The sequence below is a fragment of the Streptomyces sp. NPDC015131 genome (genome assembly GCF_043079975.1).
In the GTDB taxonomy this organism is placed as follows: domain Bacteria; phylum Actinomycetota; class Actinomycetes; order Streptomycetales; family Streptomycetaceae; genus Streptomyces.
This window is the reverse complement of record NZ_JBIBVB010000008.1, coordinates 1-109,415: the sequence shown is the minus strand read 5'-3', so window position 1 is coordinate 109,415 and position 109,415 is coordinate 1. Positions and strand designations below refer to the sequence as shown.

General features: G+C 73.5%; 111 protein-coding genes and 1 pseudogene (1 of these 112 running past the window's edge). 57 read left to right on the top strand and 55 right to left on the bottom strand.

What is annotated here, in order from left to right; all coding sequences use genetic code 11:
- Positions 1-549, top strand: the 3' portion of a protein-coding gene (locus tag ACF08D_RS28340; RefSeq protein WP_392226566.1) for a DUF2382 domain-containing protein. It extends 354 nt beyond the left edge of the window; the window shows 549 of its 903 coding nt (coding positions 355-903); its start codon lies off the left edge, out of view; the stop codon is at positions 547-549.
- Between the two features lie 282 nt (positions 550-831).
- Here the strand turns inward: ACF08D_RS28340 and ACF08D_RS28335 are convergent, their stop codons facing one another.
- Complete coding sequence (locus ACF08D_RS28335) at positions 832-1,272, bottom strand: subtilase-type protease inhibitor (protein ID WP_392226564.1); 441 nt, start codon at positions 1,270-1,272, stop codon at positions 832-834.
- A 534-nt stretch (positions 1,273-1,806) separates the two neighbouring features.
- Here ACF08D_RS28335 and ACF08D_RS28330 point away from each other — a divergent pair.
- Together ACF08D_RS28330 and ACF08D_RS28325 are read left to right on the top strand one after the other, a co-directional pair.
- Positions 1,807-2,391, top strand: a complete 585-nt coding sequence (locus ACF08D_RS28330; RefSeq protein ID WP_392226562.1) for a carbonic anhydrase — start codon at positions 1,807-1,809, stop codon at positions 2,389-2,391.
- 82 nt (positions 2,392-2,473) lie between these two features.
- The gene (locus ACF08D_RS28325; protein WP_392226560.1) at positions 2,474-3,979 is read left to right on the top strand and encodes a SulP family inorganic anion transporter; all 1,506 of its coding nucleotides are present in this window, start codon (positions 2,474-2,476) and stop codon (positions 3,977-3,979) included.
- Here the strand turns inward: ACF08D_RS28325 and ACF08D_RS28320 are convergent.
- Entirely contained in the window at positions 3,952-4,251 is a 300-nt protein-coding gene (locus ACF08D_RS28320; RefSeq protein ID WP_392226559.1) for a hypothetical protein, read from the bottom strand. The genes ACF08D_RS28325 and ACF08D_RS28320 overlap by 28 nt on opposite strands.
- 192 nt (positions 4,252-4,443) lie before the next feature.
- Between ACF08D_RS28320 and ACF08D_RS28315 the strand changes: the two genes are divergently transcribed.
- The 3 genes from ACF08D_RS28315 (at position 4,444) to ACF08D_RS28305 (ending at position 8,984) form a co-directional block, all read left to right on the top strand.
- The gene (locus ACF08D_RS28315; RefSeq protein ID WP_392226557.1) at positions 4,444-4,941 is read left to right on the top strand and encodes an SPW repeat protein; all 498 of its coding nucleotides are present in this window, start codon (positions 4,444-4,446) and stop codon (positions 4,939-4,941) included.
- A 234-nt stretch (positions 4,942-5,175) separates the two neighbouring features.
- Positions 5,176-6,468 carry an MFS transporter gene (locus ACF08D_RS28310; RefSeq protein ID WP_392226555.1) on the top strand — a complete coding sequence of 431 codons (1,293 nt, stop codon included), beginning with the start codon at positions 5,176-5,178 and terminating at the stop codon, positions 6,466-6,468.
- A gap of 239 nt (positions 6,469-6,707) precedes the next feature.
- A complete protein-coding gene (locus ACF08D_RS28305) occupies positions 6,708-8,984 on the top strand; it encodes a catalase (protein WP_392226553.1) in 2,277 nt (758 codons plus the stop codon).
- 109 nt (positions 8,985-9,093) lie between these two features.
- Here the strand turns inward: ACF08D_RS28305 and ACF08D_RS28300 are convergent, their stop codons facing one another.
- Positions 9,094-10,317 carry a cytochrome P450 gene (locus ACF08D_RS28300; RefSeq protein ID WP_392226551.1) on the bottom strand — a complete coding sequence of 408 codons (1,224 nt, stop codon included), beginning with the start codon at positions 10,315-10,317 and terminating at the stop codon, positions 9,094-9,096.
- On the bottom strand, positions 10,307-11,794 hold the full coding sequence (locus ACF08D_RS28295) for a type III polyketide synthase (RefSeq protein WP_392226550.1): 1,488 nt from the start codon (positions 11,792-11,794) through the stop codon (positions 10,307-10,309). The genes ACF08D_RS28300 and ACF08D_RS28295 overlap by 11 nt, the downstream gene beginning before the upstream one ends.
- On the opposite strand from ACF08D_RS28295, the gene ACF08D_RS28290 reads away from it, so the two are divergent.
- The 4 genes from ACF08D_RS28290 (at position 11,775) to ACF08D_RS28275 (ending at position 14,814) form a co-directional block, all read left to right on the top strand.
- Positions 11,775-12,014 (top strand): acyl-CoA carboxylase subunit epsilon, encoded by a 240-nt coding sequence (locus tag ACF08D_RS28290; RefSeq protein ID WP_392226548.1) that lies wholly within the window; start codon positions 11,775-11,777, stop codon positions 12,012-12,014. The two genes, ACF08D_RS28295 and ACF08D_RS28290, sit on opposite strands and share 20 nt — an antisense overlap.
- Before the next feature lie 3 nt (positions 12,015-12,017).
- The gene (locus ACF08D_RS28285) at positions 12,018-12,560 is read left to right on the top strand and encodes a metallophosphoesterase family protein (RefSeq protein ID WP_392226546.1); all 543 of its coding nucleotides are present in this window, start codon (positions 12,018-12,020) and stop codon (positions 12,558-12,560) included.
- A gap of 18 nt (positions 12,561-12,578) precedes the next feature.
- Positions 12,579-13,868, top strand: coding sequence for a hypothetical protein (locus ACF08D_RS28280; RefSeq protein WP_392226545.1), 1,290 nt, complete (start codon positions 12,579-12,581; stop codon positions 13,866-13,868).
- A 133-nt stretch (positions 13,869-14,001) separates the two neighbouring features.
- Entirely contained in the window at positions 14,002-14,814 is an 813-nt protein-coding gene (locus ACF08D_RS28275) for an SAM-dependent methyltransferase (protein ID WP_392226544.1), read from the top strand.
- A 129-nt stretch (positions 14,815-14,943) separates the two neighbouring features.
- Here ACF08D_RS28275 and ACF08D_RS28270 read toward each other — a convergent pair whose 3' ends face one another.
- Together ACF08D_RS28270 and ACF08D_RS28265 are read right to left on the bottom strand one after the other, a co-directional pair.
- Entirely contained in the window at positions 14,944-15,849 is a 906-nt protein-coding gene (locus ACF08D_RS28270) for a helix-turn-helix domain-containing protein (RefSeq protein WP_392226542.1), read from the bottom strand.
- Between the two features lie 83 nt (positions 15,850-15,932).
- Complete coding sequence (locus ACF08D_RS28265; protein ID WP_392227078.1) at positions 15,933-16,148, bottom strand: DUF397 domain-containing protein; 216 nt, start codon at positions 16,146-16,148, stop codon at positions 15,933-15,935.
- Between the two features lie 182 nt (positions 16,149-16,330).
- Between ACF08D_RS28265 and ACF08D_RS28260 the strand changes: the two genes are divergently transcribed.
- A complete protein-coding gene (locus ACF08D_RS28260; RefSeq protein ID WP_392226540.1) occupies positions 16,331-16,816 on the top strand; it encodes an ATP-binding protein in 486 nt (161 codons plus the stop codon).
- Positions 16,817-16,985: 169 nt separating this feature from the next.
- Here the strand turns inward: ACF08D_RS28260 and ACF08D_RS28255 are convergent, their stop codons facing one another.
- A complete protein-coding gene (locus tag ACF08D_RS28255) occupies positions 16,986-17,375 on the bottom strand; it encodes a rodlin (protein ID WP_392226538.1) in 390 nt (129 codons plus the stop codon).
- 223 nt (positions 17,376-17,598) lie between these two features.
- Between ACF08D_RS28255 and ACF08D_RS28250 the strand changes: the two genes are divergently transcribed.
- Positions 17,599-17,889 carry a hypothetical protein gene (locus tag ACF08D_RS28250; RefSeq protein WP_392226536.1) on the top strand — a complete coding sequence of 97 codons (291 nt, stop codon included), beginning with the start codon at positions 17,599-17,601 and terminating at the stop codon, positions 17,887-17,889.
- A gap of 36 nt (positions 17,890-17,925) precedes the next feature.
- On the opposite strand, the gene ACF08D_RS28245 is transcribed toward ACF08D_RS28250, so the two are convergent.
- Positions 17,926-18,621, bottom strand: a complete 696-nt coding sequence (locus ACF08D_RS28245; RefSeq protein ID WP_392226534.1) for a maleylpyruvate isomerase N-terminal domain-containing protein — start codon at positions 18,619-18,621, stop codon at positions 17,926-17,928.
- A gap of 112 nt (positions 18,622-18,733) precedes the next feature.
- Between ACF08D_RS28245 and ACF08D_RS28240 the strand changes: the two genes are divergently transcribed.
- The gene (locus tag ACF08D_RS28240; protein WP_392226533.1) at positions 18,734-19,237 is read left to right on the top strand and encodes a hypothetical protein; all 504 of its coding nucleotides are present in this window, start codon (positions 18,734-18,736) and stop codon (positions 19,235-19,237) included.
- 106 nt (positions 19,238-19,343) lie between these two features.
- Positions 19,344-20,339, top strand: coding sequence for a DUF3048 domain-containing protein (locus ACF08D_RS28235; RefSeq protein WP_392226531.1), 996 nt, complete (start codon positions 19,344-19,346; stop codon positions 20,337-20,339).
- A 21-nt stretch (positions 20,340-20,360) separates the two neighbouring features.
- Here the strand turns inward: ACF08D_RS28235 and ACF08D_RS28230 are convergent, their stop codons facing one another.
- Positions 20,361-21,221: an aldo/keto reductase gene (locus ACF08D_RS28230; RefSeq protein ID WP_392227076.1), complete on the bottom strand. Its 861-nt coding sequence runs from the start codon at positions 21,219-21,221 to the stop codon at positions 20,361-20,363.
- Between the two features lie 85 nt (positions 21,222-21,306).
- Complete coding sequence (locus ACF08D_RS28225; protein WP_392226530.1) at positions 21,307-22,239, bottom strand: LysR family transcriptional regulator; 933 nt, start codon at positions 22,237-22,239, stop codon at positions 21,307-21,309.
- Between the two features lie 219 nt (positions 22,240-22,458).
- On the opposite strand from ACF08D_RS28225, the gene ACF08D_RS28220 reads away from it, so the two are divergent.
- Positions 22,459-23,568: an RCC1 domain-containing protein gene (locus ACF08D_RS28220; protein WP_392226528.1), complete on the top strand. Its 1,110-nt coding sequence runs from the start codon at positions 22,459-22,461 to the stop codon at positions 23,566-23,568.
- Positions 23,569-23,620: 52 nt separating this feature from the next.
- Here ACF08D_RS28220 and ACF08D_RS28215 read toward each other — a convergent pair whose 3' ends face one another.
- A complete protein-coding gene (locus tag ACF08D_RS28215; protein ID WP_392226527.1) occupies positions 23,621-24,094 on the bottom strand; it encodes a helix-turn-helix domain-containing protein in 474 nt (157 codons plus the stop codon).
- A 236-nt stretch (positions 24,095-24,330) separates the two neighbouring features.
- Here ACF08D_RS28215 and ACF08D_RS28210 point away from each other — a divergent pair, with 236 nt between their 5' ends.
- Both ACF08D_RS28210 and ACF08D_RS28205 read left to right on the top strand, forming a co-directional pair.
- Positions 24,331-25,878 (top strand): MFS transporter, encoded by a 1,548-nt coding sequence (locus ACF08D_RS28210; protein ID WP_392226525.1) that lies wholly within the window; start codon positions 24,331-24,333, stop codon positions 25,876-25,878.
- A 107-nt stretch (positions 25,879-25,985) separates the two neighbouring features.
- On the top strand, positions 25,986-27,167 hold the full coding sequence (locus ACF08D_RS28205; RefSeq protein ID WP_392226523.1) for a MalY/PatB family protein: 1,182 nt from the start codon (positions 25,986-25,988) through the stop codon (positions 27,165-27,167).
- Between the two features lie 48 nt (positions 27,168-27,215).
- Here ACF08D_RS28205 and ACF08D_RS28200 read toward each other — a convergent pair whose 3' ends face one another.
- Positions 27,216-29,075: a transglycosylase domain-containing protein gene (locus ACF08D_RS28200; RefSeq protein WP_392226521.1), complete on the bottom strand. Its 1,860-nt coding sequence runs from the start codon at positions 29,073-29,075 to the stop codon at positions 27,216-27,218.
- 157 nt (positions 29,076-29,232) lie between these two features.
- A complete protein-coding gene (locus ACF08D_RS28195; RefSeq protein ID WP_392226519.1) occupies positions 29,233-29,496 on the bottom strand; it encodes a hypothetical protein in 264 nt (87 codons plus the stop codon).
- A gap of 432 nt (positions 29,497-29,928) precedes the next feature.
- On the opposite strand from ACF08D_RS28195, the gene ACF08D_RS28190 reads away from it, so the two are divergent.
- Positions 29,929-30,261, top strand: coding sequence for a hypothetical protein (locus tag ACF08D_RS28190; RefSeq protein ID WP_392226517.1), 333 nt, complete (start codon positions 29,929-29,931; stop codon positions 30,259-30,261).
- 307 nt (positions 30,262-30,568) lie between these two features.
- On the opposite strand, the gene ACF08D_RS28185 is transcribed toward ACF08D_RS28190, so the two are convergent.
- On the bottom strand, positions 30,569-31,033 hold the full coding sequence (locus tag ACF08D_RS28185) for an SRPBCC family protein (RefSeq protein ID WP_392226515.1): 465 nt from the start codon (positions 31,031-31,033) through the stop codon (positions 30,569-30,571).
- A 152-nt stretch (positions 31,034-31,185) separates the two neighbouring features.
- Between ACF08D_RS28185 and ACF08D_RS28180 the strand changes: the two genes are divergently transcribed.
- The 5 genes from ACF08D_RS28180 to ACF08D_RS28160 all read left to right on the top strand — a co-directional run bounded on the left by ACF08D_RS28180 (position 31,186) and on the right by ACF08D_RS28160 (position 34,386).
- Positions 31,186-32,550 (top strand): S1 family peptidase, encoded by a 1,365-nt coding sequence (locus ACF08D_RS28180; protein ID WP_392226513.1) that lies wholly within the window; start codon positions 31,186-31,188, stop codon positions 32,548-32,550.
- 111 nt (positions 32,551-32,661) lie between these two features.
- Positions 32,662-33,069, top strand: a complete 408-nt coding sequence (locus ACF08D_RS28175; protein WP_392226512.1) for a hypothetical protein — start codon at positions 32,662-32,664, stop codon at positions 33,067-33,069.
- Positions 33,070-33,206: 137 nt separating this feature from the next.
- Complete coding sequence (locus tag ACF08D_RS28170; RefSeq protein ID WP_392226510.1) at positions 33,207-33,692, top strand: flavin reductase family protein; 486 nt, start codon at positions 33,207-33,209, stop codon at positions 33,690-33,692.
- A gap of 80 nt (positions 33,693-33,772) precedes the next feature.
- Positions 33,773-34,012 (top strand): hypothetical protein, encoded by a 240-nt coding sequence (locus tag ACF08D_RS28165; RefSeq protein WP_392226509.1) that lies wholly within the window; start codon positions 33,773-33,775, stop codon positions 34,010-34,012.
- The gene (locus ACF08D_RS28160) at positions 34,012-34,386 is read left to right on the top strand and encodes a toxin Doc (protein ID WP_392226507.1); all 375 of its coding nucleotides are present in this window, start codon (positions 34,012-34,014) and stop codon (positions 34,384-34,386) included. The genes ACF08D_RS28165 and ACF08D_RS28160 overlap by 1 nt, the downstream gene beginning before the upstream one ends.
- A 28-nt stretch (positions 34,387-34,414) precedes the next feature.
- On the opposite strand, the gene ACF08D_RS28155 is transcribed toward ACF08D_RS28160, so the two are convergent.
- Positions 34,415-34,894 carry a VanZ family protein gene (locus tag ACF08D_RS28155; RefSeq protein WP_392227074.1) on the bottom strand — a complete coding sequence of 160 codons (480 nt, stop codon included), beginning with the start codon at positions 34,892-34,894 and terminating at the stop codon, positions 34,415-34,417.
- Between the two features lie 271 nt (positions 34,895-35,165).
- On the opposite strand from ACF08D_RS28155, the gene ACF08D_RS28150 reads away from it, so the two are divergent.
- Entirely contained in the window at positions 35,166-35,354 is a 189-nt protein-coding gene (locus ACF08D_RS28150) for a DUF6381 family protein (protein ID WP_392226505.1), read from the top strand.
- A gap of 165 nt (positions 35,355-35,519) precedes the next feature.
- Here the strand turns inward: ACF08D_RS28150 and ACF08D_RS28145 are convergent, their stop codons facing one another.
- Positions 35,520-35,954 (bottom strand): Asp23/Gls24 family envelope stress response protein, encoded by a 435-nt coding sequence (locus ACF08D_RS28145; RefSeq protein ID WP_392226503.1) that lies wholly within the window; start codon positions 35,952-35,954, stop codon positions 35,520-35,522.
- Between the two features lie 346 nt (positions 35,955-36,300).
- Here ACF08D_RS28145 and ACF08D_RS28140 point away from each other — a divergent pair, with 346 nt between their 5' ends.
- Complete coding sequence (locus ACF08D_RS28140; RefSeq protein WP_392226501.1) at positions 36,301-36,504, top strand: cold-shock protein; 204 nt, start codon at positions 36,301-36,303, stop codon at positions 36,502-36,504.
- A gap of 71 nt (positions 36,505-36,575) precedes the next feature.
- On the opposite strand, the gene ACF08D_RS28135 is transcribed toward ACF08D_RS28140, so the two are convergent.
- Positions 36,576-37,469 (bottom strand): S41 family peptidase, encoded by an 894-nt coding sequence (locus tag ACF08D_RS28135; RefSeq protein ID WP_392226500.1) that lies wholly within the window; start codon positions 37,467-37,469, stop codon positions 36,576-36,578.
- Between the two features lie 86 nt (positions 37,470-37,555).
- Between ACF08D_RS28135 and ACF08D_RS28130 the strand changes: the two genes are divergently transcribed.
- The 5 genes from ACF08D_RS28130 (at position 37,556) to ACF08D_RS28110 (ending at position 41,220) form a co-directional block, all read left to right on the top strand.
- The gene (locus ACF08D_RS28130) at positions 37,556-38,059 is read left to right on the top strand and encodes an FBP domain-containing protein (RefSeq protein ID WP_392226498.1); all 504 of its coding nucleotides are present in this window, start codon (positions 37,556-37,558) and stop codon (positions 38,057-38,059) included.
- Positions 38,060-38,242: 183 nt separating this feature from the next.
- Positions 38,243-38,638 (top strand): hypothetical protein, encoded by a 396-nt coding sequence (locus tag ACF08D_RS28125; protein WP_392226496.1) that lies wholly within the window; start codon positions 38,243-38,245, stop codon positions 38,636-38,638.
- A gap of 31 nt (positions 38,639-38,669) precedes the next feature.
- Complete coding sequence (locus tag ACF08D_RS28120; RefSeq protein ID WP_392226495.1) at positions 38,670-39,029, top strand: STAS domain-containing protein; 360 nt, start codon at positions 38,670-38,672, stop codon at positions 39,027-39,029.
- 43 nt (positions 39,030-39,072) lie between these two features.
- Entirely contained in the window at positions 39,073-39,693 is a 621-nt protein-coding gene (locus ACF08D_RS28115) for a hypothetical protein (protein ID WP_392226494.1), read from the top strand.
- Between the two features lie 117 nt (positions 39,694-39,810).
- Positions 39,811-41,220 carry an RtcB family protein gene (locus tag ACF08D_RS28110; protein ID WP_392226492.1) on the top strand — a complete coding sequence of 470 codons (1,410 nt, stop codon included), beginning with the start codon at positions 39,811-39,813 and terminating at the stop codon, positions 41,218-41,220.
- 38 nt (positions 41,221-41,258) lie between these two features.
- Here the strand turns inward: ACF08D_RS28110 and ACF08D_RS28105 are convergent, their stop codons facing one another.
- From ACF08D_RS28105 to ACF08D_RS28090, 4 genes are read right to left on the bottom strand one after another with little or no spacing between them, the layout of a single operon-like run.
- Entirely contained in the window at positions 41,259-41,714 is a 456-nt protein-coding gene (locus ACF08D_RS28105; protein WP_392226491.1) for an archease, read from the bottom strand.
- Between the two features lie 53 nt (positions 41,715-41,767).
- Entirely contained in the window at positions 41,768-43,441 is a 1,674-nt protein-coding gene (locus ACF08D_RS28100; RefSeq protein WP_392226490.1) for an IclR family transcriptional regulator C-terminal domain-containing protein, read from the bottom strand.
- Entirely contained in the window at positions 43,438-44,028 is a 591-nt protein-coding gene (locus tag ACF08D_RS28095) for an RNA polymerase sigma factor (RefSeq protein WP_392226489.1), read from the bottom strand. Before ACF08D_RS28095 ends, ACF08D_RS28100 begins: the two co-directional genes overlap by 4 nt.
- Positions 44,025-44,282, bottom strand: coding sequence for a hypothetical protein (locus ACF08D_RS28090; protein WP_392226487.1), 258 nt, complete (start codon positions 44,280-44,282; stop codon positions 44,025-44,027). Before ACF08D_RS28090 ends, ACF08D_RS28095 begins: the two co-directional genes overlap by 4 nt.
- Before the next feature lie 306 nt (positions 44,283-44,588).
- On the opposite strand from ACF08D_RS28090, the gene ACF08D_RS28085 reads away from it, so the two are divergent.
- Positions 44,589-49,316 carry a hypothetical protein gene (locus ACF08D_RS28085; RefSeq protein WP_392226485.1) on the top strand — a complete coding sequence of 1,576 codons (4,728 nt, stop codon included), beginning with the start codon at positions 44,589-44,591 and terminating at the stop codon, positions 49,314-49,316.
- Between the two features lie 56 nt (positions 49,317-49,372).
- Here the strand turns inward: ACF08D_RS28085 and ACF08D_RS28080 are convergent, their stop codons facing one another.
- Positions 49,373-49,642 carry a hypothetical protein gene (locus tag ACF08D_RS28080; RefSeq protein WP_392226483.1) on the bottom strand — a complete coding sequence of 90 codons (270 nt, stop codon included), beginning with the start codon at positions 49,640-49,642 and terminating at the stop codon, positions 49,373-49,375.
- Positions 49,643-49,791: 149 nt separating this feature from the next.
- Between ACF08D_RS28080 and ACF08D_RS28075 the strand changes: the two genes are divergently transcribed.
- Positions 49,792-50,670: an ATP-grasp domain-containing protein gene (locus ACF08D_RS28075; RefSeq protein ID WP_392226481.1), complete on the top strand. Its 879-nt coding sequence runs from the start codon at positions 49,792-49,794 to the stop codon at positions 50,668-50,670.
- A 31-nt stretch (positions 50,671-50,701) separates the two neighbouring features.
- Here ACF08D_RS28075 and ACF08D_RS28070 read toward each other — a convergent pair whose 3' ends face one another.
- From ACF08D_RS28070 to ACF08D_RS28060, 3 genes are read right to left on the bottom strand one after another with little or no spacing between them, the layout of a single operon-like run.
- Positions 50,702-51,067, bottom strand: a complete 366-nt coding sequence (locus tag ACF08D_RS28070) for an MmcQ/YjbR family DNA-binding protein (protein WP_392226480.1) — start codon at positions 51,065-51,067, stop codon at positions 50,702-50,704.
- A gap of 47 nt (positions 51,068-51,114) precedes the next feature.
- On the bottom strand, positions 51,115-51,456 hold the full coding sequence (locus ACF08D_RS28065) for a VOC family protein (protein WP_392226478.1): 342 nt from the start codon (positions 51,454-51,456) through the stop codon (positions 51,115-51,117).
- A 35-nt stretch (positions 51,457-51,491) separates the two neighbouring features.
- Positions 51,492-52,367, bottom strand: a complete 876-nt coding sequence (locus ACF08D_RS28060) for a hypothetical protein (protein WP_392226476.1) — start codon at positions 52,365-52,367, stop codon at positions 51,492-51,494.
- A gap of 218 nt (positions 52,368-52,585) precedes the next feature.
- On the opposite strand from ACF08D_RS28060, the gene ACF08D_RS28055 reads away from it, so the two are divergent.
- The gene (locus tag ACF08D_RS28055; RefSeq protein ID WP_392226474.1) at positions 52,586-53,281 is read left to right on the top strand and encodes a 1,4-alpha-glucan branching protein; all 696 of its coding nucleotides are present in this window, start codon (positions 52,586-52,588) and stop codon (positions 53,279-53,281) included.
- Between the two features lie 113 nt (positions 53,282-53,394).
- On the opposite strand, the gene ACF08D_RS28050 is transcribed toward ACF08D_RS28055, so the two are convergent.
- On the bottom strand, positions 53,395-53,892 hold the full coding sequence (locus tag ACF08D_RS28050) for a DUF2975 domain-containing protein (protein WP_392226472.1): 498 nt from the start codon (positions 53,890-53,892) through the stop codon (positions 53,395-53,397).
- Between the two features lie 217 nt (positions 53,893-54,109).
- Between ACF08D_RS28050 and ACF08D_RS28045 the strand changes: the two genes are divergently transcribed.
- Positions 54,110-54,871, top strand: coding sequence for a TioE family transcriptional regulator (locus ACF08D_RS28045; RefSeq protein WP_392226470.1), 762 nt, complete (start codon positions 54,110-54,112; stop codon positions 54,869-54,871).
- A gap of 110 nt (positions 54,872-54,981) precedes the next feature.
- On the opposite strand, the gene ACF08D_RS28040 is transcribed toward ACF08D_RS28045, so the two are convergent.
- On the bottom strand, positions 54,982-55,806 hold the full coding sequence (locus ACF08D_RS28040) for a nucleotidyltransferase (protein WP_392226468.1): 825 nt from the start codon (positions 55,804-55,806) through the stop codon (positions 54,982-54,984).
- Positions 55,807-56,095: 289 nt separating this feature from the next.
- On the opposite strand from ACF08D_RS28040, the gene ACF08D_RS28035 reads away from it, so the two are divergent.
- Entirely contained in the window at positions 56,096-57,094 is a 999-nt protein-coding gene (locus ACF08D_RS28035) for a DUF1259 domain-containing protein (RefSeq protein ID WP_392226466.1), read from the top strand.
- Positions 57,095-57,122: 28 nt separating this feature from the next.
- On the opposite strand, the gene ACF08D_RS28030 is transcribed toward ACF08D_RS28035, so the two are convergent.
- Positions 57,123-58,040 (bottom strand): PI-PLC domain-containing protein, encoded by a 918-nt coding sequence (locus ACF08D_RS28030; RefSeq protein WP_392226465.1) that lies wholly within the window; start codon positions 58,038-58,040, stop codon positions 57,123-57,125.
- Positions 58,041-58,383: 343 nt separating this feature from the next.
- Here ACF08D_RS28030 and ACF08D_RS28025 point away from each other — a divergent pair, with 343 nt between their 5' ends.
- Positions 58,384-59,409 carry a TauD/TfdA family dioxygenase gene (locus ACF08D_RS28025; protein ID WP_392226463.1) on the top strand — a complete coding sequence of 342 codons (1,026 nt, stop codon included), beginning with the start codon at positions 58,384-58,386 and terminating at the stop codon, positions 59,407-59,409.
- Between the two features lie 34 nt (positions 59,410-59,443).
- On the opposite strand, the gene ACF08D_RS28020 is transcribed toward ACF08D_RS28025, so the two are convergent.
- Together ACF08D_RS28020 and ACF08D_RS28015 are read right to left on the bottom strand one after the other, a co-directional pair.
- Complete coding sequence (locus ACF08D_RS28020; protein WP_392226462.1) at positions 59,444-60,985, bottom strand: APC family permease; 1,542 nt, start codon at positions 60,983-60,985, stop codon at positions 59,444-59,446.
- On the bottom strand, positions 60,982-62,451 hold the full coding sequence (locus ACF08D_RS28015) for an aldehyde dehydrogenase family protein (RefSeq protein WP_392226460.1): 1,470 nt from the start codon (positions 62,449-62,451) through the stop codon (positions 60,982-60,984). Before ACF08D_RS28015 ends, ACF08D_RS28020 begins: the two co-directional genes overlap by 4 nt.
- A gap of 247 nt (positions 62,452-62,698) precedes the next feature.
- Between ACF08D_RS28015 and ACF08D_RS28010 the strand changes: the two genes are divergently transcribed.
- Entirely contained in the window at positions 62,699-62,998 is a 300-nt protein-coding gene (locus tag ACF08D_RS28010) for a hypothetical protein (RefSeq protein ID WP_392226458.1), read from the top strand.
- A 73-nt stretch (positions 62,999-63,071) separates the two neighbouring features.
- Here the strand turns inward: ACF08D_RS28010 and ACF08D_RS28005 are convergent, their stop codons facing one another.
- Complete coding sequence (locus ACF08D_RS28005; protein WP_392226457.1) at positions 63,072-64,436, bottom strand: cytochrome P450; 1,365 nt, start codon at positions 64,434-64,436, stop codon at positions 63,072-63,074.
- A gap of 253 nt (positions 64,437-64,689) precedes the next feature.
- Here ACF08D_RS28005 and ACF08D_RS28000 point away from each other — a divergent pair, with 253 nt between their 5' ends.
- The gene (locus tag ACF08D_RS28000) at positions 64,690-66,051 is read left to right on the top strand and encodes a cytochrome P450 (RefSeq protein WP_392226456.1); all 1,362 of its coding nucleotides are present in this window, start codon (positions 64,690-64,692) and stop codon (positions 66,049-66,051) included.
- 77 nt (positions 66,052-66,128) lie between these two features.
- Here ACF08D_RS28000 and ACF08D_RS27995 read toward each other — a convergent pair whose 3' ends face one another.
- The 4 genes from ACF08D_RS27995 to ACF08D_RS27980 all read right to left on the bottom strand — a co-directional run bounded on the left by ACF08D_RS27995 (position 66,129) and on the right by ACF08D_RS27980 (position 70,411).
- Positions 66,129-67,232 carry a selina-4(15),7(11)-diene synthase gene (locus ACF08D_RS27995; RefSeq protein WP_392226455.1) on the bottom strand — a complete coding sequence of 368 codons (1,104 nt, stop codon included), beginning with the start codon at positions 67,230-67,232 and terminating at the stop codon, positions 66,129-66,131.
- Between the two features lie 268 nt (positions 67,233-67,500).
- Complete coding sequence (locus ACF08D_RS27990) at positions 67,501-68,559, bottom strand: NUDIX domain-containing protein (protein WP_392226453.1); 1,059 nt, start codon at positions 68,557-68,559, stop codon at positions 67,501-67,503.
- 37 nt (positions 68,560-68,596) lie between these two features.
- Positions 68,597-69,118 (bottom strand): NUDIX domain-containing protein, encoded by a 522-nt coding sequence (locus ACF08D_RS27985; protein WP_392226451.1) that lies wholly within the window; start codon positions 69,116-69,118, stop codon positions 68,597-68,599.
- A 135-nt stretch (positions 69,119-69,253) separates the two neighbouring features.
- A complete protein-coding gene (locus ACF08D_RS27980) occupies positions 69,254-70,411 on the bottom strand; it encodes a Cmx/CmrA family chloramphenicol efflux MFS transporter (protein ID WP_392226449.1) in 1,158 nt (385 codons plus the stop codon).
- A gap of 510 nt (positions 70,412-70,921) precedes the next feature.
- Here ACF08D_RS27980 and ACF08D_RS27975 point away from each other — a divergent pair.
- Positions 70,922-71,125, top strand: coding sequence for a hypothetical protein (locus ACF08D_RS27975; protein WP_392226447.1), 204 nt, complete (start codon positions 70,922-70,924; stop codon positions 71,123-71,125).
- A 44-nt stretch (positions 71,126-71,169) separates the two neighbouring features.
- On the opposite strand, the gene ACF08D_RS27970 is transcribed toward ACF08D_RS27975, so the two are convergent.
- Positions 71,170-71,562 carry a VOC family protein gene (locus tag ACF08D_RS27970; protein WP_392226445.1) on the bottom strand — a complete coding sequence of 131 codons (393 nt, stop codon included), beginning with the start codon at positions 71,560-71,562 and terminating at the stop codon, positions 71,170-71,172.
- 257 nt (positions 71,563-71,819) lie between these two features.
- Between ACF08D_RS27970 and ACF08D_RS27965 the strand changes: the two genes are divergently transcribed.
- Positions 71,820-73,790 carry a hypothetical protein gene (locus tag ACF08D_RS27965; protein ID WP_392226443.1) on the top strand — a complete coding sequence of 657 codons (1,971 nt, stop codon included), beginning with the start codon at positions 71,820-71,822 and terminating at the stop codon, positions 73,788-73,790.
- A 205-nt stretch (positions 73,791-73,995) separates the two neighbouring features.
- Here ACF08D_RS27965 and ACF08D_RS27960 read toward each other — a convergent pair whose 3' ends face one another.
- Entirely contained in the window at positions 73,996-74,865 is an 870-nt protein-coding gene (locus ACF08D_RS27960) for a helix-turn-helix domain-containing protein (protein WP_392226442.1), read from the bottom strand.
- Between the two features lie 302 nt (positions 74,866-75,167).
- On the opposite strand from ACF08D_RS27960, the gene ACF08D_RS27955 reads away from it, so the two are divergent.
- Entirely contained in the window at positions 75,168-76,028 is an 861-nt protein-coding gene (locus ACF08D_RS27955) for an SDR family oxidoreductase (protein WP_392226441.1), read from the top strand.
- On the opposite strand, the gene ACF08D_RS27950 is transcribed toward ACF08D_RS27955, so the two are convergent.
- The gene (locus ACF08D_RS27950; protein ID WP_392226439.1) at positions 76,016-77,002 is read right to left on the bottom strand and encodes a helix-turn-helix domain-containing protein; all 987 of its coding nucleotides are present in this window, start codon (positions 77,000-77,002) and stop codon (positions 76,016-76,018) included. The two genes, ACF08D_RS27955 and ACF08D_RS27950, sit on opposite strands and share 13 nt — an antisense overlap.
- Positions 77,003-77,134: 132 nt before the next feature.
- Here ACF08D_RS27950 and ACF08D_RS27945 point away from each other — a divergent pair.
- Both ACF08D_RS27945 and ACF08D_RS27940 read left to right on the top strand, forming a co-directional pair.
- Positions 77,135-78,161: pseudogene (locus ACF08D_RS27945) on the top strand (saccharopine dehydrogenase NADP-binding domain-containing protein).
- 98 nt (positions 78,162-78,259) lie between these two features.
- On the top strand, positions 78,260-78,700 hold the full coding sequence (locus ACF08D_RS27940; RefSeq protein WP_392226437.1) for a hypothetical protein: 441 nt from the start codon (positions 78,260-78,262) through the stop codon (positions 78,698-78,700).
- A 135-nt stretch (positions 78,701-78,835) separates the two neighbouring features.
- Here the strand turns inward: ACF08D_RS27940 and ACF08D_RS27935 are convergent, their stop codons facing one another.
- The 3 genes from ACF08D_RS27935 to ACF08D_RS27925 all read right to left on the bottom strand — a co-directional run bounded on the left by ACF08D_RS27935 (position 78,836) and on the right by ACF08D_RS27925 (position 82,216).
- The gene (locus tag ACF08D_RS27935; protein WP_392226435.1) at positions 78,836-79,426 is read right to left on the bottom strand and encodes a transglycosylase SLT domain-containing protein; all 591 of its coding nucleotides are present in this window, start codon (positions 79,424-79,426) and stop codon (positions 78,836-78,838) included.
- A gap of 458 nt (positions 79,427-79,884) precedes the next feature.
- Positions 79,885-81,075: a cytochrome P450 gene (locus ACF08D_RS27930; protein WP_392226434.1), complete on the bottom strand. Its 1,191-nt coding sequence runs from the start codon at positions 81,073-81,075 to the stop codon at positions 79,885-79,887.
- 265 nt (positions 81,076-81,340) lie between these two features.
- On the bottom strand, positions 81,341-82,216 hold the full coding sequence (locus tag ACF08D_RS27925) for a YhjD/YihY/BrkB family envelope integrity protein (RefSeq protein WP_392226432.1): 876 nt from the start codon (positions 82,214-82,216) through the stop codon (positions 81,341-81,343).
- 377 nt (positions 82,217-82,593) lie between these two features.
- Between ACF08D_RS27925 and ACF08D_RS27920 the strand changes: the two genes are divergently transcribed.
- Positions 82,594-83,847 (top strand): heparan-alpha-glucosaminide N-acetyltransferase domain-containing protein, encoded by a 1,254-nt coding sequence (locus ACF08D_RS27920; RefSeq protein WP_392226430.1) that lies wholly within the window; start codon positions 82,594-82,596, stop codon positions 83,845-83,847.
- A 151-nt stretch (positions 83,848-83,998) separates the two neighbouring features.
- On the opposite strand, the gene ACF08D_RS27915 is transcribed toward ACF08D_RS27920, so the two are convergent.
- Positions 83,999-84,610, bottom strand: a complete 612-nt coding sequence (locus ACF08D_RS27915) for a TetR/AcrR family transcriptional regulator (RefSeq protein ID WP_392226428.1) — start codon at positions 84,608-84,610, stop codon at positions 83,999-84,001.
- An 89-nt stretch (positions 84,611-84,699) separates the two neighbouring features.
- On the opposite strand from ACF08D_RS27915, the gene ACF08D_RS27910 reads away from it, so the two are divergent.
- The 4 genes from ACF08D_RS27910 to ACF08D_RS27895 all read left to right on the top strand — a co-directional run bounded on the left by ACF08D_RS27910 (position 84,700) and on the right by ACF08D_RS27895 (position 87,307).
- Positions 84,700-85,125 (top strand): nuclear transport factor 2 family protein, encoded by a 426-nt coding sequence (locus tag ACF08D_RS27910; protein ID WP_392226426.1) that lies wholly within the window; start codon positions 84,700-84,702, stop codon positions 85,123-85,125.
- Positions 85,122-85,970, top strand: a complete 849-nt coding sequence (locus tag ACF08D_RS27905; RefSeq protein ID WP_392226425.1) for an NAD(P)H-binding protein — start codon at positions 85,122-85,124, stop codon at positions 85,968-85,970. Before ACF08D_RS27910 ends, ACF08D_RS27905 begins: the two co-directional genes overlap by 4 nt.
- Before the next feature lie 302 nt (positions 85,971-86,272).
- The gene (locus ACF08D_RS27900; RefSeq protein WP_392226423.1) at positions 86,273-86,668 is read left to right on the top strand and encodes a hypothetical protein; all 396 of its coding nucleotides are present in this window, start codon (positions 86,273-86,275) and stop codon (positions 86,666-86,668) included.
- 93 nt (positions 86,669-86,761) lie between these two features.
- Positions 86,762-87,307, top strand: a complete 546-nt coding sequence (locus ACF08D_RS27895) for an MOSC domain-containing protein (protein WP_392226422.1) — start codon at positions 86,762-86,764, stop codon at positions 87,305-87,307.
- Between the two features lie 37 nt (positions 87,308-87,344).
- Here the strand turns inward: ACF08D_RS27895 and ACF08D_RS27890 are convergent, their stop codons facing one another.
- Complete coding sequence (locus ACF08D_RS27890; RefSeq protein ID WP_392226420.1) at positions 87,345-87,515, bottom strand: hypothetical protein; 171 nt, start codon at positions 87,513-87,515, stop codon at positions 87,345-87,347.
- A gap of 207 nt (positions 87,516-87,722) precedes the next feature.
- Here ACF08D_RS27890 and ACF08D_RS27885 point away from each other — a divergent pair, with 207 nt between their 5' ends.
- Positions 87,723-88,601, top strand: a complete 879-nt coding sequence (locus ACF08D_RS27885) for an alpha/beta fold hydrolase (protein WP_392226418.1) — start codon at positions 87,723-87,725, stop codon at positions 88,599-88,601.
- Between the two features lie 155 nt (positions 88,602-88,756).
- Here ACF08D_RS27885 and ACF08D_RS27880 read toward each other — a convergent pair whose 3' ends face one another.
- The 7 genes from ACF08D_RS27880 to ACF08D_RS27850 form a co-directional block, all read right to left on the bottom strand.
- Positions 88,757-89,662 (bottom strand): NAD-dependent protein deacetylase, encoded by a 906-nt coding sequence (locus ACF08D_RS27880; protein ID WP_392226416.1) that lies wholly within the window; start codon positions 89,660-89,662, stop codon positions 88,757-88,759.
- A gap of 127 nt (positions 89,663-89,789) precedes the next feature.
- Positions 89,790-91,820: an ATP-binding cassette domain-containing protein gene (locus ACF08D_RS27875; protein ID WP_392226414.1), complete on the bottom strand. Its 2,031-nt coding sequence runs from the start codon at positions 91,818-91,820 to the stop codon at positions 89,790-89,792.
- A 480-nt stretch (positions 91,821-92,300) separates the two neighbouring features.
- Complete coding sequence (locus tag ACF08D_RS27870) at positions 92,301-93,377, bottom strand: hypothetical protein (protein WP_392226412.1); 1,077 nt, start codon at positions 93,375-93,377, stop codon at positions 92,301-92,303.
- Positions 93,378-93,559: 182 nt separating this feature from the next.
- A complete protein-coding gene (locus tag ACF08D_RS27865; protein WP_392226410.1) occupies positions 93,560-93,964 on the bottom strand; it encodes a pyridoxamine 5'-phosphate oxidase family protein in 405 nt (134 codons plus the stop codon).
- Positions 93,965-94,057: 93 nt separating this feature from the next.
- A complete protein-coding gene (locus ACF08D_RS27860; protein WP_392226408.1) occupies positions 94,058-95,788 on the bottom strand; it encodes a sensor histidine kinase in 1,731 nt (576 codons plus the stop codon).
- A 182-nt stretch (positions 95,789-95,970) separates the two neighbouring features.
- Positions 95,971-96,825, bottom strand: a complete 855-nt coding sequence (locus ACF08D_RS27855; RefSeq protein WP_392226407.1) for an ABC transporter permease — start codon at positions 96,823-96,825, stop codon at positions 95,971-95,973.
- Positions 96,822-97,865 (bottom strand): ABC transporter ATP-binding protein, encoded by a 1,044-nt coding sequence (locus ACF08D_RS27850; RefSeq protein WP_392226405.1) that lies wholly within the window; start codon positions 97,863-97,865, stop codon positions 96,822-96,824. The genes ACF08D_RS27855 and ACF08D_RS27850 overlap by 4 nt, the downstream gene beginning before the upstream one ends.
- Positions 97,866-98,111: 246 nt before the next feature.
- Here ACF08D_RS27850 and ACF08D_RS27845 point away from each other — a divergent pair, with 246 nt between their 5' ends.
- Positions 98,112-98,789 carry a response regulator gene (locus ACF08D_RS27845; RefSeq protein ID WP_392226403.1) on the top strand — a complete coding sequence of 226 codons (678 nt, stop codon included), beginning with the start codon at positions 98,112-98,114 and terminating at the stop codon, positions 98,787-98,789.
- Between the two features lie 41 nt (positions 98,790-98,830).
- Here ACF08D_RS27845 and ACF08D_RS27840 read toward each other — a convergent pair whose 3' ends face one another.
- A complete protein-coding gene (locus tag ACF08D_RS27840; protein WP_392226401.1) occupies positions 98,831-99,988 on the bottom strand; it encodes an FAD-dependent monooxygenase in 1,158 nt (385 codons plus the stop codon).
- A 79-nt stretch (positions 99,989-100,067) separates the two neighbouring features.
- On the opposite strand from ACF08D_RS27840, the gene ACF08D_RS27835 reads away from it, so the two are divergent.
- The 3 genes from ACF08D_RS27835 to ACF08D_RS27825 all read left to right on the top strand — a co-directional run bounded on the left by ACF08D_RS27835 (position 100,068) and on the right by ACF08D_RS27825 (position 101,509).
- Positions 100,068-100,625, top strand: a complete 558-nt coding sequence (locus ACF08D_RS27835) for a TetR/AcrR family transcriptional regulator (protein WP_392226399.1) — start codon at positions 100,068-100,070, stop codon at positions 100,623-100,625.
- A 135-nt stretch (positions 100,626-100,760) separates the two neighbouring features.
- Positions 100,761-101,108 (top strand): VOC family protein, encoded by a 348-nt coding sequence (locus ACF08D_RS27830; protein ID WP_392226398.1) that lies wholly within the window; start codon positions 100,761-100,763, stop codon positions 101,106-101,108.
- 221 nt (positions 101,109-101,329) lie between these two features.
- On the top strand, positions 101,330-101,509 hold the full coding sequence (locus ACF08D_RS27825) for a CsbD family protein (protein WP_392226397.1): 180 nt from the start codon (positions 101,330-101,332) through the stop codon (positions 101,507-101,509).
- 449 nt (positions 101,510-101,958) lie between these two features.
- Here the strand turns inward: ACF08D_RS27825 and ACF08D_RS27820 are convergent, their stop codons facing one another.
- Positions 101,959-102,519, bottom strand: coding sequence for a hypothetical protein (locus ACF08D_RS27820; protein WP_392226395.1), 561 nt, complete (start codon positions 102,517-102,519; stop codon positions 101,959-101,961).
- Between the two features lie 319 nt (positions 102,520-102,838).
- On the opposite strand from ACF08D_RS27820, the gene ACF08D_RS27815 reads away from it, so the two are divergent.
- The 3 genes from ACF08D_RS27815 (at position 102,839) to ACF08D_RS27805 (ending at position 104,911) form a co-directional block, all read left to right on the top strand.
- Positions 102,839-103,546 (top strand): hypothetical protein, encoded by a 708-nt coding sequence (locus tag ACF08D_RS27815; protein ID WP_392226393.1) that lies wholly within the window; start codon positions 102,839-102,841, stop codon positions 103,544-103,546.
- Between the two features lie 238 nt (positions 103,547-103,784).
- On the top strand, positions 103,785-104,525 hold the full coding sequence (locus tag ACF08D_RS27810; RefSeq protein ID WP_392226391.1) for an alpha/beta fold hydrolase: 741 nt from the start codon (positions 103,785-103,787) through the stop codon (positions 104,523-104,525).
- A complete protein-coding gene (locus tag ACF08D_RS27805; protein WP_392226389.1) occupies positions 104,522-104,911 on the top strand; it encodes a hypothetical protein in 390 nt (129 codons plus the stop codon). Before ACF08D_RS27810 ends, ACF08D_RS27805 begins: the two co-directional genes overlap by 4 nt.
- A gap of 179 nt (positions 104,912-105,090) precedes the next feature.
- Here ACF08D_RS27805 and ACF08D_RS27800 read toward each other — a convergent pair whose 3' ends face one another.
- Together ACF08D_RS27800 and ACF08D_RS27795 are read right to left on the bottom strand one after the other, a co-directional pair.
- Entirely contained in the window at positions 105,091-105,756 is a 666-nt protein-coding gene (locus tag ACF08D_RS27800) for a hypothetical protein (RefSeq protein ID WP_392226387.1), read from the bottom strand.
- A 1,025-nt stretch (positions 105,757-106,781) separates the two neighbouring features.
- The gene (locus ACF08D_RS27795) at positions 106,782-107,513 is read right to left on the bottom strand and encodes an NADPH-dependent F420 reductase (RefSeq protein ID WP_392226385.1); all 732 of its coding nucleotides are present in this window, start codon (positions 107,511-107,513) and stop codon (positions 106,782-106,784) included.
- A 92-nt stretch (positions 107,514-107,605) separates the two neighbouring features.
- On the opposite strand from ACF08D_RS27795, the gene ACF08D_RS27790 reads away from it, so the two are divergent.
- Complete coding sequence (locus tag ACF08D_RS27790) at positions 107,606-107,983, top strand: winged helix-turn-helix transcriptional regulator (RefSeq protein ID WP_392227072.1); 378 nt, start codon at positions 107,606-107,608, stop codon at positions 107,981-107,983.
- A gap of 1,127 nt (positions 107,984-109,110) precedes the next feature.
- On the opposite strand, the gene ACF08D_RS27785 is transcribed toward ACF08D_RS27790, so the two are convergent.
- Positions 109,111-109,415: helicase associated domain-containing protein (locus ACF08D_RS27785; RefSeq protein ID WP_392226383.1), on the bottom strand; the 305-nt coding region annotated here is incomplete at its 5' end.

Below are 109,415 nucleotides of genomic sequence, written 5' to 3'. Positions count from 1 at the left end.
GCCGACGAGGGCCGCGACCCCTGGGCGGGCGCCGCCGGAACAGCCGGAACGGCCGGAGCCGCAGGAACCGCGGGCCGGAGCGGCGCCGCCGAGGACGCCGGAGCCACGGGCGGTGGCCGGTACGCGGACGACCACGCGCACGCCCGCGCCGACGACGCGCGCACCGACGACGCGATGACCCGCTCCGAGGAGCAGCTGCATGTCGGCGTCGAGCAGCGCGAGGCGGGCCGGGCCCGGCTGCGCAAGTACGTCGTCACCGAGGAGGTCCAGCAGACCGTTCCCGTACGGCACGAGGAGGTCGTGGTCGAGCGCGAGCCCATCACGGACGCCAACCGCGAGGCCGCGCTGTCCGGGCCGGAGATCACCGAGGCCGAGCACGAGGTGACGCTGCACGCCGAGCGGCCGGTGGTGGAGACCGAGACGACCCCCGTCGAGCGGGTGCGCCTGCGTACCGACGAGGTGACCGAGGAGCAGACCGTACGCGGTGAGGTGCGCAAGGAGCGCATCGAGGCCGACCTCCCCGACGACGAGCGGGACACCGGCCGCTGACCGCGTACCTCCGGTCACGCTCTCCGGTCACCCTCCCCGGCCGGATGTGACGGCGGATCGTATACGACGGCGTCCGCTCGGCGGCCGCTCCCGCTGACCCGCCCTGGGCCGCCCCGACCGCCCCGACCGCCCCGGCCGCCCCGACCAGCGCGCCCCCGCCAACGAGCGGACGCACCGAGGCCCGCACGGCCAGTGGTACGGCCGTGCGGGCCTCGGCCGGCCGGGAGCCGGCGCCGGGGAGCGCGCGCCCAAGTGCGATCGCTGGGCGGTCGTGAACGGTCGTCAGAAGGAGAAGACGGCCGAGCCCTCGGCCTGCATCATGCAGGAATTGCCGTAGACGCGCTCGAAGTTCACACGACGGCCGTCCCAGGTGCCCTGTGCGGTGACCACCACCGGCTGGTAGATCTTGACGCACGGAACCGTGGGGGTGTCGTCGCCCAGCCGGTCGAACTCACCCTCGGCCGCACGCAATTCGGCGCACGCCTCCTCGGGTGCCGGGTGCGTCCCCCCGGCCGTCGGGCTGCAGCTCAGCGTCACGGCCCGCAGGGGGGTCGCGGTGGCGGCGTCCTCGCCCTGGGCGACCGTGAGGACCAGGGCCGACGGTGCGTACAGCCGCGGCGCGGGCGCGGCGGCCTCGGCGGCGGCCCCCGTGACGGTCATCGGTCCGAGGACCGCCGCAGTGGCCAGACCGCACACGATGGCGCGCCTTACCAGTGTCCGCATGACAAAAGACCTATCAGCTCGAATGGGTTTCGTTTGGTTCGGTGTGCGGCAGACACATTGCCTGGGCCGCTCTGTTGACGCACATTCACCGATGCTTTTCAGTTTGGTCAGTTATTCAAGCGCTGACGCGAAACGGTGTCCCGAAGTGCTGCGAGTGCCCGAGCGCCGCCTTCTCCCATCAGGGCCTTATGGCGTGGCAGGAATGGTTCAAAGGTGCACGATGCGTAGAAATGTGCGAGCGGGGGCCGTTCAACACGGCCGAAACATGGCGGCAACACGGACCGACATGATCCGGCCGGGCGGCGTCGGCGTGCCGACTTAAAAGAAGCTTTCACGCGCAGGTAATGTCCTGGCAAAGTTGACGAAGCTGCCGTGATGCATGATCGTTTGGTGCACCGCACCCAGGTGCCGAGATCCGACAGCGCCGCGGAGACCCCGTGGTGCCCGTCAGCCCCCCACACGCACGTCCGACACTGACCCGACCACACCGCGCCCCGGCCCCCACGGCCGCAGCGGCGCAGGAGGCAGGCCGCCATGAAATCCCTGATCGACAACGCCCGCGCCTTCCCCGCCCGCGTCGCCGCGCGGCAGGAGGACTTCCGCCGTCTGGCCGCGGGGCAGTCCCCGAAAGCGCTGTTCATCACCTGCTCCGACTCGCGGGTGATCCCCTCCCTCATCACCGACGCCCGCCCGGGCGAGCTCTTCGAACTCCGCACCGCGGGCAACGCGGTGCCCCGCTACGACGAGGGCCGGCCCACCGCCGAGGCCGCCACCGTGGAGTACGCGCTGCGTGTCCTCGGCGTCCGCGACATCGTCGTGTGCGGCCACTCCCAGTGCGGTGCCGTGGGCGCCCTCGTCCGCGGTGAGGACCTCTCCGGGCTCCCGGCGGTCCGCGGCTGGCTCGACCACGCCGTACCCGAGCCGCCGGACACGCCCGACCTCGCCGAGGCGGTGCGCCGCCACGCCGTGGCGCAGCTCGACACCCTCCGCGGCCACCCCGCCGTCCAGGAGCTGCTCCCGCGCGGCGAACTGACGCTCCACGCCTGGTACTACGAGGTCGACACCGGTGCGGTCAGCGCGTACCGGCCGGAGCAGGACGGCGGGTTCGGGCCGCTCTGAGAAGCCGCGCGCCCACCCGGACCCGTCGACCGTCCGCCGCCCCGCCCGGGGCGGCGGACCGCACCCCTAGGAACCCACCCTCATGTTCTCGCAGCTGAAGAACCCCTCCGTGCTGCGCCGCGACATACTCGCGTCGCTCGTCGTCTTCCTCGTCGCCCTGCCCCTGTGCGTGGGCGTGGCCGTCGCCTCGGGCGTACCCGCCGAACTGGGACTGGTCACCGGCATCGTCGGCGGCCTCGTCGTGGGCGCCCTGCCCGGCAGCTCGCTCCAGGTCAGCGGCCCCGCCGCCGGTCTGACCGTCCTCGTGTACGAAGCCGTCCAGGAGTTCGGCCTCGCCGCGCTCGGCGCCATCGTCCTCATATCCGGCCTGCTCCAACTCCTGCTCGGGGCTCTGGGCTTCGGCCGCTGGTTCCGCGCCATCTCCGTCGCCGTGGTGCAGGGCATGCTCGCGGGCATCGGCCTGGTGCTCGTCCTCGGCCAGGTGTACGCGATGGCCGACACCGACCAGCCGTCGGGCGGCCTCGGCAAGCTCGCGGGCCTGCCCGGCCTGGCCGGCACGGTGCTCTCCGGAGGCACCGCGCTCACGGCCTTCCTCGTCGGCGCCGGCACCGTGGCCCTCCTGGTCCTGTGGCCCCGGCTCCCCGCCCGCGTCCGGGTCGTCCCCGGGCAGCTCGTGGCGGTCGCCCTGGCCACCGCGGTGACCGCCCTGTTCGGCCTGCCCGTCGCCCGGGTCGAGGTCCAGGGGCTCATCGAGGCCGTCCAGCCCCCGGGCCTCGGGGACTTCGGCGGGCTCGCCACGCTCGCGGCGATCGGTACCGTCCTCGCGTTCACGCTCATCGCGTCCGCCGAGAGCCTGTTCAGCGCGGCGGCCGTCGACCGGATGCACGACGGCCCCCGCACCGACTACGACAAGGAGCTGATGGCCCAGGGCGTCGGCAACACCGTCTGCGGCGCCCTCGGTGCCCTGCCCATGACGGCCGTGATCGTCCGCAGCGCGGCCAACGTCCAGGCCGGCGCCCGCACTTCGCTCTCCCGCATTCTGCACGGTGCCTGGCTGCTGCTCTTCGCCGCGCTGCTGCCTGCGGCGATCGGCGTCATCCCGCTCGCCGCGCTCGCGGGCGTCCTGGTGCACGCCGGTGCCAAGCTTGTTCCGGTCAAGGACCTGGTTCCGCTGTGGCGCGAGCACCGCGGCGAGGCCGTCGTCCTCGTGGTGACCGCCGTGGCCATCCTGGTGACCAACCTGTTCGAGGGCGTGCTCCTGGGTCTGCTGCTCGCGGTGTGCAAGACCGCCTGGGAGACGTCCCATCTGCACGTAGAGGTGAGGGAACTCACCGGAGGCCGTCTCGTCGCCTCGATCACCGGCAACGCGACCTTCCTCCGGCTGCCGCGCATCCTGGGGGAGCTGGAGGGCCTCCCGCAGGACCGGCCGGTCGAGCTCGACCTCTCCGGACTGCGCCACCTCGACCACGCCTGCCGCATCGCCCTGGAGAACTGGGCGCTCCGTCACCATGACGCGGGCACCGAGCCGGTGCGCATGCTCCCGCCCGAAGGGACGGCCGTTCAGGCCCCGTCGGGGTCCAGGACGTAGTCGACGACGGACGTGGGCGTCAGGCGGTCCTTCTTCACGACCGCGACGCCCCCGCCCTCACCTCCGCCCTGACCGGCCGTCAACCCGCCCCCCTTCCCGACCCCGCCCCCGCTCCCGTCTCCGGCCTCGCCGCCGTGGGCGTGAGCGGTGTCGTGTCCGGCGGCCCGTGCGGGCGCGGAGCCCGCGGCCGCGGTCCCGGCGGTCACGGTTCCGGCGGCCAGCAGGACGCCGGTGGCCGTGGCGATGGTCGCGGCGGTGGCGCGGAGTTTCATGTCTGCCCTTCCGGTCGGCGATGGACGTTGCTGATCAACGAAAGCCCGGCCGAGAAGTGTCGCGCCACCCGAGCGCCCGACTAAACGTCAGGGCGACGAGAAGGGGTTGGTTGACTATTGACCGAAGTGCCCCTTCGGGGGTTATATGGGGCGTAAAGGGCAGATAAAGTCTTCTACAGGAGGCGGCCCGCGATGACCACCCACCCCAGCATCGAGCAACACCCCGATCTTGCCGAGATGCGGTCTCGGTTCGAACGGGTCACCAGCACTCCTCGTGGCCAGGCGATCGAGACCCTCGGCCTGCTCACCGGCCTCTACCTGGCCGCCTCGCCATGGATCGCCGGGTTCAGCGGCTTCACGGCCCTCGCCGTGTGCAACCTGATCACCGGTGTCGCCTACGCCCTGTGCATGGGCGGGTTCGGCTCCGCGTACGAGCGGACCCACGCCATGGCCTGGTCGGCGTGCGCCATCGGCGCGTGGACGATCGTCTCCCCGTGGGTCGTCGCCGGCAACGTCGACACCACCCGCACCGTGGTCAACAACATCATCGTCGGTGCCGTGGCACTGCTGCTCGGTCTGGCCATGGCCGCCGTGTCGATGTCCGACCGCTCGATGTCCGACCGCTCGGTGTCCAACCGCCGTTCCGGCCGCTCGCGCCCGCGTGGTGGCCCCGGACCCGGACTCGAGTGACCCCCGGGCCGGTACGCGCCCAGGGAACCGCGACCGGCCGTATCCGAGTACCGCACCTCCAACCCCAGGGGCTCCGACGCCCCTTCACCCTCCGGCGGCTCCCGGCCGCCATGGATCCCGAGGCCCCGGCGCCATTCGCGCCGGGGTCTCTCCGCGGGTGCCGGAACCGGCCCTCACGGAGCCGTAACACAGGGACGGGTGTGGGGGGCGGCCCCGGCGGGGATGGCCGTGATCATGACAGAGGCAGAGACAACACCCGTCACGGTCACCCGCCGCCCCGCCCGGCAGCTGCTCGCCGCCTCGGTGGGCAACGCCGTCGAGTGGTACGACTGGTACGCCTACACCTTTCTCGCCACCTACATCGCCGCACAGGTCTTCCCCGCCGGCACGGGGAACTCGCTCGTCCCGCTGCTGTCCACCTTCGCGGTCTTCGCGGTCGGCTTCTTCATGCGGCCCGTCGGCGGACTGCTGATGGGCGCCGTCGCCGACCGCCACGGCAGGCGGGCCGCCCTCACGGTGACCATCCTGCTCATGGGCGGCAGCAGCCTGCTGGTCGGGCTGACCCCGACGTACGACGCCGCCGGCATCCTCGCCCCGGTGGTGCTGGTGACCGCCCGGCTCCTGCAAGGTCTCTCGGTGGGCGGGGAGTTCGCCGCCTCGACCACCTTCCTCGTCGAGTCGGCCGGGCCCGGCAGGCGGGGCCTGTTCTCCAGCTTCCAGTACGTCTCCACCACCCTCGGCCAGCTCGCCGCCTCCGGCGTCGCCGCCGCGCTCGTCGGCGGCCTGGGGGAGCGGCAGATGGAGGGCTGGGGGTGGCGCGTCCCCTTCGTCCTCGGCGCGGTCCTCAGCCTCGTCGGCTTCTGGATCCGGCGCGGCGCCCAGGAGACCCTGCGCCGGCCCGCCGGGGGAGAGGCCGGCACCCGCCGCCCCGGCCTCTTCGACGCGCTGCGCCACCACCCCCGCGCCTCGCTGCTGATCGGCGGCATCACCGCCGGCGGCACCCTCGCGTACTACACCTGGACGTCCTACCTGCCCACCTACGCCGAGCTGAACGCCGGCGTCGGCAAGGCCGACGCGCTCCTCGCCGGAACCCTCTCGCTGGGCTTCTTCGCCCTGCTCCAGCCGGTCGGCGGCCTGCTGTCGGACCGTTACGGCCGCAAGCCGCCGCTCCTCTTCTTCGGGATCGGCTTCGCGCTGCTCGGCGTACCCCTCCTGCGGTCCGTGGACTCCTTCGGCTCCCTGCTCCTGGCGCAGTGCGCCGGCATGGTCCTGCTCACCGGCTTCACCTCCGTCTCGGCCGCCGTCAACGCGGAGATCTTCCCCGCGCGCGTGCGGGCCGCCGGCATCGGCTTCCCCTACTCGCTGACCGTGGCGCTCTTCGGCGGCACCGCGCCCTATGTGGGCACCCTGTTCACCCAGGCCGGCCACCCCGGCCTCTTCCCCTGGTACGTCTCGGCCCTCTGCCTGGTCTCCGCCACGGTCTACCTGCGGCTGCCCGAGACCGCCCACCGGGAGCTGGAGCGCTGACCGGGGCCGGCAACCACCCTGTGCCAACAGCCGGGCCGAAAACCGGGCGAGAACCGGGCCAAAGTACGTGGTTTCGCCAACGACATGGGGGTACCAGCGCAGCCGTGACCTTCGCGGACCGGCGGCTCACGGGCCTTCCGGCGGTGTGTGCCGATGGACGGATGTCTTCGGCCCATCCGTTACGTCCCCTCCCGCGACGGTCATGGCTGAGGAGTCCCAGTCCCGAGCACGGAGGAACCATGCCCAACCCCAATCCGCTGAAGGCCGCCGCCGAGAAGCTGACCGACGCCCTCCAGGGCGACGGCCCGGCCGAGGGCATCCCCGGCGCCCCCGCCCCCGAGCCCGCCCCGGTCGAGGAGCCGACCGAGCCCCGGGGTCCGCTGCCGCCCAAGCCGGACCAGGGCGAGCCGCAGCCGTACTCGCCCACCGGCCGCCACACCGGCAACCCGCCGCAGTCCCGTGCCCAGGACGGCCCGTACCTGACCACCGCCCAGGGCGCCCGGCTGCACGACAGCGACCACTCGCTCAAGGCGGGCCCCCGGGGACCGGTCCTCCTCCAGGACCACCACCTGCGCGAGAAGATCATGCACTTCGACCACGAGCGCATCCCGGAGCGCGTCGTGCACGCCCGGGGCGCCGGTGCCCACGGCGTCTTCCAGGCGTACGGCACCGCCGAGGGCGTCACCAAGGCGGCCTTCCTCCGCAAGGGCGCCGAGACCCCGGTCTTCGTACGGTTCTCCACCGTCCTCGGCTCCCGGGGCTCGGCCGACACCGTCCGCGACACCCGGGGCTTCGCCGTGAAGTTCTACACCGAGGAGGGCGTCTACGACCTCGTCGGCAACAACATCCCGGTCTTCTTCATCCAGGACGCCATCAAGTTCCCCGACGTGATCCACGCGGGCAAGCCGCACCCCGACCGCGAGATCCCCCAGGCGCAGAGCGCCCACGACACCTTCTGGGACTTCGTGTCGCTGCACACGGAGGCCCAGCACCACACCATGTGGAACATGTCCGACCGGGGCATCCCCCGCTCGTACCGCACCATGGAGGGCTTCGGCGTCCACACCTTCCGCCTCGTCAACGCGGAGGGCGCCACCACCCTGGTCAAGTTCCACTGGAAGCCCAAGCTCGGCGTCCACTCCCAGCTGTGGGAGGAGGCGCAGATCGCCGGCGGTGTCGACCCGGACTTCCACCGCCGGGACCTCGCCGACGCGATCGAGGCGGGCGCCTACCCGCAGTGGGAGCTGGGCATCCAGACGTTCCCCGACAACCCCGAGCAGACCTTCGAGGGCATCGACCTGCTCGACTCCACGAAGATCGTCCCGGAGGAGCTGGCCCCCGTCCAGCCCATCGGACTGCTCACCCTCAACCGCAACCCCAGCAACTTCTTCGCCGAGACCGAGCAGGTCGCCTTCCACGTCGGCCACCTCGTCCCCGGCATCGACGTCACCGACGACCCGCTGCTCGCCGGACGCCTCTTCTCGTACCTGGACACCCAGATCACCCGGCTCGCGGGCCCCAACTTCAACCAGATCCCGATCAACCGCCCGCACGCCCCGGTCAACGACATGCTCCGCGACGGCTTCCACCAGCAGGCCGTCCACAGCGGCGTCGCCCCGTACAAGCCCAACTCCCTCGACGGCGGCTGCCCCTTCTTCGCCGGCGCGGCCGAGGGCGCGTACATCGAGACCCCCGTCGAGCTGCCCGCCGCGCGCAAGGTCCGCGAGGCACCCGCCAGCTACGACGACCACTTCAGCCAGCCCCGGCTGTTCTGGCTGAGCATGACGCCGGTCGAGCGCGAGCACATCATCACCGCGTACACCTTCGAACTCGGCAAGTGCTACGACAACGCCATCAAGGAGCGCCAGCTCCGGGCGCTCGCCCTCATCGACGCCGAGCTGTGCGCCCGGGTCGCCGAGGGCCTCGGCCTGCCCGTGCCCGAACCCACCCAGGCGCTCGCCGACGTCCGGCCGAGCCCGGCGCTGTCCCAGATCGGCCAGGAGTGGCCCGCCGACGGCCGCGTCATCGGCATCGTCGCGGACGACAGCGCCGACCTCGACGGCGTACGGACCCTGCGTCAGGCCGTCCTCGACGCGGGCATGGTGCCGCTGGTCATCGCCCCGGCGGGCGGAAAGCTCGGTGCCGGGAGCGCCGAGCCCGTCACGGTGCAGCGCACCTTCGCCACCGCCCGCTCCATCGAGTTCGACGCCCTGGTCCTGGCCGGCGTGCCGGCTCCCGGGGCCGACGCGTACGGCGCCAGGGACGCCAAGGCGGGCGACGCCGGGCAGTCCGACCCGGTCCTCGACCCGCGCCTGCTGCTGATGGTGTCCGAGGCGTTCCGCCACGCCAAGGCCATCGGCGGCTGGGCGGGCGCCGAGCGGGTGCTGGAGGCCGCGGGCGTCCCGGCCGGGGCGCCCGGTGTGGTGACCGGGGACGGCGGCGAGAGCGTCCTGTCCCGCGTCACCCAGCTTCTCGCCCGGCACCGCGTCTGGGACCGTTTCCCGGCCGCCGTGTAACCGCCGGCCCTCCCCCCGGCGGCTCAGGGGCGCGGGGATCCGCTCGGGCGCGCCGGGAACGGCTCGGGGGCGCCGGCCGGGATTCCGGCCGGCGCCCCCGGGTGCGGCGTCACCAGGTCACGGGCAGCGCCTGCGGACCCCGGATCAGCGCGCCCCGCCGGAAGGGGACCTCCTCGACCGGGACGGCGAACCGCAGCCCGGGGAACCGGTCCAGGAAGGCGTCCACCAGCAGCTCCGACTCCATCCGGGCGAGCAGCGCGCCCACGCAGAAGTGGGGCCCGTAGCCGAACGCCACATGCGGGTTGTGCGCCCGGTCGAAGTCCAGCCGCTCCGGGGACGGGAAGACGTCCGGGTCGCGGTTGGCCGCCAGGTACGAGACGTACACCGCCTCGCCCGCCCGGACGGTCGTCCCCGCCACCGTCACGTCCTCCAGCGCGATCCGTGACAGGCCCACCGCGCTGCGGTGCGGGATGAACCGCAGCAGCTCGTCGATGGCGCGCGGCCGGATCTCCGGCTCGGCCCGCATCCGCTCCATGTGCTCGGGGTGCGTGAGCAGGACGAAGAGCATGTTGCCGCAGTTGTTGGTGACCGCCTCGCCGCCGATCTGGATCAGCAGCGCCAGCCCCACCGCCTCCGAGGCGGTGATCTCCCCATGGGCCACGGCCGTCCCCAGCAGCCCCACGACACTGTCGTCGTCGCTGCCGTCACCGTCGCTGGGCTGGCTCAGCAGGTCCGCGAAGTAGGCGCACATGTCCTCCTTCGCCCGCTGGCTGCGCTCGGCGCCGTGCGAGGAGGACAGGATCAGGTTCGTCCACTCGTGCATCCGCGGACGGTCGATCCTGGGGACGCCCATCAGCTCGCACACCACGGCCAGCGGGAACGGGGCCAGCAGCCGCTCGGTGAAGTCGGCCGGCGGCCCGTCCTCCAGCACCTCGTCGACCATCTCGTCCAGCGCCGCCCGCGCCTGGTCGCGCAGCCGCTCCACCCCGCGCGAGGTGAAGGCCGGAGCGACCGCCCGGCGCAGCCGGGTGTGGTCCGGCGGGTCCTCGAAGCCCACCGCCCCGTCGACCGGGATGAAGTGCGGCGCCAGCCGGGTGACATCGTTCTCCACCACCAGCTTGCGGCTGAAGCGCGGATCGTTGGTCACCGCCCTGACGTCGTCGTAGCGTGTCACCAGCCACGCCCAGCCGTCGCCGTTGGGGAGCTTGATCCGGGTGATGGGGCCCTCGCGCATCAGCTCCGCGAGCACCGGGTCGAACTCCACCCCGAACAGGTCGAGCGCGGGCCAGTGGCGCACGTGCGGCAGCCCGGCCTCCGTCGTCTCATCCAACACGGCTGGACTCCTCCACCAGGACTCGGTCGGGCACTTCCTTGATCACCCGGGTGCCGAGCCGCTCCGACGCACGGTCGGAGACGGTCCAGCGGCCGAGCGACATCTCGGCGGTGATGCCCGGGCCGAAGCCCGCGAGCAGCCCCCGCGCGGTGGGGTGGGCGCTCCCCTCGTCGAACATCCGCCGCAGCGCGTCCAGGACGACGGCGCTGGCGATGTTGCCGTACTCGGTGAGCGTCGCACGGCTGAACCGGAACGCCTCCGCGGGCACCCCGAGGAACGTGCTGAGGTCGTCGAGGATCCTCGGCCCGCCCGCGTGGATGATGTAGAAGTCCAGGTCGGACGCGTCCCACCCGTGCTGTCCCGCCAGCTCCTTGAGGGCCGGGGCCAGCGGCTCCATGGTGCCCGGCACCCGCTTGTCGAGCTTGAAGTGGAAGCCCGTGGAGCGTACGTCGTAGGCGATCCAGTCCTCCGTCTCCGGCACCAGGTAGGAGCCGTTGCGCTCCAGCGACACGCCCGTACCGCCCTCCCCCCGCATCACCGCGGCGGCGATCCCGTCGCCGAACAGGCCGTTCGACAGCAGGTTCCCGACGCCCAGGTCGGTCGGCTGGTAGCACAGCGAGCAGAACTCGCAGGCCACGATCAGCGCGTTCGCCTCCGGGTAGGCGGTGCAGAAGTCGTGCGCCCGGTTGATCGCGGCACCGCCCGCCGCGCAGCCCAGCTGCGCGATGGGGATCTGGCGGGTGTCCCCGCGGAACCCCATGGTGTTGATCAGCCACGCCGTGAGCGACGGCATCATGAAGCCCGTGCACGACACGTAGATGATCACGTCGATGTCCTGGGCGCGCAGGTCCGCGTCCTTCAGCGCCCGCTCGATGACGGCGGGCACCCGGGCCTTGGCCTCGGTCTCGTATATCCGGTTCCGTATCTCGAAGCCGTCGTGCCGCAGCGTCTCCTCGATGGGCCGCAGCAGGTGCCGCTTCTGTACGCCGGTGTTCTCCATCAGCCGCAGGGCGAGTGCCAGCTGGGGGTGGTCCGCGTGGATGGTCCGCGCCAGGTCGAGTGTCTCCTCCATGGTGATCACATGCTCGGGGACGGAGATCGCCGGTCTGCACAACGTGGCCATGAGGTAAGCCCTTTCGTCGCGTTTGCACTCAAGAGCATCCGGGACCGGCCACCGTCGCGCGCGCCGAAGAGGCACCCGCCCGTTACGTCGAACCGGTGACCCTCCCCGGCCGCCGCGATGCGCGGCCACCGACCCGGCCCGCCCGCGCACGGGCGTCCCGAGGCCCCGTGACGCGGCGCCCGCCGCCGCCCCGCGCCCAGCACAGGCCCGGGCGACACGCCAGCGCCGCCCATTGCGCCGCGACCGGGACAGGGGCACATGCCAGGCCCCGGCGTTCGCCCGGACGGGGGAACAGCGGATGCCCCGGCGCCACCGCGCGGCCGAGCATGGGTGGATGTCCCTCCATCTCCGCATCGTCCACGGACGACCGACCCCCACCGAAGTCGCCGCGCTCACCGCGGTCCTCACGGCCCTCGCGAGCCGCACCGCCCCGGACGCCCCCGGCCCGGACAGCGGCCCGGCCCCCCGGGCGCGGGTGCGCCGGGCGCACTGGGACCGGGGCTGGCGCGCCCACCCCGCCCCCGGGTCGTGGCGCGCCCGGTTCGGCCTCGCGCCCCGCCACCCGCACCATTGACGGGTGACCGCGACCACCGGCGTACGCCTCCTCCTCACGTCCGACACCCACCTGCCCAAGCGCGCCAAGGACCTGCCGCCCGACCTGCTGGCCGCCGTCGAGGCCGCCGACGTGGTGGTCCACGCCGGCGACTGGGTGGACGAGGCCACCCTCGACCTGCTGGAGGCCCGGTCCGCCCGCCTGCTCGCGGTGTACGGCAACAACGACGGCCCCGCCCTGCGCGCCCGGCTCCCCGAGGTCGCCCGCGCCACCATCGGCGGCCTGCGCCTCGGCGTCGTCCACGAGACGGGCGCGGCCCAGGGCCGGGAACGGCGCTGCGAGGAACGCTTCCCCGACCTGGACGTCCTGGTGTTCGGGCACAGCCACATCCCGTGGGACAGCACGGCGCCGGGCGGCCTGCGCCTGCTCAACCCCGGCTCGCCCACCGACCGCAGGCGCCAGCCGCACTGCACGTACATGACCGCCGTCGTCGTGGACGGCGCGCTGGCCGAGGTCCGCCTCCACCGCCTGCCTCCCCGGCACCCGGTGCGGCGTGGCCGCCCGTAGAGCGGATACGGTGATCGTGTGGTGATCGACAGGGAGGACACGGCCGGGACGGCGCTGCTGCTGGCGGCCGCCCCCGTCGGCAAGGGTCGGCTGATCGACGCGGTGAGCGTGCTGCCCGCACTGGCCGCCGTGCCGCCGGGCGCGCTGACCGGCACCACCACCGCGACCCTGGTGGAACTGGCGGACCCGCTCGACCCGCAGGCCGTCCTGACCCGGCTGCGGGCCGCCGTCGCCGCCCCGGGACCGCTCTGGCTCTGCGTCACCGGGCAGCTCCACCTCGACCACCGGCAGCAGCTGCCGCACTTCGCCCTGGCCCGGACGGCGCCCGCCACACTCCGCTACACCGCCCTCCCGTGGCACTGGATCGCGGGCGAGCTGAAGCTGCGCCGTCCCGGCACCACCACCGTCGTCGTCGACCTGGTCGCGGACGACCCCACCTGGCGCCGGCTCGCCACCGACCCCGGCCTGCTCGCCCTCTGCCACGGGGTACGGGTGTACGGGCGGGTCGCCCCGCCGCCCGGGCGCCGCGCGCTGGCGAGCCCCGACTACCTCAAGGCGTACGCCGCCGTCTGGCGCAGCGGAGCCCGCCCGCCGCTCGCCGCCCTCCACGAGCAGGCCCTCGCACAGACGGGCGATCAGCCCGGGGCGGGCGCACTGCTGTTCGCCGCCGAATTCCCGCCAACGCCCGCCGCGGGCGTGACGGCGGTGTCGGATGGGGCGGCGCCCCCGGGCGTGACGGTGGGTCCGGGTACGACGGTGCTCCCGGGCGCGACCGTGCCCCCGGCGCGCCACGGGGCCGGTGCCGCCGCCACCGCCCGGGGCGCCGACGACCCCCTGCCGTCCCTCCTCGCCGCCGCCGAGGCCGGCCGGCACGGGGAGGCGGCGGCAGCCGCTGCGGCCTGGGAGCAGCACGCGCACCGCACCCACGGCTCCGGCTCGCCCGAGGCGATCCACTGGCTGGAGGTCCGCGCCGACCTGGCCCGGCTCGCCCGGGACCCCGCGGCCAGCTGCCGGCTGTGGATGGTGGCCGCCGAGGCCCGGCTCTCGCGCCACCAGGCGCTCGACGACCCCGAGGTCGAGGGCGCCGTCGACCGGGCGCACCACCAGTGGGAGCAGCTCCGCGACGCCGAGGCGGCCCGCGCGCTGGCCCCGGCCCTGATCGCCCTGCGCCGCCGGGTTCCCGGGCGCCAGCGCGGGGCGCTCCAGGTGCTCCAGCGCCGCCTGGAGCGCTGGCACGACAGCGGCGGGGACGGCGGCCCGGGAGAGGGCGGTACCCGGCACGGCAGCCCCGAAGGTGTCATGCGCTGACACCATGGCCGAAAGGAGCGGTCCTCATCCACCGGTCCGGCCATTCCTCATACCGGACGGCCTTCCGTCCCTACCATGTGCCTCTCGTACGACGACCTGACGACGTGACGACACCGAGGCGGATGAGGACTGGATGGCACGCGAGTTGTGGAGCCCTGAAGCCATCGACACCACCGTGCCCAGCGTGGCGCGCATGTACGACTACTTCCTGGGGGGCAGCGACAACTACGAGTCCGACCGGGCCGCGTGCGAGCTCCTGCTGAAGCAGGTGCCCAGTACGAAGGCCCTGGCGGTGAACAACCGGCACTTCCTCCGGAGGGTCGTGCGCGTCCTCGCCACGGAGTACGGAATCCGCCAATTCATCGACCACGGCTCGGGCCTGCCCACCCAGGACAATGTGCACCAGGTCGCCCAGGCCGTCGACCCCTCCTCCAGCGTCGTCTACGTCGACAACGACCCCATCGTGCTGGCGCACGGCCGGGCGCTGCTGGACGAGAACGACCGCACGACCGTCATCCAGGCGGACATGCGCGACACCGACGGCATCATGGACCACGAGGACACCCGCCGGCTGATCGACTTCGACCGCCCGGTCGCGGCCCTCTTCGTGTCGGTCCTGCACTGCATCCCCGACGAGGACGACCCGGGTGCCCTCGTTCGCAGGGTCGCCGAACGCCTCGTACCGGGAAGCTTCCTCGTCGTCTGCCAGCTCGTCAGCGACCGCCCCGAGATCCGGACCTTCGTCACCGACTTCATGGCGGAGGCGACCGGCGGGCACTGGGGCCGGGTCCGCGAGGAGCGTGAGGTGACCGAGTTCCTCAGCGGTATGGAGATCCTCGAACCCGGTCTGGTGGAGGTGTCGACCTGGCGCCCCGACAGCGACCTCGCCCCCACGCAGCAGACCGACGAGTGGGTGGAGTGGGGCGGCGTCGCCAGGATCCGCTAGGCGTACGCTCCGGCTCGGTGCCGCTGGGCGTACGCTCCGGCCCGGTGCCGCCCCGCGGTGCCGGGCCCCCGGCGCCCCCGGCCGGCTCCGGGGTGCCGGACCGCCGGCGCGCTCCCGCCCCGGCGCGGCTCAGGCGTAGCGCCCGATGCGCTCCTCCAGCAGGATCAGTGAGTCCTTGGGTGTGAGCGCGCAGGCACCGAGCCGGTCGAGCATGTCGCGGTACTGCTCCACGGTCCCGGGCTTCTGGCTGAACGTGCTGTCCGTCAGGTGCTCGATGTAGACGGCGTCCTTGAGGTCCCCGAGGGCGAACCGCAGATAGGTCACGCCCGTCCCCACGCCGACCGAGGCGGTGACGTCCAGCGGTGCGATCTGGACCGTCACATGCGCGCGCCGCATCATCGCGGCCAGGTGCTCCAGCTGGTCCCGCATCACCCGGGCCCCGCCGACCGTCCGCATGAGCACCGACTCGTCGATGACCGCCCACAGCCGCGGCGCGTCCGGCTGGTCCAGCTGACGCTGCCGCTCCTGGCGCAGGTCCACCCGGCGCCGCACCTCGTGGGGGAGGAGCCGGGAGGGACCCGACTCGATGACCGCCCGCGCGTAGGCGGGCGTCTGGAGCAGACCCGGCACGTAGAACGGCTCGTACGTGCGTATGATCGCCGCCGCTCCCTCCAGCGCGACCAGCGGGGTGAAGAAGTCCGACAGGACGTCGCTGAAGGAGCGCCACCAGTCGGGCCGCCGGGACTGGGCGACCAGCCGCTGGAACTCCGCGACCGAGTCCTCGTCCTCCACCCCGTACAGCCGCAGCAGGGCCTCGGCGTCGGCCGGCTTGCAGCCGTGCCGGCCCAGCTCCAGGCGGCTGGTCTTCGACCGGGAGAAGCCGAGGCGGACGTCGACGTCCGCCGGGTCGAGCCCTGCGCTCACGCGTAGTTCACGCAGCTTGCCGCCCAGGATGAGCTTCAGGGCGGTCGGGTTGTTCTCGACCGCCCCCAGGGGCCGGACGAACAACGACGTGCTCCGTTCCTTCGCGGTCATCGGGGCGCTCCTGCCGTATGAGGACACGACAGTATCCAGCACGGGCCCGGCGATCCAGAGAGCGGGTGGTTCCGGTGGCCGGTTCAGCCCAGTACGGCGTCGAAGTCCCCGTCGCGGGCTCCCGCGACGAACGCCTCGATCTCGTCCCGCGTATAGATGAGCGCGGGCCCCAGCGGGTCGCGCGAGTTCCGGACGGCGAACCGCCCGTCCGGGAGGGCGGCCAACTCGACGCAGTTCCCCGTGGCGTTGCTGCGTCCGCTCTTCGTCCAGGCGACCGGACCCAGCGCTCCGGCTCGCATGCCGTTGTAGAACTCCACACCCACCAACCCCTGTTGTCTCGTTCAGGCGTTCCAGATCGTCCGGAATGCAATCCCAGATGCAATTGCATTCTGCCGTCGAACCCGACGATACTCGTTCCAGCTCGACTCCCGCACTGTCGAACACCGAAGCCAGCAGGGGGACATGCCCAGTGACGGCTCACATGTCGGCCTTATCGCGTACGGAGACCGCGCTGCCGCGCGACGAGAGTCTGGACGGCTTCGCCGCCTGCGGACTCGGCGGCTGCCCGAAGAGCCCGGGTCAGGCGCGGTGGTTCGTGAGGAACACACTCACCTCATGGGCGCTGCCGTCGCTCGTGACGGACATGTCGCTGGTCGTCAGCGAACTGGTCACCAACGCCGTCCGGCACGGCCTGGACGTCCCGGAGGCCCCGCTCGTGGAGCACCCGGTCTGGCTCGGCCTCTTCCGCTACCCCGGACTGGTGGTCTGCGCCGTCTCGGACCCCAGCTCCGAGCCCCCGTGCCCGCGCCGGGCCGCCGACGGCGACGGTGACGGGCGGGGCCTCGCCCTCGTGGGGGCCCTCAGCCAGTCCTGGTCCTGGGACCCGGCCCCGCTGCGGGGCAAGACGGTCTGGGCGGCCCTCTCCGCACCGGCCCCCCGCACCGGGCCGGTCCGTACCGGCCGGTGATCCTCCCCGCGCATACGACGACCGGCCCGCACGGCGTGCTGCCACGCCCTGCGGACCGGCCGGATGGACCTCGGTCCCGGACCTCCCGGCCCTGAACCGTCAGCCCTGGACCGTCAGCCCTGGACCGTCAGTTCTGGACTCTTCAGCCCCGAACGGTCAGCCCCAACGGTCAGTCCTGGACCGCCGCCGAGAGGTTCTCGGAGATGACGTTCTCCAGGATGTGCGACAGGGCGCTGTCGCCCTTGACCGCGGTGGAGTTCTCCGTGCACTGCTGGTTCTGGGTGTCGTTCAGGATGTCCTGGACGCCGACGTTGATCAGCGCGATGTTCTGGACGTCCGCCTGGGCCGGCAGGCCGACGCACAGCTTGTTCAGCGACCCCTGGACCAGCCCGATCTGCGGGCTCATCACACCGCCGGTCGTCGTGTTGCCGTACGACTGGGTGGCGAAGTTGCCGTTCTGCGTGTCGATCCCGCGGTCGCCCACGGCGGCGGCCGTCGGCGCGGAGACACCGAGGACGGCGGCGGCGACACCGGCCGTGGCCAGAACCTTCTTGATCATGTTCTTCCTTCGTCGATCGAGACACCCGGATCCCCCGGGTTCCCTTGCGTAACAGGCCGTCTCCGGCCGCGTCACGGGCGCGGAACGACGCGGCCGCGAGTTCACCCGTCCGCCGCAGCGGGGGCCGCCGCACGCGCGCGTAGGGCCGGTCCCGGGTCGGGCCCGCGATTGACATCCCGTACACGCGGGATTGACACCCCGCCCCGGCGGTCACACATGGGGCATGAACCATTCCGCAGCGGACGAACGGATCGTCGGACGACTCGTACCGGCGTGGCTGGAGGAGGCGGGGCGGCACGACCCGCCGGCCGCGGACCGGGCCCGGGAGGAGTGGGAGCGGGATGCCCTCTCCGCCGAGTCCGCCCGGGAACTGGCCGACTGGGTCACGGCCCGGGTCACCGACACCGCCTTCAACGAGGACGAGGGGCCCACGCAGGACGGGCCCGTGCGCATCAGCGTGGCCGACAAGGCCGCCGTCCACCGATGGCTCGCCGCCCGGGGCCACGACGTGTGACGCGTGAACCATGCCCCGGCGGGCGCGGAGGTCCGGTCAGCCGAAGAGGGGGAAGCGCGCCGCGTCCGCACCCAGCGCGGCCCGTTCCGCCCCGGTGAGGGCGGCCCGGCCGGTGGCCGCGCGGGCGTAGTGCGCGTCGTCCCACGGCAGCGGGACCGGACGCCCCAGCAGCCCGTCGAGGGTGCGGCGGACCTCGGCGAGCCCGGCGGGGGAGGGGCCGGGCAGCGCGCCCGGCACCGCGCCGAGGTCGAGGTGGTGGACCGTCGCCTCCACCGCGAGCGTACGCAGCAGGTCGCCCGCGCTCAGGACGTGCCCCTGCGTGGCCACCGCCCGACCCGGGTCGGTGTTCCGGGCGGCGTGCAGGGCGGCCGCCGTCGTCTCCAGGTACAGCGCGCGCAGGTCCCCGAAGTCCGGGAACATTCCGGCCACGGCGCGGCTGAACCGGCGGTCCCGCGCCGCGCGTTCACTGTCGGTGCCGTCCTGTCGCCAGTCGGCCCAGTAGGTGACGGCGTCGCGGTCGGGCCGCGCGGCGGTGGGGGTGTGCAGGGCGTTGAGGCCGCGCCGGACGTCGGTCAGGCAGTGGAACACCAGGTCGCGGGCGGCCCAGCCGGCGCACCCGGTCGGCGCCCAGGAGCGCTCGTCGTCGATCTCCCGTACGGCGGCCATGAACGCCTCGTACGACGCGTGCAGGACGGCGGCCGGAGTGCTGAGGTCCTCGCTGGTGCTGGTCATGCCCCCAGTGTGCGGCCCGGTGTGTCCGTGACCCGGGCCCGCCACCCCGTTGGTGTGTACCTGCCGCTAGAGTGCCTTCCTTGATTCGAACACATCGACGAGGGGGAGGCGCATGAGCGTGCAACTGAGGGAGGCCGCGCAACAGTTGGCCACCGTCCTGTGGCGGGAGCACACCGTCTACCGGGAGCGCACGGGTGGCGTGGTCATCCGGGGCGAGCACGTCCAGCGCTGGATCAGCCTCGCGCCGGCCGGCGGCAAGGGCGAGATACTCCTGCGGGCCGGCCGCATCCTGGACGGCGGCACGACCGCCCCGGCCCGCTCGGAAGCCGTCGTACCGCACTCCGCCGGCACCGCCGAACTCGCCGCGGCCTGCCGCCGCCTGCTCGCCGAGACGGCCGCCGAGCCGGTCCTGGCCGAGGCCGCCACCGCCCGCCGGAACGCGGCGGCCCGCCCCCGGCGCGAGCGGAGGCGCGGTGGGCAACCGGGCACCCGGGGCACACGGCCCCGGCGGACCACCGGCCGCAGACGGCACACGGGCATCGGCTCGGCCATCGTCCTGGTCTGCCTCGCGGGCGTCGTCGTCCACTACCTCTGGAGCATCGGCGTGCTCTCCTGACGCCCACGCCGGGCCCCCTCCCGGGCCCGTCCGGCCCGCCGTGCCCGCCCCACTGTCTCCGTACCGCCTTTCGTGGTCCACTGGAGGCAGGCAGGAGCTGGTGCCCATGGGCGTAGAACGCAGACGTGGACCGGCCGGCGCAGCCGTCGCCGTGGCACTCGCCGCGGCCATGACCGCCGGCCTCGCCGCCTGCTCCGGAACCGGAGGCGACACCGCCCCCCGGCCGCCGGCGGCGACCTCGCCCACCGACCGCGGCCCGTCCCCCTTCACCGGCCTGCCGGCCACGCCCGCACCCGTAATCGCCGTCAAGATCGACAACGTCCGCCCGGCCCGGCCCCACACCGGACTCGGCGCGGCCGACCTCGTGTACGTCGAGCAGGTCGAGGCCGGGCAGACCCGCCTCCTCGCCGTCTACTCCTCGAAGCTGCCACCCGCCGTGGGACCGGTGCGCAGCGCCCGCGAGTCGGATCTGGAACTGCTGCGCCAGTTCGGCCGGCCCGCCCTTGCCTACTCCGGCGAGCAGGCCGCCCTGCGGCCCCTGATCGACGCGGCCCCGCTCTTCCCGCTCACCCCGTCGGACGCCCCCGGTGCCTTCTTCCGGGGCGAGGACCGGCCGGCTCCGCACAACCTCTACGCCCGCCCCGCACGCGCCCTGGACGCCGCGCCCGACGCGTCCACGGCCAAGGACATCGGCTTCCGCTTCGGCGCCCCGCCGGAGGGCGGCACACCGGTGAACGCGCACACCGTGCGCTACCCCTCGGCGCGGTTCACCTTCACCTGGTCCGACGCCGGCGACCGGTGGCTCGTGTCCATGGACGGGGAGCCCGCCCGCACCACCGACGGCGGGCGGACGACGGCCCGGACGGTCGTGGTGCAGGACGTCGACGTCCGCCCCTCGCGCTTCCGCGACCGTGGCGGCAGCGTCACCCCGTACACCGACACCGTGGGCTCCGGCACCGCCACGGTGCTGCGGGACGGGCGGAGCCACGAGGCGCGCTGGAGCCGGCCGTCCGCCGACGCCGGCACCACCTTCACCACCCCGTCCGGCGATCCGCTCACCTTCGCCACCGGACAGGTCTGGATCGTCCTCAAGGCCCGGTGAGGAGCGGTCCCCCGTCCCCGGTCAGTCCGTGGCGCTCAGCCGCGCCACCTGCGCCTCCGACAGCGCCAGCCCGGCGGCCAGGGCGCAGTCCCGTACGTTCTCCGCGCGGCGGGACCCCGGGATCGGGACGACGCACAGCGACAGGGCCAGCATCCAGGCCAGGCACACCCGCTGAGGACTCACCCCCAGCTCGCCCGCCACCTCGTGGAACGCCCGGTGCCGCGAGCCCAGCTCGCCCGCCCCGCCGATCCCGCCCAGCGGACTCCACGGCAGGAACGCCAGCCCCAGCCGCTCGCACAGCTCCAGCTCCGGCAGACTGCCGCGGTACGAGGGCGAGAACTGGTTCTGCACGGCCACCAGCCGCTCGCCGAGCATGTCGTGGGCCAGCCGGATCTGCTCCGGATCGGCGTTGGAGACGCCCACCGCCCGGACCTTCCCCGCGTCGTACAGCTCGCCGAGCGCCCCCAGGGTCTCCTCGTACGGGACGGCCGGGTCGGGGCGGTGGTACTGGTACAGCCCGATCGCGTCCACGCCCAGCCGCCGCAGCGAGGCGTCGGCCGCCCGGCGCAGGTACTCCGGGCGGCCGTCCAGCGCCCAGGCGCCGTCCGGCCGGGTGTGGCCGCCCTTGGTGGCCACCAGCACGCCGGACGTGTCGCCCCCGTACGTGGCGAGGGCCCGGGCGATCAGCTTCTCGTTGTGCCCGGGGTCCCCGGCGTCGAGGTGGTAGGCGTCGGCCGTGTCGATCAGGGTGATCCCCGCGTCCAGCGCCGCGTGGAGGGTCGCGACGGCCTGCCGCTCGTCCGGCCTGCCCTGGACGGACAGCGGCATCGCGCCCAGACCGATCGCGCTCACCTCCGTACGACCGATACGGCGGACGGGCATGGCGGGGTGGGTGGGTGTCTCAGTCACCGCTCCAGCCTCGGCGCCCCGCCCCGCCCTGTCCAACACCATCTGCTGATGGCAGCCATCACTCCGGCTGCTCACCGCTCCCCGGAACCGGCCGCACGCGCTCCAGCAGGGCGCGCGCCGCGGCCGGGGGGCGCCCCTGGGCGGGCCACGCCACCGACACCTCCCAGCCGGCCTCCGGCGAGGGCGCCAGCCACCGCAGCCCCAGCTCCCGGGCCTGCTCCTTGTCCGCCACGGAGCGGGGGACGAACGCCACCGCAGTGCCCCGCCCGACCACCTCGATCAGCTTGTGCACATCGTCCACCTGCATGGCGATCCCGCGTACGACGCCCGCCGCGGCGAACGCCTCGTCGGCGACCCGCCGGGAACCCCACTCCGGACGCAGGTCCACGAACACCTCGCCCGCCAGCTCCGCCACCTCCACCTGCCCCGCCAGGTCCGCCGTGTCCGCCGGCCCGGACCGCGCCGCCAGCCGGTGCCCCGCCCCGCACAACACCCCCATCGGCTCCCGCGCCAGCCGCCGCAGCCGCACCCCCGCCGCCTCCCCGGGCCCGGCGACGAACGCCACGTCCAGACGGCCCTGCCGCAGCCGCTCCAGCAGCACGGCGGACCCGGCCTGCTCGACCCGCACCTCCACCGAGGGGTGGCGCGCCCCGAACTCCAGCAGGGTGCCGAACGGATCGGCCGCGCCCATGCACTGCTCGGTGCCCACCCGCAGCACCCCGCCCACCACGTCCCGTACCGCCGCGACCGCCTCCCGCGCCGCCGCCGCGCTGTCCAGCGTGCGCCGGGCCTCCCGCAACAGGGCGCGCCCCGCGTCGGTCAGGCCCACGCCCCGCGCCGACCGGACGAACAGCTCGGCGCCCAGCTCCCGTTCCAGGGCGCGCACGGACGCCGACAGCCCCGACTGCGCCAGGTGCAGCCGCGCGGCGGCCCGGGTGACATTGCCCTCCTCGGCCACGGCCACGAAATGTTCCAGATGGCGAAGCTCCACCTCACGAAGTGTAGGCACCGCCTGTGACAGGCCCGCCCCGTCCCGCGCCACCGCCCCGTCCCATGCCCCCGCCCCCGTCCCGTACCACCGCCGTCCGCCCGCACGTGCGGGTGATCCCCCGGGCCCGCCCGGTGCCCCGGGGCGGCGAGCGGGGACGGCTGTCCCGGGGTGCCGTACCGGCGCCCCCGACGGACGAGCACCACCGGGAGGGACCCCGACATGAGCAGCGCCGCGACCACCGGCCTCCGCACCGTCCTGGCGTGGGGCACCAACCACTGCGGGCAGCTCGGCGACGGCACCCGCGGCGCACGCGACACCCCGGTCGCCCTCGACGCCATCGGGCCCGGCACCGCGGCCGTCGCGGCCGGCTCCCACCACACCCTGGCCCTCACCCGTGACGGGACGGTCCTCGCCTGGGGTGCCAACCACTACGGACAGCTGGGCGACGGCACTCGCCACGACCGGCACGGCCCGGTCGCCGTACCGGGCCTCAGCGGTGTCACGGCCGTCGCGGCGGGCGGCGGCCACAGTGTGGCCCTGCTCCAGGACGGCACCGTCCGGGCCTGGGGCGCCAACGACTGGGGCCAGATCGGCAGCGGCAGCGCCGAGGACCACCACACGCCCGTCCCCGTCAGCGGGCTGCGCGACGTCGTCGCGATCGCCGCCGGAGGCGGGCACAACCTCGCCCTGCTCGCGGACGGCACGGTCCGCAGCTGGGGGTCCAACAACCGGGGCCAGCTCGGCGACGGCAGCAACGACGAGCGCCGCACACCGGTGGCCGTCCGCGACCTCGGAGAGGTCACGGCGGTGTCCGGCGGCGGCTACTTCAGCATCGCCCTCCTGAGCGACGGCACCGTCCGCGCCTGGGGCACCAACCACTGGTGCCAGCTCGGCGACGGCACCAACGAAGAGCGCCGCGTCCCCGTCCCCGTACGGGACCTGGCCGGTGTGAGGTCCCTCGACGCCGGCTGGCACCACAGCCTGGCCGTCCTGTCCGACGGCACGGTCCGCGCCTGGGGCAACAACCACTGCGGCCAGCTCGGACTGTCCCCGGACCACGACCCGGCCACCCCGGTCAGCGTCCCCCGGGTGCGCGGCGTCCACCGGGTGACGGGCGGCTACCGGAGCAGCCTGGCGGTGCTCGCCCCGGAGCGCGACGGGCCGCACCGGTGCGGCACCTGGGGCCTGGGACACGGCGACCGCGCGCCGCGCACCCCCGGGCCGGCCGACCCCGACCCGACGGGCGGGCACCCGGAGCGCCGCGTGCACGGCCTGGCGGCCGGCTGGGCACACTCCGTCGCGCTCGTCGAGCACCGCCGCGCTCCGTAGCCCCGGCGTCTCACGGCCGGGCACCGGCCCGTCGGGCGGGGGAGCGGTACGGTCAGGCCGCCAGAGCGAGCCCGTCCCGGGACCCTGCCCCCGTAGTACGGGCCGGCGCCGGCCGCCGTACAGCACCGCCCGGCCCCGCGACCGACCCTCCGTCCGACCCCGACCCCGACCCCGACCCCGCGACCGCCCCGGCCCCGGCCCGCCGCGTCAAAGAACTCACCCGGACCGGACGGGCCAGCTCCGCGCCGGCCAGCGCGAGGAGGTCGGCGAGGCTCAGCCCCAGGGCGTGCGCCGCGGCCGCGAGGACCTCCGACGACGCCTCCTTGCGGCCGCGCTCCACCTCGGACAGGTACGGCATCGAGATCCGGGCCGCATCGGCCACGTCCCTCAGGGTGCGCCCCTGCGCGCGGCGTTCACGCCGCAGCACGTCCCCCACGAGATGCCGCCACAGCGGCTCCACGCGCGCGTGGCCTGTCCTCTCATCGGCGGCGAACGGGTCCACGGTCGTCTTCACGGTCTCGGTCATCCCCCCACCCTAGGAGCGCCCGGCGCCTACGGGGCCGGTACCGGCCGCACCGGCGTTCAGCCCTCGGTGAATCCCCCGCCCACCGGCCCGGACGGGCCAGGGACGCCACCCGGGGCGCTCGGTGATCGACTGGTCGGGTGAACTCTCCGGCCTTACGGTCGAACAGTGGACGGAGCCTGCCCGACCGGGCAACGCTCCGTGACCGTCCGCCGACCCCGCGGCGAGGGATGCGTGCCATGACCGGACATCAGCCGACTGCCGCTTCCACGGCCACCACCCCCCAGCGGGGCGGTGGCAATGCGATGGCCCTCCTGGTCATCGCCTCGTGCCAGTTGATGGTGGTGCTGGACATCACCATCGTGAACATCGCCCTGCCACACATCCAGAGTTCGCTGAACTTCTCGACCACCAACCTCTCCTGGGTGGTCAACGCCTACACGCTCACCTTCGGCGGCCTGCTGCTGCTCGGCGGACGCGCGGGCGACATCCTGGGGCGCCGCCGGGTCTTCATCTTCGGTGTGCTGCTGTTCGTACTGGCCTCGCTGCTCGGTGGCCTGGCCCAGTCGTCCGGCCAACTCCTCGCCGCCCGTGCCCTCCAGGGCGTCGGCGGCGCCATCGCCTCCCCGACGTCGCTCGCCCTCATCAGCACGACGTTCAAGGAAGGGCCGGAACGCAACCGGGCGTTCGGTGTGTTCGCCGCCGTCTCCGCGGGCGGCAGCGCCATCGGCCTGCTAGCTGGCGGTCTGCTCGTCGAGTGGCTCGACTGGCGCTGGGTGCTGTTCGTCAACGTGCCCATCGGCCTGCTCATCGCCCTCGCCACCCCGAAGTGGATCAAGGAGTCCGAGCGCCACCCCGGCAAGTTCGACATCACCGGCGCGCTGACCTCCACGCTCGGCATGGTGCTGCTGGTGTACGGGTTCATCCGGGCCGCGCAGGACGGCTGGGGCGATCCGCTCACCGTGGCCTCGTTCGCCGTGGCGGTCGTCGTCCTCGCCCTGTTCGTGTTCGTCGAACGGCGCTCCAGGCAGCCGATCACACCTCTGCACATGTTCGCCGACCGCAACCGCGCGGGCACCTACGCCATCATGCTCAGCCTCGCCGCGGCGATGTTCGGCATGTTCTTCTTCCTCACCCTGTTCGTCCAGAACGTGCTGGACTTCAGCCCGCTCAGAGCCGGCCTCGCCTTCCTGCCGGTGAGCGCCATCATCGCGGTCGGCGCCGGGATCGCCTCCCAGCTGCTGCCGAAGTACGGCCCCAAGCCCTTCATGGTGACCGGAGGTCTGCTCGCCGCGGCGGGACTCGCCTGGCTGACCCTGACGGACGTGCACTCCACCTACCTGGGCAGCATCCTGGGCCCGATGCTGGTCTTCGGCCTCGGCATGGGCATGGAGTTCGTCGCGCTGACCCTGATGGCGCTGTCGAACGTGCCCGTCCCGGAGACCGGTGCCGCCTCCGGGCTGCTCAACGCCACCCAGCAGGTGGGCGGATCGCTGGGTCTGTCCATCCTGGTCACCATGTTCGGCACGGCGACCGCCAACGAGGCGGAGAAGCAGATCCCCTCCTTCCTGTCCCAGGCCACCCCGGCCGAACGCCTCCGCTTCCAGCGCACCGGCGAACTCCCACCACCGTGGTCGGACCAGATCCTCACCTCCGGTGTCTCCGCCGCCTTCGTCGTCGCGGCCATCTTCACCGCCGTCGCCGCCGTGGTCGCCCTCCTCGTCATCCAGGTGCGGCCCTCCGACATCGAACGCCTCAAGGGCGGCGTCGGTCCCGGGGCGATGTGAACCGGGGCGATGCGAACCAGGGTGAAGTGGAACGGGGCGATGTGAACCGGCCACCCGCCACGGACCGGAACGATCCGGAAAAATCACACGCCCTAGAATCACCGGCCATGGAGCAGGAGATACCGAACGGCCGCCCCGCCGCCCCCGACGACCCGTTCCGGCAGCTCTCCCTGGAGCAGCTGCGCCGCCGCACCAGCGTCAAGTGGCGCGCGTACCCCGACGACGTACTGCCCCTGTGGGTCGCCGAGATGGACGTCCCCCTGGCCGAACCGGTGGCGGAGGCGCTCCACCGGGCGGTCGCCCTCGGCGACACCGGCTACCCCGCCGGCACCGGCTACACCGAGGCCCTGGCGGCCTTCGCCCGGGAGCGCTGGGACTGGGACGGTGTCACCGTGGAACGCACCCGGCTGGTGCCCGACGTGATGCTGGGCATCGTGGAGGTCCTCAAGCTCCTCACCGGTCCCGGGGACACCGTCGTCGTCAACTGCCCCGTCTATCCGCCGTTCTACGCGTTCACCCGGAACTCGGGCCGCCACATCGCCGAGGCGCCCCTCGACGCACGGGGCCGCATCGACCCCGCCGCGCTGGAGGACGCGTTCCGGTCGGCCACCCGGGGCGGTCGCCGCGCCGCGTACCTGCTGTGCAGCCCCCACAACCCCACCGGCACCGTGCACACCGCCGCCGAACTGGCCACCGTCGCCGCACTCGCCGACCGCCACGGAGTACGCGTCGTCGCCGACGAGATCCACGCCCCGCTGGTGCCCCGTCCGGCCCGGTTCGTGCCCTACCTCGGCGTGCCGGGCGCCGGGAACGCCTTCTCCCTGATGTCCGCCTCCAAGGCGTGGAACCTCGCCGGCCTCAAGGCCGCGCTCGCGGTCGCCGGGCCCGCCGCCGAACCCGACCTCGCCCGCATGCCGCCCGAGGTCGAGCACGGCCCGAGCCACCTCGGCGTCCTGGCCCACACCGCGGCCCTGCGCGAGGGCGGCGCCTGGCTCGACTCCGTACTCGACGGCCTCGCGGCCAACCGGCGGCTCCTCACCGAGCTCCTGGCCACCCACCTGCCCGGCGTCCGCCACACGCCCGGCCAGGGCACCTACCTCGCCTGGCTGGACTTCCGCGCGTACGGCCTCGGCGACGACCCCGCGGCCGTCCTCACCGACCGCGCCCGTGTCGCCCTGCACCCCGGCCCCACCTTCGGCACCGGCGGCACCGGCCACGCCCGGATCAATCTCGCCACCTCGCCGGAGATCCTCACCGAGGCGGTTCGGCGCATCGCCGGCGCCCTGTGACCCCGCCGCGCCCCGCCGCGCTCACCGGCGACGGCGCACGGCGCCCCGTTACTCCGCCCCGGCGGCCCGTGAGGCGGGGGAGCCGGTCATGTACCCCGACCACACCCGCAGCGGCAGGAAGTCCGCCCGGTCCGACGTGCTGCCCGCCACCCCCGTCATGGGCAGCAGCCCCTCGGTGCCGGGCCTGCTGCGAAACACCGTCACCGCCGTGGACAGCCGGCCGGTGTAGCCGACGAACCACGAGGCGGGCACCCGGTCCCGGTCACCGGTCCGGCCGGCCGAGACCGGCGGCAGCGCCCGTATGGCGTCCGGCGCCATGACGTCCACGGCGACGTCCCGCAGCGCGCCCGACACCTCGCGGGCCACCTCGGCGTCCAGCGCCTGCCGGCCCTCCGGCCGCTCCAGCCCCTCCAGCGGCCGGCCCAGGTGGCTGACCGCCGTCACCGAGTACGGGTCGGTCTGCCGCCCGTCCGCCGCGAACGTCGCGTACGCGCCGGCCATCCTGATCGCGCTCGGCGTCGACGTGCCGACCGCGAACGACGGCTCCAGCGGCGCCATGCTCAGCGGCAGCAGCCCCGAACCCACCGCCAGATCACGGACCTTCTCCAGCCCCACGTCCGCGCCCAGCCGCCGGTACAGGCCGTTGTCGCCCCGGACCAGCGCCCGGCGCAGGGCGGGGGACGCCTCGTCGACCGACCCCGCACCGTGCTGCAGCGCCGCCGCCAGCACGAACGGGGTGAAGGCCGTGCCCACCGGAACGCCCGCCGTGTCCGCGTTGTTGGCGAAGTGCTTCGTCGCGTCGGACCCCCCGTACAGCGCCAGCACCGCCCCGTCCCCCGGCCGGACGGACGCGGCACCGATCTCGATCTCCCGGTCGGCGATCCGGCGGGCCGGGTCCAGGGCCCGCTGCCGGACCTCCTCCACGGTGGTGCGCAGCCGCTCCACCTCCTGCTTGTCGAAAGTGGTACGGATCCGGTAGCCGCCGCGACCCAGCTGTTCCGTCGTCAGGCCGGTCCGGTTCTTGATGTACTTGTCCGCCACGTCGACCAGGTAGCCGATCTGCCCCGACATGCTGGTCGACACCGCCTCGGGCCGGGGCTCCGGGAAGACGGTGTAGGTGGCCCGCTCCCGCGCCGACATGTAGCCCAGCTCCACCTGCCGGTCCAGCACATAGGACCACCGCTCGACGGCACGGCGGTGGTGCGCCTCGCTCAGCGACGGGTCGTACAGCTCACCGCTCTTCAGCAGCGCGGCCAGCAAGGCGCTGCGCGAAGGGTCGAGGTCCTTGGCGTCCATGCCGTAGTACGCCACGGCGGCGGCCTGCACGCCGTACGCGTTCCGGCCGAACCAGCTGGTGTTCAGGTAGCCCTGGAGGATCTCCTGCTTCGACAGCGACCGCGACAGCTTGACCGACAGGCACAGCTCCCGCAGCTTGCGGTCGAGCGACTGCTCCTGGGTGAGGTAGGTGTTCTTCACATACTGCTGGGTGATGGTCGAACCGCCCTGGACCTCCTGGCCGCGCGCCATGTTCACCACGGCTCGCGCCAGCCCGCGCACCGAGAACCCGGGGTCGCTGTAGAAGGTGGCGTTCTCGGTGGCGATCACCGCGTTCTGGAGGGAGGCGGGGATGTCGGACAGGGGGACGTTCTGCCGGTTGACCGGTCCGACACTCACCATCTGGGTCCCGTCGGCCCAGTAGTACACATTGGCCTCGGCCCGCGCGTAGGCGTTGACGTCCGAGGTGTGCACCGTGGCGTACACATAGCCCACCAGCGCCGCGAGCGCGGCGAAGCCGGACAGCGCGAGCCCCAGGACCTGCCGCCACGACGGGACCCACCGGAGGACTCCCCGCCGGCCCCGGCGCGGGTAGTCCACGCGGAACCGGCGGCCTTTCCAGCGACGCAGCACGGCTCGTCGCCCCCCTTTCCGTACGAGTGACTCGTCCGTCCCCTACTACGGGACGTGCCGGCCACCCGTTCAGGCGGAGCGGGGCGGGGGAGGGGCCGGGCGGGGGAGGAGCCGGAGCGGAGCGGGGCGGGGGAGGGGGCGGAGCCCGCGCGGGCGGTCAGCCCCCGAGGGGAAGCCCGCCCGGGAGGCCCGCCGGAAGGCCGCCGAGCAGGGCGCCGCCGACCGGCAGCGGCGACGCCTGCTGTCCGGGAGTGTCGGGGTTGGTGCTGAGCGGGCCGGTGCTGTTCAGGTCGGTGACGACCGGCGCCCCGACGGAGGTCGGCGGCTGCTCCGCGGCCATCGCGGGGGCCGCCGCGGCGACGCTCGCACCGGCGAGCGAGGCGCAGACGGCGATCAGGCGGGTGCGGGGCTGACGAGACATCACATGCTCCTGGTTCTGAGGGGGGATCGGCCGAATCGGTGGCCGGAATGTGCAACGAACCGACCCCGCCGACGACACGGCCGTGCCCGGGCGGGCGACCGGCTCCCCCCGGGCCGAAGCCCGGCCACGCGCGCGTGCACCCGGAAAACGCAAGGGACCGGGGGCCCGGGCGCGGCGGGGCGAGCCGCGGCCGTCGTCAGCCGGCCGTTGACCCGCCACCAGGGGCGCCGTAGGGTGAACGTCACCTTTTACGCCAATCCTGCAAGTGGGCGTCCCATGGTCATAGCATCGCGTTTTCGCCACCGCTCCGCCGTCCTCACCGGCTCGGTCCTACTGACCGCAGGTCTCTCCCTCGCGCTGTCCGCGTGCGGGACGGCCACCGGACCGTCTCCCGCTTCCACCGACGGTCCACGGCAGGAACGGCCCGCGGCGGTGTCGCTCACCGCCGCAAGTACGCCGCTCTCCCGCGCCCTCGGCGACCAGGCGTCGGCGCAGGGCGCGGCCGCGCACCGGGCGGCCACCGCCGTGTCCGCGGAGGATGCCGCCGGTGACGGGCGGTGCACCACCGATCCGGCCGACCGGGCGGCCTGCCGCAACCCGGGCGGGACGATCACGCCCGACGGCGGGGACGTGGACGGCGACGGCGTCTTCGAGTCGCACGAGCCCGTGGGGCCCGGCTACAAGGACCCGCGCGCCTACGACGGCGGCCGGACCTCCGGGGAGACGCAGTGCGACTGGCTGCGCTCCCAGGGCATGCCCTGCTGAGACGGCAGCAGACGGCGACGGGGCGGCGCGAGACGGCGACGAGCCGCGCCGGGCCGGGACAACCGGCGCCGACGCGGCTCGGACGGCGACGGGACGGCGCGAGACGGCGACGAGCCGCGCCGGGCCGGGACAACCGGCGCCGACGCGGCTCGGACGCGGGGCTCCGCCCCGACGGCTCGCCGGTCCGGCTCAGGAAAAGCCCCTGCCCAGCGGAAGCCTGCCCAGCGGAAGCCTGCCCAGGGGAAGCTCGCACAGGAGAAGCCGGACCAGGGAAAGCCGACCCGGTGACGGGTTGACGGTGGGCTCCTCAGCGGTCGCCCGGCCTGATCCGGCCGCGCCAGCCGCCGGACTCGCCGCCCTGCCCCTCGATGTACTCCTTGAACCGCCGCATGTCGCCCTTCACCCGGCGGTCGATCGTGCCGGTCATGTCAGCGGCCTTCTCCGCCAGGCCGCTGGTCTCGACCTCCATCACCAGCTCCACGCGCGTGTGCGTCTCGTCCAGGCGCTGGAAGCTGACCATGCCGCGCTGCTGGGTGTCACCGCTCACGGTCCGCCAGGCGATCCGCTCGTCGGGCAGCTGGTCGACGATCTCGGTGTCGAACTCCCGTGACACCCCACCGATCTTGGTCTTCCAGTGGTTGTGCCGGTCGTCGACCTGGACGATTTCCTCGACACCCTCCATGAACTGCGGAAACTCCTCGAACATCGTCCACTGGTTGTACGCGGTGTGGACGGGGACGTCCACGTCGACGGCTTCCTTCACGGTGCTCATCAGCGCCTCCTCGCGACCGCTGTGCCTTTCGTGCCGACCAGGGGTCCGGGTACCCGGCGGGGTGATTCCATGCCCCCGGCCCGCTGAACCGAACGGCGCGCCCCCACGTATGGGAGGGCGACAACGCACCGGTACGGCATTGGGGGCCAGGAATGAAGCACGGGCGGCGCACCCTCCGGCGGGCCATCAGGCTGGCGGCCGTCGGAGGGCTGCTCTGCGGCGGCCTCATGGTGACCCACGCGGTCGCGGGCGAGCCGCCCCCGGGCGCCGGTCCGGCCTCCGGCCGTGCCGCCTCCCCGGCCGGTGCGGTGGCCGGCCTGGTGGAGCGGCTGGGAACGTCGCGTACCGCAGGCAGCTGGATCGGGGCGGACGGGCGGCCGGTCGTGGCCGTGACCGACGACGCGACGGCCGACGAGGTCCGGCGCGCCGGCGCGCGGGCCGAGGTCAAGCGCCACAGCATGAGCGACCTGCGCTCCGCCCGGCGCACCCTGGAGGAGGCGCCGCGCGTTCCCGGCACCGCCTGGGTGATGGACTACGCAAGCAACCAGGTGAAGGTCTACGCGGACCGGAGCGTCTCCGCCGCCGACTGGAACCGCATGTCCGGTGTCACGCGGCGGGCCGGGGACGCCGTCCGCATGGAGCGCACCGCCGGGACCTTCACCACCAGGATCGACGGAGCGGTCCCCATCTTCAACGGCACCGGACGCTGCTCCGTGGGCTTCAACGTCACCGACGGCACCGACAACTTCCTTCTGACGGCGGGGCATTGCGGCCCGGTGGGCACCCCCTGGTTCACCGGCACACAGGGCGGCGGCCGACTCGGCACCACCGTCGCCCGTACCTTTCCCGGCAAGGACTTCTCGCTCGTACGGTACGAGGACCGCGGCGCCTTCGACGGGACCAACGCCGTGGCCATCGGGGAGGGCCGCGAGGTACCGGTCGTGGGCGCCGCCGACCCCGTGGTCGGCCAGCAGGTCTTCCGCAGCGGCAGCACCACGGGGCTGCGCTCCGGGCGGGTGACCGGGCTGGACACCACGGTCAACTACCGCGAGGGCACCGTCACCGGCCTGATCGCCACCACCGTGTGCGCCGAACCGGGCGACAGCGGCGGCCCGCTGCTCGCCGAGGGACTCGCGCTCGGCGTCACCTCGGGCGGCAACGGCGACTGCACCGAGGGCGGCATGACCTTCTTCCAGCCGGTCACCTCGGCGCTGACCGCGCTGGGCGTACGGATCATCGACGGGCGGCCGGCGGCCGACCGCGGTACCGCCTCCGCCCCGTCCGCCGATCCGGCCCCCGACGCCGCCGGGGGCGGGCCGCCCGCACAGGCGGCCGGGCCGCCCCTCGTCGACACCGGGCGGCGTGAGGTGACCGGGATCGTCGAGCCGCGGCAGCTGGTCCCGGGGCTCGCGGTCATCGGGGTGAGCGTGGTGCTGCTGCTGATCGTCCGGTGGCTGTTGTCGGAGCGCGCCGACCGGGACCATCTGCGCGCGCACTACTCGCAGCACTGGAGTTGACGCGAATGACGTATCTGATTCATCTGCTTCGTGTCGAATAATCCGGTTATCGACCCATGTGCTTATGGTGAGCGCGCTGAAGCCACCCCCCTCACTTTGGGAGACAGAGCAATGGGTCAGTTCGCACGTACCTGGGGCGCCGCCATCTCCGCCGCCGCGCTGGTCGCCGGCTCGGTCGGCACGGCCGTGGCGGTCTCGTCGCCGGCCTCCGCGCCGAAGAAGCCCGCCGTCGCCACCGGCCTGACCACGGCGTCGGCCACCGTCACGGCGAAGAGCGTCAGGGCGTGGCAGCAGTTCCGCATCCGCGGTGTCGTCTCCGGCCTGAAGCCGGGCAGCAAGGTCACCCTCCAGCAGAAGCAGGGCAAGCGCTGGGCGACGCTCCCCGCGTCGATGAACACCACCTCCCGCTCCACCTACAGCATGCGCGTCATGCTCGGCATGAAGGGCCACAACAAGCTGCGCCTGGTCGACAGCCGCAAGCGCGCCGTCACCCCGGTCATCAACGTCTGGGTGCGCTGACCCCCGCCGCCCCCCGACGGGGCGGCCGCCTCACGGCACCGGGCCCGCACGCCGCCCCGGTACCCGCCCGGCCCGCGCCGGGGCCCGCGGGTACCGGCGGACCGGCCGCGCGGGCCCGACGCGTTACTGTCGGTCCCATGGCCCGACTCGACACGTTCAGCGAGCTGCTGGACCACCCCATGTACGTCGTGACCGCGGCCGCCGGCGGGGAACGGGCCGGCTGCCTCGTCGGATTCGCCTCGCAGTGCTCGATCCGCCCGCCCCGCTTCGCCGTCTGGCTGTCGGTGCTCAACCACACCTACCGCGTGGCGCGCGACGCCACCCACCTCGCCGTCCATCTCCTCCACGCCGAACAGGGCGCCCTCGCCCGGCGGTTCGGCGGCGAGACCGGGGACGACACCGACAAGTTCCGCGACCTCGACTGGCGACCGGGCCCGGACGGCGTGCCGGTGCTGGCCGGGGCGTGCGCCTGGTTCGTCGGCCGCGTGGACCGCCGGATCGACGGCGGCGACCACGTCGCGTTCCTTCTCGACCCGGTCGAGGAGTCCCCGCCGGTCCCGGGGCGCCCCCCGCTGGTCATGTTCAGCGACGCGAAGGACATCGCCCCCGGCCACCCCGCCTGAGGCCACCATCCGCACCCGCCGCCGCCCGGCGGTGCGGACGCCCCTGGCGGACCAGGTACCTACTAGGTACCCTGGCCGGTATGCCGTCCCTGAACATCACCTTCACCGACGAGGAGCTGGAGGAGGTCCGCGCCGCGGCGGCCGCCGAGGGCAAGTCGCTGAAGCAGTACGTCCACGACCTCCCCCTGCGGGAGCGCCGGCGGCGCCAGTTCGTCCGGTACGCCCTCTCCTGGGGCGAGGCCCACCGCGCGGAGTTCGACGAGGCGTTCCCCGACGAGATCCCCCCGGCCGAGGGCCGGCGCGGAGGCGCGGCCGCCTGATGGTGTTCTACATCGACGTACCCTGGCTGCTCGACGTCCAGGAACAGGCCGTCCCCGAGGACGTGTCGATCGCGGACTACTCCGCCCTCGTCGCCGCGGTCGCCCGGCACAAGACCCGCATCCCCCGCCCCACGACCGCCGACCCCGATCCCGCCTGGCGCGCCGCCGCGCTCCTGCACACCCTGGTACGCCTCCAGCCGCTGCCGCACCGCAACAGCCTGTACGCCTGCCAGGTCGCCGTCGCGTACATGCACGCCTCGGGCGAGGGCATCGACGCCCCGTACGGCGCCCTGGTGGAACTCGTCCGCGACATCCAGGCCGCCCGCGCCACCGTCTACCAGGCCGCCGACCGCCTCCGCGGCTGGCGCATATGAACCCCGGGCGTCCCCTCGTTCCGCCGCGTCAGCGCTCCGGCGTGGAGGGCACCGGGTCCGCCGGGCGGCGGGTGTAGCGGTGCCACCAGTGGCGGCGGCGGGGGTGGACGGCGCGGCCCAGGCGGCGGCCGATCAGCAGGTATCCCAGCAGCGCGCCCGTCGTGTTCAGCAGGACGTCGTCGATGTCGAAGGCCCGCCCGGTGATCAACGCTCCCTGGACCAGCTCGACCAGCAGCATCACGAGCGCGGTCGCCACCGCCACCCGGAGCAGCCCCCGGGCGCGGGGGAGGAGCACCGGCAGCAGCACGCCGAACGGCACGCCCAGCATGATGTTCCCGCCCAGCTGCTTGACCGTGTCCCGGAATGCGGGCTGGGACAGGTAGTCACGGATCGAGTCACCCGGCCGCAGATTGCTGTGGGTCAGCGACTCGGACGCCACCGAGGGCTCCAGGGTCAGCCGGGCCAGTACCACGGCGAAGGCCACCATCGCCGCGAAGGCCAGCAGCATCGCCACCGCCCGGCCCCACCGGGAGGGCTTCCGCCCGTCCACCGCTTCCGCCGTCTTGCCGCGCAGCACGGTACGCGCCATCATTCGCCCCCAACTCACGTCGGTCCGCCTCAGCTTCCGTTACCCCCGAAGGGCCGGGGCACGCACGGTGGAAAAATGGCCAAAGCCCCGGGATGCGGATGCCGGACGGCTCTGTTTGGCTGAGCTGGGCCCGGTGTCGCACCGGGCGCGGACCCATCGGCGAAGCCATCGGAAGGAAGGCGGGACCACCATGAGCGGCACGGACGAATTCGGTGACCGGCTCCAGCAGATGCGTGCGAAGGCGCAGCAGCTGGAACAGGCGGCCGAGCGCGCCACCGACCCCGACGACCGCGAGCGGCTGCGGGACAAGGCACGCCGGCTCAAGGAGCAGAGCGAGCACGACCGGGACACGACGGGCGGGAAGACGGACCTGACCTGACCTGACCTGACCTGACCTGACCCGACCTGGCCTGACTGACCCGACCTGAGCCCGACGCCGGGCGGCCCGCCCCGGCGGCTCACGAGGGCCGGCGGGGCGCTCCGGCGGCGTACGGCGTCGGTGACTCCCGCCCCGCCGCCCGCCGGGCGCCCCGCCGGCGGTGCTCTACCGCACCCGGCCCTCGGACGAGTCCTCCTCGTCGTCGTCCTCGTCGGGCAGGTGGACGTCGTCCACGGCGATGTTCACCTCGACGACCTCCAGCCCCGTCATGCGCTCCACCGCCGTGATGACGTTCTGGCGCACATCGCCGGCCAGGTCGTCAATGGCGACCCCGTACTCGACGACGAGTTCGAGATCGATGGCGCTCTGACGCTCGCCGACCTCCACCTTCACACCGCGCGTGACGCTGGAGCGCCCGCCCGGTACGCGGTCGCGAACCGCGCCCACGGTGCGGGCGAGCCCGCCGCCCAGGGCGTGGACGCCGTCCACCTCTCCGGCCGCCATCCCGGCGATCTTGGCGACGACCCCGTCCGCGATGGTCGTCCGGCCCCGGGCACCCGGGCCGGAACCGGAATTCCTCGAACCGCTGGGCTCCGTCATGGAAAGCCACCTCCTCGGTGCGCGAAGTTCGGGGGGAGTCCTCTTCTCAGCGTGCCCTCGGGGTTCCTCGCGCGCCACGCGGGGGAGGAGCGGCCCAGGTGCGACACGGGAAACGGCACGGGAGCGACCCGGCTCTACCCGGGGCGACCCGGGGCGACACACCTCGGGAGGCGTGCGCTGCGTAGCAGGGTGGTCACTGTTCGGGTACGGTCGGATGCAGAGAAGTCGTGGTTCCGAAGTGTCCGCCCGTGATCGCGATCACGGGCGTTCGTGCTGTCACACCCTTGGTCGGGCCCGCACTCTCCGGGTCCGCACCGTGCGGGCCGTTCAGCCTGAGGAGGCCGGTATGGCTACTGGAACGGTCAAGTGGTTCAACAGTGAGAAGGGCTTCGGCTTCATCGCCCAGGATGGTGGCGGGCCGGACGTGTTCGCCCACTACTCCCACATTGCGGGCGCCGGTTTCCGCGAACTGACGGAGGGTCAGAAGGTGACCTTCGACGTCACGGACGGGCGCAAGGGCCCGCAGGCGGAGAACATCGTCTCCGCCTGACCGGCCCGAAGGCCGCCCGCCGGCGGGTGCCGTACCGGTCTGCCCGGTCACGGCACCCGCCGAGCGCCGTCTCAGGCGCCGAGCCGTTCGAGGGCGGCCTTGCAGGCCGTCTCCAGGGCGTCCCCGGCGGACACCTCGACGTCCGGACGCACCCCGGTTCCCTCCCAGTTGCCGCCGGTGACCGCGTTGATGGTACGGGCCGTGGGCACCGTGACCAGGATGTGCTCGGCCACCGGGTGGCGCAGCGTCGGATGCGCACCGCCGCGGGTGGTCTCGCCGACCACCACCGCCCGCCCCAGGGCCTGCAGGGTGTACGCCACGTCCTCGCCGCCCGAGAAGGTCAGGGCGCTCGTCAGCACGTACACGGGCCGGTCCAGGTAGCGCGGCCCCGGCAGGTGCGCCGAGGTCCAGAACTGCCGCGTGGAGTCCGTGGCGCGGTCGTACATGTCGTTGAGATGCACCTGGTCGTCCGCGAAGAAGTGACTGCACCACAGCGCCGCCCCCTCGGGCATCCCGCCCCGGCACGCGCGCAGGTCCAGGATCAGGGCGGAGCTGAGGGCGACCAGCTGCATCGCGGCGCCGATCGCCGGGCCGCCCTCACCGGCGTCCGCGATCCGGCGGACGTCGAGCAGCCCGATGTTGCCGTCGAGGTGCTCGACGCGGCGTATGCCCTGGTTCTCGGCCCGGAGCAGCGCCAGGAAGGCGGCCCGGCCGTCGTCCTGGGTGCCGGGGTTCAGGTCCTGCGGCTCCTCGGTCCACAGCAGCCGCAGGTGCCGGTCGGGGCAGACCTCCTGGAGGTGGGCCGTCACCGCCTCGCAGAAGGAGGGGCCGTCGAGGCCCTCGTAGTCGCCTGCCGCGAGCCTGCGCCGGATCGCGGCCTCGATGTCGGCGGTCTTTCCGGGGAACACGTACCCGGCCCTGATCCGGTCCAGGGCGCGGTCGATGACATGTGCGTGGGTGGGCATGAGCGATCATGCTAGAGCCCGGGAGGCCTGCGGCGCCGGGGATATTCGGATGCACCCCGGCCGGCCCCTGCGTAGGGTCGGCGCCCGTGGAACCGCTCAGTGAGAAACAGATCCGCTCGTCCTTCGTGAACTGCACCAAGGGAGAGGCCGCCAGGCTCCGGACGCCGCCGGACTTCGCCGAACTCCCCTGGGACGACCTGGACTTCCTCGGCTGGGTGGACCCCGGGGCGCCCCTGCGCGCCCACCTCGTGATCCCGCGCGCGGAGGGGCCGCTGGGCATCACCCTGCGCGTCCCGGCCCAGGGGCGTACCAGCGCGGTGAAGTCCAGCCTCTGCCAGATCTGCCTCACCGGTCACGCCTCGTCCGGGGTGACCCTGCTCGCCGCACCCCTCGCGGGCGCCCGCGGGCGTGACGGCAACACCGTGGGGATCTACCTCTGCGCCGACCTCGCCTGCCCGCTCTACGTGCGCGGCAAGCGGCTGCCGAAGCTGCGCTCGGGACGCTACGAGGAGTCCCTCACCCTGGACGAGCGCGTCGCCCGGATGACGGCCAACCTGGACGCCTTCGCCGCCAAGGTCGCCGCGGGCTGAGGCCCCCGGCGACCCCCGGCCGGGCACACGGGGACCGCCGGCGGATACGAGGGTCCGGGGCCGCCGCCGGGCGTCCCGGGCCCTCCGCCGGGCACGAGGGGCCGCCGGGCGGGGGATGGGGGAAAATGCTGTCAGGAAAGAGTGCTTCCCGGGCCTGAATCCTTCCCCAAGCAGGTGGCTGCCATGGAACACGAACCGGAAGGGCGCATCCTCGCGGCGATCGAGCAAGGGCTCACCAGCGACGATCCCGGGCTCGCCGCCCGGATGAACACGCTCAACGACCAGTTCACCGCCGACGGCGCCGCCCGCCGCCCGGCTCCGGCCCCCGGCACCGGCGACGACCCCGGCGAGCGGGCCGCCGAGGAAGGCCGGGCGGACCGGAGGACCCGCCGCCGCGAACGGCCCGGCCGCCCCTCGTCCCCACCCGGCGCGCCGCGGCGGAACTGGCGCCGGAGAACCGTGCTGATCCTCTTCGTGGTCGCCCTGGTCGGGATGCTCCTGACCGCCGTCCTCAACGCCTCGTCGTACGAGCCACCAGCCCCGCCCGGAGGCCCCGCGCCCGCCGCCTCCCTGCCCTGACCGACCCCGCCGACCGAGGAGGCGTACGGGCATGACCGAGGAGTTCCGGATCACCGCCACCGCCCGCCCGGGCGGCGGCACCACACTGGCCGTCTCCGGCGAGCTGGACATCGTCACGGGCGAGGAGCTGCGCACCTCGCTCCAGGACCTGCTGCCACGGTCACCGACCGTCCTGGTGGACCTCTCCGGTGTCACCTTCCTGGACTGCTCCGGCCTGGGCGTCCTCCTGTGGGCCCGCCGGCGGGCCCGCACCACCGGCACCCGGCTGCTGCTCCCCGTCGCGTCGGCCGCCGTGGAGAGGATCCTCGGAACCACCCGCCTGCACACGGCCTTCACCCGCCCCGGCCTCCCGTGGACTACCCCGCCACCCCTTCTCGCCGCGCAGGGCTGAGGGCCGCGGGCCCCGGGCCGCGTCCTACGCTGCCGGGATGGGCGTGAGCATCGAAGTGATGATCGTGGACTGGCCGCACGTCGAAGCGGTGCCTCCGGGCGAGCGCGAGGCCGCACTGATCGACGCGGCTTTCGGCGGCGAGGACGACCCGTACGGGGCTGGTGACGGGCAGGCCGACGAGGACGAGGACGGGTGGCTCGCACCGGCGGCGCCGGGAGCCGGGTGGAGCGTTCGTTACAGCTTCCGCCGCACCCTCGACTCGTACAAGCCGCACTTCTGGGCGGGGGAGCGGTGGGAGCGACTGCGGGAACACACCGACCCGGATCTCCGGACGGCGCTGGACCGGTTCGCGTCCCGGCTGTTCTGGACGGGGCTGGAGGACGTACCGGGACAGGACACGGGGCTGCGCTCGGTACCGGAGGGGGCCTGGGACGCCGGCCTGCTCGTCTGGTGCCCGCCCGCCGAACTCGCCGCCCTGGCCGGATGGTGGCGGACGGTGGAGCCGGGGCTCGCCACCCTCCGTGAGCCCTTCACCCGGTACGCGGCGGACCGCCGGGGCTGGATCCCCGACCACGACTCCTTCGCGGACCTCCTGACGGGGTGGGGCGAGGTGGTGACGGAGGCGCACCGCCGCGGCTGGGGCATCGTCGGTCTCCGCTGCTGAACCCGCGCAGGGCACCAGAGGCCCGCCACGCCCGCTTCACGCGCGCGTTCCCCTGCCCGGAGGGAGGGTACGCGGACAGCGATCCCCGGGGGCCGCGAGCCGACGCCGGAGGCTGCGATGGAGTACGTGGAGGAGCGCCCCTACCGTTTCCGGGTCGCCCCGCGGGGGGACATGCGGGTCCCGGGCGTGGTGTTCGCCTCCTGGGCGCTGCTGCGCGACGCCGAGAAGTCACTGGAGCAGGTCGCCCACGTCGCCACCCTCCCGGGCATCGTGGGAGCCTCGTACGCCATGCCCGACATCCACTGGGGCTACGGCTTCCCCATCGGCGGCGTCGCCGCCACCGACATCGCCGGCGGAGGCGTGGTCTCGCCCGGGGGCGTCGGCTTCGACATCTCCTGCGGGGTACGGCTGCTCGCCGCCGACTGCGACCGCCGGGCGCTGGAACCGGTCCTGGGCCCCCTCATGGACGGCCTCGGCGCGGCGACACCGCGCGGCGCCGGACCCGGCGGTGTCTGGGAACCGGGCGCGCGCGGACTGGAACGGATCCTGCTGGGCGGCTCCCGCTACGCCGTGGAGGAGGGGCACGGGGAGGAACGCGACCTCCTCCGCTGCGAGGACGGCGGGGCCGTCGCTGGCGCGGACCCCGTCCAGGTCGGCGCACGCGCGCGTGAGCGCGGCATCGGCCAGGTCGGCAGCCTCGGCTCGGGCAACCACTTCCTGGAGGTCCAGCAGGTCTCCGAGGTGTACGACGAGGACGTGGCCGGCGCGTTCGGGCTCGCCCCCGGCCAGGTCTGCGTGATGATCCACTGCGGGTCCCGGGGCCTCGGCCACCAGATCTGCACCGACCACGTCCGGGCCATGGACCGCGCCATGGCCGCGTACGGCATTCGCGTCCCCGACCGGCAACTGGCCTGCGCGCCCGTCGACTCGCCCGAGGGCCGCGCCTACCTGGGCGCCATGGCGGCAGCGGCCAACTACGGCCGCGCCAACCGGCAGCTGCTCGCCCAGGCCGCCCGTAGGGTCTTCCACCGCGAGGCGGGTGCCCGGCTCTCCCTGGTGTACGACGTGTCCCACAACCTCGCCAAGATCGAGACGCACCCCGTCGACGGCCGGCCGCGGCGGCTCTGCGTCCACCGCAAGGGCGCCACCCGTGCCTTCCCGCCCGGCCATCCGGAGCTGCCCGCAGAGCTGCGGCCGGTGGGGCAGCCGGTTCTCATCCCCGGCACCATGGGCACCGCCTCGTACGTCCTGACCGGCGTCCCCGGCGGCGACGCCTTCCACTCCACCTGCCACGGCGCGGGCCGGGTGATGAGCCGCCACCAGGCGGCCCGCGCGGTCGGCGGCAGGGACCTGCGCGCCCGGCTGGAGGGGGAGGGCATCGCGGTGCGCCCCGTCTCGTGGCGCGGCCTGGCCGAGGAGACCCCGGAGGCGTACAAGGACGTCGACGCGGTGGTGGAGGCGAGCGAGGGCGCCGGGCTGTGCCGGAAGGTGGCCCGCCTGGTACCGCTCGGCGTGGTCAAGGGCTGAGGCGGCAGACGGCTCGCGCCACGGGACCGTCCCGGTACTCAGACGTCGACCGTCACCCCGCACGACCAGCCGTAGGGGCCCGGGGCGAGGTGCAGCTCGTGCCAGGAGACGGCCTTGGGCACGGCCCCGGTGATCGGCACCGACTCCACTCCGGTGACGGCCATCCGCACGTCCAGTCCGCCGCCCACCGTCTCCACCTCGACGTCCACCGGTACGTCCCCGTCCACCTCCAGCCGGAAGACGACCTCGTCGAGGAGCGTGGCGAGCACGTCGTCGTCGGTGCCCTCGTCCACCTGGACCTGGCGCATGGCCGTGGGGCGCGTCCCCGAGACGTCGGCGAAGCACTCGACCATGCCGAGCACCGCCTCCACCAGGCACTGCTCGCGGCTCGCGCCCCACGCCTCGACGCGCACGTCGGCCGTGTGCGGCACCGTCCGGTGTCCGCACGCCCCCGGTCGCCGTACCCGCATGTCGTCGTCCGTGTCACCGGCCATGTCCGTCGCGTGCCCCTGACGGCCCGTTCGCATGCCTCCCCGGGCGGTCTTCGTCACCCGGACGGCGGCCTTCCGGTCGCGGCGCACGCCTCGGCCTGCTCCTCGGTGCCCCGGTCACGGCCGGCCCCGGGAGGTGGGTCCTCCGCGAGCAGCAGGGTGGCCAGCAGGTTCGCCGAGCGGCCGCTCAGGGCCTTCGCCGCATCCAGCAGCCGGTGGCGGCGGGAGACGGGCAGGGACAGCGCCACGCACCCGGCACGTCCGGCGACGGTGAGGGGGAACGCCACGCACACCTCCGTGTCCGCGTATTCGAGCAGGTCGAACTGGGCCGCCTGCGGCCCATGGTGGTCGAGGGTCCGGAACAGCCGGGCGTGGTCGGTGATGGTGCGCGACGTCAGCCGCAGCGGCCGGTGCCGGTGGAGGTGATCCATCCGGCCCTCGAAGTCGAGCTGCGCCAGCAGGCTCTTGCCCAGCGCGCTGGCGTGCGCGGCTTCGCGGAAGTCGACGTGCTCCCGGACCGCCGGAGTGCGGGGACCTGCCGCGTACTGGGTGATCCGCACCTCCCCGTCGGTGTACCGGCCGACGTACACCGCCGCCCCGACCTCGTCCCGCAGGCCGGAGAGGACCTCGCGGAAGGCGTCCTCCCGGTCGGCGCCCTCGTGCCGCGTCCAGGCGCACAGCAGGGGACCGGCGGTGTACGCGCCGGGCTCCGGGACGCTCACCAGGCCCTGTCCGGACAGCCACTCCAGGAGCCGCTCCAGCGACGCCGCCTCCAGCCCGGTGCCGCGCGCGAGCTGCGCCGGGCTCATCGGCCCGTCGGCGCCGCCGAGGGCGTGCAGCACGTCCAGCGCCCGCATGGCCTGCTGCCAGCGCTCGGCCGATTCACGCGCCTCGGGCACCTGCTGGGCGAGATCGGTGACGGAGGGGGCCCGCAGCGGGGCGGGGGTCCAGAGCCGGCCGGCCCCGGGCGGTTCGTGCGGTTCGGGCGGGACCCACAGCCCGCCCGGGGCGGACGGGGGCGACACCAGCCGCGCGGCCGCCTCCTCCGGGACCAGCAGGCGCCCGGAGGGCACGGCGGGGCATCCGTTCCGCACGGCACCCTCCGCGCCGGCGCCGCCGGTCATGGCATCGCCCGCCAAGGCAGCGCCGGTGGCGCGGTTCTCGGTGGCGGAGTCTCCCGCGCTGCGGCCTGCCGGGTACGGCCCCGCGTCGCGTACGCCCCCCGGGCGCGGCACCGCTCGCGGCAGGCCGAGGGCCTCCCGTACCTCGTCGGCGAACTCCGGGTCCTCCCGGTCACCGGCCCCGGTGGGCACCGGCCCGCCCGTGGCCGCGCGCAGCAGCGCACCGGCGTCGCCGTGCCCGCACCGGGCGGCCTCCGCGACCAGGAACTCCGCGTCCTCCCGCCCCTCCGGGCCCAGGCGGCGGTGGACCACGACCGCCAGCCGGAACAGCGCGCCCGGATGCCCCTGCTCCGCCGCGCGCCCGAGCCAGTCGGCCGCGGCGCCGAGTTCGTCGCGGCGCAGGGCCCTGGTGCCCAGCCGGTAGCAGGAGTTGGCCCGGCCCCGGTCCTCCTCGGCCTCGTCCGGTGCGCCGCCGTCCCCCGACCCGTAGGGCCGGTCCCAGAAGTCCCGGGGCCCCTCCAGCTCCCGGAGCAGTTCGGTGAGCCCGACCGGAACCGGCGGCTCCGAGCAGTCGCCCAGGGGGCCGTCGTACCCGCTCACATCACTCACCTGACTCCCTTTCCGTGCACCGCCGTGTCCTTCCGCCACCGTGGGCGGCAATGCCGTACGAGCCTGCGCCGCAGCTCGACGATCGCCTTGTGCCGCTGGACCCTGAGGCTCCCCAGGGATATCCCGAGCGCCTCGGCGATCTCCCGGTCCTCCAGCCCGCGCGCCTGAAGCTCGACGATGCGCCTGCGCTGCCCGGGTGCCATCTGCTCGATCGCCGGCACGACCAGCTCCTGGAGGACCGCCAGGTCCCGGACCGGCGGTGCCGGCCGTTCCCGCAGCCGGTCCAGCAGGGCGTCCGCCACCAGCACCGTCCGCTCCTGCCGGAAGGTGCTCACCGCGAGGTTGTGGGCCGCCCTCAGCAGGTAGCGCATCAGATGCTCGCCCGGCGCCACCCGCCCCTCCAGGCACGCGCGCGTGACCCTCAGGAACGCCTCCTGTGCGAGGTCCTGCCCCTGGGCGGGAGAGATGTCGAACCTCTGCCGCAGATCGTCCGGTGCCCGCCGCATGTACGCCGGATAGATCTCCAGCAGCCGCCTGCCGACGCTCCCGAGGGGCTCGGACGTCTCGCCCGGCGGAACCTCGCTCACCACAGACAGGTCTCCTCGTGACACCCGTCCGCGGCCCGCCGCACCGTCCAGACGGTCAGCGCGCTGCCGTCGGCTGCCTCGAAGCGCACCACCCACGGGTCCCGGCACCCGCACCGTTCCCGCCCCGCGCGGCTGCCACCGCCGGGTCCCCGCCGGACGGGCCGCCTCCAGGGGCGGCGCCGCACTGCGCCCAGCGCGTGCACCGCGCTCAGCGCGGCCGTGACCAATCCGACCCACTCCAGGGACGACGTCATGCAAGGGCTCCCGATCTTCCGTGAGAGAGCGCGGCGCGGTTGCGCCGTCACCCCTGGACGCGCCGGAGGGCGACGACATTAACGGGTGACCATGACGGACCGGAGGTGACCGGAAGGTGCTCACTCCTGGCGTACGCCGTTCGCACGGTGGCGGGTTGGGCCCGCTCCGTGTCCACGCCCCGGCCACCCGGGTCGCGCCGCGCGGGACACCGCCGTACAGGGCGGCGCCCTCGCCGTGGCCGCGGGTGAACGGCCCACACGAGCGCGGCTCCTGGAGTGTCAGTGGGCCGTGCCAGGATTCCTGCCATGACAGTCGCGCTCCCCTCCGTTCCGTTCACCTCGACCCTGTACGTCGACTGGGTGCTGGCGCACGACCCGGGCGCCGGGCCCGCGGCGCGGGAGCTGATGGACGCCGCCCGGGGCGAGTTGCCCTTCGCCCGGGAGAAGCCGGGCCGTTGCCTGGACAGGATGGCGATACGGGCCCGCCCGCTGCCGCCCGCCCACCGGCCGTGGTTCTGGGACACCGTGGGCCACTGGCTCACGGCGGCCGTCCAGGCACCCCGCCACGCCGCCCGTGCGTACGGAGAGGCACGGAAGGCCGAGCGGGAGCACGCGCTCACGGTGGACGCCGGCCACCACCGTGCCAACACCCTGCTGTTCGCCCGCGCCGGCGCGCTGCCCGCCACGGAGCTGACGGCGTACCAGCGATGGCTGGCCGACACCCTCCCGGCCGAGGAGGCCCACCAGGAGTACGTCCGGCTGCTCACCGCCTGGGCCGCCTCGCCCGGCGAGCTGCCGGCCGACCTGGCCCGCCGGATCCGCGCCTCCGCACGGGCCGCCGGCGCCGGCACGGAGGAGGACGCCCGTGTCCTCGGCGCGGTCCTGGCCGAGTCCCGGGGGAAGGCCGTGCCCGACGCCCTGCTCACCGCGGCGACGGCCGTCCTGGCCGGACACCCGCGGGACGACGCCACCAACGCCGCCCTGCTGGAGCTGTTCCCCGTCTCCAGGAACGACGCGGCGGCCTGGCTGCGCCTGCTCGACGCCTCCGGCGCGTTCCGGGCGGTGGCCGAGGGACGGATCACCCCGGAGGGCGGCCACGCCGCCTGGCTGGGGCGGTTCGCCGCCCACTACGCCTTCCGGCCGCACTCCGGCGGCATCATGCGCCAGCCGATGCCGCCGGAACTCTTCGCGCTCGTCCCCCTCCTCGCCCCGGCCCTGCGCGCCGCCGCCGTCCCCGTCTGCCTGCACAGGAGCAAGTGGCGCTACACCGGCCTGGACGCCGACCTGCTCGACGCGTGCCTCGCCGAGGGCATCCCCGTGGAGGACCCCGGCGCGCGCGTGGCCCTGGAGTTCTGGGCCGACCGGTCGCGCCGCGACCTCAAGGCCCTCGCCGCGGACCCGGTCTTCGGACCGCGGCTGGAGGGCACCGTCCACGAGGAGATGCTGCGGGGCCGCTCCTCCGGATCCCGCTCGCCCGGTACGGCGATCACCCGGCTGCCCGAGAACGCGGGCATCGCCGCCGAGGTGCACCGCCGGGTGAACACCCTGCTGGACGCCCTGCGCGGCGGAGGACTCGGAGCCGCCGACGAGGCCGTGGACGAGCTGGCCACGCTGCTCGACCGGCCCACCGCGACCGCCCTGGACGGCATCGAGGAGGCCCTCGCGGCGCTGGACCTCACCGGCCCGCTCGCCCGGTCCCTGCGCGCCGGGCTCCCGGACGAGCTGGGCTGGCCGGCCCTCGACGAGGTCCTCGCCGAACTCGCGGGCCAGGGCGACGAGGTGCGCGGTGTGACCTGCTCATGGCCCGTGCTGACCGTTTACACGAGCACCCGTGCCGTCGCCCTCGACCACGCGGGACGGCGCGCCTCCGCGACCTTCACGCTCCCCGACGGGGCCGCGACGTACTCCGTGCACTACGCCGGAGGGGACTTCCTCGTCGGGTACGGCGCCGCCGACGGCTTCGGACTGGCCGGGCACGCCTTCTGGGCCGGCCGCCCGGACAAGGTGTTCGCCCCCGAGAACGTGGGCGGCATCGTCCCGTACGCGGGCTCCATCGACGGGGGCCTCGGCTTCCAGTTCGAGACCGCCGACCGGCGCGGCCGCCACGACGGCGAGCACATCCTGACCCCCGGCGACCGCACGGGCATCGCGTCGACCGAGCTCCAGATGTGGGACGGGCGCGACATGTGGAGCTCCGAGACGTACTCCCAGGGGTGGGCCCGGCTCGACACCGCCACCGGCTCCCGTACGGAGGACACCACCCTGCCGGCCTTCCTCACCGCCCGCGAACTCCCCGCCGGGACCGCCCTCTTCTCCCGGGCCTGCACCCTGGCCCCACTGCCGCCGGACGCCCCCGCCTCCCCGCTCGGACAGCGCGGGGACCTGGTCGGCTTCCGGGTCCTGTACCGCACCGGGCACCGCGGCGGGGCCCCCACCGACTTCGTCCTGGAGGGGATCGACGGCCGCACCGCCACCTATCGCGTATCCAGCCCGGGACAGGAACCCTGGGGCGTGGTCCGTATGCCCCAGGGCGGCGAGGACGGCGTCCTCGCCGAGGAGGTGGCCATCCGCTGCCACGCCGCCGAGGACGGCTCCCTGCTCTGGGAGGTGCCCGGCTTCCCCGTGTCCCGCGCACGGCACCATACGACCGTACGCCGCTCGCACGCGGCGGCGCAGTTCCCGCCGCCCGCCTTCTGGCACTTCCTCACCCCGCGGGACCCCGCCTCCTCCGCCGCGCTGCGCGCCCTCACCGACGAGGCCGCCCGCGCCCTGCTCGCCGATCCCGAACGCCTGCCGGCCGGGGTCTCCCACCCCCGGATCGCCGACGCCGTGACCCGGGCCGCCCGGCTGGCGGCGGACGTCCTGCGCCGCCGCGAGGACCTGTCCCGCAGGGTCGCCATCATGCGGTCCGGCCCCGCCGTCCGGCTGCCCGCCCAGGTTCCCGACACCCGGCTGGTGCCCGCGCTGTGGGGGCTCCTGCCGCGGTTCCGGTCCATGAGCGACCAGCGCGAGCCCCAGCCCTACCCGGCCACCCTGACCGCCGTGGCCGCCGACGGCGCCTTCCTGAGCGGCGCCCTCGACGACGAGACCCGGCGGCTCGCCCCCGACTCCCCGCCGTTCGACTGGAGCGCCCTCCTCGGCCACATCGACGCCGTCGCCTGGCGCGCGGCCGTCACCGCCACCGGCGACGACGACCGCACCGCGCTCCGGGCGCTGCTGGAGACCTGGGCCCGCCAGCCCTTCGCCGCCCGGGGCACCGCCTGGCGCACCGGGCGGGCCCCCGCGGCCTCCCTCGGCGACGAGCGGCTGCGCGCCGCGCCCTCCGGACCGCCCAACTGGGCCGGGACCCTGCGGTTCGTCCAGCCCGGCGATGCCCCCGCGCCCGAGGGGACGATCACGCCGGAGGAGGTGACCAACCCGGACCGGCCGGCGGAGCCCGGCACGGTCCTCGTCACCATCGCCCGCGACGACGCCTCCCGGCTGCCCCGCTTCCTCCGGGCGCTCGACACGCACGGCCCGCTGCCCGTCGACCCCGAGGCCGTCCTCGCCTTCAGCCGCCGCACCGGAGCCCGGCGTTCCCTGGCCACCCTGGTCCTGGCCGGGATGCCCCTCCCGATGAACCACGAGGAGCGCCGGAAGCTGTTGCGCTCCGCGCCGTACAAGGCCGACAAGACCGTCACGTCGGAGTACGACGGCCTGCCGTACCGCATCGGCCCCAGGGGAGTGGCCGAAGTCCTGGCGGCCGGGGTGCCCGACGACCCGGCCGACCTGTGGACGGACGGGGGCATGGTCCGTGCCGCCCAGCGGATGGCCGACGTGTGGAACCGGCTGGTCGGCCGCCGCCCCTACGCCGACGAGGAGCTGGCGAACGCCCTGGAGGCCGACCTCGGGCTCGGTGTCGCATGGGCCCAGCGCCTCTCGGCCCCGGCAGAGCAGGAGGCCGCCCCGGAGCCCGCCCCGGAGCCCGCCCCCGAGACGGAGGCCGCGGCGGACCCGGACTCCGTGGCGGACCCGGACTCCGCGGCGGATCCGGCGACGGCCGCCGAACCGGCGCCCCGGCACCCGCGTTTCGTCCTCGCCACCGGAAGCACCGGCAGGGTGTACCTGCACCACACCGACTCCGACGGCGCCCCCGGCCCGGCCGTCCGCTCCTGGGACCTCCCGTACACCCGCACCGCCACAGTCCTGGCCTGGCTCCTCACCGAGCGCCCGGTGGACGACCACACCAGGGCTCACGCGCGCCGGCTGCACACCGAGGTGCTGCGCACCCTGGACGACCCCGGGATGCTGGTCCCCATCGGCTGGAGCACCGCACTGGCCGCCTCCGCACCGGACGACCCGGCCTTCGGCCCGTACGGGGGAGAGGTGCTGCCGTGCACCGTCTCCGAGGACGGCAGGAAGAACCCCCCGAGGGTCTACGACGACGGCTCCTTCGTGGTGGCCGTCCCCGGGGGCGAGGTCTTCGTCCGCCCCTCCGGCCTCGCCGGCCGCCGCAGGGACACGCCCGTGGAACGGGCGGCGCGGCACGTCGAGGCGGTGTACGCGCGCGACGGCGGTGTGGCGCGCCTGGTACGGCGGGCGCTCGACACACCGGTCCCGGAGGGCGCCCACGAGGCGAACCCGCGCCACAGCGCCCCCGGCCTGCTCACCGAGGTGGCAGGCTCCCTCGGGGTGGGCCAGGACGCCGCCGCGCTGTACCTCCAGCTCCTGGCGCTCGCCCGGCCCACCGACCAGAACGTCCGGCGCTGGAACGGCTGGACGGCGGCCCGTCACAAGAAGGCCCAGGCCGAACTGGCCGCCGCCGGGGTCATCGAGACCGGGAAGCGCCCCCGCGCCGGGCGGACCGCGTTCGTCCCCGGCCCCTGGACCGACATCAAGGCCCCGCACCTGCCGCTGGAGTCCGCCAAGCTGCCCCTGCACCTGGCCACCACGGACGGCAAGACGGTCACGGGCCCCTTCAGCCACCTCCTGCCGCCGCTGCCGCTCCACGAGCTGTTCGCCCTGGCATGGAAGGAGGCACCCGGCCGGGTCTGACGCCCACGCGCCCCCTGGTCCACCGGAGACGGTCCCCGACGACGAGCCGCCCGCCATCAGGGGCTGTCCCCGCTCCAGTCCCAGCGGGCCGGGTCGGCCTCCCGGCGGCAGTAGTGCGTCCGGCCGCCGGGACCGTACCGGCCGATCTCGGTCGGCAGCCGGACCTCCTCCGTCAGCTGCGCCCCGGTCCAGCCCGTCACATCGAGCAGGAGCCCGTCGAGAGGCCCGCCCACCAGCTCGCCATAGTCCCGGTCGGGGCGCGGACCGGGATCCGGGTCGTCATGATCGGCGCCGTACACCCGGCGCCGGAGGATGCTGTCGTCCATACCGGCCAGCTTCACACCCACCACTGACAACACCGCCCGAGAACCTCGGCGCGGGTACGGGCGGGGGCGGCGGCGAGCGCCGCCCCATCACCTGGGCGTCCGTGCCCGGGCGGGGCGGCGGCGAGCGCCCACCGGATACAGTGCCGCGCATGGGGGCGACATTCATCCACTGCGCCGACCCGTTGCGGCCGGGCCGCCCCGACGGGCACTTCGCGGACGAGGCACGTACGGCACGGGACCAGGGCCGGCCCACCGCCCTGATCGACCACGACGCCCTGGAGGCCGACGACCCGGGCCGGGCCGTCTCCCGCGTCCCGGAGGGGCTGGGCCCGGCGTGGTACCGCGGCTGGATGGTCACCTCGGAGCAGTACACGGCCCTGGACGCGGCGCTGGCGGCGCGCGGGGTGACGCTGCTGACCGCGCCGGACGCCTACCGGCGCGCCCATGAACTCCCTGGCTGGTACGACACCTTCGCCTCCGTCACACCGCGCAGCGTCTGGCTGCCCACCGAGCCCGGCTCGGCCCCGTCCCCGGAACGCCTCAGCGCGGCGGCGCGCCCCCTCGGCGGGGGACCGGCCGTCCTCAAGGACTATGTGAAGTCCCGCAAGCACGAGTGGGACGAGGCGTGCTTCGTCCCCGACCTGGCCGACGCGCGGCGTCTCGCGCGCACAGCCGCCCGCCTGGTGGAACGCCAGGGCGACGGACTCGCGGGCGGGGTGGTGGTCCGTGCCTTCGAGGACTACCGCACCGCGGTCGGCGAGGCGCGCGTGTGGTGGGTCGACGGCGACCCGGTCCTGGTCACCCCGCACCCCGACAGCCCCGGTCTGCGTCCCCGGCCCGACCCGGGGCCCCTGCGCCCCCTCGTGGCCGCCCTGGGCTGCCGCTTCGTCACCACGGACATGGCCCTGCGGCAGGACGGCGCCTGGCGGGTGGTGGAGGTGGGCGACGGGCAGGTCAGTGACCTGCCCCGAGGCACCGACCCGGCGCCCCTGCTGCGCAGCCTGGCGGCGGCGGACACGCCCCGGTAGGCCGCGTTTCCCCGGCCGCGGGGGCGGCGGCTCACCCTCCGGTGCCTTCGCCGGGTCTGAGATCCGGGTGCTCCTCCGCGAGCCGGCCGGGAGCCGCCTGACGCCACGAGTCCACGAGGATGTCGCGCAGCTCGGCCAGGTCCTCCAGCGCGGCGAGCCGCACCCGTACCCACGCCGAACTCGCCTCATGGGGCGGTACCCAGAACTTCTCCGGCTCCGCGGCGATCAGCTCCGCGCGCTCGTGCTTCGGGCACCGTACGGCGAACGACGTCTGGTCGTCGGGGATGGTGATGTACATCTTGCCCGCCACCCGGAAGGTCGGGATGCTCCAGGCTTCCTTCTCCACCGTCTCGGGAAACGACAGGGCGATACGGCGGACGTCATCGGCGTCGATCATGACCACACGGTAGCCAGCGCCACTGACAGCGCCGCCGCAGCCGCGGTTCAGGCGGGCAGCCCGCCGAACCCGAACTCGTTGCCCTCCGGGTCCTGGTAGATGATTTTGCGTACGCCGTTGTCGTACGTCTCCCGCTGCACGGGCTCCAGCCCCCGCCCGGCGATCGCGGCCACGGTCCCGTCCAGGTCCGTGACGATGACCGTGTGCATGGCGTGCCCGGCGCGTTCGGGACGCCGCTCGACGTACACCGACCGGTGTTCCGCGAGTTCCCACAGGGCTTCGGTGTCGCTCACCACATAGGTGGGGGGCGTGCCGAACAGCCGCTCGTACCAGGACAGCGCCGCCGGATAGTCGGCGACGGGGATACCGGCGAAGAGGTCGAGGGTCATGGAGTCAGCCTAGGCCGGTGACGCCCGGCCAAAGGTCAGCCTCCGGCAGCCGCGTGGCGCACCGCCGTGACGGTGAAGCGCTCGACCTCGGCGATGTGCCCGCCGGTCGACGCCACGACGGTCAGCACCGCGTCCTTGGCCCCCTTGAACGGGACGGAGGCCGACCAGAGCCGGCCGGTGCCGCCGGCGGGGGTGCAGCAGGCCGTCCCCAGCACCGTGTCGGAGGACGGCTGGCGCACCTGCACCCGGATGCTCTCGTCCAGGCCGGTGATCCGGCCGCCGACGGTGACGGGGGAGCGGACCACGGAGCCGTAGGCGGGCGAGGTCAGGGTGAACGTCGTGTCCTTCGTGCCCACGACCGTCCACGGCGCGTCCCGGCCCGTACCGAGCCGGGCCAGGTGCACCACGGCGGCGCTGCCGGAGTCCTCCGACCCGCTCAGCCCCACGCCCACCCGGGCCCGGGTCGCGCCGATCGACCGGGTGGTGACCCGGTCGATCTCCTGGAAGCCGAGAAAGCTCCGGGTGAACGCCAGCGCGGTCCGCTCCGCGTCGAGGTGCCAGGGCTGATGCCCCCCGGACCGGTGCTCACGCTGCCACGCCCGCGCCTGAGCGAGTGTGGTGAACGGCCACATCGGCTGGAGGTCGCCAAGTCCCGGATCCGGGGCGGCGGGTGGGGGAGCGGGCGCGGCGGTGCCGGCCGGGTCCCCGGGACCCGGGGTGGTGGGTGTGGCACCGGACGAGCCGGTAGCCGCGCCGGTTGGTGGGGCCGGGCTGCTCACGGCCGACCCGGACGGCGCCGGAGCGGCGGACGACGGGGTGTCCTCCCCGCGCTCCCCGCCGCCGCACGCCGACAGGGACAGACCGGCGACGACCACGACGCCGATGACACGTGAGCGGAGCCAGACGTTCATGGGATGTCCCAGGGGCGAGGGCGACCGTCGACAGCGTTCGTCCGCCCATCCTCCCACGGGGCGGGCCCCCTTCCCAGGGCGCACACCCCGGCGCACCGGATGCGCCCCCGCGCACCACGGCGCATCCGGAAGCTCCCGCTCAGCGTGCCCAACTGAGCCGGGGCCGAGCGGGGTTCATAGGATCACGACGGACACCGACACGGAGGAGCACACCAAGCATGGCTGTCATTCACCGGACGACGATCACCCCGACCAAGCTGGAACTGCTCGCGGCCTGGCTGCCCACGCGCGCGTGGTACGTGCCCACGGGCGCCGCGCCCGCGCTGTCCCGCACCGGAGGCTTCCGGCTCGACGACCCGGAGGGCGAGGTGGGCATGGAGTTCATGGTGGTCACCGACGACTCGGGTGACGGGTCGCCGGTCACGTACCACATCCCCCTCAGCTACCGCGGCGCGCCGCTCGACGGCGACTCCGGTACGGAGAAGGGCGCGCTCATCGGGACGGCGGAGCACGGCGTCCTGGGCCGGCGCTGGATCTACGACGGAACGGGCGACCCGGTCGTGGTCGCGCAGGTCCTCGCCCTGCTGCGCGGAGACGCGGAGCCCCAGGCGCAGAGCCTGTCGAACACCCCCGACCGGTCGGTCACCCGTCATGGCACGGACGTTGTGCCGCCCGCGGCGACCGGAGAGGGAGCAGGGGGCGTTGGTGCCGGGGGGTTCACCGTGGCGGACGGCCCGGACGGCACCCGGATCGCCGTACCGGCGGCGGAGGGCGGTCTCACACTCACCGTGCACCGTGTGCTCGAACCGGCGCCGCCCACCGCCGCCCACGCGTGCGTGACTGCCCCGTGGTGCCTGCCCGACGGGACCGAACACCGGGCACCCTTCTTCACGCTGGGCACGTCCGGACAGTAGGCCCGGCCCCTCGGAGCGCCGACGGACCGGCGCGCGGGCCCATGGCCTCGCGCGGGTCCGCCGGCACTTCGATTGGAGGGGGAGCGCCTCGTCCGCCCGACCGGACGGGGCCGTCACACCACGTGGGCGATCTCCGTCTGGAGGTGCGTCGCCTTCCTCAGCAGACCGCGCATGATCACCATCACCATGACGAAGGACGCGCCCACGGCGGCGGTCCCGACGGCGGCGGCCAGCGCGCCGAGGGCTTCCATCCCGTCGTCCGGGAAGGGGATGTCGGCCAGGGCCAGGTGTCCGGACACGCCGACGGCCAGCAGGGTCGCCACGAGCGAGGACCCGATGATCACGTCGACCCACCGGAAGGCCCGCGACGTGAAGATCGAGTCGACCTCGACCATGGAGAGCAGCCGCCACACCGCGACGAGGGCGACCTGGACGCAGACGATGCCCAGGATCGCCACCGTCACATAGGGCGTGGCGAAAGGGGCGTACGGGGGGAAGCGGTCGACCTCGTCGGCCGCGGCCGTCGGGATGACGACGGCCTGGCCGAAGAGGCCGAACAGGATCGCGGCGATGATTCCGGCCCGGAGGATCCCTATGAAGACGTGAGGCATCTATCGATTGTCGATGGGTAACGATCGAAAGTCAATCAACTCGTGGGGGCAAGGCGGCCCTTGACCACCGGGACCGGCACCGGGACCGGGCAGCGGAACCGGGACCCGGACCGGTCGGCGGAACCGGGACCGGCCGGCGGACCGGAGACCGCACCGGGGCGCGGCCGGGCGGCTTCTATAGGCTGGTCGAGCCCCACTCGCACCCCCTCCCCACCCGGTGATCAGCTTGCGGCCCTCCGACCTCGCGCGCGAACACGGCATCTCGACCCAGGCGGTCCGCAACTACGAACGGGACGGCTGCATTCCGCCCGCCGAGCGCACCCCCAGCGGCTACCGCGTCTACACCGAGGCGCACGCCGCGGCGCTGCGTGCCTTCCTGGCGCTCGTACCGGCACACGGGCACGCACCGGCCGTCGGGATCATGAACGCCCTCCACGACGACCGCCTCGACGACGCCCTGGCCCTCATCGACCGGGGCCACCACCAGGCGCTCCGCGACCGCGAGACCCTCGACGCGGTGAAGTCCGCGATCCACCACCTGACGCAGGAGCCCCCGACCCCCGAGGTCGCGGCACCGGAACGCCCGGCGGCTTCCCGCCCGGCCGGCGACACCGGCCCCGCACCCTGGACGATCGGTGAACTCGCCCACCGGCTCGGCGTTACCCCGGCCACCCTCCGCAAATGGGAGGACGCCGGCATCCTCGCCCCCGCCCGTGAACCCGTCACCGGCTACCGCCTCTTCCGGACGGAAGACGTACGCGACGCCGAACTGGCCCACCTGCTCAGGCGGGGCGGCCACCGCCTCGACCACATCGCCACCGTGGTCCAGCAGGTCCGTACGGCCGGAGGCACCGCCCCTCTCGCCCGGGCGCTGGACGACTGGCAGCACAAGCTGACCGCGCGCGGTCTCGCCCTGCTGACCGCCGCAAGCCGGCTCAGCGACTACCTGACCCTGACCGGCCGGACCCCCGGAAGGTGACGGAGGCGGCCGGGCCGGCACCGGCGCCCCGGCCCCGCCGCCGTCAGGCGCCCCCGCCGGTGCCGGTGCCGGTGCCGGACGGCGCACCCGACTCTCCGGCCCCGCCGCCGTCAGGCGCCCCCTCCGGTGCCGGTGCCGGACGGCGCACCCGACTCCCCGCCGGTGCCGGACGGCGCGCCCCGCTCCCCGCCCTCCGCAAGAGTGCGCCGGATGCCCCGCCGTACGAACGCCCGCGCCCGCACCGCGCGGCGGGCGCGACCCCTCCGGCCGATCGGCCCAGGGGCCCCGTACCGGCGGTCGCGGATGTCACGCACCACGTCCGGCGGCGCGCCCATCTCCAGGAGCTCCGCCAAGGCCTCGCGCTTCGTCGTCAGGCGCCCCTCGCGGAGCGTCACCCGCGAACGGGCCAGCACCAGCATGCCCAGGTCGACCCAGCCGTCCTGCCACCAGAGCCACGGCCTGCCCGTCGCGGGCAGCCAGTACGTGGCGAGATTGCGCCGTACGTACTCCTCCAGCTCACCCTCGGCGAGCGGAGGGAGCAGCCGCGCGGGCTCCGGCCCGTACAGCACCCGGCCGCCCTCGAACAGCTCACGCCGGGTCACGGGCGTCACCGGGCGCTCCAGCATCCTGCCGTGCGCCCAAGTCACATGGTCCGCCCCGGAGTCGGCCAGCGCATCCCTCGCCATGTACGAGCAGTGCAGCTTGGCCGCCGCGGGCTCCTCGTCCATGAGCCGCTGGTGCAGCTCCGCCAGCGCCTCCCACCGCTCGCCGCTCGGCGCGGTCCCCACCACCGCGATCAGGTCCAGGTCGCTGCGTTCCGGACGGAAGTCGCCGAGCGCCAGCGAACCGTGCGCCCAGACGGCCACCGCCGGCACCACCAGGCGTACGTCGGCGACGAAACGGGCGAGTACGCGTTCCACGCTGGTCGCGGTCATGGCGGCCATCCTCGCAGAGCGGCCCTACAGCACACCGCTCCTTTTCCCGCGTCCTGCGCCCCCCACATCGCCACCCGCGCCGCCGTGCGCCGCCGTCCGGGAGTCCCCACACCGCCACCCGCCACACGCGCCGCCGTGCGGACGGGCCATGCGAGTGAGGCGGCCCGGTACGCGCGCGTGGCTCGGGCCCGGACGCGGAGCCGCCCCGCGATCCTGGCGCGCACAAGGAGCCGGACGGCCCGGGGCACGCCCGGTGCCCGCGCCGCCCTGCGAGAACGGGAGGCCCACCATGACGACCGAGGACGCACGCGGCACACGAGCGACAGCGCCGACCAGGCGCCGCCTGCTGGCCGCCGGGGCCCTGGCCCCGGCCGCCCTCGCCCCGGTCCTGGCCGGGGCGGAGCCAGCCGCCGGCGCGCCCGCGTCCGCTTCCCGGGGCGGCTCGGTGCCACTGCGGCCACTGACCACGAGGCTCGCCGACTGGCGACGGGTCGCCGAAGTGCTGCGTACACCGGGGAAGTTGACCGGGGGCGACACGGTGTTCCGGGCGAACTTCCCCCGCGGTGACCTGCGGGTGTCGTCGCACGGGGTCGCCGGGGTGCCCGTGGCGTCGTACGCGGCGTTCGCCCGCTATCCCGACGGCCGGACCATGCTGATGGGCGACGTCGTCGCCACCGAGCCGGAACTCCAGCGGGTGACCGACGCCCTTCAGGCACACGGCCTGGAGCAGACCGCCATCCACAAGCATCTGCTGGCGCACCGCCCGGACCTGTGGTGGACGCACGTGCACGGCATGGCGCCCGACGGCGTCCGTCTCGCGCGCGCCATGCGGGCCGCGCTGGACGCCACCTCCACCCCGGAGGCGGAGGAGTCCGCCACTCCCGAGGAGCCGGTGGACCTCGACACCGCCGCGATCGACGCGGCCCTCGGGGCACGCGGCAGGAGCGAGGCCGGCTACCGCTTCTCCTTCGCCCGCCGGGAGACGGTCAGCGACCACCATTACGTCGTCCCGGCGGCCATGGGGGTCACCACGGCCATCACCTTCCAGCCCGTGGGCGACGGGCGGGCCGCGGTGTCCGGTGACTTCGTGATGATCGCGGGCGAGGTGCAGGCGGTCATCGCCGCGCTCCGCAAAGGCCGTATCAGCGTGGTCGAGCTGCACAACCACGGCCTGCGCGACGAGCCGCGCCTCTTCTACCTGCACTTCTGGGCCGTCGGGGACGCGGTCCGCCTCGCCCGCACCCTGCAGCGGGCCAAGGCGGCCACCAACGTCGTCCCCGCGACCTGACGACACGTCACCATCGAGGCACAACGGCTCAGCGGCGGGCGTCGAGTTCCGCGACGACGGACGCGGGGGTGTGGCCGCTGCCGTCGGACAGCCGGTGGAAGTCGACGGAGACGTAGTTCGGATCCCGGCCGCCGGCGGCCGGGCGGCACTGCTCGGCGACGCGGTCGCGCAGCTTGGTGCCGTTGTCCAGGGCGGCCGTGAGCACGGTCGGCACATTGCGGTGGTGGCTCATCGTGAACAGCCGCCGGAAACCCGGCTCCTGGCGGTCCAGTGGGACGTCGGGCCACCGGCTGACGCACCGGGTGTCCTTGCCCAGGTCTCCGAGGCTCCAGAAGTTGCTCACCGTCCACGCCCGGTCGTGCATGACACCCAGGTGCTCGCGGTCGGGGCGGTCGGAGAAGATCAGCAGGCGCTTCCCCGCCCCGACGAGGTCGGCGACCTTCGGCCAGCCGCTCTGGCGCACTCCCCACTCGTCGGGCCGGAAGAGCACCTCGGACAGGCCCCGGACCCGGCCCAGCGACCGTTCCAGCTGCCCGGCACTGACGTAGTCCTCCAGGAAGACGGTCACCACCTCCTGCGGATGCGCCGCCAGGAAGTCCACCACCGTCTGCAGCGTGCCGTGGAACGTCTGCCTGGGGAGGGCATAGGTGACACCGGCGAAGGTCGTGCAGCCGCCGTGGCACAGGTACACGTCGCTCGGGTAGCAGTCGCTGCCGAAGCTGATGACGCACAGCCACGTGCTGCGCTCGTACCAGTGGGTGTCCAGGCTCAGGCCGCGGACGCCGTTGTCCAGCTGCGCCCGCACCGACTCGCTCTGGCTGACGGAAGTCCAGCGTGAGTCGTGGTAGTTGGTGAAGGCGTTGTGGGTGGTGAGGAAGGTGGCCTCGTCCAGGCGCCGGTCGCCCCAGCGGGCGTACGCCGCCCCCGGCGGGGGAGTGGCCGACACGTTCGTGGTGCCGCCAGGCGGGGCGGGGGACGCGGAAGCCGGCGTACCGAGGAGCGCCAGCAGAAGCAGGACCACAAGAGCGGAGAGGCGGCGCGGTCGTCCGGACCCATGCCGGTGCGGTGCCCCTCCGTGGCTGCCCGGTCGGTGCAGCCGGGGCTGCGGGCGCCAGCGCAACATGCTCATGTCAACCATGAACCGAGCGTAGCGCCCGGCACGCCGGACCGCCCCCACCGGGACGGGACGAGTCCGGCAACACGCCCTGCACCCACGGTTTTTGGCGATGACGTGCTGGGCACGATCGACACGCCCGCCTTCAGCCGCTTCTCCGCCCCCGGAGGCGTCCATGCAGACACCGGGACCTCTCGCCGTCACCGCACCCCGGGCCTGGGACCGGGACACCCTGCGGGACGAGGACCTGATGGTGCCGGTGCCCACCGCCTGGGTCGACGCCCTTCGCACCGTACCGCCGGACCGGCGCTGGACGTCCGCGCCGCCACCGCCCGCCCGGTTCACCGACGACCTCGTCCACCGGCTGCGCGAGGGACCGGGGGTCGCCGTGGTGCGCGGATGGCCCCTGCGCGGCCTGAGCGACCGCCAGTGCCTCGACCTCGCGCACTGGTTCACCGCCTTCCTCGGCACGCCCCGGCCCACGGAGAGCGGGACGCAGGGCCACGTCATACTCACGGCCCACCCCCAGGGCCACAAGTACCCGGCCCCCGGCACCACCCACCCCCAGGACCCCGGGCCCCCGGCCCCCGCAACCGCCCGCCCAGACGCCGCCGAACCCCCGCCCGCCGAACCCCCGCCCGCCGTCGCGCCCTCGCCCGCCGCCGCGCCGCCCCCGCCCGCGCAGGACGCCGACGACCGCGACCTCGCCTTCCACACCGACCGCGCGGGCCCGCCCGGCCCGCCCCGCCTCCTGGGCCTGCTCTGCGTCCGCCAGGCCGCGTACGGCGGCGAGTCCCTGCTCGCCTCCGGGCACACCGTCCACAACCGGCTGCTGGAGCGGTACCCCACCGCCCTGCCGCGGCTGCGCCGCGACTTCCACTTCGGGCGCGGCGACGGCTTCGACCGCGTCCACCCGGTCTTCCGGCTCCGCGACGGCACCCTGCTGACGCGCTACAACCGCCACTGGATCGAACGGGGCCAGGAGGAGGCCGGCGCGCCGCTGTCCCCCGGGGACCGGGCCGCGCTGGACGCCGTCGACGCGGTCCTCGCCGACCCCCGCACCGCACGCCGCGTCCGCCTGCGCCCGGGCGACTTCCTGCTGCTCGACAACACCGCCGTCCTGCACGGCAGGACCGCCTTCACCGACGCCACCGACGACCCGGAGTGCCGCCGCTGCCTCGTACGCGTATGGGTCGACTGACGGGGACCCACGCGGGGTGCGTACGCGGTGATGGTCAGGGTACGTCGGCCCGGTGCTCCTCCAGCACGCCCGTACGGTGGCGCTGGACGAACCAGTAGTAGGCGAAGCCGCCGAGGGCCACGATCCCGATGAAGAGGAACGCGCCCCACCGCAGGTACCAGTGCTGCGGACCCGTCGCGTTGTAGACGTCGGGGCGCGGCCACGCCAGGTTGATCGACATGGCCAGGCCCCACAGCACCGCCAGGATGTTGATGGGCAGCCCCAGCCGGCCGAGCGAGAAGCGGCCCTCCTTGGGGTGCCAGGTGCCGCGCAGCCGCTGGAGGAGCATCGGCACCGTGACCATCAGATAGGCCACGTAGATCATGATGATCGCGATGCTGGTGATCACCGAGAAGATCTGCGGCTGGTTGATGTTGATGACGAGGATGATGACCCCGACCAGGCCGATCACCACGGCCGGGATGACCGGCGTCTTGAAGCGGGGGCTCACCTTCGCCAGCACCGAACCGGCCGGCAGGTTGTTGTCGCGTGCCATCGCGAACATCAGCCGGATGCCGGCGGCGTGCACCGCCAGGACGCACACCGTGATCGCCACCACGACGCACCACAGGAAGATCTCGCCGATCGTCGAGCCGAGCGTCTCCAGCACCACGTACTGCAGGCCGCCGGTGGACAGTTCCTCCGCCTGGAGGTCGGGTACGGCCATCAGGGCGAACAGCAGGATCATGCCGCCGATCAGGAACGACGCGATCAGCGCGCGCAGGATCGCCCGGGGAGCGTTGCGCGAGGGGTCGTGGGACTCCTCGCCGAGCGAGGACGCGGTGTCGAAGCCGTACATCACATAGGCGGAGGCCAGCGACGCGGTCAGGAACGCGCCGAGATAGCCCAGGTTCTCGCCCGCGCCCAGTCCGTACGTATCGGTGAGCACGGTGCTCGGGCCGCGCGTGATGTTCGCCGCGAGGAAGATGATCAGACCCACCGCCGCGATCAGCTCGATGAACACACCGGCCGAGTTGATCCGGGCCATGAGCTGGACGCCGAAGGCGTTGACGAGCGTCGAGAAGACGATCAGCACCGTGCCCAGCAGCACGGCGTTCTTGGCCGCGTCACCCGGCTGGCTGCCGTCGCCCACGAACTGGAACCAGTCGTCGATCTGCGGCAGCGTGATCTGGTAGGCGAGCGCGACGGCCGACAGCGTCACCATCGTCGCCGTCGTCATCATCCAGCCGCCGAGCCAGCCCACGTGCGGGCCGCCCATCTTCTTCGCCCAGTTGTAGACCGATCCCGCGACCGGATAGCGGGCGGCCAGCTCGCAGAAGCAGAGCGCCACCATCAGCTGGCCGGCGAAGACCATGGGCCACGACCACCAGTACGCCGGCCCGCCGAACGTCACACCGAAGTAGAACAGCTGGAACGTGCCGGTCAGGATCGAGATGTAGCTGATGCCCGCGGCGAACGTGTGGAAGTTGCCGAGCGTACGCTTCAGCTCCGGCCGGTAGCCCAGCTCGGCGAGCGAGTCGTCGCCCTTCACGACCTCCGGGGGCCCCTGCGGGTCCTTCGCTGCTCCGGTGCTCATGAGAACCACCTCTGCGGTACGGGGGCCAGCCTGCGCCAGACGTGCTTGGCCTCCTGGTACTCCGCCAGCCCGGCGGGCCCCAGTTCGCGGCCGAACCCGGACTGCTTCATGCCGCCCCACTCCGCCTGGGGGACGTACGGATGGAAGTCGTTGATCCACATGGTGCCCGCCCGGACGCGTGAGGCGACCCGGTGCCCCCGGTCCGTGTCCTGCGTCCACACGGCGCCGGCCAGACCGTAGACCGTGCTGTTCGCCAGGGCCACCGCCTCGTCCTCGTCGCGGAAGCGCTCCACGGTCAGTACCGGGCCGAAGGACTCGTCGCGGACGACGGACATGTCCGCCGAGCACTCGTCCAGGACGGTCGGCAGGTAGTAGAAGCCGTCCCGCAGCTCCGGCTGCTCCGGACGCTCGCCGCCGCAGCGCAGTACGGCTCCTTCGGCAAGCCCGGCGGCCACGTACGCCTCGACCTTCTCGCGGTGGGCGGCGGAGATCAGCGGGCCGGTGCGGGCGTGCTCGTCGAACGGGCCGCCGAGGGGGATGCGGCGCGCCTGTTCGACGACGGCCTCGACGAACGCGTCGTGCAGGTCGTCCTGCACCAGCAGCCGGGCACCGGCCGAGCAGACCTGGCCGGAGTGCAGGAAGACGGCCATCAGGGCGTGGTCGACCGCCGCCTCGAAGTCCGCGTCGGAGAAGACGATGTTGGGGTTCTTGCCGCCGAGTTCCAGGGCCACCTTCTTCACCGTGGGCGCCGCCGCCGCCATGATGCGCCGGCCGGTGGCCAGACCGCCGGTGAAGGAGACCAGGTCGACCCGCGGGTCCTCGGTCAGCGGGGCGCCGGCGGCCGGACCGGCCCCCAGCACCAGATTGGCCGCCCCCGCCGGCAGCCCGGCCTCCGTGAGCAGCCGCATCAGCAGGATCGCCGTGTGCGGGGTCAGCTCGCTCGGCTTGAGGACGAAGGTGTTCCCGGCGCCCAGTGCGGGCGCCACCTTCCACGCCGTCTGGAGGAGCGGATAGTTCCACGGAGTGATGAGCGCGCACACCCCGACCGGTTCGTGCACCACCCGGCTGTCGACGCCCGGGTCCCCTGTGTCGACGACCCGGTCGCCCCCGCCCGCCGCGACCAGGTTGCCGAAGTAGCGGAAGCAGTTGGCGATGTCGTCCATGTCGTAACGGCTCTCCACCAGGCGCTTGCCGGTGTCGAGCGACTCCGCGCGGGCGAAGTCCTCCTTGTCGCGCTCCAGCAGCTCGGCGGTGCGCAGCAGCAGGCCGCCCCGCTCGGCGGCCGGAGTCCCGGGCCAGGGGCCGTGGTCGAATGCATCCCGGGCCGCGGCCACCGCGGCTGCGGCGTCGTCCGGTCCCGCCTCGTCGACCGTCGCGACCAGCGACCCGTCGGCGGGACAGCGGATGTCGCGCGTCCCACCCCCGGACGCGGCGACCCATCTCCCGCCGATGAACAGCTCCGGCATTGGCGACCTCCAGAAGGGCCGGGCGCCCCTCCGGACACCCGGTTGCTCACGCCCGACAGTAGCGGCGCTCACCGCAGGGCGCAGCGCGGCGGACCGGGGGAGTGGCGGGAGAGCCGTGCGCGGCGGGACGAGCGTCCGTACGCGCGCGTGCAAGAGCGGGCCCCTGCCTGCTCCTACCGTGACCGGGACGGTTCGCGCCGCGACCCGCGCGCGAACGACCCTTCGTACGCACTCGTCTGGAGTACCCGTGAACACCTCCCGCCCGGCCCGTCCCGCCACCCGCGCCCTGGTCCTCACGCTGACCGCCCTGGCCGCCCTCGCCGTCCCCGCCACCGCGCACGCCGCCCCGGCCGCCTACAGCCCGCAGTGCCGCAGCGACGTGGCCGAGGGGAGGGCCTTCCTCACCAAGCTGGGCCGCAACCCCCACACCAACGACCCGAAGGTCGTCCTCCAGAAGCTGGACGAGGTGTTCCCTCTCATCGCGGGCCAGCCGGCCCAGCTGGCGGCCCGCATCCGCGCCGACATCGTCCGGAGCTGCTTCGCCTGAGCCCGCCCGAGTACGCCGCGACACCCCGAACCGCGCCGCGCGCCGCCCGGCAGCGCACGACGGGCGCCCGCCGCTACCGGGCCCGCGACCACCGCCCCCGCGCAGACTCCCGAGGCACGGCCCCGGCGGCGTGGCCCGCAGGCACCGTCGCCCGCGCGCCGACGGGCGCCGTCCGGCGCTGCGGGGCGAAGACCACCGGCAGGCTCGTCAGCCGCCGCGACATCCACGTGCCGACCACCCGGACCTGGTCGTCCTCGATGGCCAGCCGGATGTCGGGAACGCGCTCCAGCAGCAGGTCGATGCCCGCCTCCGCGATGGTCCTGCCGAGGTCCTGCCCCGGGCACTCGTGCACACCGGCACCGAAGGCCAGGTGGGACCGGTTGCCGTGCATCGGGACGTTCAGGTCCGGCCGGATGTCCGGATCGACGTTGCCGGCCGCCAGGCCCAGCATCACCATGTCCCCCGCCATGATCCTGCGACCGCCGAGCTGCGTGTCGCCCGTCGCCCACCGGGTGGGCACCACGGCCAGCGGCGGGTGGTCCCACAGCACCTGCTCCAGCGCGTCCGGCAGGGTCATCTGGCCGCCCGAGAGGTGGCCCCGGAACCGCCTGTCCGTCAGCACCATGCGCAGAGCGCTGGCGATCAGGTTCGCCGTGGGCTCCAGCGCGGCCACCAGCACCAGCCGCAGATGCTCCCGCACCTCCTCGTCCGTCAGCCCCGCCGGATGGACCAGCAGCCAGCTCGCCAGGTCGTCGCCGGGCTCCGCCTTCTTCCGCTCCACCAGATCGCGCACCTGCTCGACGACGAGCATGTTGCTGCTCAGGGCGGTCTCGCCACCGGCGATCATGTCCGTCACGGCGGCCCCCACCTTCAGGGCATCGGCGTCACGGATCCCGAGCTGCCGGCAGACCACCAGAGCCGGGAGCTTCCTGGCGAAGTCGGCCACGAGATCGGCCCGTCCCGCCGCCACGACGTCGTCGATGAGAGCCGTGGCATAGCGGGTGATGTAGCGCCGCATACGGGGCCGGTTCACGCGCGCGAGGCTCTCGGTGACGGCCCCCCGCAGCCGGGCGTGCTCCGCCCCGTCCGTCAGGGCCACCAGCGGCTGGGGAGCGGTGATGGGCAGCAGAGGCGAGTCCGGGGCCAGGGAACCCTCCTTGATGGCCCGCCAGTGCCGGGAGTCGGACGAGAACCGCGTGGAGCGCATCACCTCGAGGTTCTCCCGGTGTCCCAGCACCAGCCAGGCAGGCACGCCCCCGTAGAGCTGGACGGGAGCCACCGCCCCGTGCTCGGCGCGGAGTTGCTCGTACAGGGCGTACGGCTGCGACTCCGCCTCGGGGCCGTACAGCGGTCGCAGTCCCTGCGTGGCGTGGGCGGGACAGCCGGCGGGGGCCGTCCCTCCGAGGGGACCGTTCGGGACGGGGGGCGGGGTGGTCACGAGTCCTCCGGGCACCGGCCGGGCTGGTCAGGAGACAAGCCCGTACCGAGAGTGACGACGGGTCAGCAACGCGCAGCTTACTGGCGCCGTGTACCTGCCAGGAGAGCGGCCCCCCGTCTTCACGGAGGTAGCAGAGCCCCGGACTTGGGTAACGCTGATCTTGCTCGGGCTCGCCGCCACCACCGGCGCGAGACCGACACGCGCGGGACGAAGGCCGTCCGGCGCGTGCACCCCGCCAGAGAGGACCCCCCGAATGTCGTCCGTCACCCTGCCGAGGCCGCTCACGGCCGTGCCCCGCGTGCCGGGAGCCGTCCCGTTCCTCGGCCATGCGCTCGCCCTGTGGCGCGACCCCCTGGGCTTCCTGTCCTCCCTGCGGCGGCACGGCGACCTGATACGCGTCGATCTCGGAACGATGCCGATGTACGTCGTGACCACGCCCGACCTCGTGCACGAGGTCACCGTCCGGCAGGCCGGAAGCTTCGAGAAGGGCCGCTTCTTCGACCGCCTGCGCCCCCTCGCCGGCAACGGACTGGCCAACTCGGACGGCGAGCTGCACAAGAAGCACCGCCGGATGATCCAGCCGATGTTCTCCCGGGAACGGATCACCGGATACTCCGAGATCATGAGCACCAACGCCCAGGCGCTCGCCGACTCCTGGCAGGACGGTGACGTCGTCGACCTCGAACCGGCCATGGCCGGGTACGCCGTCGAGACGCTGGCCCGCACCCTGTTCTCCACCGACATCGGGCTGCCGGCCGTCGACGCCGTACGCAAGAACCTGCCGGTGCTGCTGACCAACCTCCTCGTCCGCGCGGCCTCCCCGAAGATGCTGGACCGGCTGCCGATCCCGGCCAACCGGCGGTTCGACAAGGCGGCCGCAGCCCTGCGCGCGGTCATCGACGAAGTGATCGCGACCTCCCGCGCCACGGGGGAGACCGGCCACGACGACCTGCTGTCACTCCTCCTGGCCGCCGAGGACTCCGAGAGCGGCAGCCACCTCTCCGATGTGCAGGTGCGTGACGAACTGGCCACCATCCTGTTCGCCGGCGCCGAGACCACGGCGGCCACCCTCGCCTGGACGTTCCACGAACTGGCCACCCGCCCCGACGTGGAGGAGGCCCTCCTCGCGGAGATCCGGCAGGTCGTCGGCGACGGCCCGGTCACCGCCGCACACGTCCCCCGGCTGACCGGCATACGACGAGTGATCGACGAGGTGATCCGGCTGCATGGCGTCACGCTCCTGATGCGCCGTACCACCGGCCCCGTCACCCTGGGCGGCGTCGACATGCCGCCCGGCACCGAGGTCGCCTTCAGCCTGTACGCCCTCCACCGCGACCCCGGGCTCTACGAGCACGCCGACCGCTTCGACCCCGACCGGTGGCTGCCCGAACGCCAGGCAGCGGGCCCGGGCCGCCGGGCCTACATCCCCTTCGGCGCGGGCAACCGGAAATGCATCGGCGACCTGTTCGTCTGGACCGAGGCCACGATCGCCATCGCCACCCTGCTGCGCCGGTGGCGCCTCGTGCCCGTCCCCGGACACACGCCCAGGGAGGTCGCGTCGGCGGTCGCGCACGCCGATCGCATCCCCATGACCGTGGTGTCACGCGGCCAGTAGCCGTCCGCCCGGTGCGCCGCTCGGCCTCCAGGCCTCCCGGGTGCCCGATCGCCGGGTCCCGGCCGACGGCGCCCCGGTCAGGCCGTACCGACCAGGCTCCCTCGCCGGGTCCGGCGCGCCCCCCGGCGTGCCACCGGGGAGGCCGCGGGCGGCACCTCGTCCCACCACCAGGCGACCGCCTCGATGCCCAGGGGATCGGGGCTGTCGTCGGTGGGCGTGCCGGTGAAGGACGCGGGCAGCCCGGCCGGGTCCTCCGGGGTGGTGTAGCGGACGGAGCTGATCCCCCAGTCCTGGGACCCGCGGACGAAGCTGCGCAGGCCGGCCATGTACTGCCGCAACTGCGGGCTGCCCGTCGCAGTGAGGTGGTCGGTCAGCCGGGAGAACGCCACCAGGACGCGGTCCCGCTGCGCGATGGCCGTGGCCATCGCCTCCCGCCGGCCGAGCCCGTCGGCCTCCAGGACCCGCAGGACGTTGAGGAAGAAGCCGTCCCCGCTCCGCTCCTTGTGGTCGGACAGGATGTCGTTGTCCCAGGTGATGACGAACGACGCCATCTCCTCGGCGGCCCGCACGTCCCGCCGGTCGCGCTCGCCCGCCTGGAGTTCGTACCCGTGGGCCATCTCCAGCAGGGGGAAGACGACCGTCGTCGCCCCGTCGTACAGCCGCATCAGCGTGTAGTCCGTCAGGCTGGGGACCGTCCCGGTGCTGCGGTAGGACGCCTCCCACACCACCGAGAAGAAGTACTCCCGCAGGTGACCTACCCACCGCGCGGCCTGGCCGTCCGTGGCGTACCGGTCGACCCGGGCCCGCAGGTCGCGCAGCCCCTCGGCCAGCGGATCGCCGGGCAGAACCGGCGCTTCCGGGTTCTGGGCGACGCGCAGCAGCCGGTGCAGCGTCTCGGTCAGGTCACCGGGGCGGCACCCCAGGTCCCCCTCCTCGCAGCAACCGTCGTCCACGCCGAAGAGCCACAGCACGAAGTCGGCCATCAGCTGGACCACTTCCTCGCGCCCGTACGGCATCACCCGGGCGGCGAACGACCCGATCTCGTGCCGCACGAGCCGCCGGCGCAGCTCGTCGGACCCGATCCGGTGCGCCTCGGCCCACAGGGCCGTACGGGAGTCGACTTCGGCGTACCGGGGGTGGATCGCCGGGGAGAGGGGGGAGAAGAGCGGCGGAACTATCACGAGCGGGGGTCTCCATCTGTCGCGGATGGCGGGGCCGTGGACCGAAAGGACCTGCCTCGCACACCCGTTCCTGCACGTCACCGGCGATCATCCGGTACGGCGGATGGCTTGATCCAGTAGGACTATCCGCGACATATGCACTATGCCGCCTCATCGGCCCTGTCGTGACGAGCTCCGGGCCTGCCCCGGTCACCCTTCGGTACATGCCCCCGACACATGACGTTCCGTCAAGCTGCTGCAGCGGGCAAGCACGTGAGGGTGTGATGGCTCACGACGACCGGTCCCGCCCGGAGACGCAGGGGTAGGAGTGCACGCTCGGCAGCCCGGGGAGCGTCGCGGGCCAGACGGCGTTCAGCGCGTGGGCGGACGGCGTGAACAGGGTGTCCAGCGACGCCACGGTGTCCTGGGCATGCCACTCCCAGCGGGAGAAGTTCTGCGGCTCCGGTGTGCCGAGATCCCCCACCCACTCGCTCACCCGCACGACGGCGGTGACGCGCCGCACGTCCCGGCGGTCGTCGTGGAGCACCGCGACGACCCGCGCGTGCGCCTCGGCAGCCCTCAGACCGGTCTCCTCGGCCAGTTCGCGCACCGCCGCCGTCGGCGCGGACTCGCCCGCCTCGACCCGGCCACCGGGCAGCTCCCACATTTCGTGGACGGAACGCCCCAGCAGGACCCGGCCGGACCGGTCGGTCACCACCACCGCGACGCCGAACACCGCCTGGGGCCGGGGCCGCGACGGCTTCTCCGCGATGGTGCACGTCCGCTGCGGGCCGCGCAGCACCAGCACGGCCAGGCCGGCCGCGTCGAACCGTCGCGCCTGCGCGAAGCCCTCGGTCAGTGCGGCCACCTCGGCCTCGTCCAGCGCGACATGGCGCCGCTCCTCGGGCACGTGTGCCACGAGCGGGGTGACCACCACGAGGGCTCCTCCCGGGCGCAGCCGGGCCGCCAGGCGGCGCAGGACGCGGGCGCGGTCGGTGAAGAAGGCGACGCACAGCCGCAGCGTGATCAGGTCGTAGCCGTCCTCCGCGAGCGGCGACAGGTCGCCGTGCTCCACATCCAGGTGCAGCCACGACACCTCCGTGCCGCCGGCGTGCTCCGTACGGGCCCGGGAGATCGCCGCCTCGGCGAAGTCGGCGCCGTCGACGGCGTACCCGAGCGTGCCGAGGAGCACCGCCAGCTCGCCGGTACCGCAGCACGCGTCGAGCGCCCGTCCTCCCTCCGGGGCCGGCGCCTCCCGCCCGAGGAGGTCCTTCTCGTCGGCGCCGAGCGGCCTGAAGTCCCTGCCCGCCGCGTAGTGCGCGGACCAGTCCGCCGGGGTGATTCCCACGGTGCCTCCCTTCCGCCGGATCCCTGAGCCGCGCCGTTCAGTCGGTTTCCCAGTCCCAGGTGTCGATGTAGGCGGTCACTCCGGTACGACGGGCTTCCGCGACGGCGCTCAGACGCGTGAAGTCACGTGGTGGCATCAGGAGGCGCCACGCGTCGAGGGGCAGGACACGGGCGTCGTCGTGCTCGTCCGGGTCCACGGTGACCCCGCGGATCTGCTCCTCCGTCAGCCGGCCTCCGTCGAAGACCAGCCCCATGGTGTTGTACGGCCACTCGGTGCCGGGCAGCCCGAACACCGCCGCCAGGAGCCGCGGCGGACCGGGCGGAGTCAGCCCCGTCTCCTCCTGACACTCGCGGACGGCCGTCTGCCACGGGCGCTCACCCGCGTCCATGGTGCCGCCCGCCAACTGCCACGGATGGGCGGGCGAGTAGACGGAGTGCAGCTGGAGCGGCCGGTCGTCCTCGTCGGTGAAGTAGACGCAGGCGAAGGTCGTGGCCTTGGGGATGGTCGCGGCGTACTCCTCCGGCGGGAGCCACACGGTGGGGGCCTTGTCCCGATGCATGTCACGTCTCCTGACGCCGAGTTGTACGAGGCCGGGGCCCGGGCCCCGGCGCCCGCCCCCGAACTCGGTCAACGTGCCGGGATCCGGTCCCGTTACGGCCCCGGCGCGCGCACCGGGTGCACGGGCGGCGCCCGTTCAGGGAGCGCGCACCGACCCGGCGGCGCAGGCGGTGACCAGCAGCGCCAGCGCCACCAGTGCGGCACCCACCCAGAACGGGCCCAGCGGACCCGCCGCGGTGCCGAGCGCGGCCGCGGCGACGAGCGGACCGGTGACCGCACCGGTATTGAGCGCGGCGGTCGCGTACGCGCCGGCCATCGTGGGCGCGCCGGCCGCCTCGTACAGCACTCGTGTGATGAGCATGCTGCCCACTCCGAACGACAGAACTCCCTGGAGGCACACCAGGATCAGCAGGGCCACCGGTTCGTCGGCGAACACGGCGAGGGACGCCCACCCGGCGAGGAGGAGGGGACCGCCGACCGCGACCACCCGGCCCGGACGGCGGTCGGACAGCCTCCCCGCGGCCGTGACACCGGCGAACGACCCCACGCCGAACAGCACCAGCGCGACCGGGACCCACAGCTCTCCCAGACCGGCGGCCTCGGTCACCACGGGGGCGAGGAAGGTGAGACCGGCGAAGGTGGCCGCGTTCACCAGCGCGCCGAGCAGCATCGCCACGAGCAGGCGGGGCCGCGCCAGCAGCGCGATCTCGTCCCGCAGAGACGGCCCTTCGGCACCCCGCGCCTCCCCGCGACCCGGGGGCAGGCCGGCGAGGACGCCGAGGGCGGCGGGCACACAGAGAGCGGCGACCGCCCAGAACGTCGCCCGCCAGCCGAGCAGCGCCCCGACCACCGCGCCCCCGGGGACGCCCGCGACCATGGCCAGGGTGGTGCCCGACAGCAGCACGGCGACCGCGCGCCCCCGCCGCCCGCGAGGAACCAGGTCGACGGCTGCGGTCAGGGCCGTCGCGAGGAACCCGGCGTTCGCGAGCGCCGCCACCACCCGGGTCGCGAACAGCACGGTGAAGCTGGACGTGGTCGCGGCCACCGCATGGGCCGCCATGAACAGCAGGACGAACCCGAAGAGGCTCGGCCGCCGCCGCCACGCGCGCGTGAGCCCCGCCACGAACGGGGCCCCAACCATCATGCCGATCGCGAAGGCCGAGGTGAGGGTGCCCGCGGTCCCGACGGTGACGTCGAGCTCCGGGGCCAGGTCCGGTACGAGACCGGCGAGCATGAACTCCGAGGTGCCCATGGCGAAGACGGCCAGGGCAAGCGGATACAGCGCAAGAGGCATCGAGTTACTCCGAGGTGAGGGTACGTACGGATACGCATCTCGTCACCGCGGTCAGCACCCCTCACGGGCCCACCGGACGGCCGCGGGAAGGGCGGCAGCGCCAGGGCCGGGCCGTGCACTCAGTGGTGAGACTCAGAGACTCAGAGATCAGAGACCGACTCGGAGACTCAGGGCTCGGGGGTTCAGGGGGCTGACGGCGTGACCGGCAGCCCCCACCTCGTCCGACTCGGGGCTCGACATGACCCGCACGTTAGCCGTCGCGGCCGGCTCCTCGCATCCGGATTCGCGCGTCGACGCCCACGCCGGCAGGGCTACCGGAGGGTCCACCGGGGTAGCCATGCCCTGGCCACGAGGAGGAAACCGGTATGAACTGCCAACGCTGCGGCGCCCCCGCGCTGCAACAGGGCTCGGGCTGGACGTGCGCCCAGGGATGCGGCTGGTCGGCGGCGGCACCCGCACCGTTAGGCTCGGCCGGTGGGTAACAGGTGGCCGCCGGAACAGGAGCCGGACATGACCGTACACATCACGGAGACGCCCGAGATCACGACGACGGAGTGCCGGGCGTGCGGGGCCCAGGTGTCCGGCCTCGACGGCCGGTACGCGTGCGGGGTGTGCGGCTGGGTCAATGCCTGGTCCGAGGGGCACAGCGCCCTGCCCACCGCCGAGCACGACCCCGACCACCCGGACTCCGTGAGGGCCGCGACCGACGACTGAGCCGCTGCTCGGCCAGGACACGAAGACCGGCGCTCCGGTCAGGCTCAGATCAGGTAGTGGGCCCGTCCGTCGTCGTCCAGACCGAGGGGGCCCTCGGGGATCACACAGAACTCGTTGCCCTCCGGATCCGCCATCACCAGGAACCCGCCCTCGTCGTACTCCTCCAGCCGGCTGCCGCCGAGGGACTCGATCCGCCGCTGCTCGGCGGCCGGATCGGGCGACGAGACGTCGAAGTGCAGCCGGTTCTTCCCCGGGGTCGGCCGAGTGGTCCGCTGGAAGCCCATCCCCAGGCCGTTCTCGCGCCGCAGCCAGACGTACGGGCCCGTCCGGCCCACCACCGGCCTGCCGAGCACCGCCGACCAGAAGGCCGCCAGCCGCTCGGGATCGCTCGCGTCGAGGATGAGGGCGTTGATCCGTACCGCTGTTGAGTCCGTCATGTCCCGACCCTCTCGCGCCCCGGATACCGTCCGCCACCCTCCGATCCGCGCGGCAGCCCCGCCCGCGCCACAGCGCCGCCCGCGCCACGGCGTCGCCCGCGCCACAGCGTCACCCGCGCCACAGCCCCGCCCGCGCCACAGCGAGCCTTCCGGCCGCCGCCCGGGATGCCGGGCCGCGTCGGCGCAATCCGGCACGCCGTCGTACCGGTCAGGACAACCGGATGTGACCATTGCATGATCACCTCGTTGACGCGGGTGTGAGACTCAGCAGAGCCATCGGCGCCTCGCTGCGGCTGGCCGAGGGCATCATCGTCCAGCGGTACCCGGGCCTGGTGCGCCTGGCCTACCTCGTACTCCCCGACACCCTGGACCGGCACCACCGGGTGCTCGCCGCCCACCGCGCCGTCCAGCGGTCGCTGAGACCGGCCGGGCGCGCCGCCGCCGGGGGCGCGGACCCGACGGTCGCCGTGTTCGCCGAGGTCGTACGGCAGGCGGCCCGGGGTTCGCGTTCACCCCTGCTGCCCCGGGTGTACGGGCTCCGCGTGTGGCCGGCCGACGAGCGGCTCGACGACACGGCTCGTACGCTGGCCGAACTGCCCCCGAGCGCCCGCGCGGCGTACGCCCTGTGCCGGCTGGAGGGCCTGCCCGCCGAGACCGCCGAGGACGTCCTCGCCCGTGCGGGGACGACAGACGCCGCAGCCGCGGTCCGAGCCGCGTCGCGCGTCGTGCCCGAGGGGACCGACCAGCAGGGGGCCCTCTCCGACACGGCGGCGATCTTCCACGGAGCCACCCTCAGCAGCCGCCCCACCGACCTCATCCGCCGCCGGGGCCGCATCCGTGCCGCCGTCGCCGCCGGCGCGCTGCTGCTCCTGGCGCTGCCGGCCGGCCACCTCCTGCGAGCGACCCCCGGCGACGGGACCGGCAGCACCATCGCCGGCCGCTCCGGGCCCCCGGCCGCCGAAGCCGCGGCCGCCCGACTCGTCCGCGTCGACGGCCAGGCATGGTCCGACACCGGGCGGGTGGACTTCACCGTCTGGCCCGCGCGAGGCGGCCGTACCACCGACCGCGCCCTGCTGACCCGCGCCCTCGCCTCCTGGGCCGACCCCGCCTCGCGCGACACCACCGTCACCACCGCGCCCGCCACGTCGGACGCACCACCGCAGGGCCGGCCCCATCTGCTCTACGCGGGCACCCTCGGCACCGGCGACACGACAGGCGCCGCCCCCACCGTCGTGGTCCTGCTGGACGGAGACCGGTTGGCGCGGTACACGGAGAGCACCGGAGACGGCCGGAGCCGGCTGGACCTCGCGCGCGTGGACGACGCCGGCGTCACCACCGCGGCCGCCGTCACCCTCGCCCGGAGCCCGGACGGTACGGCGCGGCATCTGCTCGCCCCGTGGATCGCCACCGCCGCGCGCCGCGACCTCGCCGTCCCCGGCACCCCGGCCGACCCGGTGCGCGTCGGCGCCGACGGTACGGTCACCACCTCCGTACCCCGGAGGGGGACCCCACCGCCGGACGGAGCCACGGCCGGCACCTGCGCCGCCCCGCCCGTCCTGGAGGTGGCCTCGTCGGCCCGGATCGTCGAGAAGCACAGCTTCCTGATCGCCGACCTCGGCGGGCTGCTCCCCGCGCACCTCACCTACACCCCGCTGCCCGGCGGCGCCGGTGTGCCCCATGCGCGCCAGCCCCGCGAGGCCACCGGCACGACCGCGCTCGCCCGCTGGGCCAAGGGAACCTGCCTGCTCGACAAGGTGCCCGAGGGAGCCGTACGAGCCGTCAACCTCTGGGACTTCGCCACCGGCACCCTCCCCGAGAACGGCGGCCGGGCCGTGTGGTCCTGCACCCGGCTCACCCGCTGGACCGGCCAGGGCGACATCCAGGTCACCCTCCAGCCCCCGTCCGGGCGCCCCGTCCCCGTGGTCGACGTCCGCGCCACCGCCGCCTGCGGCCGCTTCGGCCAGCACATCCTGGCCGGCACGGTGTGGCGCACACCCTCGGGGCAGCGCTACCACCTGGCCGCGGGCAGTCGGCATGTCACCGCCATCACGGTCGCCGGACCGGCGGCGGGAGACGACGGGGGTGAGGGGGCCGCCGGTCGCACCCGGCCCGGCCGGACGCTGTCCGTCCCGCTGCCACCGGGCGCCGCGCCCGCCCCTCTCACGGCCCGCCTGTCCAGTGGCGCGAGCCTCCGGGCGCTGGACGGTGAGCGAGGAGGCCGCGACTGACCGACCCGTTCAGGACGCCCCCGGGCGGGCCCGCCTGGGACGTCCCGTACGGTCCGTCCGGGACGCTCCTGGGCGGACCCGCCTGGGACGTCCCGTACGGTCCGTTCGGGATGCTCCTGGACGGACCGTCGGCACGGGAGGGCGGACCGGCGCCCGTCGGGACAGGGGACGGCGAGGGGCGGCGCGACCTGGCCGCCGCCGGACCTCAGACGGTGGCGGTCCGCTCCACCGGGATCCACAGTTCGGCATCCGCCTCCGTACCGTCCGGCGAAAGACGGGTGCGAAGGATCTCGGGACCGGGCCTGCTCCGGTACGGGTTGGACGGGAACCACTGGGTGAACACGTCGCGCCACAGGTACTGGAGCGTGTGCGGGAACGGTCCGGAGCTGTCGAACACGGCCCACAGCCCCGCGTCGACCGGCAGTTCTTCCAGATCCGCGGGCGTGTCCGCCCCTGTCACCACCCCGTGGTAGTAGTCCAGTTGCGTGCCCTCGGCCCGGCTCGGGTCGAGGTTCACACTCACCCCCACGATGCCCTCCGGATCCTGGTCGGACAGCACCCGCATCCGCTCCGTCGTCTCCTTCCCGATGCCCCTGATGAAGTCGGCGATCGCGGGATTCATCCCCTCGTGGACGAGCGGCACGCTCACCTTCTTCCCGACCACCTTGAACTGCTCTTTCTCCACGACCCGATAGCGCACCGGGTTACTCCCTTCGACAGTGAGGCGGAAGGAGAGCCGCGGCTGGGACCGCAACGCGGCACCGGACCGCCTGGCCTCACCCGGCCCGACGCCGTGCATCGCGCGGAACGCCCGTGCGAACGCCTCGCCCGACGAGTAGCCGTAGCGCACGGCGACATCCAGCAGCGTCCGGTCGCCCGAGAGCACCTCGGCCCCCGCGACCGTGAGCCGCCTGCGTCGGACGTACTCCGACAGAGGCATCCCGGCCAGTGCCGAGAACAACCGCCGGAAGTGGTACTCCGACGTCGCCGCGATCCGGGCCAGGTCGGCCACCTCGACCCGCGCGTCCAGATGACGCTCGATGTGTTCCATGGCCTCGTTCAGCCCTTCGAGCACCGCGCTCTCCTTCCCTTACGCCCACCACGCTATGAAGGGTCCACCCTCTCGGACCCGACATCCTGTGCCCGTTCCGGTCGGGCCGGCCGGCCGACCGGGCCGGCCGGCCGACCGGGCCGGCCGACCGGGCGGGTCGTACGACCGCGTGCGCCGGGCACGCGCCGGGATGCGCCCCAGCGCCCCCGTACGCCCCTGCGGAGGGGATGGCCGGGCGCAGTCCCCGCCAGGACCATGCGCGACACAGCAACACGACGACACAGCGACACAGCGACACTGCGACGCAGCGACACGAGAAGGAGCCCATGATGCGAAGACGATGGCTGATCACGGGGTGCTCGTCCGGCCTCGGGTACGCGCTGGCGTCCGCGGCGGCCCGGGCCGGTGACCTCCTGGCCGTCACCGCCCGCAAGAGCGCGGACCTGGAGGACCTGGCCGCCGCCTGGCCCGGCCGGATCGTCCCCGTACCGCTGGAACTGCGGAACCCCGCCTCCTGCGAGAACGCCGTCCGTACCGCGGCCGACCGCCTCGGGGGCATCGACGTCCTCGTCAACAACGCCGCCGCCGGGCTGTTCGGAGCGGTCGAGGAGGTCTCGGACGCCGAACTGCGCGACCAGCTCGACATCCTGCTCGTCGGCCCGTGGCGGCTGACCCGCCTGGTCCTGCCGCTGATGCGCGCCCAGGGACACGGCCACATCCTCAACGTCTCGTCCATCGCCGGCCGGATGGCCTTCCCCGGACTGGGCGCCTACGTCGCGGGGAAGCACGCCCTCGACGGCATGAGCCAGGCCCTGGCCGCCGAAGCGGCCCCGCACAACATCCGGGTCACCGTGCTCGAGCCGGGTGGCTTCGCGACGCGCTACGGCACCTCCCTCGCCCGCGCCGCCCACCGCGTACCCGCCTACGACACCACCAACGCCCCCATGCTCGAAGCCACCCGCGGCCTCGCGGGCAACCCCGACGCCGGAAGCCCCGAGGACTTCGCGGCGCACGTCCTGGACATCGTCACCGCCGACGCCCCCACCCCGCTGCGCATCCCGGTCGGCGACGACGCCTACGACTTCCTCGGCCACGCCCAGCAAACCGCGAACGCGGAACTCGCCGAAGCGAGGGCCCTGACCCGGCGCACGCCCCCGCCCGGCGAGACGCGCCCTCAGGACACCTGACGCCGAGGGCCCGCACCGTCCAGAGGGGGCGGCAGCGCGCGCGAGCGGAACGTCCGGCGGTACGCGTCCGGTGGCACACCCACCGTCCGGTTGAAGTGCCGGCGCAGCGTGGTGGCCGTCCGCATACCGGTGGCCGCCGCGACGGCGTCCACGGTGTCGTCCGTGGTCTCCAGCAGTTCCTGGGCGCGCCGGATCCGCTGGACCAGCAGCCACTGCAACGGTGTCGTCCCGGTCACCGACCTGAAGTGGCGGCCCAGGTGGCGTGAGCTCATACCGGCCTCGCGGGCCAGGTCCTCCACCGTCAGCGGCTGGTCCAGCCGCCGCAGCGCCCACGGGAACAGCGTGGCGAGCGGGTGGTTGGCCGGGGCGGGCACCGGTGTGGTCACGAACTGCGCCTGGCCGCCGTCCCGGTGGGGCGGGACGACCAGCCGCCGGGCGAGCGCGTTGGCGACCGCCGCACCGTGGTCGAGGCGGACGAGGTGCAGGCACAGGTCCATCGCGGCGGCCTTGCCCGCGGAGGTGAGCACGCTTCCCCCGTCCACGTACAGCACGTCCGGGTCCACGGTCACGGCCGGATGCCGCTCGGCCAGCTCCCGCGCGTGCGCCCAGTGCGTGGTGGCGCGCCTGCCGTCCAGCAGGCCGGCCGCGGCCAGGACGAAAGCACCGGTGCACAGGGAGGCCACACGCGCGCCCGCCTCGTGGGCGGCCCGGACCGCGTCGACCAGCTCGGCGGGCGGCTCCTCGTCGACGTCGGCCCAGCCCGGGACGATCACCGTGTCCGCGTACGGGAGGTGGGCGAGCCCGTGCTCGGGCTCCAAGCTGAAGCGCCCGAAGGGCACCGGGCCCGGCCCGCACACCGAGAAGCGGTACCAGGACTCGGCCCCGGTGGGCATGGAGGACCCGAACACCTCGCACGCCAGCGCCAGTTCGAAGTGCAGCATGCCGTCGGTGACGGCCAGTGCGACGGAGGTCATGTCCGGAAGTGTACGAGGCGTGTCGTTCCCGACACTCGCCGAGGCGGACCGCCCGCGACCAGGATGTCCGTGACGAAGAACAGCGGACAGCCAGCATCGAGCAGACACCAGCACTGGGGAGCGGGAGCACACATGGGTACCGACAAGGCGGTCGCGGTGGTCGGCGCGTACGGGCACACCGGACGGTTCGTGGTGGCGGAGCTGACGGAGCGCGGTTTCGTCCCCGTACTCGTCGGGCGGGACGCCGGGAAGCTGAAGACGCTGGCGTACGAGACCGGACTGGAGGCCCGCCCGGCGGCGGTGGACGACGCGGACGCGCTCGACCGCGCGCTGGCCGGTACGGCAGCGGTGATCAACTGCGCCGGTCCGTTCGCCGGGACCGCCGCCCCCGTGATCGAGGCGGCCCTGCGTGCGGGCATCCCCTACCTGGACGTGGCGGCCGAGATCGAGGCGAACCTCGACACCTTCGAGCGCTTCGCCGACCGGGCGGAGCGGGCCGGCGCGGTGGTGGTCCCGGCCATGGCCTTCTTCGGCGGGTTCGGCGACCTGCTGGTCACCGCGGCGATGGGCGACTGGACCACGGCCGACGAGGCACATGTCGCGTACGGCCTCGACCACTGGCACCCCACCGCCGGGACCCGGTCCGCGGGCGCGGTCTCGCGGGAACGGCGGAACGGGAGGCGGATCCGCTACACCAAGGGGCGGCTGGAGCACCGGGACGACGCCCCGCCGACGCTGGAGTGGACCTTCCCGGACCCGTTGGGCACCCGGGCCGTCATCGGCGAGTTCACCATGGCCGACGTCGTGACCGTGCCCAGCCACCTCACCATCCCCGAGGTACGCACCTATATGACCGTGGAGGCGGCCCGGGACGTCGTGGCCCCGGACTCGCCGGCCCCGGCGGCGGTCGACGACCGGGGCCGGTCCGCGCAGACGTTCCTGGTCGACGTCGTCGTACGCTCCGGTGGCGAGGAGCGCCGTGCCGTGGCCCGCGGCCAGGACATCTACGCCGTCACCGCGCCCCTCGTGGTCGAGGCGCTCACCCGCGTACTCGACGGACGCGCGCGCGGTCGGCGTCGTCTCCGCGGGCAAGCTCTTCGATGCGGCCGACTTCCTGCGGGCACTGTCCCCGCGGATCACCGTGGAACGGACCGCCTGACGTCCCCGGTCAGTCCTCGGCTCCCCGCGCCCGGCACCCCCTGCTCAACCGCCCCATGATCGCGTACGCTGCGCTTCCGGAAAACCGCAGGGGGGATCATGAGCAAGATCAGCAGATGGGTGCTCGCGGCCGTGGCCGCCGCGGTCGCCGTCGCCGTCGCGGTGACGCTGTTCGTCGTCCAGGAACGGCGCGAGAAGGCGGCCCAGGACGCCGAGCGGGAGTCGCTCAGGGTGGCCGCCCAGGCCATTCTCCAGGGCAGGGCCGACCAGAAGAACGCCGAGTGGCGGCGGCACCCGCCCGCCGCCGGGCGCGTGTGGAGCGATGCCCGGGCGAAGGTCACGCTGAACCGGGTGGAGATGGGGGAGGGGCGCGCCAAGGCGTGGCTCCAGGAGATCACCACGCCGTACACCACCGACCGCGCCGGCGCCGACCGCCGGCCGGACCTGCCGTACGCGGGGATGTACGTCTACGTCTTCGAGAAGAAGGGGGGCGACTGGACCCTGGTGAAGGACGTCACCAGGGCCGAGTACCACAGCTGAGCCGAGTACCGCGGCTGAGAACGCCGCAGGGCCCGGTCGTGGACCGGGCCCTGCCGATGCCGGAAGGCCTCGCGGTCAAGGCCCTCGCGCGTCATCGCGGCGGAGGGGGAAACTGTCCCCGCGCATTCCCGCCGATCAGTAGGCGGAGTCGACGTTGTCGATCGAACCGTACTTGTCGGCGGCGTAGTTGGCGGCCGCGGTGATGTTGGCGACCGGGTCGGTCAGCTTGTGCGGCGTACCGGCGACGTGGTACGCGTCGAACGTCGGCTGGATGACCTGGAGCAGGCCCTTCGACGGCGTGCCGTTCTGCGCGTTCACGTCCCAGTTGTTCTGGGCGTTCGGGTTGCCGGAGGACTCACGCATGATGTTGCGGTGCAGGCCCTCGTAGCTGCCGGGGATGCCCTTGGCCTTCATGATGTCGAGGGCTTCCTTGATCCAGCCGTCGAGGTTGTCGGCGTACTGCTTCTTCGCCTTGGCGGGCTTGGCCTTCGCCGCCTTCGCCTTGGTGGCCTTGGCAGCAGTCTCGGCCTTGGCCTGCGCGGCCTTCTTGGCCGCCGGGGCGTCCGCCGCCGACACCGCCGTGACGTTCGCCGACACCGGTGCCGCCTGGGCGGGCGAGGGAGCCACAGTGAGCATTGCGGCGGCCGCGCCCGCGGTGGCAATGCCTGCGACGGAGAACTTGCGGAGTCGGGCGATACGGCTGGTGGTGTGGGTGGAGGCGGTCATACGCGAGTAACTCCCTTGTGGGACGACATGGACGTGCCGGCCGGATGCGGGCGGCGGACGGAGAGGTCTCCGTGCGGTGAACCGGGGCGGAGGTGTGTCGCTTGTCCGCTGCGGCCCGTCGGGGCTCCCGGCAACGACAGCCATGGTTAGGGGCGGTTCTGGCCCGGTGCAAGCATGTGACGTACTACCCGGAGGCATAGCCGGCCCCCCGGCCGGCCGTCCGCAGCCCACTGTGCGGGGGATCGGGGGAACCGCTGAGTACTACCGCCTTTCATACGTGACCTGGCTCCTATGGGTGGCGTCACAAGGAAGCGCCCGACGGGCCGTCCTGGGACGACTCACCGTCGGGCGCGTTTCACCGTGCGTACACGGTCTCGGGGGCTGGTTCAGCGGCGCTGAGTAGCGCCTCTACCGCGTGGCGTAAGGGAGTTGGGCCTGGCCGGCCGAACGGGGTGCGGTCACACGTCCCAGGCGACCGGGAGGCTCTTCACCCCGTAGATGTCCGCGCTCTCCGGGCGGAGGGCGACGTCGTCGGCGGGTACCGCCAGGCGCAGCGTGGGGAAGCGGTCGAGCAGGGCGGGCAGGGCCACCCGCATCTCCACGCGGGCCAGCTGCTGACCGAGGCACTGGTGGATGCCGTGGCCGAACGCCAGGTGCCCGCCGTTCTGCCGGCGGAGGTCCAGCGCATGGGGGTCGGCGAAGCGCTCGGGGTCGCGGTTGGCGGTGTTGTACGACAGGACGACGGTGGTGCCGGCCGCGATGGTCTGCCCGCCCAGTTCGACGTCCACCAGGGCCGTCCGCATGAACGTCTTGGCGACGCTCAGGTAGCGCAGCAGCTCCTCCACCGCCGAGTCGGTGAGCGTGGGGTCCGAGCGCAGCAAAGCCAGCTGGTCGGGGTTGCGCAGCAGGGCGAAGGTGCCGAGAGCCAGCATGTTGGCGGTGGTGTCGAACCCGGCCGCCAGCAGGATCAGCGCGATGCCCTTCAGCTCCTCGTCGGACAGGTCGGTGTCCATGAGGTCGCTGAGTACGTCGTCGGTGGGGCGGGCGCGCTTGGCGGCGACCAGCTCCGCCAGGTACTGCTGCGTCGCGGTGTAGGCCGCGATCAGGTCCTCGTCGCTGGTCTCCCCGCCGAGGAAGGTGTCGATCTGCTCCTGGAAGGAACCGCGGTCCTCGTACGGCACGCCCAGCAGCTCGCAGATGATGATGCTCGGGATCGGCTTGGCGAACACTGCCACCAGATCGGCGGGCGGGCCCGCCTTCTCCATGGCGTCGAGACAGTCGCCGGTGATCTGCCCCACCCGCTCGGTGAGCTGGCGCATGCGCCGTACCGTGAACTTGCCCATCAGCGGCTTGCGGTAGCGCCGGTGCTCGGGGTCGTCCATCAGGAGGAACTCCCCGGGTGGCGCGGGGGGCACCTCGAAGTCGCCCACGTTCAGCAGCTCCTTGCGCGAGCTGAACCGCGGGTCGGCCAGGACGGACCTGACCAGGTCGTACCCCGTGACCAGCCACCCGGGCCGGCCGCCGACGTGGGTGTACCGGCTGATCGGCCCGTGCTCCCGGGCCTCGAGCAGCTCGGCGGGCGGGGCGAACGGGCAGCCGGACCGGCGGGCTGTCGGCAGGGCGCTGACGGTGTGAACGGAGTCGGTCATGGTGTCCTCTTCTCGCCGCGCTTCGTGTTTCTGACTACTGGAAAGCTACGTTGCGTTCGAGGGTTTCTCAATGTGTGAATCTGATAAATGCTGGTGAGAGAGCTGTATTTGGAGCAATGGTGCTGCGAGCGAACGCAATGGTGTGTTGCAATGACATGCGATTGAACGCGATGGGGACGGTCCGGCCGCTGAGGCGCGGCGCACCGTGCCCACGTACGGATCGGTCAGCGGATCACGCCCGGGCTGTCATGCCCACCGCCCGGGGTCAGCCGTTGTCCGCCCCGGCGGGGTGTGTGTCGCGGACGAGCGGTGTGCCCAGGCGCTCGGTGATCATGCGACCGATCACCGACCCCAGGTGGATGACGACACCCACCGCCACCAGCCAGGAAATAATGATCATGACGACACCCACCGGGCCGTACCGCTGCTCGTTCGCCACGATCGACTCCGAGAAGAACCGGGCGGAGAACAGACCCAGGCCCGTCCAGCACACACTGGTCACCAGCGCCGCCGGCAGCAGCGCGCGCCACCGCACCGCGCCGCCCAGCAGCACCCAGATGCTGCCCCACCAGAAGGCGACCGACCACAGGAAGCCCGCCACGCCCCGCAGGGGGAGCGCTCCGGTCACGCGGCCGAGGGCGGCCTGAGCGGCGGCGAAGACGAGCAGGCACACGAGCCACACCACTTGGACGACGACATCGCGCCAGCCGCGCCGGGACACCTCGAAGAGCGCCCGGTACCAGCTCTGCAGGGTGCCCGCCACGGCAATGGCACCCAGCGCCATGAAGAACCCGCTCACCACCGTCACCGTGTTCGATCCCGGTCCGGGGACGAACAGCGAGGCCACCGCCTGGGCGGCCTCGTGGCTGAGTCCCAGCCACCGCACGACGACCGTCGCGGTGTCCCGCCCCGCCGCTTCCGTGAGGACGATCAGCACCGGGAAGAAGCACAGCAGCGCGAGCGCGGCCAGCTGCAGCGCGTGGTCGAAGAACTCGGCCTCCGTGAGCCGGCCCCACATCCCGTCCCACAGCCTGCCCGCCCGGCTCTTCCTGAGCCGCCGGACCGTCTCCGGGGACCGCCGGCCGGCCTGTCGCGCGGCCCGCAGGGCACTCCGGCGCCTGCGGTGAGCCTCACCATCCATGGCGGCATTGAAGCCCGTGCCCTGCCGCCTGTCGCGCCGCCGTGCCGTCCGGTCCGGGACGGCGCCCCGCCGGACGGTGGCACACCCGGGCCGTTTGGCACCCGGACCGTACGAACGGGCCATGGCACCCGGGCCGTACGAACGGGCCGTGGCACCCGGATCCGTACCAACGAGCCATGGCACCCGGATCCGTACCAACGGCCCCGGCACCCGGGCAAGGGCACCCCCGCACGCTCCGGGGCCCAGCCGCCCAGCCGCCAGCCGCCGGACCCATCACCGGACAACCACAGATCCGCACCGCACCGCACCGACCGAGCGGCGCCCAGTGCCCATCCGCCGGATGGCGGAACCCGACACTCCGCCCGACCGTGGAACATATGAGGCGCGACGCGTCACCGGACGCCGCCCCCGAGACCCCCACACCGGCCGGGCCGCCTCCCGGGGCGTCGCCCCCGCCCTCGCCCACCGGACGGCTGGTCGGCCTGGACCTGGCCCGGGGACTCGCGATCCTGGGCATGTACACCGCCCACATCGGACCCGATCCGTCCACGGGCGGAGCCATCGGGTGGGCCATGGAGGCCGCCCGAGGCCGCTCGGCAGCCCTGTTCGCGGTCCTGGCAGGCTTCTCGCTGGTCATCCTCACCGGCCGGCCCCGGCCCAAGACCGGACGCCCCGGCCGCCAAGCGGTGGGCAGAGTCCTGATCCGCTCCGTCTTCCTGATCGCCCTGGGCTACGCCCTCGCCGCGTACACCGACGACGTCCTCGTCATCCTCTCCTTCTACGGAGTCCTGTTCCTGCTCGCCCTCCCACTGCATCGGCTCAGGGCGGTCACTCTGGCCACCCTCGCCGCCGCACTGGCGCTCGTCATGCCGCAGGTGCTCTACCTGCTGCGCGAGGCGGCCGCCGGCGGCGGATGGCCGGACACGGTCGCCGCCCATGATCCACTGGCCCGCCTCACCGCCTCGGGCGGTGTCGTCGAGCTCCTCATCACCGGTGCCTATCCGGTCCCCACCTGGCTGCCGTTCGTCGTCGCGGGGATGGCGGTGGCCAAACTGGACCTGCGGCGCCCCCGTACCGTCGGCCGGGTAGGACTGGCCGGTGTCGCGCTGGCCGTCATCGGGTACGGCGGGTCATGGCTGGCCCTCCACTTCGTCCCGGGAGCCCTGGAGGGCGTACGCGAGGCGTCGACCACCGGAGCAGCCGCCCCCGCCTGGTGGTCCGGTGCCGTGGGATCGAACCCCGAGCCCGGCATCCCGGCCTGGCTCCTCGTCGCCTCCCCGCACAGCCAGACGACTCTGTCCATCGTGGGCAACACCGGCGTCGCCCTGGCAGTGCTGGCCGGCTGCCTCCTCGGGACCAGCTGGTGGGCGGGCCGGTGGGCCCTCCTGCGCTGGATCACGACCCCCGTCAGCGCGGTGGGATCCATCGCGCTGACGGCGTACGTCGGGCACATCGTGGCCATCGAAGCACTGGACACCCGGGACCTCCCGGACTCCGCCGCACTGCCGGCCCTCCTCTGGTACGTCGCCGCGACACTCCTCTTCGCCACTCTCTGGACCCGCTTCTTCCGGCGCGGACCCCTCGAGTACGTGATGTACGTGCTTGCGCTGCCCGCACGCCGGATCCCCTGACGGGGGCGGGCCCGGCCCTCGAGCCTGCCGCCGCGCGCGGCACCGGCCCGGCCGCTGCGGGAAGGCTGGGCCCGGCCGTGGTGGGAAGGCTCGCCGGCCAGGGCCCGTCCGTGGCGGGAAGGCTCGCCGGCAGGGCCCGGCCGAGCCCGGCTCACTCCTCGGCGGCCGGCCTCTCCGGTGAGCCGGAGGCCAGGACCCTGGTGACGAAGTGGGCCAACTGCCCCCGGATGCGGTCCTGAGGGATGCGCTCCTCCCCGGCCAGGTGCTCGACGAGGTCGGCTCGCGTGGCGGAGAGCAGGGCGTGGGCGGTGAAGTCGCTGTCGGTCAGGCCCGGGATCTGCTCCAGTACGGCCCGGAGCAGGCTGTGCCACCGCTCGTAGTGCTCCGCCCGGTACGGGCTGCTGCTCCCGCCCTCCTCCAAGGCCAGGGCGAGGCGCCGGTTGTCGAGCTTGAAGCACAGGACGGCATCGAGCAGGGCGGGTACGCGATCGCGGGGCGGGGTCGCGGGCCCCAGGGGCGGCGGGCCGGACTCGACGGCCTGCCGAACCGGTTCGAGCCGCGCCTCGTACAGCGCGCGGAGCAGCCCGGCGCGGTCGCCGAAGGCCCGGAAGAGCGTGCCCTTGCCGACCCCGGCCGCTGCTGCGACGTCGGCCATCGTCACGTCCTCGGGACTCTCGCGCCCGGTGAAGAGAGCGTCGGCGGCTGCCAGCACGGCCTCCCGGTTGCGGATGGCGTCCTTGCGAGACGACCGGCGTTCGGGCATGCCTCTCCTCCCGGTTGTGAAACGGACCCGTGGTCCGTATCGTCTAAGTGGACCCGAGGTCCGGATTCTGTTCCACCTGGAGGATACCCATGCCCACCGCCACCTCCCCGGCGGATCTCTTCCGCCACAGCCTGCGCCTGCTGCTCGACAAGGACATTCCCGCGTGGACGGCCCTCTGGGCCGAGGACGGTGTCATGCGGTTCCCGTTCGCCCCCGCCGGCCGGCCCCGGCGTCTGGAGGGGAGGGAGGCGATCGCCGCGTACATGCGCCCCTACCCCGACCACATCGATCTGCATGACTTCCCCGACCTGCGGATCCACCGGACCACCGATCCGGGGACCATCGTGGCCGAGATGCGCGGCGTCGGCCGACTGGTGAAGAGCGGTGCCCCCTTCGACATGACGTACGTCGCCGTCGTGACCGTCGAGGACGGGCGCATCACCGAGTACCGCGACTACTGGAACCCCCTCGCCCTCCAGGAGCCCGGCGCCGACTTCACCGGGAGCAGCCGATGACCACCGCCCGCACCACTCTGGTCATCGGCGCCACCGGCACCACCGGAAGCCGCACCGCCGCCCGGCTGACGGCCGCGGGCCACCGCGTCAAGGCCGCCAGTCGCCGCGCCACCCCTGTCGCCGGCGCCGAGCCGGTCCTCTTCGACTGGTACGCCCCCGCCACCCACGCGGCCGCCCTCGACGGCGTCGACCGTGTCTATCTCGTACCGCCCGTGGGCGACCCCGACCCAGCGGCGATCATGCTGCCGTTCCTCCATCGGGCCCGCGCCGCCGGAGTGCACCGTGCGGTGCTGCTCAGCTCCTCGGCCATCCCCGCGGGCGGCCCGGCAGTGGGAACGGTGCACCAGGCCCTGCCCGGCATCTTCGGTCAGTGGGCGGTACTGCGGCCCTCCTGGTTCATGCAGAACTTCACCGGCACGCACCTGCACGCCCGTGGCATCCGCGACGACGGCACCATCTGGACCGCCGCCGACGACGGCCGGGTCGGCTTCGTCGACGCCGAGGACATCGCGGCGGTCGCCGCCCGGTCGCTGACCGACGGGCAGGCCCCCAACACCGACCTCGTCCTCACCGGACCCGAGGCGTTCAGCCACGACGACATCGCCGCGATCGCCACCGAGGTCACCGGCCGGCCCGTGGTGCACCGCCGCCTGTCCTACGAGCAGATGCGTGATCGTCTCACGGCACAGATGCCGGGGGAGTTCGCGGAGATGCTGGCCGGCATGGACCGTGCCATCGCCGAGGGGGCCGAGGACCGCCTCACCGACACCGTCCAGCGCCTCACCGGCCGGCCCCCACACGCCTTCCGCGCCGTCTTCGCGAGGGAGATGCGCTGCCGCGTCTGACGTCCGGGCTTCCGGATCACAACGAACAGCGGACCAAGGGTCGGCACCTCACCGTGCTCACCGCACGGGGCAGACCGACGAGGTTGGCGCCGCCGACCGGACGCCAGGAAACGGTTACGCGGACGTACGAGCGCCTGGGGGCGATCGCGTACACCCGGGCGCACATGGTCCCCACCCGGCGCACCACCGCTCCACCCGCCACGGTCGCTGACCGCCCCCGCTCCCGTGCGCCTCCCCTCTCCGCCCACGCACCCGCCCCCGGCCGTTGCGACCACCGGCACCGCCCATGACAGTGAGGCAGCATGACGCTCTTACGCTCGAAGACGACCCGGCCCGTGCGCGCGAACAGCCGGCGGGCGGCAACCGTCGTGGCCGCCTCAGGCATGGCGCTCGCCCTGGGACTGGCGACCGCTCCACCCGCCAGCGCCGCCGTCAAGTCCACCTGCGGCAGCTACATCTGCGTGGCCACCGCCTACCAGGGGCGGAGCTACGTCCAGGACATCACCGTCACGACCAGGGACGGGCTCACGGGAACCCTGCGCACCTTCGTGGGGGACTACCGGGGGAGCAAAGCCGGCGTGTCGAGGTGGCGGTTCGTCGTCAACCGCGAGATCAGGGCGTACCCACGACTGGCCGTCTGCGGGGGACTGGACCGCAGCGGCAGGGTCATCGAGAACCACTGCGTCATGATCCCCTGACGGCCCCGAGCCCCCGGGTGGTACCTCCTCGCCTACCATCGGCCTCGACGGCGCAGCGAACCGGCCGCACCGCGCACCGAGGGGGAACGAGCCATGGCGGGCCACGTCACAGCGGTGAGCCGCAAGCGGACGTACGGGTTCAGCAAGCCCAACCGGGCATCGATCACGCTGCTCGCCGGGCTCGGCGTCGAGGGGGACGTCCACGCGGGCGAGACGATCCGCCACCAGTTCCGCATGACGTACGAGCCGCACCTGCCCAACCTGCGCCAAGTGCACCTGATGCACGAGGAACTCTTCGACGAGCTGGCGCTCAAGGGGTACGAGGTCACCGCCGGCGGGCTCGGCGAGAACATCACCACCCGGGGCCTGGACCTGCTCGGGCTCCCCACCGGCGCCCTGCTCCACATCGGCGCGCACGCCGTGGTCGAGGTGACAGGGCTGCGCAATCCCTGCTCGAAGATCAACGACTACGCCCCGGGCCTGCTCGGCGAGATGTTCGCCCTCGACCCCGGCACCGGAGACTTCACCTTCACGTCCGGCATCATGGCCGTGGTCCGTCATGGCGGCACCGTCCGCCCGGACGACGCCATCGAGGTGGAGCTCCCGCCCGGGCCCTTCCGCCCCCTGGAGCGCGTCTGACGGAAGCGCCGGGGGCCTCCCCGGCGCCCCGGACCGGTCAGCGGCGGCGGGTGCGCCACGAGGTGCCGACACCGGACACGTGCAGTGCCAGCGACGCCAGCCCCAGCAGCATCAGGTTGACGGACGAGAAGACGTCATTCGTGGTGAGCTCGGCGGCGTTGATCAGGAAGGCGATGAGGAACAGGACGGCGGCGGCGATACCCAGCATGGGAGAACTCCTTGTCGGTGAACGAGTGGACGGCCTCGATGCCACCGTCCATGTGCCCCGGAAGCAGTCATGGACACGTCGGCCCGCCAGCGGGGCGGCGGCCGGGCTCGACGCGAAAGAATTTCTGTCCCCGACCGATGAGTTGTGGTCCCCGAGCCGGTCTTCCTGGGTAGTGATCGACACCTTGCATGCGTGAAGGAGACGGACATGGCCACGACCGGCACACAGACCCTGGACGCCCCGGGCGCGACGCTCACCTATGACGTGAGACGCCCGGACGGCGACACCGACGGCGCCCGCCCGCTGCTGCTGATCGGTTCCCCCATGGACGCCGCCGGCTTCACCACGCTCGCCGGGCACTTCGCCGACCGCACCGTCGTGACGTACGACCCCCGGGGTACGGGTCGCAGCCCGCGTACGGACGGAGCCGCCCGGACGACCCCCGAGGAACACGCCGACGACGTACGGCGGGTGATCGAGGCCGTCGGCGGCGGACCGGTCGACCTGTTCGCCAGCAGCGGCGGCGCCGTGAACGCGCTCGCCCTGGTGGCCCGGCACGGCGACCTGGTGGCGACGCTCGTCGCCCACGAACCGCCGGCGGCGCCGGTCCTCCCCGACCGCGAGGCCGTGCTGGGCGTGTGCGAGGACATCCACGCCACCTACCTCCGGCAGGGAATGGGCCCCGCCATGGCGAAGTTCATCGCCGCCGCCGGCCGCAAGGGGCTCTTCCCCGACGACTGGCGCGACGAGCCCGCGCCCGACCCGGCCGCCTTCGGCCTTCCCACCGAGGACGACGGTTCGCGCGACGACGCCCTCCTGGGACAGAACATGATCGGCTGCACGGCCTTCCGTCCCGACACGGCCGCTCTCAAGGCCGCCCCGACCCGCCTCGTGATCGCTGCGGGCAAGGAGTCGGAGGGAGAGTTCCCGGCCAGGGCGGCCGCCGAGATCGCCCGGTCGCTGAACATCCCTCTGACGGTCTTCCCCAGCCACCACGGAGGGTTCCTCGGCGGCGAGTACGGGCAGACGGGCGCCCCGGAGGAGTTCGCCCACACCCTCCGCGAAGTGCTGGCCGAAACGGCCTGACCACCCGCCCCGCACCGCATGACGACCGCCACGCCGCCGCGCCCGGGCCCGCTGCGCCCAGGCCCGCCGCACGCCGGCCGGCCCCGGCGCGGCGCCGCCCGGAAGGGCGCCCGGCCCCGACCGCCACCGAGGCAGCCGCCCAGCGCCGGTCCCGCCTAGGCGGACGACCGGTCAATGTCCCCGAGGGGGACTCCCAGCCGGTCGGCCACGGCGGTGAGCGCCGGCCCCAGGGGCAGGGCGACCCGGGCTCGGGCATGCGCGTCGCCCCGGGTCGCGTCACGGTTGACGATCAGCACGGGCTTCCCGGCCTGGGCGGCCTGCCGGACGAACCGCAGACCGGACATCACCGTCAGGGAAGAGCCCAGCACCAGGAGAGAGGACGCCTCCCGGACCAGCCGGCGGCAGTGCTCCACCCGCTCGCGAGGAACGGCTTCCCCGAAGAACACCACGTCCGGCTTGAGGACGCCGCCGCAGGCCACGCAGGGCACCACACGGAAGTCTCCGACCTGCTCGTCACTGAGATCGGCGTCACCGTCCGGGTTGATCCCCGCCGCCACCGGCCGGAAGCCCGCATTGGCCTCCTCCAGCCGCACGGCGAGGTCCCGGCGGGCGGTGAACGCGCCGCACGTCAGACAGACGACCCGGGCCAGGCTCCCGTGCAGCTCGACCGTGTCCCGGCTGCCGGCGGCCTGGTGGAGGCCGTCGACGTTCTGGGTGATCACGCCCTCCACCAGGCCGTGCCGCTCGAACGCGGCCACCGCCCGGTGCCCGGCGTTCGGACGGGCCCGCCCGAAGGTACGCCAGCCGAGGTGGCTGCGGGCCCAGTACCGTCGCCGGGCCTGCGGGTCGGCGGTGAACTGCTGGTACGTCATCGGCGTGTGCCGGCTCAGGCTCCCGCCCTCGCCCCGGTAGTCGGGGATGCCCGACTCCGTGGAGATGCCCGCCCCGCTGAGCACGAGCACCCCGCCCGCGCCCAGAGCGTCCGTGACCGGCCCCAGGTCCGTCGTGCCGGCCGGCAGGTCCTCGGGCGGGGTCCAGCTCAGGGTGGGGCGCATGCGCATGCCGCCAGGGTACGAGACGAGGCGGTGGACGCCCCGGCACCGCCCGGTCGTACCCGCCCCCCATGCCCGCGCCGCCGCAGGGGCCGTAAGACAGGGACAGGGACAGAAACAGAAACAGAGTGAGCCATCACGACAACACCTCCTCCCCACCGGGTGCACCCACGGGCTCACCCGCCGGGGCGGGCACCCCCACCGGCCGCACCGGCACGGTCGGCCGGGCGAACTGCCGCGCCTGGAGTTCGTACGCCTCCTTGAACATCCCGGCCCCATGCGCGGGATCCATGAGTTCGTCGAAGGAGCCGTGCTCCACCACCCTCCCCTCGTCCAGCACGTAGATGACATCGGCATGGCGGACGCTGTGCAGGCGGTGCGTGATCAGGACGGTCGTCTGCCCCGCCCCGGCCAGCTGGTGGATCTGGTCGAAGACCCGCTGCTCGGCGGCCGGGTCGAGAGCGCTGGTGGGCTCGTCGACGATCAGCACGGCGCCGTCCCGGTAGCGCGCGCGAGCCAGGCCGATCTTCTGCCACTGACCGCCGGAGATCTCCTGCCCGCCCTTGTAGCCGCGGGCGAGCAGCGTGTCCAGGCCCCGGGGGAGGCTCTCCACGACCTCGTCCGCTCCCGCGTACGCCGCGGCGGCCCCGACGGCCACGTCGTCGATCGCGGCCCCCGGACGGCCGATGCCGATGTTGACGCGGGCGGTGAACGGCCAGCGGTGGAAGTCCTGCGCGACCATGGCGACCCGGTCGAAGACCTGCGCCCGGTCCGCGGCCGCCGTACTCACCCCGCCCCACAGGACCCGGCCGCTGTCGGGCAGGCGGGCACCACTCAGCAGCCGGACCAGCGTCGACTTGCCCGAGCCGTTGCGTCCGACGAGAGCGACGGTCTTGCCCCGGGGGATGACCAGATCCACCTCGTACAGGGACGGGGTGTCCTTGCCGGGGTAGGTGAACGTGACCTTCTCGAAGCGGATCGCGTCGACCTCGGCGGGCAGATCCAGACCCCCGACCGGGATGGCGCGCCGCACGGCCTCCTTGCACAGGGTCTCCAGGTCGGCCACGAACATCGCCTCCTCCTGGACGTCCGTGACGCGCAGCACCAGATCGGTGATGCTCGCCGACCCGGTACGGATGGCCAGGACCGCCGTACCGGCCACGGCGAGGTCCATCCGCTCGTTCCAGAGCAGCAGACCCAGAACGGTGTACGTGGCGATGGTCGCGACGCCCCGGGCGCCGTCGCTGAACAGGCCCGTACGGGCGCCGGTCCATGCGAGCCGCGTCTGCTCCCGCTCACTGGTCTGGGCCATCTGCCGGAAGTGGGTGAGCAGGAAGGGCGCCACGCCGTGGACCCGGACCTCGGCGGCGGCCTGCTGGTTGATCAACAGCTGGCTGATGGTCTTCGCCGCCCGTACGTGCTGGACGAAGCGGTGCCAGCTGACATAACGGTGCCGGGCCATGATCAGCGACCCCCAGGCGCTCGGCAGGGCCATCAGCACCAGCAGCGGCAGGAGCACCGGGTGCAGCACCGTGAGCACGCCGGCCGCGGCGAGCAGGGAGATGGCCGAGGTGACCACGGCCGTGCAGTAGCCGACCATCCGCCGCGCCGAGTCCGCGCCCCACTGCGCGGAGTCCATCAGCTTGTGGAAGGCGTCGTCCTCGATCGCCTCGAGCTCCACCCGCGCCACCAGCCTCAGGTACCGCTCGGTCGCCACACGCTGGGCCTTCGGCCCCAGGATCCCCGTCGCGGCGGCCGACGCCGACGCGCACGCCGAGCCGATCACCGCCAGGACCGCGACCAGGAGGAGTGAGGGCACCGCCGCGCGCAGCCGGCCCGGCAGGTCGCCGGGCGCGAGCAGGTCCACGAGCAGGGCGTTCACCGCGATCAGGGACACCGCCTGGGCGACACCGCGGGCGATCTCGCTGACGGCGACCGTGGTGAACGCCCGCGGATCCGCCTCCCTGGCGAGCCGCATCGCCACGGCGACCTGCTGCGGCAGCGAGCGGGCCATGGCCCTGAGCCCCAGCTTCAGCCAGGCGCCGTCATGGCTGCCCCAGCCGTAGTCGTAGGTCAGTTCGCCACCGAAGAGCAGCTGCTCCGACTGCGACGGCTCGGTGGCCGTGAGACCGGCAGTGGCCGAGTCGCCGGTGTCTCGGGCGGTCATTCCCCCCACCCCGGTTCCGGACGTGCTGCGCGGAAGAAGCCGCCGACGGTACGCCGGAACGGCGCCGCGAACGTCCCGACCGGGGCAGGGGTGGCCCGCGCAGCGGGAGGAAGGGCGATCCGAGGGTGGGGCAGGGGACACACGGCGGCCTCCGCGAGGTTGTCGGTCAGTCACCGAGTCCAACGAGGGTGCCCCGCGTATCGAACACACGTCTTTCGGTCGTGGCGAAAACCCCGAACTCAGGCGAATGCGCGTTCGTGCGGCGTACACCGACCCTTGCCCGCTCAGGGACTGGCGTGGCCTCGCCAGTGGCCGAAACGCCGACGTCGGTCCCCCCGCCCCCACACCCGGGCCTCGATACGGCGACGACGGCGACGACGGCGACGACTGCGAGCCCGCGATGGCACCATCGCGCGGGCCCGCCCCGCCGGCCCGGCACCCTTCATCTCCCGCGCACGGCGAGCGCCTCACCCACCGTCGCTAGTTGATCCGCTTCGCCACGACGGAGTTGTCGGGAAACGCGGAACTGCGCGCCCCGTTCCAGCGCACATTCAGGGTCCACGACGTGTTCGACGCCGGGGTGGCGAAGACGGACGGAGTGGTGGTGGACGGCGCGAGCCTGCCCGTGGGGTGCCGCCACCCGTCGAAGGTGAGACCGCCGTTCGAGGACGTACTCACCCACACATAGCCGTCGTTCCCGATGCAGGAGAGCATCACGCGCTGCTGCTGGGCGAACCCCGCCTGCCCGGGGCTCGCGACCGTGCTCTGGTCCCCCAGCCGGGCCGCCGTCACACCAGTGACGCATTCCGCTCCGCCATTGACCTGCGACACGTTCATGACCGCGCCGTTGGTGGGGTTCGATGTGATGCGCCAGACGTGGTGATCGCTGCCCGTGACGAAGCTCCGGTACACCGACCGGTAGTACTCCGTACCGTAGATCGCGATCTGGCTGTTGCCCTCGATGTCCACGTGATTCGTCCCGAGAACGGCGTGGTTGTCGACCGTCCATCCCGAGGACGAGAGAGTTGCGCCGTAGTTCCTCAGGAAGGTGTAACTGATGCGCCGGTGGGCGTTGGGTGCCTCGATCATGAGATCACCGGTGGCTGAACTGACGGTCACCAGGGGGCTGCCGATCGCCCTGGCGCCGGCCGGCAGCCGGGTCCACGACGTCCAGAAATTCGCCGAGCCGCTGTTGGCCTGGCTGTACCAGATCTCCCCGTCCAGGCCCCTGACCAGTGCCATCGCCCGGCCGCGCGGGAATTCGACGATGCGCGGGGGAGAGGTGGTACGGGAGGCGGAATCCCCGCCCAGAGGCCGCCAATTGCCCCCGTTGTAGCGGAACCAGACGTTGTTGTCCGTACCGCGAGCGACATCGTAGGTGGCGCCCGCGATGGCCACCGAGTACACGGCGGACAGGACCCGGGCCTGCCCGCCGTCGAAGCTGATCCACTCCGTCTCGGCGGCCTGAGCGGGGCCCGGTGTCCCGCCCAGCACCAACAGGCTTCCCGCCACGGCGGCCAGCACGGCGCGCCAGCGACGCCTTCTGTCCCCTCGCATATGCAGCACTCTCGACTCCTCCACTGTTCTCGGTAGGTCCGATCCAGTGGGAAGAATCGCCGACGTCCTCAACCTCCGCTTGACCCGCCGCGTACACATCGCTGACACGCCGCGCACGACGCGGCGTGACCACGGCACGGCGCGCACCTCCACCTCGGCGCACCACCGCACCCGGCGCACCACTATGGCGCCGTGCCGGCCATCAGCCATCGACGAACCTGAACCTCCAGCAGCACGTACTCGCGCCCCGAAGCATCGGGAGCCGAAATGTCCCAGCCGTACTTCCGCTCGAACGCGGCCACGATGTCACCCGGGAAGTCCTTGCCCCTAACGGTCGCGCTGCCTTCGGCCACGACGGGAGAGCGGCCGTCCTCCAGGGCGAGAGAGACGCGGGGCTCGCGGCGGACGTTTCTGACCTTGACGGACTTCTGGTCCGAGCAGATCCACCACCTGTCCCTCCGGTGGATGAACCAGACCGGCGTGACGTGGGCCGAGCCATCGGGACGGATGGTGCACAGCCAGACGTTCCTCTCCTCGTCCAGGCGTCGACGGACGGCCGGTTCCCATTCCTTCGCAAGATCACTCACATCGCCATCCGACCAGCGGAAGCGGTGCGGCACATCGGGCCGGCGGCCCGACCATGGACCTAGGCCTCGGGGCCCTCCCGTACGGCCAAAGGCTCATTCAGACGCCGCGGCAGTACCACGGACCCCGAGAACATCCTTGGCAACCAGTCTGCCGCCGGAGTAGCACAACCGGTAGAGGTCCACGTCCTCCAGAAGGTTGCCGTTGGACCGGTAGAAGTCGCACGCGGCACCCGGTGGCCGGGGCAGGGTGCGCAGCTCGCCGGGGGCGTAGGGGAAGGGCCGCGCCGGGAGAAGACGGGCGAGATCGCTGCGGGGCGTGCCGAGGCGAAGGTGTTCGTACCGGGACGGCGGGAGAACGGTGCTGGTGAGCTGGTGGACCAAGTAGGCGGCGCTGGGCAGGAAGAGGGCGGCCGTGAGGGCAGGGACGGCGAAGACCGCGGCGAATCGACGGCGGGTGGTGCGGCGGACCCGGGCCAGTCGCCGGACCGAGTCGAGCACGGCGCCCCCCGCGTACGCACCAATGGCCCAGTCCGCCCCGCCGGCCGAGCCGCTCGATCCCGCCCCGCCGGCCCCGCCCGTCCCACCGTCCGAGCCGGACACGGCCGTGGATGACGTACCGCCCGCCACCGCGGAGGCCGCAAGGTCCTCGTCACCCTTGTCAGGGCCGACGGGCGCGGCCCGGCCGGCCGTCCCGTGGGGGAGAGACGCGGTGACCTCGAAGGCACCGTCCTCCCGGCCGGCGCGCAGTGTGCCGCCGAGGAGCGTCACCCGCTCCCGCAGTCCGGCCAGCCCGTGGCCGGTGCCCGCCGCGCCGGCAGGCGGCATGGCCGGCCGGGCCCCGCCCATCGGGTACGCGTTGACGATCCGTATGCGCGTGGACTGTGCGGTGTACGAGATGCTGACGCGGACGGTGGCACCCGGCGCGTGCTTGGTGGCGTTGGTGAGGGCTTCCTGAACCACCCGGTACTCGGCCCGTTCACTCAGGGGCGTACGCGACGGTGGTGTCCCGGCGCGCTCCCACTGGACGGGGACACCCGAGGCCACCGCGCGTTCCAGCAGACCCTCCACGGTGTCCGCCGCGGCGGGCCCGGTCCCGGCACGGGGCGCGGCCTTCAGGAGCGTGACGGTCTCCCGCAGCTGGTCGACGGCATCGGCCACGGCCCGCCGGAGCTCCGCGGTGTCGTGGCGGTCCTGCGGCGTGAGGGTCGGTGACAGCTCCAGCGCCCCGGCGCGCAGGGCGACCAGGCTCAGCACATGGCCGAGGGAGTCGTGCATGTCGGCGGCGATGGCGGTACGTTCGGCGAGGCGGGCGTGCTCGGCGGCCAGGTGCTGCCGCTCCTCCAGGCTCCGGGCGAGCTGCCAGCCGCCTTCGGCCAGCTCCCGGCGCCCGCGCCAGTACCGGCCGGCGAGCCAGGGCAGCACCAGGACCGCGGGCAGCACCGTGATGGAGTAGAACCACCACACCGGCGGAGCCTTCAGAACGGCGCACAGTGCCACGTCGAGTGTCAGGCACCCCGCCAGGGCGAGCAGCGGGGTGCCGCCCGCCGCCGCACGCGAACCGGCGCGGGCACCCAGGAGGAACGTCATGCACGCCAGCGTCACGGCGTACACGTTCGCCGGGCTCACCGAGCCGAAGAGGCCCAGCGAGCAAGGGCCGTTGGCGATCAGCACGGCCACGGCCGGGCGGGACCGCGCCAGCGGCACGGCCACGCTCAGCAGGAGCAGCGGCAGGACCAGGTCACGGGCCACCGACGCGCCCTGGGTGTCGGCGAACCACCACGCTCCCGCGGCGACGAACGCCACCCAGAGGGCCGCATCGACCACTACTGGACGCGGTGGTGGTGTGGGAAGGCGCCGCATCAGGAAGGAACCGCCTCTCGTACGCGTGTGACCAGCACTGCCGACGTCACCCTGACGCTACGTCACACCAAAACCCCGACCGAGGCACGGCCCGGGCCATCCGGTGACGCGGGTGGACCGGAGCCGGGCCTGCACGGTGAACGAGGTCAGGCGTCCCGGCGGCGCAGCACGTACAAACCGGTCAGATGGGCCGCACCCACCCACCCGAGGAGCACCAGGGCCGCCGTGCCGGGACCGTAGGGGACGGTGTCGGCGCCGGTACGCATCAGGGCGTCACCGGCGCTGTACGGGAGCCAGTCGTTGATCGCGAGCAGCACGGGGCCGCCGAGCCCGACGAGCATGCTGGGCAACCCCCACAGCAGGGTCAGCAGGACCGCCAGCGCCCCGGCCGCGTGCCGGGCGGCGAGGGACACACCGACGGTCATGACCGCGATGGCGGCGTAGTGGACACCGACGGCCAGCGCCTGAGCGGCCGTACGCTCCGCGTCGAACGAGGCGTGACCCGCGAACGGACCCCAGGCGACCGCCACTCCCACCCCCGCGAACAGGATCCCCGCCACCAGGGCGACCAGGGCGGTCACCAGCGCCTTGGCGACCTGGACGCGGTGCCGGACCGGTACCCACAGCAGGGATGAGCTCATGCTGCTGGTCGTGTACTCGCCGGTCACCGTGAGCATGGCGAGCACGACCACCGCGAACTGCACGAGCACCGTGGACGCGACAGCCGCGTGCCCCACCGGCTGGACGGGGTGGTCGTTGATGCGCGCGATCGACCCGTAGTAGAAGGTGAACACCACCGTCGCGGCGAGACCGGCCAGAAGGCAGACGTACGGCGCGCGGACCGACGACAGCTTGGTCCACTCGGCGGCCACCGCCCCGTACAGCAGACGCCCGCGCGGCCCGGCAGGCGCGCCACCCCCGGTACGCCGGACGCCGGTCCCGGAGTCGTGGGCGTCCCCAACCGGCCGTGCCCCGGCGCTGGTTGCTTCGACGGTCGTCATCGTCCCAGCCCTCCTGCCTGCCCGGCCACCCGGTCGCCGTCCTGCGCCCGCCCATCACCGCCGCTGGTTCGCGAGGACGGCCCGGTCGCGCGTCCCGAGCCCGGCCGGGTGCGATCACCGCCGTCCGAGACGGTGGCGTACTCGACACTGCGGGCCGTCAGCTCCATGTACGCCTCCTCCAGCGACACCTGTACGTCGCGGAGTTGGTGCAGCCGGACGCCGCAGCGGTGCGCGAGGTCACCCACCTGCCGGGCGGTCCGCCCGGTGACGACGAGGACGTCCCGGTCGGAGGCGTCGATGGTCGCCGTGCCGTCGCCGGCCAGGCGCCGGACCAGCGTCGCCCGTTCCCCGGGATCGGGCACGGCCACCCGCACCACCGGCCGCGAGCCGCCGGCCAGCAGCTCGTACATGGGGGTGTCGGCCAGCAGCCGTCCGCGGCCGATGACCACGAGATGGTCGGCCGTCAGCTCCATCTCGCTCATCAGGTGGCTGGAGAGGAACACGGTGCGGCCCTCGGCGGCCTGGGACCGCACCAGGTTCCGCATCCACCGGACGCCGTCCGGGTCGAGGCCGTTGACCGGTTCGTCCAGGATCAGCGTGGCGGGGTCGCCCAGGAGCGCCCCGGCGACACCCAGGCGCTGGGCCATGCCGAGTGAGTACGTACCGGCCCGGCGCCGGGCCGCCGAAGCCAGGCCCACACGCTCCAGCACCTCGTCCACGCGCCGCGCCGGGATGCCGTTGCTGCGGGCCTGGGCGAGCAGATGGCCGCGGGCGGAGCGCGCGGGGTGCAGCGCCCGGGCGTTCAGCAGCGCGCCTACCTCGCGGACCGGGTGGCGCAGGGCGTGGTACGGCTTGCCGCCGATGAGCGCCCTGCCGCTCGTGGGGTGGTCCAGGCCGAGGATCATCCGCATGGTGGTGGACTTGCCGGCTCCGTTGGGGCCGAGGAAACCCGTCACCCGCCCTTCCTGGATGTCGAGGGTGAGGTCGTGCACGGCGGTGGTGTCGCCGTAGCGTTTGCTGAGGCCCTGCAAGGTGATCACACCGGCTCCCGCTGCTGTCTCAAGATGCCGTCCGCCTCTCCTGCGGAACGGCCGCGTCGTGCGGGTTCGACGCTAGAAGGCCCAGGTCCGGCGGCACATCGGCCATCCGTCAGTACCGTCCCCCTCCTTTCGTCACACCCCCGGCCCTCCTTTCGTCAGGGCCCCCCTCCCGGGCGGTACGCACACGGTCGTACGCGGCCGCGGAGTCCGCGCCACCCACCCGGACCGGGGCCGTAGGCTCCGGACATGGAAGCGACGACACCCGGCCGGCGGCCGGTCCGCGTTCTGATCGCGGACGACGAGACGATGGTGAGGGCCGGCATACGGGCCATCCTGGCCAGAGACCCGCGTACGGAGGTGGTCGCCGAAGCCGCGGACGGCGAGGAAGCGGTAGCCCTGGCACACCGTCACCTGCCGGACGTGGTCCTGATGGACATTCAGATGCCGGGCCTGAACGGCATCGAGGCGGCGGCCCGCATCCACCGTGCGGTGCCGGGGACCGGAGTGGTGATGCTCACGACCTTCGGGGAGGACCACTTCATCCAGCGGGCCCTGGAGGAGGGCGCCAACGGCTTCCTGCTCAAGGCGGACGACCCCCGGGAGTTGCTGAACGGCGTGCAGGCGGTCGCCTCGGGCGGCGCCTACCTGTCGCCCAGGGTCGCCGCCCGCGTCGTCGCGGGGCTGCGCGCCCACCGGACCGTCCGGCCCCGGCGCCCCCTCGACCACCTGACGGACCGCGAACGCGACGTACTGGCCGGTCTCGGCGCGGGGCTGTCCAACGCGGAAATCGCGGCCCGGCTGCATGTGGTCGAGGGTACGGTGAAGGCCCATGTGAGCGCCGTGCTGGCGAAGTTGGGGGCGCGCAACCGGGTGGAGGCCGCCCTCGCCGCGTACGAGGCGGGACTCGTCGCCCGCGACACCTGAGCTGCCCCGCAACCGCCGGGCAGCGCCCTGCGACACCCGGGTCAGCGCAGGCGGGGAGGGGTCCAGTCGTGGTGCCGCAGGATCATCCGCACGGCGGCCCGGGAGGGCGTCAGCCGCATCGCCGTGTTGCGCAGCGCGACGGCCACGGGGTGGGAGAGCTGCTGGCCCATCCGCCCGGCCTGCCGGGCGGCGCGGGCGACGGCCTGCGCACGGGGGCGGCGCTCCGCGTCGTACCGGGCCAGCGCGGCATCGACGGCCGGCTCGGTGGCGAGCGCGGCACTCAGGGTGACCGCGTCCTCGAGCGCCTGGCAGGCGCCCTGGCCCAGATGGGGCGTCATCGCATGGGCCGCGTCACCGAGCAGGGCGACCCGCCCGGCCGTGAACGAGGGGAGGGGAGCGCGCAGTTCGTACACGTCGTGGTGCAGCACCGCGTCGCCCCGGGTCGCGCCGAGCAGAGCGGGGACCGGGGCGTGCCAGTGGCCGAACCGCCGGTGCAGCTCGGCCAGGGGGTCGGTGAACCGCGTCCCGGCCGGGAGCGTGAGCACCGCGTGCCACTCGGCCCGCCCGCCGGGCAGGAGGATGTGCCCGAACTCGGTCCCCCGCCCCCAGGTGAGTTCGAAGTCGGAGCGCAGGTCCATCGGGTGCTCGGTGATGGCGCGCAGGACGGTCGAACCGCTGTACACCGGGCCGTCGCAGGACGGGAAGAGGCTCCTGCGGATCGTGCTGCCGATCCCGTCGGCCGCCACGACCAGGTCCGCCTCCAGCCCGGTGCCGCCGTGCTCGACCCGGACCGTGGACGGCCCGGTCTGCCGGACCGGCCCCGCCGCGGTGCCGGTACGCAGCGCCCCGGCGGGCAGGGCCTGGCGGAGCAGCCGGTGCAGCGCGGCGCGCGCGATGCCCACGATGGGCGTGCCGACCGCCTCTTCCAGGGCGGCGCCGTCCATGTGCGACAGCCACCCGCCCCCCGGGGTGCGCGTCCCGCCGGTGTACTGGCCCCGGGACGCCGCCCGTACCACCTCGCCGACACCGAGTGCGTCCAGCGCCCGCAGGCCGTTGGCGGCCAGGGAGATGCCCGCCCCCGCGTCGTCGAGCACGGCGGCGCGCTCCAGCACGGTCACGTCCCAGCCGATGCGGCGCAGGCCGATCGCGGCCGCCAGACCACCGATGCCCCCTCCGACGACCACCGCTGTGCTGCCCACCGCAACCCCCCGAGTTCTTCTACACCTGTAGAAACCGCACCGGCACCCTACCGACGTTCTACAGGTGTAGAAAGGGGGCATGGTTACGGATCGGCGCACCCTCCTCGCGGACGCGGCTCTCGACGTACTCGCCGACCACGGAATCCGTGGCCTGACACACCGCGCGGTGGACCGCCGGGCGGGCCTGCCGCCAGGCACCACGTCGGCGTACTACCGCACCCGGGCCGCCCTCCTCACCGGGCTGGTCACGCGCCTGGTCCAGCTCGACCAGGCGGAACTGCACGCGACCGCCGCCCGGCTCCCACCCCTGCGCACGGCCGACGACGTGGTCGACGGCATGGCGCTGCTCGCCCGGCAGCGGCTCACCGGCGAAGGCCGCCGCCGCTCACTGGTCCGCCACGCCTGCACCGTCGAGAGCGTGCGCGACCCCGAACTCCGGGAGATCCTCGTCCCCCGCGAGAACGCCGGCCGCGAGGCCGTCCGGTCGTTCCTCGCCCACCACGGGGTCGAGCGCGCCGACGACCGCACGCACACCCTGCTGACCTGCCTCGACGGCCTGATCCTCGACCGGCTCGTCGGCGGGGGTGAGGTACCCCGCGAGGCCCTCGAAGGGCTCGTCGCCGCCGCCCTGCGCTGAGTCGTACCGCCCCGGAAGTGGATGCGGGCACCGGCATGGCGTAGTAGTGACGGGAAGAACCGCCCACCGCCGTCACCCCGACACCCGGAACCCGGACCCCCGAACCCGGAACCCGGAACGAACCTGGAGCCCGCGATGTCCGTCCGCCGTGTCGTACCCAACATGCAGTCGGAGGCCGCACCGGAGAGCCGCGCGTTCTACGGCCTGCTCGGCTTCGAGGAGGTCATGAACCACGGCTGGATCATGACCCTCGCCTCCCCGTCCAGCCCGGCGGCGCAGATCAGCTTCATGACGAGTGACCAGACCGCGCCGGTCACGCCCGACATCAGCGTCGAGGTGGACGACGTGGACGCGGCCTACGCGGCCGTGCGCGAGAGCGGCGCGGAGATCGTGCACCCCCTGCAGGACGAGGAGTGGGGAGTACGCCGGTTCTTCGTACGCGACCCCAACGGCCGCGTGGTCAACGTCCTGGCCCACCGCTGACGGCCCGCGGGCACACAGCCCCGGTACGAACCGTCACCACGGCCCGATCCGACGCCCCACGGCTCCTTGGCGAAGGATCCCCCGCTCCACGCGCTCCGAATCCGCGCGCGCAGCCAACGGCGCGCCGGGTCACTGCCCCGGCTGCGGATGCGGGCCGCCCCGGCTGCGCCTAGCGTCGGGACCGGTCCATCACCCACCACCCCCGTACCAGAGGAGTGATCATGAGCGAGAACGCGAAGGGCAAGGCCAAGGAGACCCTCGGCAAGGTCACCGGCGACGACCGCAGGGAGACCGAGGGCAAGACCGACCAGGCCAAGGCCAAGATGCGCGACGCGGCCGACGAGGCGCGCGAGAGGGCCAAGGGCGTGGGCGACTCCCTGCGCGACCGCGACGACCGCTGACCCGGCAGTCGCACCAGCCGCATCAGCCGCCCTCCCGCCCGCCCGGTGGGAGGGCGGCCGCATGCCCCTGCCCCCGCACCCCTGGCCCGCCTCCACCCCGATGATCGTCCAAGAACCCGGCCACGGGGCTGAACCCGATGCGTTCACCGGCCTGCTGAAGGCCATCGCGTTGTCGTCGTGGAGGAGGCGCCCCAGCCTTCGACGGCCCGCCGTACCGCCCGTGCGCCGGCCCGCCCCGGCGGCACGGTGGCGGGCGGAGAAGAGCGGGCACCCTGGGGCCTCTTCACCCGCCGTGGGGCCCGCCTCGACGCCTGCATCGCTGGCCGTGCCAGGGTCGCCGGGATCGTGGCCACACCCATCGCCCGTATGGCGACGTCGCTGGCAGCCCGTCTCCCGGCGCCCCGATCCGTACCGGCCGCCCGGCCCGCCCCGGTGGCGGACACCCGAACCTAGCCGATCAGATAGCGGCAGAGACGGGAGCGGGCCTTCTCCGCGCTCACTCCCAGCCCCTTGCCGATGGCTTCCGCCGACAGCTCGTCGCTCTCGGCGGCGTACGCCGCCTTGCGGCCGGCCGCGCGGGCGAGCCGGTCCAGGGCGGCGACGGCCTTCAGCGCGGCCACCGGCGCCTGGCCGGCGAGCTGGTCGAGCTGCTTGTCCAAGCGGTCGAGCATGTCGGTGAGCTCTCCGGGCAGCGGCACGGTCTGCCGCTCGACGCCGGCGATGTGCGCGCACCAGTCGTCGTACGCTCCGGAGGTGTCGACGTCCTCGATGTCGTCGCCGGCCCGCTCCCAGTCGATCGGGTACGTCTCACCGCGCCAGCCGCACGCACAGGCCGCCCGGATCCCGGCCGCCCGCGGACGCCTGCCCTGGCCGTTGTAGGCCCACCACTCACTGGTCCAGCATCCGGAGTCCGCCCCGCTGCCGAAGTCCAGATACACGGGCCGGGGCTCACTGCCGTCGTCCAGCACCGCGCCCGCGATGCCCTCGTGGCAGCCACCGAACTCCTCCATGGTCCACCCCACCGCACCCCTCCCGTCCTCGGTACCGGCCCCCGGCCGGTGCTCACGGCCCGAGGATGCACCACACCCGCTCCGGGGTCGGGCGGAATGCCGCAAGATGACCTGAACGGGGGCCCGTTCACATGTCCGAGGACGACGTAACGGTCGAAGAGCGATCGTCCGGACACCGGGCCGGGACCAGTTGGTCGATTTCCCCTCCGGAGCGCTCCCTTCATCCCTACGCTGACGTCGCGTACGAGCGGTCCGGCCCCGGTGCCGGAACCAGGGCGAGTCCGGGGGGACAGTGGATCAGTTCATCCAGGGCATCCCCATGCCCGACGACCTTCTGGGACGGGGCATCGCCCTGGTCTTCGGAGCCGCGGCGCTTCTGCTCTTCCAGGTCTATCTGCTGCTGAAGTCGTGGCTGGGCGCCGTCCAGGTGACCCGCGACATCGTCCGCACCGCATCGGGCGCCGCCGCCGGGATCGGCCGGGCGGGCCGCGAGGTGACCTCACGTCAGAGGGCGGCAGCGCTCACGCTGACCGCCGTGCTCATCCTCGTCCAGGCCGCCTGGCTGATGTTCGCCCTCGCCATGGCCAACATCAGCCTGCTCGCCTACACCACCGACAGCCAGGAGTCCTTCCAGGACCGCTCGGGCGACGCGGCTTTCAGGCCCACCGCATGGCTGGCATGGACACCTGAGACCGGCGCCTACACCCTCCTCGCCCTGGCCCTGCTGCTGCGGTTCTTCTTCCGCACCAAGGAACCCAGCGCCTACGGCACTTCCTGGCTGCTCTCCGTGATCATGCTCTGGTGGGTGGCGATCGCCTTCTCGACGCTGCTGGACCTCCTGGCCGGCTTCTTCGGGCTCCTCGGCGGCGTACCCGGCGGGACGGAACACCTGGCGAACGGACTCCTGCTCACTGCGCTCGCCCCGCTCTACTTCGCCTCCTCCTACGCCGCCCTGCGCAGCGCGCGCCACCTGGGCAACCTCTGGATCCGGCCCGCGAGGCCCACCGCACACGCCAGGTCCGCCTGACATCCGTCGCCGTTGGAGGCCGTTAGGGCGAGTGACCCAGACAAGGATGACTCGGCGGACCGGACGGCGACGGGATACCTGCGCGGCCGTTTGTCCCCCGGCAGTCCAGGTCGGCCGCGAGGTTCGGCCTTGAGGTTCGCGGCCGCTGTGCAGGGCCAGGGCGGCTCCTGGCCGGAGTGCTTCCTGCCTGATGATGTGCGGTCGGCCGGTCGGGGCGCGCGCGGTTAGGCTCATTCTCATGGGTGGGATCGTGGTGGTGCGGGACGGGTTCGGGCCGGAGGTCCTGCTGGTGCACGGCGGTGCCGGTCCGCGCACGACGTGGGGTGCGCTCGCTTCGCTGGCCGACCGGTGGACGCTGGCGCTTGTCCACCGGCGTGGCTATCCGCCCAGTCCTCCACCGCGGGTGCGTCAGGACTTCGAGGTGGACGCCCAAGACCTGGCGCCGCTGCTCGCCGCGGGCCCGCACGTAGTCGCCCACTCCTACGGCGCCCTGGGGGCATTGACAGCGGCTGCTGCCGCGCCGGGCCGTGTACGCTCGCTCACCCTGATCGAGCCGCCGCTGACCCACCTGGTCCCCGGCGACCGGGAGGTGGCCCGGCTGGCTCGTATCGGTGATGCGGTCCTTGCCCAGGGGATGGAGGCGGATCCGGCCGAGCTGCGCGAGTTCCTCCGCCTGGCGGGAGCGCCGGTCGGCGACGGGCCGCTCCCCGAGAGCGTGGTGGCCGGTGTCCGGCGGGCGCAAGGGAGCCGGCCGGCCAGCGAGGCGCGCCCACCGCTCGACATGGTCCGGGGCGCCGGGATCCCGGTGCTCGTCGCCTCCGGCGGCCACGCGAGCGCGCACGAGCGGATCTGTGACGCCCTCGCGGATGCCCTGGGCGGCGAACGCGCCGTGTACCGGGGCGCCGGTCACTTCGTCGCCGCCGCACCGGGCTTCGCCGAACGGCTGGAGTCCTTCCTGCTCGCCGACGCCCGCGGGTGATCGCCGCCCGCAAGATCTGCCTGCCCAAGCAGTCGGCCCGGCCGCTCGCGCAGTTGCGCGCGCGGTGGAAGGTGAGCGCGATCCTCACCTCCGCTGTCGCCGCCGACATCGGCAACTCCGCAGCGGTGATCCGGACCCGGGTCGCCGCCATGGTCGACATACCGCTGGCGGCTGTCGACGTCACCTTGATCGTGATCGCGATGCTGCGCCCGAAGCCGAACATGGCCAGGCTCACCATCGACCCGCCGCACGTCCGGGCTGCCGTCCAGGCTGCCGTCGAGGGGCCGTACGGCATCGGCACGTTCGCCTCGTCCTGGGCCGAAGTCTCGCTGCCCGCCACCGGCACCTGGAACCCTGGTGGCAGTGGCGGGCCGAGAGCGAGGTGACCGGCCGTTTCATCGTCGGCTTTGCCGGCCCGGGCACGCGAACTGGGGAGGCACCGCTTCGCGAGATCCTGGTGGCACATCTCGCCGAGTACGCGCGGCACTGCAGCTGCGCCGACCTCCTGCGCGAGCGGATCGACGGCCGTGTAGGCCAATGATCAACGGTGCCACGTCGCGGGAGGTCAGGGCTGGAGGATGAGCAGTCCGGGGAGGTCACCGGCGCTTACGGCGGCTTGGTCGATACTCACGCCCGTGTAGGCGCCCACGGCGGTGAACACCAGCTCGGGGAGGCGCTCGCCGTGCTCCTCGTAGTAGGCCACCACCTCATCCGCGCCGGCGTCGGGTATCGAGGGGTAGACGGCACCGGCGGAGGCGAGGGCCTCGTCGAGGGCGCTGCCTTGGTTCGTGGTGGTGCCGAAGTCGGCGCGGTAGGCGCTTCCATCGCCGGGGGCGTGGATGATCAGAGCCGGGGGGCGGAACCGGTTGAGGGTCAGACAGAGGACTTCTTCGCCCTCGCAGGGCACCATCGATGCCACCTTGCCCTGGTAGCCCATGGACCATGTGGCCATGCCCCAGTTCTCCAGCACATACGTCCATTCTCCGCAGGTGCCGTACATGACGGCGTTCACCGAGGGGCTCGGCCGGCCGGGCACTGTGGCCGGGGCGCGTAGTTCGGTGTAAGGGGTGCGGGCGTCCAATTCGTCCAGGTCGGCGCCCAGGTTGATGAGGAATTCGTCCTGGTCCACTCCTCGGGCCAGGGTGAGGGAGATCCCGCCGCGCATGCCTCGCACGCTCGGGGCGTCGGGGGTGTGGTGGTGTGTGCCCATCCACGCGATGCCGTCGCTCATGGCGGTCACATTATCGACCTGCGTCACGTGACACAGGCCGTGGTGAGGAGTGCCGGCGTAGGGCGGTGGCTGGTGTGTAGTTCTGCGCACCAGCCGCAAGCGCGTCAACCGTTGTCTGCCGTCGTCATGGTGCTACCGCAGCAGAGGGAGTTGGACGACCCCGCACGCGCGTGCTGCACCTTCACCGCCGCCATCGCCAGTTTGAACGATGCGGCGCGAGACCGTCGGCCCGCAACACGGCCACGCGAACAACAAGCCCGGGCCCGCCCGTGCGCCGGCACTACCCAAGGGCACCCTGCTGAACCGAGCGATGCGCCGTCACTCCCATCGAGCCTGCACCGGCTCCCGAATGAGATTCCGTTTGCTCTCCCTGTCCTGGCGGTGTGCGGGCCCGGTGCCTGCGCGTGGCGCTCGCCGAAGTCTGAGACTCCGCACCCGGCATGGGAAGGCGGCGCGCCGGGAGGCGTACGCCAACGACCTGGATGCCGGGCGCTCGCTGATCGCGGGACCCCCAAGACCAGGTCCAAGGCGGACCAGGACCGGGCAGCACTGCGCGGACCTCGTTGATTGGACCGCGACCAAGCTGCGACGCCGGCGGCTCACCCTCAACGACGCCGGGCGTCAAACGCTGGCCACCGCCGCCGCTGCCCCCGGAGCCACCGTCACCTAGGAGTCGGCGCCCTGACCCCCGGCCGGACGGATACACGCAGGGCGCGTCCGGGTCGCCGGACGCGCCCCCCTCTCTCTCTGTCTCGTGAACCATACGGCCTCTGGGCTGGACGCCCCGGGGACCTTGTCTCCCGCTGCTGACCGCCGGAGAGCCCCGCACGAACGTCGCACACTCATGGAGTACCTGCGCACCGCAGGAACGCTTGCCGCACCCGGAAAGGACTGTCGTCGGATTCCGTAGCGAACACCTCGGTGTTCGCTGCGGGATCGTGGTCGTGCTCACGTGCGCAACGCAAACGACTTGGCAGGACCCACTCGGTCAACGGCCGTACAAGGGAACTTCCGGAAGGTCCCGGTCAGTCGTCAATGGTCCCCGGGGCGAGGGCCGGGGCCGGAAATGCGAAGCGCGCCTCGGCGCCCGACCACCAGACACCGATGGCGAAGACGGCAGTGGCCTCCAGCAGGGCAGCGCGATCGAGCCCGCCGCAGGGCAGAGGCGTGCACTGCATGGAGGTGATGATCTCCGTGACCCGGGTGGCTGCGCCCGGCTGATCGGTGCAGAAGGGGACCGCCAGTGGTGACCCTTCGAAAGCCGGCCGGTCCAGGGACCAAATGCTCTCGTGACACAGCCCGAACGCCTTCACCACATGGGCGTCCGGGGCGGCCTCCGCGATGAGCCGGGCGACGGAGGTGGAGCCGCCCGTGGTCAGGGCCGGGCCGTCTTCGCCCGGCGCCATGGGGACGGTGCAGTCAATCACCGTCCGCCCGGCGAGCAAGGGGGCCAGTTCCTTGGCCAACTGGGGCGCGGCGCCCGCCGGCACGGCGATGAGGATCACGTCTCCGTGGGCCGCGGCCTCGGCGAGGCTGCCGAGCGCGGTGGCGCCGGTGAGCTGGGCGGCGCGGGAGGCCGCTTCGGTGTCCCGGCCACCGATCCGAATGTCATGGCCGGCCCGTACCCATGCTGTGCCGAGAGCCCTGGCCATCGCTCCTGTACCCAGAATGCCAATGCGCATGTGCTTGCTCCTGTCGTCCGCGTCGCGAGACGTGCGAGATGTGACGGTAAGGACGCTAGGTGTACCGATGCACACCACATGGTGTGCATCGAGCCGGGCAGGATGATCGCGTGAGCGAAACGGCGGCAGAGGCAGCAGAGGCAGATGAACAAGACTTGGGCGAGGATCTGGGCGGCGGCGAGTACGCCGCGGACTGCCAGGCAAGGGTGGCCTTCGAAGTTCTGTCGCACCGCTGGGACAGTGTGATCGTGTACATCCTCGGCGAGGGTGGGCCGATGAGGCCGCGCGCGCTGATCACCCGCATCGGTGGGATCAGCCCCAAGGTCCTCACTGAAGCCCTGCGCCGCCTTGAGTACAACGGCCTGGTCGCACGCCAGGCGTATGCCGAGGCCCCGCCACGTGTCGACTACTGCCTCACCGAAGCGGGCCTCGCACTGCTGGCGCCGATCCGTGCGATGGGCGCGTGGGCGGGACGCTACACCGAAGCCGTCCTGGCGGCCCAGGCCCGCTTCGCACCCCCAGAAAATGGCCCGCACAAGAGCTAGCCAAGAGGTTTCACTACCCCGCCTTGCCCGACAAGCCGCCGCTGCAGGCTGCCGTCGTGTGACACCCGTGGCGGGCGTTATCCATGGAGGCCACCCCCGGTGCCGCCACCTCCAGCGGCTTCGATGAGGCCGTTTCCGACGTTGAGAGCGCCGCCGCTGCTGGGGAGGAGGCCAGCTCCACCGCACTGGTTGAGGGGACTGCCGAGGGGGAGGCCCACGAGGTTGCCGTTGGCTGCTCCGGTGCCTGCCGTGGTGGTGCCGTGCTCGTGTGTGCCGTGGTGGTTGGCGCAGTTGGTGCCGAAGGCTGGGGAGAGGAAGACGCCAATGCCGCCTGCTGTGGCGGGGGCGGCGCTGAGGATGACCCCCCTCACCCCACGGGGCCCGGCATGAGCACTGCCCGGTGCTGTCCCCCTGGGGACAGCCCAGCCGCCCCGGCCGTCCTCCGGGAAAAGCAGTCGGCCGCCGAGCGTTTCCTGGGGGAACAGTCGGCGGCCGGTCCGGGCATAGGCCCGGACCGGGGAAGTTCGCGCGGCGGGAGTCGGCGTTGGACAGGAACATCCCCAGTCGTACGGCGTGCTCCTGGCCGTTGAGCACGACGCGTTCGGTGTGGGGGCGGGGCACCCGTGGCGAGGGTGCCTTCGCGCTCCAGGTAGGCGATGGCGGCGGTGATGCCGCGTTTCCACGCCGCTGCCCTCCCGTTCTTCGGCACCGCCGCGGCGGGGGCCGGGCTCAGGGGCGCTCACCCCGAGTAGGGTCAGCCACTCCCGCTGCGTAGCGCTCAGCTCCGTCCATGTCTCGCGCTGCCGGATCAGGCACCGGCCCGCTTCCGCCCCGTGCACGGTCACCCGCGGGGCGATCTCATCGACGGCTGCGCCTCCGTCGACCACCAAGGCCCGCACCCCCGCGCTGGCGCCTACGTGTCGGTGGCCGGGGTGCGCCTGTTACGTCGGCTGCGGTGCGGTGCGGTGAGCGCGTGGGCGACGACGATGACGGCCCGCCGCCTGCACCCACGCTACCCGGTGTGGTGGGCGTGATCGGCTGCCCTGTCGCCCAGGCGCTGCCACGGGCGCAACCGCCCGAGCAGGTAGCCGGCCGCGGCGCGGCGGTCGCAGTGACGATGACGCCCATCACGTCCATCGCATGTCGATGGTGTTCAGCCGTTCGATCCGCTCCGGCGAAAGCGTCGCCGCCCGGCTGCGTTGGTTGCTGATCCAGGCGCCCAGCTTGTGTTCCCGTTCTTCCTGGCCGTTGTCGCCGGTGATCCGTTCGACGTGCTTCTTGGGGACTTGGAGGTGTCCTTCGCGTTGGTAGTACTGGCGGGCGGCTTGGTAGTGCATGGCCCATTTGTCGGCCTGTGTACGGCGTGGGGGCGGTTTCTCCTCCTCGGTGGCGGGTTGGATGCCGAGGATCTGCTCGCACATCCATTGCTGGA

Excerpts from the sequence above, each read along its gene's own strand:
- ACF08D_RS28335 (WP_392226564.1), bottom strand. The coding sequence starts at position 1,272 with ATGCGGACACTGGTAAGGCGCGCCATCGTGTGCGGTCTGGCCACTGCG.
- ACF08D_RS28330 (WP_392226562.1), top strand. The coding sequence starts at position 1,807 with ATGAAATCCCTGATCGACAACGCCCGCGCCTTCCCCGCCCGCGTCGCC.
- ACF08D_RS28325 (WP_392226560.1), top strand. The coding sequence starts at position 2,474 with ATGTTCTCGCAGCTGAAGAACCCCTCCGTGCTGCGCCGCGACATACTC.
- ACF08D_RS28320 (WP_392226559.1), bottom strand. The coding sequence starts at position 4,251 with ATGAAACTCCGCGCCACCGCCGCGACCATCGCCACGGCCACCGGCGTC.
- ACF08D_RS28315 (WP_392226557.1), top strand. The coding sequence starts at position 4,444 with ATGACCACCCACCCCAGCATCGAGCAACACCCCGATCTTGCCGAGATG.
- ACF08D_RS28310 (WP_392226555.1), top strand. The coding sequence starts at position 5,176 with ATGACAGAGGCAGAGACAACACCCGTCACGGTCACCCGCCGCCCCGCC.
- ACF08D_RS28305 (WP_392226553.1), top strand. The coding sequence starts at position 6,708 with ATGCCCAACCCCAATCCGCTGAAGGCCGCCGCCGAGAAGCTGACCGAC.
- ACF08D_RS28290 (WP_392226548.1), top strand. The coding sequence starts at position 11,775 with ATGTCCCTCCATCTCCGCATCGTCCACGGACGACCGACCCCCACCGAA.
- ACF08D_RS28295 (WP_392226550.1), bottom strand. The coding sequence starts at position 11,794 with ATGCGGAGATGGAGGGACATCCACCCATGCTCGGCCGCGCGGTGGCGC.
- ACF08D_RS28275 (WP_392226544.1), top strand. The coding sequence starts at position 14,002 with ATGGCACGCGAGTTGTGGAGCCCTGAAGCCATCGACACCACCGTGCCC.
- ACF08D_RS28270 (WP_392226542.1), bottom strand. The coding sequence starts at position 15,849 with ATGACCGCGAAGGAACGGAGCACGTCGTTGTTCGTCCGGCCCCTGGGG.
- ACF08D_RS28265 (WP_392227078.1), bottom strand. The coding sequence starts at position 16,148 with ATGCGAGCCGGAGCGCTGGGTCCGGTCGCCTGGACGAAGAGCGGACGC.
- ACF08D_RS28260 (WP_392226540.1), top strand. The coding sequence starts at position 16,331 with ATGTCGGCCTTATCGCGTACGGAGACCGCGCTGCCGCGCGACGAGAGT.
- ACF08D_RS28255 (WP_392226538.1), bottom strand. The coding sequence starts at position 17,375 with ATGATCAAGAAGGTTCTGGCCACGGCCGGTGTCGCCGCCGCCGTCCTC.
- ACF08D_RS28250 (WP_392226536.1), top strand. The coding sequence starts at position 17,599 with ATGAACCATTCCGCAGCGGACGAACGGATCGTCGGACGACTCGTACCG.
- ACF08D_RS28245 (WP_392226534.1), bottom strand. The coding sequence starts at position 18,621 with ATGACCAGCACCAGCGAGGACCTCAGCACTCCGGCCGCCGTCCTGCAC.
- ACF08D_RS28240 (WP_392226533.1), top strand. The coding sequence starts at position 18,734 with ATGAGCGTGCAACTGAGGGAGGCCGCGCAACAGTTGGCCACCGTCCTG.
- ACF08D_RS28235 (WP_392226531.1), top strand. The coding sequence starts at position 19,344 with ATGGGCGTAGAACGCAGACGTGGACCGGCCGGCGCAGCCGTCGCCGTG.
- ACF08D_RS28230 (WP_392227076.1), bottom strand. The coding sequence starts at position 21,221 with ATGCCCGTCCGCCGTATCGGTCGTACGGAGGTGAGCGCGATCGGTCTG.
- ACF08D_RS28220 (WP_392226528.1), top strand. The coding sequence starts at position 22,459 with ATGAGCAGCGCCGCGACCACCGGCCTCCGCACCGTCCTGGCGTGGGGC.
- ACF08D_RS28215 (WP_392226527.1), bottom strand. The coding sequence starts at position 24,094 with ATGACCGAGACCGTGAAGACGACCGTGGACCCGTTCGCCGCCGATGAG.
- ACF08D_RS28210 (WP_392226525.1), top strand. The coding sequence starts at position 24,331 with ATGACCGGACATCAGCCGACTGCCGCTTCCACGGCCACCACCCCCCAG.
- ACF08D_RS28205 (WP_392226523.1), top strand. The coding sequence starts at position 25,986 with ATGGAGCAGGAGATACCGAACGGCCGCCCCGCCGCCCCCGACGACCCG.
- ACF08D_RS28195 (WP_392226519.1), bottom strand. The coding sequence starts at position 29,496 with ATGTCTCGTCAGCCCCGCACCCGCCTGATCGCCGTCTGCGCCTCGCTC.
- ACF08D_RS28185 (WP_392226515.1), bottom strand. The coding sequence starts at position 31,033 with ATGAGCACCGTGAAGGAAGCCGTCGACGTGGACGTCCCCGTCCACACC.
- ACF08D_RS28180 (WP_392226513.1), top strand. The coding sequence starts at position 31,186 with ATGAAGCACGGGCGGCGCACCCTCCGGCGGGCCATCAGGCTGGCGGCC.
- ACF08D_RS28175 (WP_392226512.1), top strand. The coding sequence starts at position 32,662 with ATGGGTCAGTTCGCACGTACCTGGGGCGCCGCCATCTCCGCCGCCGCG.
- ACF08D_RS28170 (WP_392226510.1), top strand. The coding sequence starts at position 33,207 with ATGGCCCGACTCGACACGTTCAGCGAGCTGCTGGACCACCCCATGTAC.
- ACF08D_RS28165 (WP_392226509.1), top strand. The coding sequence starts at position 33,773 with ATGCCGTCCCTGAACATCACCTTCACCGACGAGGAGCTGGAGGAGGTC.
- ACF08D_RS28160 (WP_392226507.1), top strand. The coding sequence starts at position 34,012 with ATGGTGTTCTACATCGACGTACCCTGGCTGCTCGACGTCCAGGAACAG.
- ACF08D_RS28155 (WP_392227074.1), bottom strand. The coding sequence starts at position 34,894 with ATGCTGCTGGCCTTCGCGGCGATGGTGGCCTTCGCCGTGGTACTGGCC.
- ACF08D_RS28150 (WP_392226505.1), top strand. The coding sequence starts at position 35,166 with ATGAGCGGCACGGACGAATTCGGTGACCGGCTCCAGCAGATGCGTGCG.
- ACF08D_RS28145 (WP_392226503.1), bottom strand. The coding sequence starts at position 35,954 with ATGACGGAGCCCAGCGGTTCGAGGAATTCCGGTTCCGGCCCGGGTGCC.
- ACF08D_RS28140 (WP_392226501.1), top strand. The coding sequence starts at position 36,301 with ATGGCTACTGGAACGGTCAAGTGGTTCAACAGTGAGAAGGGCTTCGGC.
- ACF08D_RS28135 (WP_392226500.1), bottom strand. The coding sequence starts at position 37,469 with ATGCCCACCCACGCACATGTCATCGACCGCGCCCTGGACCGGATCAGG.
- ACF08D_RS28125 (WP_392226496.1), top strand. The coding sequence starts at position 38,243 with ATGGAACACGAACCGGAAGGGCGCATCCTCGCGGCGATCGAGCAAGGG.
- ACF08D_RS28120 (WP_392226495.1), top strand. The coding sequence starts at position 38,670 with ATGACCGAGGAGTTCCGGATCACCGCCACCGCCCGCCCGGGCGGCGGC.
- ACF08D_RS28110 (WP_392226492.1), top strand. The coding sequence starts at position 39,811 with ATGGAGTACGTGGAGGAGCGCCCCTACCGTTTCCGGGTCGCCCCGCGG.
- ACF08D_RS28105 (WP_392226491.1), bottom strand. The coding sequence starts at position 41,714 with ATGGCCGGTGACACGGACGACGACATGCGGGTACGGCGACCGGGGGCG.
- ACF08D_RS28090 (WP_392226487.1), bottom strand. The coding sequence starts at position 44,282 with ATGACGTCGTCCCTGGAGTGGGTCGGATTGGTCACGGCCGCGCTGAGC.
- ACF08D_RS28085 (WP_392226485.1), top strand. The coding sequence starts at position 44,589 with ATGACAGTCGCGCTCCCCTCCGTTCCGTTCACCTCGACCCTGTACGTC.
- ACF08D_RS28080 (WP_392226483.1), bottom strand. The coding sequence starts at position 49,642 with ATGGACGACAGCATCCTCCGGCGCCGGGTGTACGGCGCCGATCATGAC.
- ACF08D_RS28075 (WP_392226481.1), top strand. The coding sequence starts at position 49,792 with ATGGGGGCGACATTCATCCACTGCGCCGACCCGTTGCGGCCGGGCCGC.
- ACF08D_RS28070 (WP_392226480.1), bottom strand. The coding sequence starts at position 51,067 with ATGATCGACGCCGATGACGTCCGCCGTATCGCCCTGTCGTTTCCCGAG.
- ACF08D_RS28065 (WP_392226478.1), bottom strand. The coding sequence starts at position 51,456 with ATGACCCTCGACCTCTTCGCCGGTATCCCCGTCGCCGACTATCCGGCG.
- ACF08D_RS28060 (WP_392226476.1), bottom strand. The coding sequence starts at position 52,367 with ATGAACGTCTGGCTCCGCTCACGTGTCATCGGCGTCGTGGTCGTCGCC.
- ACF08D_RS28055 (WP_392226474.1), top strand. The coding sequence starts at position 52,586 with ATGGCTGTCATTCACCGGACGACGATCACCCCGACCAAGCTGGAACTG.
- ACF08D_RS28050 (WP_392226472.1), bottom strand. The coding sequence starts at position 53,892 with ATGCCTCACGTCTTCATAGGGATCCTCCGGGCCGGAATCATCGCCGCG.
- ACF08D_RS28040 (WP_392226468.1), bottom strand. The coding sequence starts at position 55,806 with ATGACCGCGACCAGCGTGGAACGCGTACTCGCCCGTTTCGTCGCCGAC.
- ACF08D_RS28035 (WP_392226466.1), top strand. The coding sequence starts at position 56,096 with ATGACGACCGAGGACGCACGCGGCACACGAGCGACAGCGCCGACCAGG.
- ACF08D_RS28025 (WP_392226463.1), top strand. The coding sequence starts at position 58,384 with ATGCAGACACCGGGACCTCTCGCCGTCACCGCACCCCGGGCCTGGGAC.
- ACF08D_RS28020 (WP_392226462.1), bottom strand. The coding sequence starts at position 60,985 with ATGAGCACCGGAGCAGCGAAGGACCCGCAGGGGCCCCCGGAGGTCGTG.
- ACF08D_RS28015 (WP_392226460.1), bottom strand. The coding sequence starts at position 62,451 with ATGCCGGAGCTGTTCATCGGCGGGAGATGGGTCGCCGCGTCCGGGGGT.
- ACF08D_RS28000 (WP_392226456.1), top strand. The coding sequence starts at position 64,690 with ATGTCGTCCGTCACCCTGCCGAGGCCGCTCACGGCCGTGCCCCGCGTG.
- ACF08D_RS27985 (WP_392226451.1), bottom strand. The coding sequence starts at position 69,118 with ATGCATCGGGACAAGGCCCCCACCGTGTGGCTCCCGCCGGAGGAGTAC.
- ACF08D_RS27980 (WP_392226449.1), bottom strand. The coding sequence starts at position 70,411 with ATGCCTCTTGCGCTGTATCCGCTTGCCCTGGCCGTCTTCGCCATGGGC.
- ACF08D_RS27975 (WP_392226447.1), top strand. The coding sequence starts at position 70,922 with ATGACCGTACACATCACGGAGACGCCCGAGATCACGACGACGGAGTGC.
- ACF08D_RS27970 (WP_392226445.1), bottom strand. The coding sequence starts at position 71,562 with ATGACGGACTCAACAGCGGTACGGATCAACGCCCTCATCCTCGACGCG.
- ACF08D_RS27955 (WP_392226441.1), top strand. The coding sequence starts at position 75,168 with ATGATGCGAAGACGATGGCTGATCACGGGGTGCTCGTCCGGCCTCGGG.
- ACF08D_RS27950 (WP_392226439.1), bottom strand. The coding sequence starts at position 77,002 with ATGACCTCCGTCGCACTGGCCGTCACCGACGGCATGCTGCACTTCGAA.
- ACF08D_RS27940 (WP_392226437.1), top strand. The coding sequence starts at position 78,260 with ATGAGCAAGATCAGCAGATGGGTGCTCGCGGCCGTGGCCGCCGCGGTC.
- ACF08D_RS27935 (WP_392226435.1), bottom strand. The coding sequence starts at position 79,426 with ATGACCGCCTCCACCCACACCACCAGCCGTATCGCCCGACTCCGCAAG.
- ACF08D_RS27930 (WP_392226434.1), bottom strand. The coding sequence starts at position 81,075 with ATGACCGACTCCGTTCACACCGTCAGCGCCCTGCCGACAGCCCGCCGG.
- ACF08D_RS27925 (WP_392226432.1), bottom strand. The coding sequence starts at position 82,216 with ATGGATGGTGAGGCTCACCGCAGGCGCCGGAGTGCCCTGCGGGCCGCG.
- ACF08D_RS27920 (WP_392226430.1), top strand. The coding sequence starts at position 82,594 with ATGAGGCGCGACGCGTCACCGGACGCCGCCCCCGAGACCCCCACACCG.
- ACF08D_RS27915 (WP_392226428.1), bottom strand. The coding sequence starts at position 84,610 with ATGCCCGAACGCCGGTCGTCTCGCAAGGACGCCATCCGCAACCGGGAG.
- ACF08D_RS27910 (WP_392226426.1), top strand. The coding sequence starts at position 84,700 with ATGCCCACCGCCACCTCCCCGGCGGATCTCTTCCGCCACAGCCTGCGC.
- ACF08D_RS27905 (WP_392226425.1), top strand. The coding sequence starts at position 85,122 with ATGACCACCGCCCGCACCACTCTGGTCATCGGCGCCACCGGCACCACC.
- ACF08D_RS27900 (WP_392226423.1), top strand. The coding sequence starts at position 86,273 with ATGACGCTCTTACGCTCGAAGACGACCCGGCCCGTGCGCGCGAACAGC.
- ACF08D_RS27895 (WP_392226422.1), top strand. The coding sequence starts at position 86,762 with ATGGCGGGCCACGTCACAGCGGTGAGCCGCAAGCGGACGTACGGGTTC.
- ACF08D_RS27890 (WP_392226420.1), bottom strand. The coding sequence starts at position 87,515 with ATGCTGGGTATCGCCGCCGCCGTCCTGTTCCTCATCGCCTTCCTGATC.
- ACF08D_RS27885 (WP_392226418.1), top strand. The coding sequence starts at position 87,723 with ATGGCCACGACCGGCACACAGACCCTGGACGCCCCGGGCGCGACGCTC.
- ACF08D_RS27880 (WP_392226416.1), bottom strand. The coding sequence starts at position 89,662 with ATGCGCATGCGCCCCACCCTGAGCTGGACCCCGCCCGAGGACCTGCCG.
- ACF08D_RS27875 (WP_392226414.1), bottom strand. The coding sequence starts at position 91,820 with ATGACCGCCCGAGACACCGGCGACTCGGCCACTGCCGGTCTCACGGCC.
- ACF08D_RS27870 (WP_392226412.1), bottom strand. The coding sequence starts at position 93,377 with ATGCGAGGGGACAGAAGGCGTCGCTGGCGCGCCGTGCTGGCCGCCGTG.
- ACF08D_RS27855 (WP_392226407.1), bottom strand. The coding sequence starts at position 96,825 with ATGACGACCGTCGAAGCAACCAGCGCCGGGGCACGGCCGGTTGGGGAC.
- ACF08D_RS27845 (WP_392226403.1), top strand. The coding sequence starts at position 98,112 with ATGGAAGCGACGACACCCGGCCGGCGGCCGGTCCGCGTTCTGATCGCG.
- ACF08D_RS27835 (WP_392226399.1), top strand. The coding sequence starts at position 100,068 with ATGGTTACGGATCGGCGCACCCTCCTCGCGGACGCGGCTCTCGACGTA.
- ACF08D_RS27830 (WP_392226398.1), top strand. The coding sequence starts at position 100,761 with ATGTCCGTCCGCCGTGTCGTACCCAACATGCAGTCGGAGGCCGCACCG.
- ACF08D_RS27825 (WP_392226397.1), top strand. The coding sequence starts at position 101,330 with ATGAGCGAGAACGCGAAGGGCAAGGCCAAGGAGACCCTCGGCAAGGTC.
- ACF08D_RS27820 (WP_392226395.1), bottom strand. The coding sequence starts at position 102,519 with ATGGAGGAGTTCGGTGGCTGCCACGAGGGCATCGCGGGCGCGGTGCTG.
- ACF08D_RS27815 (WP_392226393.1), top strand. The coding sequence starts at position 102,839 with ATGCCCGACGACCTTCTGGGACGGGGCATCGCCCTGGTCTTCGGAGCC.
- ACF08D_RS27810 (WP_392226391.1), top strand. The coding sequence starts at position 103,785 with ATGGGTGGGATCGTGGTGGTGCGGGACGGGTTCGGGCCGGAGGTCCTG.
- ACF08D_RS27800 (WP_392226387.1), bottom strand. The coding sequence starts at position 105,756 with ATGAGCGACGGCATCGCGTGGATGGGCACACACCACCACACCCCCGAC.